Annotated in this window: 98 protein-coding genes and 5 pseudogenes (2 of these 103 running past the window's edge); 48 read left to right on the top strand and 55 right to left on the bottom strand. The window is 61.2% G+C overall.

Annotation, left to right across the window (positions count from 1 at the left end):
- A protein-coding gene (locus LB571_RS04025; RefSeq protein WP_140792150.1) for a class I SAM-dependent methyltransferase crosses the window boundary here: on the bottom strand, positions 1-151 show its start. The gene continues 389 nt to the left of window position 1, outside the view; 151 of the gene's 540 nt are visible here — the first part of the coding sequence; it begins with the start codon at positions 149-151; the stop codon falls past the left edge of the window.
- 969 nt (positions 152-1,120) lie between these two features.
- Here LB571_RS04025 and LB571_RS04020 point away from each other — a divergent pair.
- The 3 genes and pseudogenes from LB571_RS04020 (at position 1,121) to LB571_RS04015 (ending at position 2,336) form a co-directional block, all read left to right on the top strand.
- Positions 1,121-1,357 (top strand): FAD-dependent monooxygenase, encoded by a 237-nt coding sequence (locus LB571_RS04020; protein WP_224528343.1) that lies wholly within the window; start codon positions 1,121-1,123, stop codon positions 1,355-1,357.
- Between the two features lie 143 nt (positions 1,358-1,500).
- Positions 1,501-2,019 (top strand): annotated as a pseudogene (locus LB571_RS28925) (FAD-dependent monooxygenase); the annotation flags it as partial.
- Positions 2,020-2,069: 50 nt separating this feature from the next.
- Positions 2,070-2,336, top strand: a complete 267-nt coding sequence (locus LB571_RS04015) for a hypothetical protein (protein WP_224592427.1) — start codon at positions 2,070-2,072, stop codon at positions 2,334-2,336.
- Here the strand turns inward: LB571_RS04015 and LB571_RS04010 are convergent.
- Positions 2,325-2,693: a hypothetical protein gene (locus LB571_RS04010; RefSeq protein ID WP_224585485.1), complete on the bottom strand. Its 369-nt coding sequence runs from the start codon at positions 2,691-2,693 to the stop codon at positions 2,325-2,327. The two genes, LB571_RS04015 and LB571_RS04010, sit on opposite strands and share 12 nt — an antisense overlap.
- 308 nt (positions 2,694-3,001) lie before the next feature.
- Here LB571_RS04010 and LB571_RS04005 point away from each other — a divergent pair, with 308 nt between their 5' ends.
- Positions 3,002-3,577 (top strand): hypothetical protein, encoded by a 576-nt coding sequence (locus LB571_RS04005; protein ID WP_224593054.1) that lies wholly within the window; start codon positions 3,002-3,004, stop codon positions 3,575-3,577.
- Positions 3,578-3,637: 60 nt separating this feature from the next.
- Here LB571_RS04005 and LB571_RS04000 read toward each other — a convergent pair whose 3' ends face one another.
- Positions 3,638-3,775: a hypothetical protein gene (locus tag LB571_RS04000; RefSeq protein WP_181763202.1), complete on the bottom strand. Its 138-nt coding sequence runs from the start codon at positions 3,773-3,775 to the stop codon at positions 3,638-3,640.
- 500 nt (positions 3,776-4,275) lie between these two features.
- On the opposite strand from LB571_RS04000, the gene LB571_RS03995 reads away from it, so the two are divergent.
- On the top strand, positions 4,276-5,121 hold the full coding sequence (locus LB571_RS03995; RefSeq protein WP_141907413.1) for an SDR family NAD(P)-dependent oxidoreductase: 846 nt from the start codon (positions 4,276-4,278) through the stop codon (positions 5,119-5,121).
- A gap of 327 nt (positions 5,122-5,448) precedes the next feature.
- Here LB571_RS03995 and LB571_RS03990 read toward each other — a convergent pair whose 3' ends face one another.
- The 8 genes from LB571_RS03990 to LB571_RS03955 form a co-directional block, all read right to left on the bottom strand.
- Positions 5,449-5,748, bottom strand: a complete 300-nt coding sequence (locus LB571_RS03990; protein ID WP_140792156.1) for a hypothetical protein — start codon at positions 5,746-5,748, stop codon at positions 5,449-5,451.
- Positions 5,749-5,893: 145 nt separating this feature from the next.
- On the bottom strand, positions 5,894-8,008 hold the full coding sequence (locus tag LB571_RS03985; protein WP_224592425.1) for a sensor histidine kinase: 2,115 nt from the start codon (positions 8,006-8,008) through the stop codon (positions 5,894-5,896).
- Positions 8,009-8,185: 177 nt separating this feature from the next.
- A complete protein-coding gene (locus LB571_RS03980) occupies positions 8,186-9,082 on the bottom strand; it encodes a carbohydrate ABC transporter permease (RefSeq protein WP_224585489.1) in 897 nt (298 codons plus the stop codon).
- Position 9,083: 1 nt separating this feature from the next.
- On the bottom strand, positions 9,084-9,935 hold the full coding sequence (locus tag LB571_RS03975) for a carbohydrate ABC transporter permease (protein ID WP_411908769.1): 852 nt from the start codon (positions 9,933-9,935) through the stop codon (positions 9,084-9,086).
- A 275-nt stretch (positions 9,936-10,210) separates the two neighbouring features.
- Positions 10,211-11,539 (bottom strand): ABC transporter substrate-binding protein, encoded by a 1,329-nt coding sequence (locus LB571_RS03970; RefSeq protein ID WP_224592423.1) that lies wholly within the window; start codon positions 11,537-11,539, stop codon positions 10,211-10,213.
- 39 nt (positions 11,540-11,578) lie between these two features.
- Positions 11,579-12,634, bottom strand: coding sequence for an ABC transporter ATP-binding protein (locus LB571_RS03965; RefSeq protein WP_140792162.1), 1,056 nt, complete (start codon positions 12,632-12,634; stop codon positions 11,579-11,581).
- A gap of 676 nt (positions 12,635-13,310) precedes the next feature.
- On the bottom strand, positions 13,311-14,048 hold the full coding sequence (locus LB571_RS03960) for an SDR family NAD(P)-dependent oxidoreductase (protein ID WP_224585493.1): 738 nt from the start codon (positions 14,046-14,048) through the stop codon (positions 13,311-13,313).
- On the bottom strand, positions 14,035-15,381 hold the full coding sequence (locus LB571_RS03955) for a family 1 glycosylhydrolase (RefSeq protein ID WP_224592421.1): 1,347 nt from the start codon (positions 15,379-15,381) through the stop codon (positions 14,035-14,037). Before LB571_RS03955 ends, LB571_RS03960 begins: the two co-directional genes overlap by 14 nt.
- Positions 15,382-16,175: 794 nt before the next feature.
- On the opposite strand from LB571_RS03955, the gene LB571_RS03950 reads away from it, so the two are divergent.
- The 3 genes from LB571_RS03950 to LB571_RS03935 all read left to right on the top strand — a co-directional run bounded on the left by LB571_RS03950 (position 16,176) and on the right by LB571_RS03935 (position 19,558).
- Complete coding sequence (locus LB571_RS03950; RefSeq protein WP_224585497.1) at positions 16,176-17,027, top strand: hypothetical protein; 852 nt, start codon at positions 16,176-16,178, stop codon at positions 17,025-17,027.
- 900 nt (positions 17,028-17,927) lie between these two features.
- Positions 17,928-18,134, top strand: a complete 207-nt coding sequence (locus tag LB571_RS28920; RefSeq protein WP_015316648.1) for a DUF2188 domain-containing protein — start codon at positions 17,928-17,930, stop codon at positions 18,132-18,134.
- A 320-nt stretch (positions 18,135-18,454) separates the two neighbouring features.
- Positions 18,455-19,558 (top strand): PAS domain-containing protein, encoded by a 1,104-nt coding sequence (locus tag LB571_RS03935; RefSeq protein WP_015316649.1) that lies wholly within the window; start codon positions 18,455-18,457, stop codon positions 19,556-19,558.
- Positions 19,559-19,648: 90 nt separating this feature from the next.
- Here LB571_RS03935 and LB571_RS03930 read toward each other — a convergent pair whose 3' ends face one another.
- Together LB571_RS03930 and LB571_RS28915 are read right to left on the bottom strand one after the other, a co-directional pair.
- Complete coding sequence (locus LB571_RS03930; RefSeq protein WP_015316650.1) at positions 19,649-20,770, bottom strand: alpha/beta hydrolase family esterase; 1,122 nt, start codon at positions 20,768-20,770, stop codon at positions 19,649-19,651.
- 1,355 nt (positions 20,771-22,125) lie between these two features.
- Positions 22,126-22,446, bottom strand: a complete 321-nt coding sequence (locus LB571_RS28915) for a DUF6894 family protein (RefSeq protein WP_411908830.1) — start codon at positions 22,444-22,446, stop codon at positions 22,126-22,128.
- A gap of 2,384 nt (positions 22,447-24,830) precedes the next feature.
- On the opposite strand from LB571_RS28915, the gene LB571_RS03920 reads away from it, so the two are divergent.
- The 5 genes from LB571_RS03920 (at position 24,831) to LB571_RS03900 (ending at position 26,620) form a co-directional block, all read left to right on the top strand.
- Positions 24,831-25,184, top strand: coding sequence for a hypothetical protein (locus LB571_RS03920; RefSeq protein ID WP_224585503.1), 354 nt, complete (start codon positions 24,831-24,833; stop codon positions 25,182-25,184).
- On the top strand, positions 25,181-25,387 hold the full coding sequence (locus LB571_RS03915) for a hypothetical protein (RefSeq protein ID WP_015316653.1): 207 nt from the start codon (positions 25,181-25,183) through the stop codon (positions 25,385-25,387). Before LB571_RS03920 ends, LB571_RS03915 begins: the two co-directional genes overlap by 4 nt.
- 36 nt (positions 25,388-25,423) lie before the next feature.
- Positions 25,424-25,678, top strand: coding sequence for a hypothetical protein (locus LB571_RS03910; RefSeq protein WP_224592417.1), 255 nt, complete (start codon positions 25,424-25,426; stop codon positions 25,676-25,678).
- Between the two features lie 527 nt (positions 25,679-26,205).
- Positions 26,206-26,394 carry a DUF3606 domain-containing protein gene (locus tag LB571_RS03905; protein ID WP_015316656.1) on the top strand — a complete coding sequence of 63 codons (189 nt, stop codon included), beginning with the start codon at positions 26,206-26,208 and terminating at the stop codon, positions 26,392-26,394.
- Positions 26,395-26,416: 22 nt separating this feature from the next.
- Positions 26,417-26,620, top strand: a complete 204-nt coding sequence (locus LB571_RS03900; RefSeq protein ID WP_224585506.1) for a hypothetical protein — start codon at positions 26,417-26,419, stop codon at positions 26,618-26,620.
- A 633-nt stretch (positions 26,621-27,253) separates the two neighbouring features.
- On the opposite strand, the gene LB571_RS03895 is transcribed toward LB571_RS03900, so the two are convergent.
- Both LB571_RS03895 and LB571_RS03890 read right to left on the bottom strand, forming a co-directional pair.
- Positions 27,254-27,550 carry a hypothetical protein gene (locus LB571_RS03895; RefSeq protein ID WP_083882993.1) on the bottom strand — a complete coding sequence of 99 codons (297 nt, stop codon included), beginning with the start codon at positions 27,548-27,550 and terminating at the stop codon, positions 27,254-27,256.
- Positions 27,551-28,334: 784 nt separating this feature from the next.
- On the bottom strand, positions 28,335-29,432 hold the full coding sequence (locus LB571_RS03890; protein WP_015316661.1) for an ABC transporter substrate-binding protein: 1,098 nt from the start codon (positions 29,430-29,432) through the stop codon (positions 28,335-28,337).
- Between the two features lie 524 nt (positions 29,433-29,956).
- Between LB571_RS03890 and LB571_RS03885 the strand changes: the two genes are divergently transcribed.
- Positions 29,957-30,160, top strand: a complete 204-nt coding sequence (locus LB571_RS03885; RefSeq protein ID WP_015316662.1) for a CsbD family protein — start codon at positions 29,957-29,959, stop codon at positions 30,158-30,160.
- Between the two features lie 838 nt (positions 30,161-30,998).
- On the opposite strand, the gene LB571_RS03880 is transcribed toward LB571_RS03885, so the two are convergent.
- From LB571_RS03880 to LB571_RS03865, 4 genes are all read right to left on the bottom strand, one after another.
- The gene (locus LB571_RS03880; protein WP_224585510.1) at positions 30,999-31,358 is read right to left on the bottom strand and encodes a response regulator; all 360 of its coding nucleotides are present in this window, start codon (positions 31,356-31,358) and stop codon (positions 30,999-31,001) included.
- Positions 31,359-31,369: 11 nt separating this feature from the next.
- Positions 31,370-31,675: a hypothetical protein gene (locus LB571_RS03875; protein ID WP_015316664.1), complete on the bottom strand. Its 306-nt coding sequence runs from the start codon at positions 31,673-31,675 to the stop codon at positions 31,370-31,372.
- 470 nt (positions 31,676-32,145) lie between these two features.
- Entirely contained in the window at positions 32,146-32,724 is a 579-nt protein-coding gene (locus LB571_RS03870; RefSeq protein WP_224585513.1) for a DUF6101 family protein, read from the bottom strand.
- A 498-nt stretch (positions 32,725-33,222) separates the two neighbouring features.
- Positions 33,223-33,804: an amino acid synthesis family protein gene (locus tag LB571_RS03865; RefSeq protein WP_224592414.1), complete on the bottom strand. Its 582-nt coding sequence runs from the start codon at positions 33,802-33,804 to the stop codon at positions 33,223-33,225.
- Between the two features lie 162 nt (positions 33,805-33,966).
- Between LB571_RS03865 and LB571_RS03860 the strand changes: the two genes are divergently transcribed.
- The 8 genes from LB571_RS03860 (at position 33,967) to LB571_RS03825 (ending at position 43,229) form a co-directional block, all read left to right on the top strand.
- On the top strand, positions 33,967-35,760 hold the full coding sequence (locus LB571_RS03860) for a helix-turn-helix domain-containing protein (RefSeq protein WP_224585517.1): 1,794 nt from the start codon (positions 33,967-33,969) through the stop codon (positions 35,758-35,760).
- Positions 35,761-35,929: 169 nt separating this feature from the next.
- Positions 35,930-36,907, top strand: coding sequence for a flavin reductase family protein (locus LB571_RS03855; protein WP_224592995.1), 978 nt, complete (start codon positions 35,930-35,932; stop codon positions 36,905-36,907).
- Between the two features lie 19 nt (positions 36,908-36,926).
- Complete coding sequence (locus LB571_RS03850) at positions 36,927-38,438, top strand: aldehyde dehydrogenase (RefSeq protein ID WP_140792752.1); 1,512 nt, start codon at positions 36,927-36,929, stop codon at positions 38,436-38,438.
- A 33-nt stretch (positions 38,439-38,471) separates the two neighbouring features.
- Positions 38,472-39,548: an LLM class flavin-dependent oxidoreductase gene (locus tag LB571_RS03845; protein WP_015316670.1), complete on the top strand. Its 1,077-nt coding sequence runs from the start codon at positions 38,472-38,474 to the stop codon at positions 39,546-39,548.
- Between the two features lie 2 nt (positions 39,549-39,550).
- Positions 39,551-40,378, top strand: a complete 828-nt coding sequence (locus LB571_RS03840) for an alpha/beta fold hydrolase (protein ID WP_224585521.1) — start codon at positions 39,551-39,553, stop codon at positions 40,376-40,378.
- 249 nt (positions 40,379-40,627) lie between these two features.
- Complete coding sequence (locus LB571_RS03835) at positions 40,628-41,461, top strand: transporter substrate-binding domain-containing protein (RefSeq protein WP_224592413.1); 834 nt, start codon at positions 40,628-40,630, stop codon at positions 41,459-41,461.
- 53 nt (positions 41,462-41,514) lie between these two features.
- Positions 41,515-42,489 carry an amino acid ABC transporter permease gene (locus tag LB571_RS03830; protein WP_224592411.1) on the top strand — a complete coding sequence of 325 codons (975 nt, stop codon included), beginning with the start codon at positions 41,515-41,517 and terminating at the stop codon, positions 42,487-42,489.
- Positions 42,486-43,229 (top strand): amino acid ABC transporter ATP-binding protein, encoded by a 744-nt coding sequence (locus LB571_RS03825; protein WP_140792742.1) that lies wholly within the window; start codon positions 42,486-42,488, stop codon positions 43,227-43,229. Before LB571_RS03830 ends, LB571_RS03825 begins: the two co-directional genes overlap by 4 nt.
- Positions 43,230-43,468: 239 nt before the next feature.
- Here LB571_RS03825 and LB571_RS03820 read toward each other — a convergent pair whose 3' ends face one another.
- The 3 genes and pseudogenes from LB571_RS03820 to LB571_RS03810 form a co-directional block, all read right to left on the bottom strand.
- Positions 43,469-44,530: an aromatic ring-hydroxylating oxygenase subunit alpha gene (locus tag LB571_RS03820; RefSeq protein WP_015316675.1), complete on the bottom strand. Its 1,062-nt coding sequence runs from the start codon at positions 44,528-44,530 to the stop codon at positions 43,469-43,471.
- Between the two features lie 137 nt (positions 44,531-44,667).
- Positions 44,668-45,282 (bottom strand): class I SAM-dependent methyltransferase, encoded by a 615-nt coding sequence (locus tag LB571_RS03815; protein ID WP_015316676.1) that lies wholly within the window; start codon positions 45,280-45,282, stop codon positions 44,668-44,670.
- A 128-nt stretch (positions 45,283-45,410) separates the two neighbouring features.
- Positions 45,411-45,614 (bottom strand): annotated as a pseudogene (locus LB571_RS03810) (hypothetical protein); the annotation flags it as partial.
- A 497-nt stretch (positions 45,615-46,111) separates the two neighbouring features.
- On the opposite strand from LB571_RS03810, the gene LB571_RS03805 reads away from it, so the two are divergent.
- The 8 genes and pseudogenes from LB571_RS03805 to LB571_RS03770 all read left to right on the top strand — a co-directional run bounded on the left by LB571_RS03805 (position 46,112) and on the right by LB571_RS03770 (position 50,957).
- Positions 46,112-46,321, top strand: a complete 210-nt coding sequence (locus tag LB571_RS03805; protein ID WP_224592396.1) for a DUF3072 domain-containing protein — start codon at positions 46,112-46,114, stop codon at positions 46,319-46,321.
- Positions 46,322-46,496: 175 nt separating this feature from the next.
- Positions 46,497-46,964 carry a YidB family protein gene (locus LB571_RS03800; RefSeq protein ID WP_015316679.1) on the top strand — a complete coding sequence of 156 codons (468 nt, stop codon included), beginning with the start codon at positions 46,497-46,499 and terminating at the stop codon, positions 46,962-46,964.
- A 6-nt stretch (positions 46,965-46,970) separates the two neighbouring features.
- Positions 46,971-47,420: a DUF4112 domain-containing protein gene (locus LB571_RS03795; protein ID WP_224592394.1), complete on the top strand. Its 450-nt coding sequence runs from the start codon at positions 46,971-46,973 to the stop codon at positions 47,418-47,420.
- Between the two features lie 376 nt (positions 47,421-47,796).
- A complete protein-coding gene (locus tag LB571_RS03790) occupies positions 47,797-48,306 on the top strand; it encodes an EF-hand domain-containing protein (RefSeq protein ID WP_083882994.1) in 510 nt (169 codons plus the stop codon).
- A gap of 239 nt (positions 48,307-48,545) precedes the next feature.
- The gene (locus LB571_RS03785) at positions 48,546-48,839 is read left to right on the top strand and encodes a hypothetical protein (protein WP_015316681.1); all 294 of its coding nucleotides are present in this window, start codon (positions 48,546-48,548) and stop codon (positions 48,837-48,839) included.
- 195 nt (positions 48,840-49,034) lie between these two features.
- A pseudogene (folP, locus tag LB571_RS03780) lies at positions 49,035-49,558 on the top strand (dihydropteroate synthase); the annotation flags it as partial.
- A gap of 3 nt (positions 49,559-49,561) precedes the next feature.
- On the top strand, positions 49,562-49,921 hold the full coding sequence (folB, locus tag LB571_RS03775) for a dihydroneopterin aldolase (protein ID WP_015316682.1): 360 nt from the start codon (positions 49,562-49,564) through the stop codon (positions 49,919-49,921).
- Positions 49,922-50,630: 709 nt separating this feature from the next.
- Entirely contained in the window at positions 50,631-50,957 is a 327-nt protein-coding gene (locus LB571_RS03770; protein WP_015316683.1) for a SemiSWEET family sugar transporter, read from the top strand.
- A 78-nt stretch (positions 50,958-51,035) separates the two neighbouring features.
- On the opposite strand, the pseudogene LB571_RS03765 reads toward LB571_RS03770, so the two are convergent.
- A pseudogene (locus LB571_RS03765) lies at positions 51,036-52,543 on the bottom strand (protein adenylyltransferase SelO).
- 269 nt (positions 52,544-52,812) lie between these two features.
- Positions 52,813-53,109, bottom strand: a complete 297-nt coding sequence (locus tag LB571_RS03760; RefSeq protein ID WP_083882996.1) for a multiprotein-bridging factor 1 family protein — start codon at positions 53,107-53,109, stop codon at positions 52,813-52,815.
- 724 nt (positions 53,110-53,833) lie between these two features.
- On the opposite strand from LB571_RS03760, the gene LB571_RS03755 reads away from it, so the two are divergent.
- The 4 genes from LB571_RS03755 (at position 53,834) to LB571_RS03740 (ending at position 58,472) form a co-directional block, all read left to right on the top strand.
- Entirely contained in the window at positions 53,834-54,571 is a 738-nt protein-coding gene (locus tag LB571_RS03755) for a Crp/Fnr family transcriptional regulator (RefSeq protein WP_224585530.1), read from the top strand.
- A gap of 17 nt (positions 54,572-54,588) precedes the next feature.
- Entirely contained in the window at positions 54,589-54,852 is a 264-nt protein-coding gene (locus LB571_RS03750; protein ID WP_015316685.1) for a DUF6894 family protein, read from the top strand.
- A 360-nt stretch (positions 54,853-55,212) separates the two neighbouring features.
- Positions 55,213-55,551, top strand: coding sequence for a hypothetical protein (locus LB571_RS03745; protein WP_157163648.1), 339 nt, complete (start codon positions 55,213-55,215; stop codon positions 55,549-55,551).
- A 311-nt stretch (positions 55,552-55,862) separates the two neighbouring features.
- The gene (locus LB571_RS03740) at positions 55,863-58,472 is read left to right on the top strand and encodes an EAL domain-containing protein (protein WP_224622655.1); all 2,610 of its coding nucleotides are present in this window, start codon (positions 55,863-55,865) and stop codon (positions 58,470-58,472) included.
- Between the two features lie 81 nt (positions 58,473-58,553).
- Here the strand turns inward: LB571_RS03740 and LB571_RS03735 are convergent, their stop codons facing one another.
- Positions 58,554-58,841 carry a substrate-binding domain-containing protein gene (locus tag LB571_RS03735; RefSeq protein ID WP_224585533.1) on the bottom strand — a complete coding sequence of 96 codons (288 nt, stop codon included), beginning with the start codon at positions 58,839-58,841 and terminating at the stop codon, positions 58,554-58,556.
- Between the two features lie 622 nt (positions 58,842-59,463).
- A complete protein-coding gene (locus tag LB571_RS03730) occupies positions 59,464-59,691 on the bottom strand; it encodes a hypothetical protein (RefSeq protein WP_224585534.1) in 228 nt (75 codons plus the stop codon).
- A gap of 398 nt (positions 59,692-60,089) precedes the next feature.
- On the opposite strand from LB571_RS03730, the gene LB571_RS03725 reads away from it, so the two are divergent.
- The 3 genes and pseudogenes from LB571_RS03725 to glnQ all read left to right on the top strand — a co-directional run.
- A complete protein-coding gene (locus LB571_RS03725; RefSeq protein ID WP_224592989.1) occupies positions 60,090-60,986 on the top strand; it encodes an SIR2 family NAD-dependent protein deacylase in 897 nt (298 codons plus the stop codon).
- 26 nt (positions 60,987-61,012) lie between these two features.
- The gene (locus LB571_RS03720; RefSeq protein WP_224585536.1) at positions 61,013-62,200 is read left to right on the top strand and encodes an NADH-quinone oxidoreductase subunit D; all 1,188 of its coding nucleotides are present in this window, start codon (positions 61,013-61,015) and stop codon (positions 62,198-62,200) included.
- A 107-nt stretch (positions 62,201-62,307) separates the two neighbouring features.
- Positions 62,308-62,498 (top strand): annotated as a pseudogene (gene glnQ, locus LB571_RS03715) (glutamine ABC transporter ATP-binding protein GlnQ); the annotation flags it as partial.
- Positions 62,499-63,373: 875 nt separating this feature from the next.
- Here glnQ and LB571_RS03710 read toward each other — a convergent pair.
- From LB571_RS03710 to LB571_RS03695, 5 genes are all read right to left on the bottom strand, one after another.
- Positions 63,374-63,703: a hypothetical protein gene (locus tag LB571_RS03710; RefSeq protein WP_015316690.1), complete on the bottom strand. Its 330-nt coding sequence runs from the start codon at positions 63,701-63,703 to the stop codon at positions 63,374-63,376.
- 946 nt (positions 63,704-64,649) lie between these two features.
- Positions 64,650-65,114, bottom strand: a complete 465-nt coding sequence (locus LB571_RS03705) for a DUF6074 family protein (RefSeq protein WP_015316692.1) — start codon at positions 65,112-65,114, stop codon at positions 64,650-64,652.
- 1,372 nt (positions 65,115-66,486) lie between these two features.
- A complete protein-coding gene (locus LB571_RS28745) occupies positions 66,487-66,825 on the bottom strand; it encodes a YihY/virulence factor BrkB family protein (protein WP_263484825.1) in 339 nt (112 codons plus the stop codon).
- The gene (locus LB571_RS28740; RefSeq protein ID WP_263484823.1) at positions 66,822-67,349 is read right to left on the bottom strand and encodes a YihY/virulence factor BrkB family protein; all 528 of its coding nucleotides are present in this window, start codon (positions 67,347-67,349) and stop codon (positions 66,822-66,824) included. The genes LB571_RS28745 and LB571_RS28740 overlap by 4 nt, the downstream gene beginning before the upstream one ends.
- Before the next feature lie 1,072 nt (positions 67,350-68,421).
- On the bottom strand, positions 68,422-68,724 hold the full coding sequence (locus LB571_RS03695) for a hypothetical protein (protein ID WP_224585539.1): 303 nt from the start codon (positions 68,722-68,724) through the stop codon (positions 68,422-68,424).
- Positions 68,725-69,019: 295 nt separating this feature from the next.
- Here LB571_RS03695 and LB571_RS03690 point away from each other — a divergent pair, with 295 nt between their 5' ends.
- Complete coding sequence (locus LB571_RS03690) at positions 69,020-69,841, top strand: Ku protein (RefSeq protein ID WP_224527438.1); 822 nt, start codon at positions 69,020-69,022, stop codon at positions 69,839-69,841.
- A 153-nt stretch (positions 69,842-69,994) separates the two neighbouring features.
- On the opposite strand, the gene LB571_RS03685 is transcribed toward LB571_RS03690, so the two are convergent.
- Positions 69,995-70,204 carry a hypothetical protein gene (locus LB571_RS03685; protein WP_224527435.1) on the bottom strand — a complete coding sequence of 70 codons (210 nt, stop codon included), beginning with the start codon at positions 70,202-70,204 and terminating at the stop codon, positions 69,995-69,997.
- 416 nt (positions 70,205-70,620) lie between these two features.
- On the opposite strand from LB571_RS03685, the gene LB571_RS03680 reads away from it, so the two are divergent.
- Together LB571_RS03680 and LB571_RS03675 are read left to right on the top strand one after the other, a co-directional pair.
- A complete protein-coding gene (locus tag LB571_RS03680) occupies positions 70,621-70,962 on the top strand; it encodes a hypothetical protein (RefSeq protein WP_224527432.1) in 342 nt (113 codons plus the stop codon).
- A gap of 147 nt (positions 70,963-71,109) precedes the next feature.
- Positions 71,110-71,427, top strand: coding sequence for a YMGG-like glycine zipper-containing protein (locus LB571_RS03675; RefSeq protein ID WP_015316698.1), 318 nt, complete (start codon positions 71,110-71,112; stop codon positions 71,425-71,427).
- 360 nt (positions 71,428-71,787) lie between these two features.
- Here LB571_RS03675 and ligD read toward each other — a convergent pair whose 3' ends face one another.
- Entirely contained in the window at positions 71,788-73,560 is a 1,773-nt protein-coding gene (gene ligD / locus LB571_RS03670; RefSeq protein ID WP_224585541.1) for a DNA ligase D, read from the bottom strand.
- 273 nt (positions 73,561-73,833) lie between these two features.
- Here ligD and LB571_RS03665 point away from each other — a divergent pair, with 273 nt between their 5' ends.
- Positions 73,834-76,044, top strand: coding sequence for a putative bifunctional diguanylate cyclase/phosphodiesterase (locus LB571_RS03665; RefSeq protein WP_224592392.1), 2,211 nt, complete (start codon positions 73,834-73,836; stop codon positions 76,042-76,044).
- A 74-nt stretch (positions 76,045-76,118) separates the two neighbouring features.
- On the opposite strand, the gene LB571_RS03660 is transcribed toward LB571_RS03665, so the two are convergent.
- Positions 76,119-76,592 (bottom strand): hypothetical protein, encoded by a 474-nt coding sequence (locus tag LB571_RS03660; RefSeq protein ID WP_224592389.1) that lies wholly within the window; start codon positions 76,590-76,592, stop codon positions 76,119-76,121.
- A 1,131-nt stretch (positions 76,593-77,723) separates the two neighbouring features.
- On the opposite strand from LB571_RS03660, the gene LB571_RS03655 reads away from it, so the two are divergent.
- From LB571_RS03655 to LB571_RS03645, 3 genes are all read left to right on the top strand, one after another.
- Entirely contained in the window at positions 77,724-80,273 is a 2,550-nt protein-coding gene (locus LB571_RS03655; RefSeq protein WP_224585546.1) for a caspase family protein, read from the top strand.
- Positions 80,274-80,711: 438 nt separating this feature from the next.
- A complete protein-coding gene (locus LB571_RS03650; protein ID WP_224592387.1) occupies positions 80,712-81,809 on the top strand; it encodes an OmpA family protein in 1,098 nt (365 codons plus the stop codon).
- Positions 81,810-81,894: 85 nt separating this feature from the next.
- On the top strand, positions 81,895-83,055 hold the full coding sequence (locus tag LB571_RS03645; RefSeq protein ID WP_224592384.1) for a caspase domain-containing protein: 1,161 nt from the start codon (positions 81,895-81,897) through the stop codon (positions 83,053-83,055).
- 61 nt (positions 83,056-83,116) lie between these two features.
- Here the strand turns inward: LB571_RS03645 and LB571_RS03640 are convergent, their stop codons facing one another.
- Complete coding sequence (locus tag LB571_RS03640; RefSeq protein ID WP_224585550.1) at positions 83,117-83,653, bottom strand: DUF6931 family protein; 537 nt, start codon at positions 83,651-83,653, stop codon at positions 83,117-83,119.
- A gap of 212 nt (positions 83,654-83,865) precedes the next feature.
- On the opposite strand from LB571_RS03640, the gene LB571_RS03635 reads away from it, so the two are divergent.
- Positions 83,866-84,369 (top strand): OmpA family protein, encoded by a 504-nt coding sequence (locus tag LB571_RS03635; protein ID WP_224592986.1) that lies wholly within the window; start codon positions 83,866-83,868, stop codon positions 84,367-84,369.
- Between the two features lie 31 nt (positions 84,370-84,400).
- Here LB571_RS03635 and LB571_RS03630 read toward each other — a convergent pair whose 3' ends face one another.
- The 7 genes from LB571_RS03630 to tagH (LB571_RS03600) all read right to left on the bottom strand — a co-directional run bounded on the left by LB571_RS03630 (position 84,401) and on the right by tagH (LB571_RS03600) (position 97,335).
- Positions 84,401-86,842 carry a M23 family metallopeptidase gene (locus LB571_RS03630; protein WP_224585627.1) on the bottom strand — a complete coding sequence of 814 codons (2,442 nt, stop codon included), beginning with the start codon at positions 86,840-86,842 and terminating at the stop codon, positions 84,401-84,403.
- Positions 86,839-87,333: a DUF1036 domain-containing protein gene (locus LB571_RS03625; RefSeq protein ID WP_181171465.1), complete on the bottom strand. Its 495-nt coding sequence runs from the start codon at positions 87,331-87,333 to the stop codon at positions 86,839-86,841. Before LB571_RS03625 ends, LB571_RS03630 begins: the two co-directional genes overlap by 4 nt.
- A gap of 12 nt (positions 87,334-87,345) precedes the next feature.
- Positions 87,346-90,027 (bottom strand): serine/threonine-protein kinase, encoded by a 2,682-nt coding sequence (locus tag LB571_RS03620; protein ID WP_224592382.1) that lies wholly within the window; start codon positions 90,025-90,027, stop codon positions 87,346-87,348.
- Positions 90,024-90,803: a PP2C family protein-serine/threonine phosphatase gene (locus tag LB571_RS03615; RefSeq protein WP_224592379.1), complete on the bottom strand. Its 780-nt coding sequence runs from the start codon at positions 90,801-90,803 to the stop codon at positions 90,024-90,026. Before LB571_RS03615 ends, LB571_RS03620 begins: the two co-directional genes overlap by 4 nt.
- A 136-nt stretch (positions 90,804-90,939) precedes the next feature.
- Entirely contained in the window at positions 90,940-94,482 is a 3,543-nt protein-coding gene (gene tssM / locus LB571_RS03610) for a type VI secretion system membrane subunit TssM (protein WP_224585556.1), read from the bottom strand.
- The gene (tssL, locus tag LB571_RS03605) at positions 94,479-95,978 is read right to left on the bottom strand and encodes a type VI secretion system protein TssL, long form (RefSeq protein WP_224585629.1); all 1,500 of its coding nucleotides are present in this window, start codon (positions 95,976-95,978) and stop codon (positions 94,479-94,481) included. Before tssL (LB571_RS03605) ends, tssM (LB571_RS03610) begins: the two co-directional genes overlap by 4 nt.
- Before the next feature lie 280 nt (positions 95,979-96,258).
- On the bottom strand, positions 96,259-97,335 hold the full coding sequence (gene tagH, locus LB571_RS03600) for a type VI secretion system-associated FHA domain protein TagH (RefSeq protein ID WP_224585557.1): 1,077 nt from the start codon (positions 97,333-97,335) through the stop codon (positions 96,259-96,261).
- 227 nt (positions 97,336-97,562) lie between these two features.
- Here tagH (LB571_RS03600) and tssI point away from each other — a divergent pair, with 227 nt between their 5' ends.
- Genes tssI through LB571_RS03585 form a run of 3 tightly spaced genes read left to right on the top strand, consistent with a single transcriptional unit; the run spans position 97,563 to position 101,497 of the window.
- Positions 97,563-99,890: a type VI secretion system tip protein VgrG gene (gene tssI, locus LB571_RS03595; protein ID WP_224585560.1), complete on the top strand. Its 2,328-nt coding sequence runs from the start codon at positions 97,563-97,565 to the stop codon at positions 99,888-99,890.
- 10 nt (positions 99,891-99,900) lie between these two features.
- Entirely contained in the window at positions 99,901-100,323 is a 423-nt protein-coding gene (locus LB571_RS03590) for a DUF6484 domain-containing protein (RefSeq protein WP_141907350.1), read from the top strand.
- Between the two features lie 10 nt (positions 100,324-100,333).
- Positions 100,334-101,497: a hypothetical protein gene (locus LB571_RS03585; protein WP_224585562.1), complete on the top strand. Its 1,164-nt coding sequence runs from the start codon at positions 100,334-100,336 to the stop codon at positions 101,495-101,497.
- A gap of 38 nt (positions 101,498-101,535) precedes the next feature.
- Here the strand turns inward: LB571_RS03585 and LB571_RS03580 are convergent, their stop codons facing one another.
- The 13 genes from LB571_RS03580 to tssF form a co-directional block, all read right to left on the bottom strand.
- Positions 101,536-102,348 (bottom strand): beta-ketoacyl synthase N-terminal-like domain-containing protein, encoded by an 813-nt coding sequence (locus LB571_RS03580; RefSeq protein WP_224585564.1) that lies wholly within the window; start codon positions 102,346-102,348, stop codon positions 101,536-101,538.
- Positions 102,349-102,575: 227 nt separating this feature from the next.
- A complete protein-coding gene (locus LB571_RS03575; protein ID WP_141907353.1) occupies positions 102,576-103,664 on the bottom strand; it encodes a DUF2169 domain-containing protein in 1,089 nt (362 codons plus the stop codon).
- A gap of 3 nt (positions 103,665-103,667) precedes the next feature.
- Positions 103,668-104,159, bottom strand: a complete 492-nt coding sequence (locus tag LB571_RS03570) for a hypothetical protein (protein WP_224592376.1) — start codon at positions 104,157-104,159, stop codon at positions 103,668-103,670.
- Position 104,160: 1 nt separating this feature from the next.
- A complete protein-coding gene (locus tag LB571_RS03565; protein ID WP_141907355.1) occupies positions 104,161-104,595 on the bottom strand; it encodes a hypothetical protein in 435 nt (144 codons plus the stop codon).
- A 13-nt stretch (positions 104,596-104,608) separates the two neighbouring features.
- Positions 104,609-105,448, bottom strand: a complete 840-nt coding sequence (locus LB571_RS03560) for a DUF4150 domain-containing protein (protein WP_224592372.1) — start codon at positions 105,446-105,448, stop codon at positions 104,609-104,611.
- Between the two features lie 29 nt (positions 105,449-105,477).
- On the bottom strand, positions 105,478-106,017 hold the full coding sequence (tagF, locus tag LB571_RS03555; protein WP_141907357.1) for a type VI secretion system-associated protein TagF: 540 nt from the start codon (positions 106,015-106,017) through the stop codon (positions 105,478-105,480).
- Complete coding sequence (gene tssM, locus LB571_RS03550) at positions 105,999-109,541, bottom strand: type VI secretion system membrane subunit TssM (RefSeq protein WP_141907358.1); 3,543 nt, start codon at positions 109,539-109,541, stop codon at positions 105,999-106,001. Before tssM (LB571_RS03550) ends, tagF begins: the two co-directional genes overlap by 19 nt.
- A gap of 1 nt (position 109,542) precedes the next feature.
- Positions 109,543-110,871, bottom strand: a complete 1,329-nt coding sequence (gene tssL, locus LB571_RS03545) for a type VI secretion system protein TssL, long form (RefSeq protein ID WP_140789679.1) — start codon at positions 110,869-110,871, stop codon at positions 109,543-109,545.
- Positions 110,871-112,205: a type VI secretion system baseplate subunit TssK gene (gene tssK, locus LB571_RS03540; RefSeq protein WP_224585568.1), complete on the bottom strand. Its 1,335-nt coding sequence runs from the start codon at positions 112,203-112,205 to the stop codon at positions 110,871-110,873. The genes tssL (LB571_RS03545) and tssK overlap by 1 nt, the downstream gene beginning before the upstream one ends.
- 38 nt (positions 112,206-112,243) lie before the next feature.
- Entirely contained in the window at positions 112,244-112,696 is a 453-nt protein-coding gene (gene tssJ, locus LB571_RS03535; RefSeq protein WP_140620055.1) for a type VI secretion system lipoprotein TssJ, read from the bottom strand.
- A gap of 3 nt (positions 112,697-112,699) precedes the next feature.
- Positions 112,700-114,157: a type VI secretion system-associated FHA domain protein TagH gene (gene tagH, locus LB571_RS03530; protein WP_140789675.1), complete on the bottom strand. Its 1,458-nt coding sequence runs from the start codon at positions 114,155-114,157 to the stop codon at positions 112,700-112,702.
- Entirely contained in the window at positions 114,154-115,221 is a 1,068-nt protein-coding gene (gene tssG / locus LB571_RS03525) for a type VI secretion system baseplate subunit TssG (protein ID WP_224585571.1), read from the bottom strand. The genes tagH (LB571_RS03530) and tssG overlap by 4 nt, the downstream gene beginning before the upstream one ends.
- Positions 115,185-115,343 carry the 3' end of a type VI secretion system baseplate subunit TssF gene (gene tssF / locus LB571_RS03520; RefSeq protein WP_224592369.1) on the bottom strand. Its footprint extends 1,716 nt past the window's final position, so 159 of the gene's 1,875 nt are visible here — the last part of the coding sequence; its start codon lies beyond the right edge, outside the window; the stop codon is at positions 115,185-115,187. The genes tssG and tssF overlap by 37 nt, the downstream gene beginning before the upstream one ends.

The raw sequence follows: 115,343 nt of genomic DNA, 5'->3' as shown, positions 1-115,343 counted from the left end.
AGCGATCAACACCGCAGACCAATGTTGCGCCACGGAGAAGGCGAGGCAGTGCTGTGCCGCCCCCGAACCCGACCTCTAAAACTCGATCTTCTGGCACCAACTGAAGTTGATCGAGAGCGTAGCTGTTCAGCCTTGCGTTGCCGCGATTCATTCCTGCGCGGACAAGCCAGCCGCCGATCCCCGACGGCCAAGAGAGCTGCTTAGCGATGAACCTTGGCGCCAATAGAGTCTACCCCCCGGTGACGATCATAGAACGGTTCGCCGGGGACGAGCAACCGTCGACGAGCTTCGGCAGGGCTTCGGTGCCGTGCAACGAACTGATTTAGAGGGCGCAGCAATGGCAGCTTCGATGCAGAACATTGGAAACTTACCGCCAGCCTCCAGGCATTCTCGAAGGCTTGAGGAATTGCGAGATTCTGCCGCTGAAATCCGGAAGCGACATGTCGACGTTAAAATTTCGGGACTTGAGGCTGCGAAAGAGCTCGACAATCTGGTTAAACATACTCGAGCTTCCTAGAACGGTTGCTCGATATCTAGCAACCGACCCTGCCACCGCTCACACTCCAGAACCTGCCCGCTACCAAGACCTCTCCGGTGGCGGGCCCTTTTTTGAGCCCCACAGAATTAGAACCGGTGTTGCCGTTGGCTTCTTGTGGGCTGCGGAACATCTGGCTGCGACCATGGTTCGGGAGCTGGCCGCACCACTCCCGCGGCCTTCCCAAGTGGCTTGCCCGCTGGCTTCGGTCAGCGGGCTCTTTCATGCCCGGAACATTGTCCCGTAGGGGAGGTTAACCATACGGTGGTCGATTCCCTCTGGGATGTAGCCACTCCATAAGGAGGCCCGTCGTCGGAGCGCGCGCGGCGGGCTTTCCTCATGCTGTTTCACTACGGCACGGATCCACGGCACCGAATTTGCATCCTATGCTCCGCCAAGGCCACCAACGCCCGAGCAGTCGCTTTTACTCATCTCCAGGGACGCCCGCCGCTGCCGTGAATGAGGCGGCGGGCAAATGAGGGCGGTCCGTTAACAGAAACATTAGTCATCGCTGATATCCCAATCAGGCAGTTGAGGTGACGAGCGGTCGGAAAGATACCCGGGGACATCAGCCGACGAGGCACGATGAATAAGCAGAACTACTCTGAACCGTTTGCCGAACACGCCGGGGCGACATCAGTCGATGTGGCCATTGTCGGCGCCGGACTGGCCGGCACCACCCTGGCAACGGTGTTAGGCAAAGCCGGGCGCAAGGTCGCGCTCATTGATCCGCACCGCGTACACCACGACGAGTTCCGGGCAGAGAAGACCCGCTTGGAGCAGATGCAGTTGTCGACAAGCTGGGGCTCGGCCCTGTCATAAAAACCCTGGTCACCCCGACAAACGAAATCCAGGTCTTCCGCTTCGGACAGCTCTTTGAGCGTAAGGAGAACGCCGAGTTCGGATTCTCCTACGGTCCGCTGGTGAACGGCCTGCGCGAGGCCCTGCCGCCACAGGTGCTTCTGATGGTCGGGAAGGTTGCGGAGGTCTCTACCGCGCCGGACTGGCAGCGCCTTGTGCTCACGGACGGCACCACTATCGCTGCCCGGTTGTTGGTGGTCGCTACCGGTTATAGCGAGGCGATACGGCGCGCCATCGGTGTGGAGCGCGTTGAGCTATCGAAGGCGCATTCACTGGCGATCGGGTTCGACCTTGCGGTCTCGCCCCAGCAATTCGGCCCTCGCTCGCTGACCTTCTATCCTCGGAGAGTTAGAGACCGCATTCCCTTTTTGACCGTGTTCCGAATAGGCAACCGGATGCGGGCAAACATGTTTGTCTACAGAACTGTTGCTGATCCGTGGACCCAAGCATTCCGCGCGAGTCCGCAACAAATGCTTCTCCAGTTGATGCCCGTGATTGCTGCTCATTGCGGCAACTTCGCTATCGCTAGCCCGGTCGAGCTGAGGCAGGTCAGCCTGACGGCCACGAGCGGACACCGGCGCAATGGTGTCGTCTTCATCGGCGACGCGTTCTCCACGACATGCCCGGCGCAAGGAGACGGCATCCATCGGGCGCTTACTGACGTCGATCGCCTGTGTTCGACGTACATTCCGCGCCTTGGTTGGCCACACCGGGGATGGGATCAGAAAAGATTTCTGCTTTTTACGATGACCCGATCAAGATTGCGGCGGACGAAAAGGCGATGCGTTCAAGCCTCTATGCCAAGGCGATCGCCACCGAGACGGCATTGGAATGGCGCATCCGCCGGCTGCGCAACAACACCGCTCGCAAACTGATGATCATCGGGCGCAAACGCACCGTTTTGGACAGCGGCGGCCAGGGGCCGGTATTAGCGAGGTGACCTAAACCAGTCGGCAAGCCCCCTCGCGACCGCGCCGGCGGAGCGAGGCGTTCTGGCTTCTGGCTGGCGGCACTCGTGGTTAGCCGTTCTGCGCTTATCCTTTGCAGGCCGCTGCCACGACACATCAGCGGCATAGAATGGTTTCACCGGCTGATCCACGTCCGAGATTTTGCCGTTCGTGAGGTGCGTCTCGATCTTGCTGAGCGCCTTCCGAATGACATCGACCGCCTGCTGGTTGATGGCGAAATCGAAATTACCTTTCGCCGTCTCGAAAATCAGGACGCCGATCTTCGTTTCGTCGTCCCCCAGCATGCCCATGCCGATGCCTGTGGGCATATACGGTGGTCTATCTGCCATGGTTTCCTCTTTCAGAGATAGCGTTCGACGTCGCCTCGGTGCTCGAAACAGAACCAATGCGGCTGATGGCGATGCCGAGCAAAGCCGGACCCTCCGTGCTTCGCGCAACCCGTGTGCTCGCACAGGTGCCCTAGCACTCTGGCGCGCTCGCGCGGCACGGGCGTTATGCCGTCGGGAAGCCTGATTGGTTCGTCGCTCATCTGCGCAAAGATTCCATAAGGCCGCTGGACGGGCAAGGAATTTGTTCCTTTTCTGTTCTCATGGCGCACGACCCGATCGACACGCTGGGGAAGGCGACCCGGCACAACATGCTTGTGAACGGCGTTGACCCTCCGAAGCTGAAATTCGATTGCAACCGGTGCAAGCCCTCGGTCGAGATTACGCTCCTCGAGGTCCATCCCGACCACCTTCCCAAGAGGCTGATGATCTACAAGCCGATGAAGGTGGACGGCAAGATCACCCTGGTACACCGAAAGCTTTCGGGGATGAGCGAGCGCCTGAGGGTCCGTCTCGCGTATCATCGCGGCTGGCAGGTCGTCGACGGCAGCACCATCGTGGACACCTTTGCGACTAAGGAAGACGCGTTCTGCTGCCTGGTCGACCGCGGCGGTCGCGTACTTCTGGCGTGGCGGCGAACAATCCTAGGCGGTCAATCAAAGCCGTGTGATTTCTCAGCGGAATTCCAGACTGACAACGCCGGCCGTATTATGAAGGAATTCCAAGGGCCGTCGGCTGGCCGATGGTTCTGGTTTAGTGGCTCCTCGAGCGGGAGCGTTGAGACCAAGAATGAAGCCGTGTTCTGTGTTGAGCGCCTACACCCGCAAGGTCGCCGGGGCGGATTTGCCGCGCTAGATCCAGCCCATCGCCCAGGCACCCCACCATGACGGCGCCGGCGCGTTGGTCGACAACACGGCCGTCAAGGCCCTCGCCGCCGCGATCGAGGGCTACACCTTGGAAGCATCGCCCATCGTGTTGAAGCCGAGAAACAGCGACAGGTCGGCTACCGCATCATCGAGGTCGCCAACCGCGCAGCCGATGAGATTGCCGAGCTGCGCCGCGAGATCGGCGACTTGGCCAAGCAAGTGGCTCGGGGGAAGTGACGCCGCGCCCGTGTTCCGGTGAGACCTATCCCGACTGAGATGGTGCGGACGCGGCACCTCGCCTGAGCTTGACCCGACCGAGTAATGCCCCCATCACCCGCTCGAACCGCACCGCGCCCTCGTGGTGGCTACCATACTCTTGACGCTCGGAATATGTTCGCATGGTAAAATGCCGGTGAACGATGACCGCAACCGCCAGACGGCCGTCCGTTTATCTATGCTGGTTGATCCCAGCGCACTCCTGCACCTGCCCGCTACCAAGACCTCTCCGGTGGCGGGCCCTTTTTGGGCCCCCACCAGAACCATCAGAATATGAGCCGGTGTTCGCCGTAGGCTTATCGAGGATGCGTTGGGCCTCCTCACGGGTGAGGCCGCACTTCGATCTCGTCGCAATCGGTAGCTGTTAACAGGCTTTAGAACGTCTGTAATATTCTGCACTGCAAGACAGGGCAGAGCGATGATCCTATTTGGAGAACGGTGAGATGCGTTTTGAAGACAAGGTCGTAATCGTCACTGGGGGCAATTCCGGAATCGGACGTGGAATAGCGCGGTACTTCGCCAACGAAGGGGCCAGACTTGCTCTTGTCGGTCGTGACGGCACCAAGGGCTCGGAAGTGGAATCGGAGATCGCGTCTGCCGGGGGCAGAGCTAAGTTCTTTCAATGTGATCTGGCAAGCGAAGCGGCAGCGGCGGAAATGGTGGACAAGGTTGCTCAATGGGGCAGCCTGGACGTCGTCGTCAACAATGCCGGGGTCGGCTCCCGCAGGTCAGGCATCGAGGGTGATGAATCGCCGGGTCAGCGCTGGTCGAAGTTGCGCGGCCCCAATCTCGATTCGACCTACTTCGTCTCCTCCTACGCGCTTCCGGTGATGCGCGACTGCGGCGGTGGGTCGATCGTAAACATCTCGTCGACGGCCACACTGCACGGAAACTGGGGACTGTACGGTGTTGCGAAGGCGGGAGTGGAGGCGCTCACACGCTCGCTGGCGGTGGAAGGTGCGCTATTCGGAATTCGGGCAAATTGTGTCAGCCCCGGCTGGATAGCCACAGAGCTCGATGAAAAAGAACCTGCGTCGAGCACGAACTCCTCGGGCGAATGGGAAGTCCCGCCGGGTGTCTTCAACCGCATGGGAACCCCTAGCGAGATTGCTGCAGCGGTGGCCTTCCTCGCAAGTGATGAAGCATCCTTCATCACCGGCCAGACGCTTGTGGTCGATGGCGGATTGTCGATCCTCGATTACACGTCCTTGTCGCTGCTCAAGACGCGCGGTCCTGCGCTGTTTTCGGGAAAATTGGCAGACACGTCCAACCAGCAAGGACCAAACTAAGAAAGTTGAAACCGCCCATCACCCGTGCGGCGAAAGATGGATTGGTTTTGCCAGTCTCACGGTTGCGCTCTCCGCCACCACAGGCGCGTCGCCGCTGGCGTGACATGCGAGCCTAATGAGTTGATGGCGAGGACCCATGAACCCGGTGCTCCTGGCGCCGGCCGATTACATGCGCCGGCTTGGCCCAGACCCGCCTGCGTGAAGCCATTCAGCTCTGAACTGATGAAGATATCACCGATCGACAGCAAGGTCGGATCGCCGCGTCACAACACGCCCGACACCATCGACGAGATCGGCGTGGGGCCGAGCGATCTTTTCGATGTCTGATCAGTCGACCAATTCCAGTAAAAGATAGTTTCCTGGCACGGCATCGGCCGGCCAATCGGCGCAACACGCTTCAATCGCAGCCTTATTTGCCTGCATCCACAAGCTCGCCGCCTCATCCTCGTCTTCATCCGGCTCCATGTCATCGCGAAAACTGGCGTCGTCCCAGCCTTCCAGCGCGAACATTCCATCCGCTCCCTGTTCAGGCGATATCCCCGCCGCGGCAAAGACCGCGCTTGCTGCGTCGATGCCGCGCTGCTTCTCTTCCGGGGAAGCTCCTTTGATTTCCAGCCGAAGCCTCATGGCGCGCCTCCTGTGGCTATCTTGCCGACAGTGAACAAAATGGGAACGCTTGTGTCAAGAGACTCCTGATCAGAGAGGAATATGGTCCCTCTCCGAAAGCACTGTGCTCGGGCCTACCCCGCGGCGAGAGCTTCGCTGGAGATTTCTACGATTCCCCTCCAGGGGTGTCGTCACTGTCTACCGCGGGATCGACCTCAGACGCGGAATTCACGCGCATGGTGCAGACCAGTCCCGATTTCTGAAACTTCAGAGTGACGCGCCCTGACGTGCCGGACGCAAACACGCGCTCGAGGAGCTGCGTGCCGAAGCCCTTTCGCTCGACCGGTTCAACAGGCGGACCTCCCCGTTCGCGCCATTCCAGATTGAGCCAGCGATGCTGTTTTTGCCCGAGGAGCCTCCACTGAATCGACACCGTGCCGGTCTCGTTCGACAGTGCTCCATACTTGAGCGCATTCGTCGTAAGCTCATGAAAAGCCAGAGCGGCCGAAAGAGCGACGTTCGGCGGTAGCCAGACCGACTCGCCGCTAATCTTGAAGCGGTCGATCGGCGCGTGTGAGCTGACCGATGTGGCAACCAGATCCTTGACGTCGGCGCCACTCCAGTTCTGCTGGATAAGCAGGTCGTTGGCCCGGGCCAGCGAGACGAGACGGCTGGAGAGCGTGCGTCCTGCTTCAGGCAAACTTGTGGCGTTGCGCAGTGTCTGGGAGGCAATGGACTGAACCACGGCAAGGATATTCTTCACGCGATGGTTCAGCTCGTTGGTCAACAATTTGAGCTGCTCCTCGCCGCGTTTGCGTTCTGTGATGTCGAGACTGATTTGTACGGCCCCTATGATGCGGCCACCGGGGTTGCGAATTGGACGTGCGTTGGAAAGTAGAAAGCGCTCCACACCTGACGGCAGCGTGTAGGCGAACTCTTCATGATCCGTCAGCTGCCCGCGCATGGCGCGGCTAAGAGGGCGGTCTTCGCGGCTCACTATGTGCCCGTCCTTGACGGCCACGGTCTCGATGACGAGGTCGGGTCTGCCGAAGGATTTGTGCGCGTCGGTTGGCAAGCCCATGAGTTCGGCCGCGAAGCGGTTGCGGATAACCTGAAGAGCCTTCGGATCATAGGTAAACCAGACTGCCGCCGGCGCTGTCTCCAACACCGCCTCCAACTCGTAGCGCCGTTCGGCGATCGCCCGCTCTGCATCCACCATCGCCTGGGCGATGCCAGCGAACTCCGTAACCGAGGTCGACAGGGGTTCGACGCTGCGACCATGACCCAGCGCTTCGGCCCGTGTCGCCAGTTCAGCGGTGGCCTGGGTAAATCTCTTGCCGACGAAATACCCCAGAGCAACGGAAACAACAAGCGAAAGAAGACCTATCCCGGAGATCGCGGCAAGCGAGCGCCAGAGCGGCGCCTGCGCTGCTGAAAGCGGCACGTTTGCGGTGTAGAACCAATCAGAGTGCGGAGACCTGTAGTAGCCTGCCAGCAGCGTCGCCCCTTCGAAGTTGCGGGACGTGAATGAGCCCGAGCGCCCAACTATCTTTTCCACGTATTCGGGCAATCCGGGCTTTCCGGTCCATTCGTCGTGCAACTTGGAACGGGCAACGTAATTTCCGTCGCGATCTCCCACACCCACCGTCCATCCTTCCGGGACGGCCCGCATCAAAACATCGCGGATCCGGGCAGTCGGTACAGAAAGTGCAAGAAGCAGGTCCTCCCCCTTAGGAGCGGGCACCCGAATGGCAACAGCCACGCGGTATTCGCCTGAGCTTTTGTCGGTGAAGACATCGCTGACGAAAACTCCGGAATGGTTGAGTTTCTCGCGGTCGACAGCTCCTATCGGTGCGACCGACGGCAAGGCGGCACCGTATCCGATTTCAGTGTTCATCAGCTGATTGCGGCCAAGATCACGCAGGATGATGGTCCGGTCCGTCCCGTGGACAAGATCGAGCGCCTCGCGGTGGAAGCCTTGCAGATCGCCACTGGCGAGCGCGGGGGATTTGGAAAGGCCGTCGAGGATGGTTTGGAGATTTGCCAGCTCGCCCTCTACAACAAGCGACACCTGGCGAGCCGTTTGCACGGCGTCCTGCTCAAAACGATATCGTTCCTGCAGTGCATATTGGCCTAGCAAATAGCCGGCAAACAGCCACACCGGGACAACTGCGGCGGCGATCAATCCAAGCAGATGCGATCGAACTGATCGACGAGGCAAGTCCATATCCCGTGCCGGCTCAGGAACGCTCAACCATAATCGGCGGACCAGGAACAGCAAGCGTTAGTTCAAGCGAATATAATGCTTCCGCTCGTCGCGGGAACCACAAGGATGGAAGCATCACGTGGTGCGGCATAGCGCCAGCGCTCCCCGCTCCAGCCACAGCCGTCCCCTTCGCGACCGCTGTGCGCGGTGGCGCACGCCATAAGGAGCCACGCCGCCGGCTACTGCCGTGGGCTACTCTTTGATCGCGCCGGTCATTGACGACACGTAGTGCTCGACGAAGAAGGAATAAAGGATCACCACCGGCAGCGAGCCGATCAGGGCGCCGGCCATGAGCGAACCCCATTCGTAAACGTCGGAGCGGACGAGCTCGGTCAGCACGCCCACCGGCACGGTTTTGTTCTCGGACGACTGGATGAAGGTGAGGGCGTAGATGAACTCATTCCACGACAGCGTGAAGGCGAAGATACCCGCGCTGATCAGCCCTGGCACCGACAGCGGCAGCACGATCTTGGTCAGCACTTGCCAGCGGCTGGCGCCATCGATGAGGGCGCACTCCTCCAGTTCGAAGGGAATGGAACGGAAATAGCCCATCAGCAACCAGGTGCAGAAGGGCACCAGGAAAGTCGGATAGGTCAGGATCAGGGCAAAGGGCGTGTCATAAAGCCCGAGATTGAACACCATCACCGACAGCGGAATGAACAGGATGGATGGTGGGACGAGATAGGCGAGGAACACGGCCAGCCCGACCTGGCGCGAGCCGGAAAAGCGCAGACGCTCGATCGCGTACGCAGCCAAGACTGCAGCGATCAGCGACAGCACGGTAGCGGCGACCGAAATAATCGTGGTGTTGAGTAGCCAGCCGGGGTAGGAGGTCTCGAAAAGCAGGTAGCGGATGTTCTGCAAGGTCGGGTGGACTACCCAGAACGGGCTCGATGTGTCGTAACTGGTCATTTCCGCGTTGGGTTTGATCGCGGTGATCGTCATCCAGTAGAAGGGAAAGAGCAGCACGATGACGAAAATGGCCAACGGGACATAGATCGTCACTACGCGACGCGGCATGCTTTGCAGATAGGTCATGCCACCTTCGTCGTCGCCGGCTGCATTTGCCTTGGGATCGATCAGAGCCATCTCAATCTCCGCCGCCTTGCTGCCACCTGCGTCGCTGCAGGCCGAAATAGCTGAACAGGATCGCGCCCAGCAGGAACGGGATCATCGCAACGGCGATGGCTGCGCCTTCGCCGAGCTGCCCGCCCGAAATGCCACGTTGGAAAGAAAGCGTCGCCATGAGATGTGTGGCGTTCACCGGGCCGCCGCGCGTCAGCACATAGATGAGCTGGAAATCGGTGAAGGTGAACAGCACCGAAAAGGTCATGGTGATGGCGATGATCGGCGTCAGCAGCGGCAAGGTGACATAGCGAAACAGCTGCCATCGACCGGCGCCGTCCAGCGTGGCGGCTTCGTAGAGTGATTGCGGGATCGTCTGCAGGCCGGCAAGCAGCGTTATGGCGACGAAGGGAATGCCGCGCCAGACATTAGCGGCGATCACCGAAGCGCGCGCGTTTTGCGGATCGCCAAGAAAGTTGATGTTGTGGTCGATGAGGCCCATTTGTTTGAGAGCCCAGGAGATGATCGAGAATTGCGAATCGTAGATCCACCAGAAGGCGATCGCCGACAGCACCGTCGGCACCACCCAGGGAAGAAGCACCACGGCGCGGAAAAAGGATTTGAACGGCAGGTTCTCATTCAGCAGCAACGCCAGCCAAAGGCCGAGGGCGAACTTCAGGATAGACGCGCTCACTGTGTAGAGAAGCGTGTTGAACACGGACAGCCAGAACACGCTGTCGTCCCAGAGGTATTCATAATTCTCCAGGCCGATGAAGACGCCCGGCCTGCCGATGCGGGCGTCGGTAAAGCCGAGCCAGACGCCGAGCCCCAGCGGATAGGTGAGAAAGACCAGCAGCAGCACCACTGTCGGCAGCATAAAGCCAAAGCTGAGCAGCCCACGGCTTTCGGCAATGCGCGACAAGAAGGAGGGGCGGGGCGGGGCGGCGGTTGTCACGGCCATGAAAAGGCTCCTGTGGCGGTATCGAGTGGCAAGCAGTCCTCCGACTTTCGTGGACTGCTGGCGCGCGGGCCCATTGGTCCGCGCTCTCTCCTTGTGGGCGCGTGCCTTTTGGCGGCACGTCGCGACGCCTGCTGGGGCGACCGGAAAAACAACAGGCGTCTTCCCCCCTCGAATGGAAGAAGACGTCCAGACTACACCCGGTAATACCTGTTGGCGCGCTTTTCGGCCTCTTCCATTGCCTCCTGCGGTGTCGCCCGACCAGTCACCGCCTTGGCGAACATGTCGACCAGCACGTAGTCGGCCATGGTCGCTGCGGACGCGTAGCCGAGCGGCCCTGCATAGCCGTTGTTGCGCAGCGTCGCTGACGCCTTGGCATAGGGCGCATAGTTTGGATCGGCCTTCCAGATCGGATTGTCGTCGTAGGCCTTCAAAGTCTGGCAGCAATAGCCGGAAGAGCCCTTGATCCATTCCGACATCTGCGGTTCCTCGAACATGAACTGCAGATAGGCCTTGGCCGCGTTCGGATAGGGCGTGTAATTGAAGATCACCGCCGAGGTGACTTGGTAAAGCTCTACCGCCTTGCCGATCGGACCGATCGGCAAGCTGGCCGTGCGGATGTCCTTGGCCATTTCAGCCAGCTTGGGATCCTTGTCCTTGTTGATCCGGGCTGTTTCATAGGCCGAGATACCGTTGGCGATGACCGACAGCTCGCCGGCCAGGAAGGCACGATTGTTGTTCACGTCGAGCCAGCTTTCGGTGCCAGGGATGAAGGTCTTGTAGAGGGCCTGGGCATATTTGATCGCCTTCAGCGTCTCGGGACTGTTGATCACCACCTTGCTGTTCTCGTCGACCATCTGGCCGCCATGGCTCCATAAGAGCCAGTGGGCGTAGTTGTTGCCGTCGCCGACGCCGTGGCCATGGGTGAAGCCGGCGGGGTGGCCTTTGGCTTGCAGAGCCTTGCACAATTCGAGGAAGCTGTCGGTGTCCTTCGGGAACTCGGAAAAGCCGGCCTCCTTGACCCAGCTCTCGCGGTAGACGATCGCGTTTCCTATGGTCGCCAGCGGCAGCCCGATGAACTTGCCGTCCTTGGTGGCGTAGCTCTTTGGGCCCTCGTGCCAGCCGCCATATTTCTTGCCCAGATAATCTCCGAGATCGGTCACATCGAGGAGCTTGTCGGGATATTGGAACGGATCGTCGAACCAGACGAACATCAGGTCGGGACCCGAGCCGACATTGGCGGCGACCGCCGCCTTGGGACGAATGTCCTCCCAGCTCTCCTTGTCGACGCGCACCTCGACACCGGTGGCGTCGGTGAATTTCTTCGTCTGCGCCAGCCAGGCGTTCTCATCGCCCTGGACGAATGGTGACCAGCGAAGGAGCCTGAGCTTGGCGCCCTTTTCGGGCGTGAATTTCGGCCCATCCTGGGCAAGAGCTGGCGTGCCAAGCAGCCGGCTACCGATTGCCCCGGCCGCCGCAGCACCGGCACTGGTGCGGATCACGTCTCTTCTGGTGTATCTCATGGCCATTTCCTCCTGTTTGATTGGCTGACCTCGGCATGTTCAAAGCCGGCGACCCGTATCTGCGTCAAAGAGATGGACCAGGCCTGGCTCGGCGGCGAGCCTGACAGTTTGGCCCGGCTGGAACGGGTGGCGCTCCCGAAAATTCGCGACGATCTCTTCGCCACCGGGCGCGCGGCCGATGATCTGCAACTCCGACCCGGTCGGTTCGATGACGGAGATGGTGACGGGAAAGCCTTGGTCGCAGAGGCGCAGATGCTCTGGCCGGATGCCAAGCACTACTGGACCTCCACTCAGGCCTTTCGGCGTCCGCGGCAAGTGTACGGCGACGCCGCCGCTGCCTTCAAAGCCACTGGCACCAATGCGCCCTGTCAGCATGTTCATGGCTGGAGAGCCGATGAACATCGCGACGAAAAGATTGTCCGGGCGGTCATAAAGATCGAGCGGGCGCCCGATCTGCTCCACATTGCCGTCATGCATGACGACGATCTTGTCGGCCATCGTCATCGCCTCGATCTGGTCGTGAGTGACATAGACAGTCGTGGTCTTCAGGCGCTGGTGGAGTTCCTTGATCTCAGCGCGCATCTGTACGCGCAGCTTGGCATCGAGATTGGAGAGGGGCTCGTCAAACAAGAACACCTGCGGGTCGCGAACGATCGCCCGGCCCATCGCCACGCGCTGCCGCTGCCCGCCCGAAAGCTGCCGGGGATAGCGCGACAGAAGCGGCGTGAGGTTGAGAATTTCCGCGGCACGTGCAACCTTGGCATCGCTCTCCTGCTTCGAGGCACGCTTCAACATCAGGGAGAACGCCATATTCTCTCGCACCGTCATATGTGGATAGAGCGCGTAGTTCTGGAACACCATGGCAATGTCGCGCTCCTTGGGGGCGACCGCGTTGACAACGCGCCCACCAATGGCGATCTCGCCGCGCGTGATGCCCTCTAGCCCCGCGATCATGCGCAACAGCGTCGACTTCCCACAGCCCGACGGGCCGACGAGCGTGACGAACTCGCCATCTTCTATGTCGATGCCGACGCCATGGAGAATCTCGGCGGCGCCGAAGGACTTATAGACATCGCGGATCGCAACGGACGCCATCGATTACCTCCCGGCGATGAGACGCCTGCAGGAAGACGTCCACTTACATACGCAGCCTCTGGTCTTGCCGCGCCCCTCCATCTGAAGTGGTAGCGCTACCAGCAGTGCGTGTAAAGCACGGCCAGATCTCCCCCGGACTGAGTGATCTAGATCGGGTTTCCAATATTTCGAGAGGCACTCGGTCGGCCGCTCGGGACAGCGCAGGATTCCATCGGACATCGCGGTCTCACCTTGTGCACTCCGATTCTCCAAGTATCGCGGAACGAGGCGGCGGCTAGGGGCGGCACCCTCAAAGCAATCGAATGGCCGCTGATGGTCGGCGACAAGTTGGTTCGGCCGGCGAGACTCCTAACGAGGGCGCTCGCGGTCGACTGCAGAGCCCGGTCGTCCTCATCCATGCCGCCCGTCGCGCCTCTCGTGATCGCCTTCGCCGCATTGGTCCGCATCGCCGCCGCTGTCCGGAGATGCCCGCCGGAGCGCTCGCGCGGTGGAATCGGGGCCGTCCAGCCTGATGCAAATTCTCGAGCCTTTCTCCAGCCGAACCAGTGGCAATGTGATTGTTTTCCAGCCCCCGAGCGCGGGACCGTTCCCTGTCGACGCGCGCGCTGTCGACGCCGGTGCGGGTGATCCATGCGCGACTTGGCCTTCGCAGTGCCGCAGCAAACCGCTTGCACGTCTAGAGCCGTGCCAACCGGCCGCCATCCACGTTGAGCGCCGCGCCGTTGACAAAGGCGGCGTCGTCTGAAGCCAGGAAAGCGGCGGCCGCGGCAATCTGCTCCGGCTTGCCGACATCTTCCGGGCTGATAGATTCGACGCCTGACTTGATGTTCGGATTTTCCCAGAGCATCGGTGTGTCGATGGCCCCAGGCAGGATAGCATTGGCGCGTATGCCACGCGCCCGGCCTTCGATCGCAGTGGACCGGGTGAGCGACAGTAGCGCCGCTTTCGCCGCTGCGTAGGGGGCGACATGCGGCGTCGTTTCAAGCGCGTGCACGCTCGAGATGTTCACGATCGACCCGCCATGGGTCATGTGCGCGAATGCCTCACGCGTGAAATGGACTGCCCCCAGCAAGTCAACACTCAGCACCTTCAGCCAGTCGGCGCTGGTGAACGCCTCGATGGGCTTGAACATTATCAGGCCGGCGTTGTTGACGACGATGTCCAACCTGCCAAATCGCGCGAGGGCCAGTCCACAGCACTGCCCGACGGCAATCTCGTCTGAAACGTCGCAAACCGAGACGGCGGTGTCCGGCGCGCCGGCTTTTCGGACTGCCTGTGCGGCCGCCTGCGCACTGCCTCCATCCAGGTCGGCGATGATAACGCGGGCGCCTTCGGCGCCTAAGCGGGTCGCGATGGCCAGCCCAATGCCGCTTGCGGCGCCAGTCACAATCGCGCTCTTGTCAGCCAGGCGCATCGGGTTTCACCTTGTCCTTGGAGGGTTCCAGCGGTTCGGCCCCAGCTTCGGCGATCCGGTCCACATGCAAAAGGCCCCCCGCATAGTCCTGCTGCGCGCGAACACTTGGGTCGTCCTGCTCGGACGGCAAAAAGATGGGCAAAGCGAGGCAGACACTTTGGGTGGCGAGCAGCTTGTTCCAGTTGGCGATGAGCGCCTTGTATGCGGTTCCCACCGCCCTGGGGTTGCGGTCCAGATCATAGAGGCCGACCGCATTGACCCTTCCGTTGTTCTCGCGCAGGGCGCTATCCCAGTCCACCTGATCGGTCAGCGAGTACCAAGTGAAGCCCACGATAGGTATACCATCGTTGCGGATCCTAAGCACGTTGGCCCACTCCTTCCACAACCAGTAAACGGCTTCGTCCCCGTTCGGCCCTTCGCGGATGTTTGTCTCTGTATGCATCACAGGCAGGCGGTAACGGTTGAAATACTGGCGCGTAATTTCGTCATAGCCGAACACCTCGCCGGAAGCCGACGTGGTTCCGTCCGCCCAAACCCGGTGCTCGTTGGTCTGGTAATAGTCAGTGCCCATCACGCAATGCCTGCGCAAATGGTTTTCCAGGAAAAAGCTGTACTCCTGCGCGGTCATCCCGTTTTCGAGCAGGTAGCGATAAGTGCGCGCGTCGACGTCATGCCCGTAATTGAGGTCGAGCGATAGGAAACGCTGGCTATTGAAGCGCTCCGCCTTGCCGATGGCCTCGGGGGAGTCGGCGTGGAAGTATTCCGAGGATTCACTTTGAATGAAGATAGCGTCGGGCCTCACTTGCAGGATTGCCCGCATCGCCACCACGTTGCCCTTCACGATATGCTTGAGGGCGGTGACGAAGGCCGTATCGGTGCTCAGTTGCTCGTTCCACCAACCCCAGCGCGCTGAAAAGGTGGCGCAGATGAACATCTCATTGACCGGCGTGTAGAGCTGGATCCAAGGAAAGCGGGTTGCGAAGTCGTGCGCGTAACGTTCAAACAGCCGCGGAAAATCCGGGTTCTGGAAATTGCCCACCCAGTCTGGAACGCCGAAATGGCAGAGGTCGACGATCGGAAGAACATCCCTGGCCTTCAGGTCAGCGAAGGTCTCATCGGCGAAGGTCCAGTCATAGTGTCCGTCGCCCAACCAGGTCTTGTGAATTGGAGGCCCGTAGCGGAGAAAGCGAAGACCCAGTTCCTGGAGCAGCTCGAAGTCGGTGCGCCATTGCTGGTAGAAGCGACATTTCTCCATTTCGTCGACCCGCTCCCGTCCTCCATTGATCGTGGGAGCGCTGTTTTCAATGCCGGTGGCAAAGACGAAATTGAACATCAAAGGTCCTGAGCAGCCAAGCTGCAGCAATTTCGTAACGTCCAGCTTGCAACGCAGTTCCGGGCCGGCAGGTCAGCACGACTTTCGGCGATACGCGACTACGGTACCGGACGGACGGCGGGTCTCGCCAGCTATATGCGACCTGCGTGTTCAGTTCCTGCCGTTCGAGCCCGGGTGAAGCGGATTGCCGCCGAAGGTGATTGCGTCACATATCCACGCGACGAGATCGCCAGGCGATGTGGGATTGCGATCGTTGATTTTTCCGCCTGGATGGACGGGCGCCAAGGGGAATGCCAAGCGAGGCAGGCATTTATAGGACCAATCTCCCGTTCGATCGAATGATGGCAACTGAGGAACCACCAGTTAGGTTCCAACTGATGCTTTGGCGCGCGCGGTGGTGTTTCGCTCGCTTCGCGCTTTTGCTCGGCACCGGAAATTTCGACAGGTGGAGATGCAATGCGGTGAGGCCGCAGTCTCGAGGTTCAGCGATGGGTCATGTGCAGAGCACGAGGGCGAATTGTCTCCTCGATGCGTTCAGCTCGATTGGACGATGGACTTCTTTTTTGCCGCACGAGACGCGCGGAAGGCGGGCCGAGGCCATCGTCACCCTCTTTCCGTTATGCCTTGTTTTGCTGTTCGCATCTCCCGCACACAGTCAGCGGGCGCCTGACGCCTCAGCGCCTCTCCCAGCCAGCGACAGTTCGTCCGATGCATTTACGGAACACGTCGATGTCGGCAAAGAGCCGGGCAAGGCACCGGCAAGGGCATTCGGATCCCACGCAGTTGGAGAGCTGGTGCCCAGCGAAGCACAGGCACCCGACGCAGAGGCACAAACGCCGCCAGGCGAAAATCAGGAGATGTTACGACGCGAATTGGCTGCCGCGCGAGCGGAGCTAGCCAAGCAAGCACAAGCTCTAAAAGAGCAGCAGCGAAAGGACGAAGCCCTTTCGCTCGATCTGCAGACGGCGCAACGGGCCATCGAAAGCTTCAGGGCCGAAGCCACTCTCTGGGGCGGTGACAAGCCCGCCGCCGGTGCAGCCCAGCCCTCCAAGGACGTCCCCGAGACTGCGGTGACGCAAGCTCTTGACGACGAACGGCACAAGGTTGAGCTCTTGGGACAAGAGCTCACAACGGCTCACCGAACCATCGAGGCCCTCAAGACAGCCGCAAATGCGGCCGCGGTCGAGCTGGCCAACGCCAATAACAACCGTGAGGCGGCCGAAGCAGGTCTACGGCAAACTGGAGAAGCGCTCGAGCTGGAACGCAACCGAGCCGATTCAGCTGCCCGTGACCTCGACGTCGTTCGCAAGGAGCGCGACGCTGCAAACCGGACCTCGGTAGGGTTAAGCGCGGCGCTGGAAGAAGAACGTGAACGGGCGACCGGTCTGGCTCTGAGCCTGAGTGCCGCGCGCGAGGCAATCGACGACCTCGCGACCAGGAACCGGCCTGCGGCTGCAGCGCACTCGCGAATGATCCATAAGCCGGCAGGTGTGGTTGCACGTGCACCACCCAGATCAGGTGTTGAACCGAGGCGCAAACCGGGCTCGCGAGAAAAACAGAAACAGGCTGCTGTCTTGGCCCCGCTCTCTCTTCCCCTCGCATTGCTGCCGACCCGACCACCGAAAGGGCTCGACCCGCGCCAGTGAACAGACCGTGGAGCCGAATATATGCCGAGGTCAACATAGCAATGAAACAGTACGTCGCCGCCGCCCTGATGATCGGGATTGAAATCGGACCTGCCTGCGCTCTCGACAAAGGGGTAGGCGCCAGCGTCGGCGGAATCGGAGTCGGCGCCGGAGTAAACGCCGGTTCGCAAGGCGCTTCGGTCGGGGTGGGAGCGAGGGTCGGCGATGCAGGGGGATCACATGTCGGAGCTTCGGTTGGCGCGGGCAAGGGAGCAGTCGGCGTTGGCGTTGGTGCCAGCGGCAATGTCGGCGACGCAGGCGCAAGCGTTTCGACCAGTATTGGTACGGGCGATGATCCGGCGGCCGACGACGGGTCGCCTACCGGCAGCGGCAGTCCAGCCACCACACCCGAAGGAACGGCTGGGCCCACCGCCGCTGCGGCCGCCAGGAGTGGTAAGCAATCGATTGTCTTGCCACCGATTCTTAAGCCATCCATATCTGCTGAAGGCCGCTTCACCGACGGCTATCCTGTCAAGCCTCAGAGACCCCTGAGATCGAAGCCCGGTATACCAGCTGCTGTTGTGCAAGCCTGCCGCTCCGCGATCACATCCGCCGCCACACCGCTTGGCGCCGTCCGCGTCAGGGCCTTAAGCGCAGGGTTGTTGCATCGACGTGGGGGTACACTCACGGCACCAATCAAGGTGCAAATAGATTATGCAGGGCAAGGGGGCGTCGAGGTTCGGCAGGCCGAGGTCGATTGTCGACTGGACATGGCGGGCAGGGTCACGGCGATAAAATGAGAACTGGTTGGCCACGTTCGAACGCCGCGCCGTTCGGCTGAATGGGAACTACCGCATTTTGCGATGCTTGTTGCAAAGCCAGTGAACATCGTGATTTCTAAGTGACCACCGGGGGCGGGCCATGGGGCATGTCAGGTACTTCATTTCAAAGACCGGTGACCAATGGCTGGTCCGGTTTGACGGCAAGGACTATCCCTATTCAGCGTATACGGAGGCCGTGCGTGCGGCTGTCAAGGCAGCCAGCAGTGTCTCGGCCACTGGCTACGGTGCCGAGGTATTGGTTCAAGGCGTCGACGGGAAGTGGCGAACGGAATGGCCCATTGATTGAGTCGGAGCGTCCTGCGCTGACGGCTGTGCTGCGCGTTGGCGCTCATCTGTTCGTGTTTGCGGCCGCGCCTTTGTGGCGACCTTTTGATCGGCTCACCTTCGATGGGAAGCTATAGGTCAAGCTGTCGACCAACATAGCTATCCTCCTGACACACGCCGGCGATGCTTGGTCTGCCCGGTAGGCTGCACAATTCAGCTGCGGCACAAGCGCCGTGTGCCTCGTCTCAACCAATATTTCGAAGAACCGATGCGCGGCTTTACTGCGGTAACCAGCCCGGTTCGAAAACATCACATTGGAAACCTTGTAGGAAGTCGGGCGTTATGGCTGACCTCTATCAAGTGAGCCCTCTATCAAGTGAGCAAAGAGTGCCTGACCACGCCAAATCATCGTCAGCCCTCCATGGCGATCCCCCGGCGGCGGCAGCCACCACCGCATGGGCGGATCGCAAGGAGTTGGCGTCGGCGGCGTTCGAGCGCACGCGCATGCCCATCGTCATCACCGATGCTCGGCAGGCTGACAATCCCATCGTGCTGGCCAACAGGGCCTTCCTGGATCTGACCGGCTTTACATCCGATGAAGTCCTGGGTCGAAATTGCCGCTTCCTACAAGGGGAGGGAACATCGCCTACGGCCGTTGCGGAAATTCGAGCGGCGATAGAGCGTCAACGCGAGGCGAATGTAGAGATACTGAACTTCCGCAAGGACGGTTCGCCGTTCTGGAACCAGCTTCATCTGAGCCCCATCAAGGACGATGAAGGCGGCCTCCTCTACTACTTCGCCTCGCAGATCGACGTAACCAAACATCGTATGATCCAGAGCCTGGAGGCGTCGGAGCACCGCCTCCTCATGGAGGTCGATCATCGCGCAAAGAACGTTCTAGCGGTTGTCGATGGTATCGTTCGGCTGAGCAAGGCAGACAGTGCACCGCTCTATGCAGCGGCCGTTCAACGCCGGGTCCAGGCTTTGGCGGTCGCGCACGCCCTATTGGCCGAGCGCGGCTGGCGCGATGTGCCGCTGGACGAAATCGTCTCCAGGCAGGTCGCCCATTTCGCGTCTGGCAGGACAGCAATGACTGGTCCTGAAGTTCTGATCCCAGCGGTGGTCGTTCAACCACTGGCTCTCGTCGCCCATGAATTGATCGTCAACGCCGCCACCCATGGAGCTCTCGCCCAGGATACGGGGCGGCTGCAGGTCAGCTGGCAGGCGGCCGGCCATCATGGCGGCTTTTACCTGCGGTGGGAAGAAAGCGGCAGACGTAAAGCTGGATCTCCGCCAGGGGAGCCCGGCTTCGGAACGACCATGGTCAATGCAATTGTCCAGAAGCAGCTTCAGGGTGAGATCCTGCGGGATTGGACATCGGACGGTTTGAAAATCAACATAAGCATCCCGGGCACGGCTGCCCTTTCGACAGCCAAGGGTGCCTGAGACGCTCGTTGATCTCAGCCCATTTTCCCATAGCGACATGGCAGGCCGGGCCCCGCTAGACGAACGTTTATCAACAAGTCTGGCCGTGAACTATTTCATCAAGCCGGCAGCGCGAAGGGCGCTTTCGATATGCTGACCAGGCAAAGCCGTTGGACCGCTGCGTGGTTCGAAGGGCGCGTGCGCGACCACCAAAGGGGAGTGTCCAACCGACGTTGCCGGTAAACGCGCATCTGGGGAGGGGCCCGCAGAGCCCGCATCTTCAAGTCCCCAGAATCGGGAGATGAGCGAGGTGGACGATATGCCAGTGTCGATCATAAAGGATCCAGCCTGACTCAATCCGTCCGCGGAGTCCACGGGTGTCCCGTGCGCCATGCCCGAGATCAGGTACGACTCGATGACTTCCTCATTTGCGGCGTTCTTCCAGACATCGCGGCGGTAGCCCTGATGCACCTGTGTCTCGCATTGCCCTCTACTTTGCCCGAACAATGTGAGCCACTGCCCGACGAGCTGATCGGAGTTGATCGGACTGACTGTTGTGTCGGCGCTTCCATGCCACACGGAGAGTTTCGGCCATGGTCCGCAGTGACCGGAAGCTTGCTGGACGGTCGTCGCCAATCGCCTTGCGGTGGGGGCGCCTTGACCTCGCATGCGGTCGAAAGCCTCCGCCAGGTTGTTGGCGCTGCCATAGGGTAGACCGGCTACGATGGCCCCGGCCGCAAAGACTTCAGGGTAAGTCGCCAGCATAGCGGCGGCCATTGCCCCGCCGGCGGAGAGTCCGGTGATAAAAATCCTGGTGCGGTCGATGTCGTGAGCGGTGACCACGGCCTCTATCATTTGGCGGATCGAAAGCGCCTCACCGGAGCCCCGTCGGGTGTCGGCCGGGACAAACCAGTTGAAACAAAGATTGGCATTGTTGCTGCGCTGCTGTTCTGGAAAGAGGACGGCAAAGCCCATGCGATCTGCCGTCCTCGACCAGCCGGCGCCGCGGTCATAGGATGCAGCCGACTGTGTACAGCCATGCAGGACAATCACCAGAGGGGCCTTCGCCGCAAGGTCCTTGGGGCGGTATGTCCAGGCCCGCAACTTTCCGGGGTTTGACCCGAACACCTGGAGTTCGGAAATGCGCTCGTTTTCGTCAGGACCATTCAAGACGCCATCCATCTGTTTTCGCCGAGCTGCCAAGCGTGCAATGGTATCGGCGAGACTTCTCATGTCGGTATCCTTTGGCGGGCGGGTCCAACAAGCGGAACGCCGTGTTTCCAGGTTGGTAGCTGCAGTGCAGCATAATTGCTTGCAACCACGATCCGCATGGGGTGGTGGGGGGCCTCTGCCTCCGCGAGATAAAAGCCCCGCGCCTTTCTCAAACCGTGCTGCGTCAGGCCTTCCACAAGTCCGGACAACTTTGCCTCAACGGGCCATCATCCGGGCTAGACATTGCGCCGAGGCCGCCGTCCGACGATCGCCAAAACGGCTTTGCCGCGCCGGCAATGATTCCGGCTTCGGTCGAAGCAAGTCGAAACGGGTTGACACGGGGCATGCCGTCTCGCCGTGGACGACGGCCAGAAGTGCCACGCGGGAGCGGAACATCAGAGCTTGCTAACGGTTCTACTTGGTGGATTTCCAATTGAGAGGACGATCGTGTCAGCCTTTGAATTCGTCTATTTTTCTGGTCTCACGGGGAATGATCTCCTGGGCGGTGTCGTCTCGTTGTTGGCGTGCTGTGTTCTCTACAACGTTATCGCGGAGGATCGCCCGCACCGGTGAGCCCGGACCGCAACAGGTGGATCCTAGATCGGCCGCTCTCCACATTCGAGGTCGCATGCGGATGATTTCTATTTCCCATCGTGGGACCCACTCCGTCAGCTCTCGTCGGCCGATGCCAGCACTTGCGGACTACCGCAGCCACCCGCCCGCAGTTTCTCTCCGCATTGAGGACCCCCCCGCTGCAGCCCGTGAGGAAGACTTACGAGGGACGCGTTCTGAGCAAACCTGCACGCCTGTCTGCCTTGTGAGCACGACATCTCCGGCCATGATCGTGACCAACCGGCTGACACAAACAAGACCGTGGCATTCCGCCAATCAAGCCCGCTGGCGGCCTGCGGAACTTTCCTGCGCGGAGCGAATTGAGCCACGGCGGCCGATTCCCTATCAGAATCCGCCGCTGACCAAAGACCCAATCTTGGTCGGCCCGCGACTCCTCAGGAAGGCGCGGGCCAATACTTTGGCACTTTGGCAGGATTCGGGTGCGCGGCCTCGGGGTGATTTGAGTACCATGTGAGACAGCGGCTCGCGGAAATCAAAGCTGGTCTTGCCCTTCGCAGAGACCCGCGAGCGAAGGGTAGGACTTCGCCAGGGCAGGGCAGTTGGCGCGTTGCCTCAGGGCTGCCGAGCAGGCGCGGAGCCCGGAGATCTGCCGTGCTCTCGCGAAAACAGAACCGTCATGAGATCAAGATTGTGTAGGACGAGGTGCGCTTGCAGGAACTTTTCGCACCCATTTCTGAACTACAAGACCGATATGCTCATTCTGGATGATGAACTAGCCGGCGGCGGCCGCAGGGCCGTCGGCGTCACAGGACAGGATGACGGTCACACGACCGAGCGCAGGCGCATGGATTAGGCGTGGCTGTCCGGGGAGGATCGCGACGATGATGAGTCCCGCTCCTCCTCGACGTTGAAAACGATGCTTGCTCGAAGGCAAGATCGCCGCCCTCGTCTCGTACAACGATCGCCAATTTGTGGTGATCACCGTCTGGAAGGGCGTCTTTGGTCATCTCCGCCAAAGCTTTGATCGCCTCATATTTGACCGCGGCAAGGTCTTGGCATTCCGTTCCCTCATCGTCAGGGAATATCGTTCCGTTGTCGTCGAAGTCGAAATAGTAGAGCGCCATCGCCGACCGAACTGGAGGGCTCGGCGTTTGTTCCTCGCTCTGGCCCTGATGATCCATTACAGGAGACAGCGTCAACCACTCTCGCACGCGTGAAAAGCGCAACACCAGCCCTCGGCGAGGCTCCGCGCCCATTACGCTCCAGTGCCTTCATTTGTGCGACTATGAGAAGCGGGTGCGCGGCCAAGTTCAGCCCAGTGCAATGCCTGTGCGGACAATCCCGAGCTTCAGTGTCGCGAAAGATGGTATCGTGCCAAATTGCCCGTAGCGGCGTCGAACTTCTCCGGCCAATCAGCTGGACCCCGTGTCTGGTTCGGTTTGGCCGACCGTGCGGATGCTCCGACTAACCGATCGAACATTCGACGTCCGCTGAAATATCCCCGAGATGAGGGCGATCGATGGCCGATTGACTGCGGGGCTGGCAAGCAGAGTTTCGTCGGCTCGGCGCCCAGAAGGAGAGTTGCCTGAAGACGCCGAGCCTAGCCAGCGAGATTAGCGGGGGGCCGCGTCCTCTCGCCGGCTAAGAGGTTATGCGCTCTCTTAGGCACTCGTGAAGCATTCGAATGCACTAAGAGGCCGGGACATTTCTGCCTGAAATCCGACTTGCTTAGCCATTTCATCTCGGGAGGAATAAACTGGGCTGTTCAATCGTCTGCTCGAGAAGGACCTGACCCTATAGTCTCGGCACTGCATAGCCCAGCTGGCCCGGACGGGCTTGGATTAAGGCCGTTACGACGTTCACCTGCAGTCGCTTTACCAAAGGGTAGGCTTCTCTCACCAGCGAGAAGCCTGCGATGTTGCCAGGGGGGCAGCGATTTCTGATCTCTCCTGGAACATTGTGGGGGTCGAAGCACTTCGGCAGTTGCACTGTTCTCCATTCTCAGTGCGTATTCCCATGGTGTTTGTCTCGCCCGCTGCTGAAAGGTGGCGGGCCTTTTTTATTTTCGGCCGAGAAATGCTTGAGCGTCTTTCTGAGGACTCCTGGTCAACCCTCTGGCCACACCAGACCGTCATAGTAATGTTGCAGGGCGGATGATGCCGCCCGTCGCGCGACATGAGTTTCCATCCTGATCGCGTTGCGCTCGATGTCGATAACATCCCGCAGCCTGAGTGCGGCCGCTGGACCCGAGCTTCGACACGTGCGTAACTGCCAACCCTGCGGTGCATGAGATTGGTGCCGCAGGCGACCTCCTGAACATGCGCAGCCGCGGCCCAGTTCACGGCAATGCGGCCACCGAGCTCGTTTCTGGAACATGTGTCGGGACATCCCGGAGCCTGACGCTTATCCTGCTGCGGCGCCTTCCCCATCTGCCGCGGGCCAAGCCGCTGCCTTTTATGCAACATGTGGGAACCTGATATTCGTCGGCTGGTTCGAGAGGCGGCAGCTCCCGTGCTGCTGGTCAGGTCCCCAATACTTGGCCGGGCCCGCTTCCCTCGCCAGTGAGGCGGGCCCACTGCATCGGCAAAGGCGTCCGGCGCCATCGTTTGGAACCTAGATGACCATAACTGGTTGGGCGCCCGTGGGCGCGGGTGACGATTTTTAAGGGACCGATATGCGTCGCAAGATCGACAAGCTAAAGCACGAACGGACTGACCGGGAATCTCGCGTCGTCATCGATGCGGAGCATAAAGCTAGCGAAGCGAAGACGACAAACGGGTCGGTTCTGACGTTGAAGAGGAGCCAATGGTACTGCTCGATCTAGAAGAAGGTCTCGAAGAAGCTGGCTTCCCGTCTGCTGGTATGAGTAGCGCCACGTAAGATCTGTCTTCGATTCCGACCCGGACTTGATCAGCGCTCTTATCTCGGACATCCGGCTGGGTGATGGACAATCCGGTTGGGAAGTTGCCCGGCATGTGCAGCAATCCAATGCGATGATCCCGGTTGTCTATATAAGCGGGGACAGTGTTCCTGGCATTGGGGCGCCGAGGGTGTCCTAGAAAGTATCATCACGAAGCCGTTTTGCTTTGCCTCAGGCCATCACCGCCCTTTCCATGCTGCTCAACCAGCAACATCCGCACCAAACGAGCCAGGCGCGTAGGCGCTCTCGATTGCCTCACGCGCGTACGCGCCAAAAGGTCGAGGCGGTGCCTTCTGCTAATCTGGCAATGCCTTACCAGTTGTTTGGTGAGTAGCCCGGGGTCTCACCGCGCAATACGGCCCACAGCCCACCCGAGCGAGATAGCCACGACGAACCCCAGAAGTACGGCCGTAAAGAACCACATGAGGCGTTCCTTCGCTCGTTGTACGAGCATCAACGCGGCAAGCGATTTATAGTTGCAGGTCCGCGGGGCAGCGGTCCGCTCGGGCGCCCGCCGACGCCGTGGAGCCGCATATCTGGTGGTCGGTCTCTCAGTGGGTCCTTGTTGGACGTAGTTGCCACCCCTCGATGGACCGTTCCAGGTCGGTGGATCTCGATTGCGTGGTGGTAGGCGTCGCCCAGGAAAGCAGGGCAAGGCTGACCGAGAAGGAGATCAGCAAGGCGAAGGCGGTCGCGAGCAAGACATGGTCCCTGTTGAAAGCGGGTACAACCACCGCCAATCCGGTTCGTTCATTCGCAGTCTGCTTGCTCGTGAGTCATGGTTACCGCGCCGTTAAGAACGGCCGCGCGCCTTTGCAACTTGGAGGCAGCCTAGGGCTGGGCGGCGAGCCCCTTCAGCAGCTTTCTAAACGCCGCCGGATTGCCAATAACCGCTCTGCCTCACTTGGAACCTTTTTTCGCCGCGCGGATTGCTGTGCATGACAAAAACCCCAGAAGTTGCTCCGCCCATCCTAGCCGAGACCAGCCCGGACCGTCCTGTCAATTGCGAGGTCGCTCTGGAATCCGCCTTCGCGGCCCTTGTCGCCACCTCCATCGGCCAGGGATGGACCCCGGAAGAGACGGCCGAAACGCTGCACAAGCTGGCCATGGAGCATCTCGAACAGCTCAAGGCCATAACGGCCTAATCGCTCCGGCGTGGCTCCGGAATTTTGACACGCCACATGTCGAATTATTTGCATTCAAATGAATTTCACGACGCTATAGATGCTGCCTCAACGTTCTGGGAGGAGAGCATGGCTCCGCATGAGCAGCATGCCGTTGAAATTATCCGCGAGAAGAAATGGACCGTGCGTGTAACCGCCTATGGCAGCGCCATCACGTTCACTTTCGAATCTGAAGAGTACGCTCGCTCATACGCGGACGGGCAGGCGTTCCGCCTCGGAGTCGACGTTGTCGAATTCAAGAAATGCGCCTAGCTGCAGATCAGCGAACTTTTTCCCGCAGTTCCTGTTGGCCCTGAGGGGGAACTTCGGACGCAACGGCTTCAGATCGCCACCCTGCTCAGGCCCAGCCTGCGCAGGCAGTCGGCCGGCGCCAGGATGCGGGCAGGCGGTCGTAACGGTCGCCATCTGTCGTTGGGCTCACAGCTCGCGATCGCCAGCGCGCGCACGAGTTCGCCGTTTGCGTTATCGGAATACTTCCTCTCAAACTAGACTTCGGGAAACTGTCATGGACTTCATGGCCCTGGGAGGGTGTTTCCTTTTATACCGGCTCCAAAATTCTGCCGTTTGAAGTCGCCGTCGACGGTACCAGAGAACCCGGGCTTTATCGCGGGGAAGTATGCCATTGCTGCCGATGGGCTCACGGCGAGCATTGACGGCTAGTTGGCCAGCCCCTTCCCGAGTTCAGCCCCGCGCCGGACTCAGCCCGCCGAGGCGAAGCGGCATGCTGTGCAACAAAGCGAAGCGAACCACGTTGCCCCCTCAGGAGTGGAGGAACGAAGATGGCAGACGACAAGAGCAAGAGAGACTCTCGGGATCGGAACCGCGTCTCGGTCGAAGAAGACTACGAGGTGCGATATCTCGCTGAGAAAGCCGCGATTACAGCCCAGCAGGTCCGCGACCTCATTAAGCAAAACGGTAATAACCGCGGCACGCTGGAACGCGGAGCGAAGAACTCAAAGGCTCGCTGAGGCCAAGATGGCAAGGTACCAGGTGGAAGAGATCTACGGTGACACCGTCGTGTCGTCTGGCGTCGTCGTGGAGGACGATCCGATGAAAGCAGCCGAACAGGCTGCCGGGCAAAGAGTGTCCCTAAGGGCACTGCAGGAACATTGGTTCCGTGTGGTTGATGAAGAGCAAGCCGCCGTCTACGAGTACAGTCTGGCCGCACATGACGAGCAAGATGCCCAAGTCTGAACTCGCGGACGAGCACAACCATTTCCACAATTGTCCAGTATGCGGTCGGCAAGTCGATCAGCGGGACTTGCGTCAACCCTTATGGCATGAGGTGCCTGAGCATGACCCCCTGGAGAAGGAGCCCGCTCCGATCCTCGACTTGCCACCCCGAAACTGGCAAGCCCGCCGACCGGGGGCGTCGATGAGTTTCTTCGCGGCTTGGACGAGCCGGACGCAATAAGTTTGTACGGCAGAAAACCAGACCTTCACACAGGCGCTCAACGACGCACCGCGCGACGTTCTACACCGACTTTGCCCAAGATTGACCAGCGGCGACGGGCTGCGCTTGAAAGTTGTTCAAACAACTCTCCAGCGCCTCGATCCGGTAACGCATCAAAAGGGCGCAAGACTTGGGCCGGCGGCACAAAAAGCTTGACGCACCTTCGATGCGGGCGAGGTCTGCCGGCGCGCTCGACCTAGCCACCAGCGGGGCAGGATGCCGCCGCCGAGTTCCTGCTTGGTCGTGTACCCGGACTTAACTATGCGGGCCTCTTCCCAGATGCTCTTCGACAACTGCATGACACGCCTGCTGAATGGGTAAGCGCAGTCAATCCGGCTCCCGCGTTAGACGCATGGAGCCGGACCAAAGAGCGATCAGTCCTCCTGCTGGATAACGACGGGCCGATTGTGGTGGTGACGGTGCATCGAGCGAGTGATGACGACGGTATCACGGCGGTGATGCCGATGGCGCCACGAGCGATGGCCGTTGTCATAGAATGCTTCCTGGCCGTGATGTCGGTGGTGAAGACGGCCACCTTCGTCATTGTATATGACGGTGGCACCATGGTGATGTCGGTGATGTGTTGAAACCACCACGTCAGCCTCGGCAGCAGAAGCGACCACCGGAGCCGCAAGCGAAAGAGCCAAAGCGCTCAGAATCAAGACCTTCATTTTGCTATTCCTGTATGCCTGAAACACGTCCCTTCACGAAGCCAACGAGGCAGGGGTGTCTTTGTTCCGGTCTGTCCCCCGGGTTCGTAGGGGCCATCCCTCCAAAGCTGACTCGCGTCGATGCGCACCGTTTGATCGGTTAGGCCACGTGTGGACGAAGCCGATGCGGGGGACTGGAACAGGTGTGAAGGTGATCCCGGTTTGCGGCTTGGGTTCACCGGTCTGGCGATGCGGCGGGCGTTTCTTGTCAGCCCGCGGCAGGCGAAGCGGGCCCGGGTGCGTTGCCGCCTTGGTTCTGCTCGGGGGCAACCTGCGGTGTCGGTTGCCGCGAAGCGTTTGACAAGGGTGCGAATATAAAGAAGGCGAGAAGGCCTAGAAAAACCAGGGCGATCACGACCACGGCCCAGCTCGCGATCCGAGCTGTACCTCGCCGTTCCTGATTGCGTGAGAGATCGTTGGTCATTGAGTGTCCTTTCGGGATCGAATGGTCGGATCCCATCGGCGCCCGAACTTCAATTGAGCGCTGATGTTCCTTTCATTCGGAAAGACCAATGCTAATGTCAGGCTGATCCCGAAGGATCACTTGCCAAGGGAGAGAGCAGCGCGCCGCGCCGAGCAAGAGGTCGACGTGAAGGCTTCCCGCGGAAGCGGCTGCATGGAACAATCCATCATGCCCAGATTTCTCGGAGCCGCCGGCCACAGCGTGGAGAATGCTCCAAGCCATTGGATGGCCCCAAAAGTGACGGCGCTGCTGCGCCGCGAACTCCCGCCAGCCACATCCGCCTCACCTGGCATCGTCAACACCCCTGATTTGCGCCGGGTTGCCCGGTGTTCTTTCGGCGATTTGAATCGGCACACCAGTCCACTGCCAAACGGTCGTAGCTGGTGTGCGAAAGAACTGGATGTGGCCACGGGTGCCGGCAACCTCTATCCGCGGCCATGACTCTGCGATGCTGTTCCGGTCAGTGCCGTAGGACCGTATTGCCTGAGCAAGGACGACGATCGTGTCGTATCCTTCCAGAGCAACGAAGGAGGGCGCCTCGCCCAACTTCTCCCGCAGGGCCCTTTCGACGCGTGAGCCTAGCGGGTCGAGGTGTCCGGGTCGATAGCGCAGGAAGGGGATCGCAGCGCTATCTTCGCCTAGCAATGTGGCCCATTCAGCGAATTCTGGTTGCCCAGCTGGAGCGCCGATCTTGATCGTGGACAGGCGACCGTCATTGCGAACTGACTTGACGATTGAGATTGCTGGCTCTGGCTGGCCTACAAGAAGAAGAAGCACTGTCGCGCGATGGTGGATGAGTTGGTCGCACAACATTGACGGGTCCAGCGAGCTCATGCTGATGTCCGATAACGTCGCGCCGTTGGCTTCAAGGTGATCACGCAGAATGTGAACGCCAGATGCCCAGTAGACGCTCTGCTGCGATGCAACGGCGATCCGATCGTGACCAGCGCGCGACAGGAAGTCGGCATATGTTTGCCAGCCGCGAGACTGCGGCGGGGCAAGACGTGCGACCCACTTGGTTGCTTGATCCGTTAGCCTGTCGAGTACCGCCGACGAACAGAGAAAAGGGAGTCCGAGCTCGTCGGCCCTGACAGCCGCCGCGCGAGCAACGACACTGTGATACTCTCCCGCTATCGCTACCACGCCCAAACGGGCCAGTTCATCCACTGCCGCGACGGCCTTCTGTGGATCGGCTGCAGTGTCTCGCACGAGCAGCTCAAGCGCCTTGCCGCCGACGCCACCAGCGCTATTGATTTCGCTGACAGCTAGCTGAAGGCCCGCAAGCAAATGTCTGCCTGCCTCAACCCAGCCGGGGCGAGTCAAAGGGACGAGTGCTCCGATTGTGGTCGTTTCTTCGGAGCCCGGATCAGTCGATGCCATTCAGTATCTCCTGGTTACGCAATCCTCACCGCGTGCCCAGCTACAGCGCACATGCCTCGACCGATAGAGACAGTCGGACCTAACTCCAACGATCTGTACCATCGCCACTACCGACACAGTTCCGATGCGGCAGGTCTTAGTGGACTGGCTACCGGCGTCGACAATCCCGCCGCCACCGACACGAGGCAAAGTTCGATGGCCACTGCTCGCAGATCCTAAACGCTTGTACTGAGTGACGCTTAGCGGGTTGTGAGGCAGAGGGTGTGCCAAATTCACCGTCTGAGCAGTAAATGCCCGAAAAACACTTGGTCGTTGACGCCTGTTTGGGCATCTGGTCCGGGCTGATTTGCGGCCAATTCCAGGCAGCTAGTGGAGACTAGGTGTTGAGACCCCCGGAACGGTGAGTGTGTTGTGTTTGCTTGGGGCGCGGCGGTCGATTGGCCTTCATCCTGCCAAAGGAGACGGTCCGGAACCTTGCTACCCCGATTACGTTTTGACTTCATATCAGACGAAGGAGGCCACACATGGACTGGAACCGCGTCGAAGGGAACTGGAAGCAGGTCAAAGGCAAGGTCAAGGAACAGTGGGGCAAACTCACCGACGACGATCTCGACCGCATCGCCGGCAAGCGCGATCAGCTCGAAGGCAAGATTCAGGAACGTTACGGCCTGGAGAAGGATCGCGTCCGCCGTGACGTAGACGATTGGTACGGCATGCAGGGCTGGTAACCATTCGCCAAAGAAGCCCCACAGCCCGCGGCTCTGGCGGACGATCTGCGCCGATGGGATAGCGCGGGCTCTTCGCCTTTAGCATTTTTTACTCGTCCACGAGGCCGGGCTTCAGCCATTCGGCCTTGTCACTCACCGGGTCACCAGCCTTGCCTTGCACGCAATTGTGGAAGCGATTGCGCTTGTCTGACGAACGCACCGCAGGCTGAGCGGCTGCTCAAGAGCTTATGCGAAATTCCGCGCAGGCCGCTTTCAGCGGCTCGATGACCATCAGTCATACTGCCGCTCGGCAGCGCCCCCTGTGTCCTTCCAGCACACGCACTCTGGCATTCGTCTTGCAAAGCCGCTTCATCTTGGGAGAAGATGAAATGGCTCTATCCAATCAGCTGCTTGAGGAAGACCTGACCTTTCAGTGTCCGAGCTGCAAAACCCCACTGGTCAGGAAAGGCTCCTGGGTCAAGTCCGTAACGACGTTCACCTGCAAGCGATGCGGCGAAAGGGTACGGCTCTCGTACAGCGAGAAGCTTGAAATTTTTCGGTTGGGTGCCGCTGCGCGCGACACTGGAAGCTAACGTCGCGTTGTCTTCGTTGCGCATGTGTTTAAACGACGCCGGCCGATGGCCACGATGCTAATTTCAATAAGCTGGCAAAGGTCAGTTAGCTCGGCGGTTTGCCCCTGCGAGAGAAGCCACCGAGCTGCCTGTCAGACAGGCCTCCCACGCGGGCTGCAACATCCGGCCCTGCGGAAGTTCCGGAAACGGCGGACCGGTTGTGTGCTCGCAGGTGCTCATCGCCCAGGTGCCGGGTGCGGTGGAATGAGCCGTTCAACGGGAGTTAATCAGCGTCGATAATGCCGTGACAATCTGTGCCATGAAAAACGGTTTCCAGATGATGATGCTATTCGACGCCCCTTCCGCGCCCCAGTGTGAGGCAGTGTCGCCGGTCGCGTAAACGACTGGCAAGTTTGGATTTGCCTGCCGAATATGTCGAGCGACGTCCCAACCTCGCTTTCCCGGCCCAGACGGATGTCCGCGACGAGAACCCGGATTCTTGAGGGGTCGACATCAAACGCCTCAATCGCGCTCGCGGCGTTGCAGGCAGCAACGACGTTGAAGCCGGCCTTGGTCAGCGCGACATCGAGGCCAAGCAATATGACAGGCTCGTCTTCAACCACCAGGACTTTGCCGTCATGCATCATGGGCCATCCCTTCATGTCGGCTTGTCCGCCAGCGGCGCCTTTCTGATCGGCGCCTTGTACGCGCTCACCAGCCTGACGACGGCGGCATCGATTGTGACTGGTACGCCCAGATTCACCGTCACGCGGTTTTCGTCGATGTGGGTGACGTTGCCAATCAACTCGATATGCTGCCCCTTCTGTACCTTCGTTGTATGGTCGATCACCGAGTGGGGTTGCCCATAGGAAGGGATGGAAACGCTCACCCGGTCCTCAGTGACCCGCTTGCGCACGGTTGCCGTGATCACGACCTCGTCGCCGATATTGATGCCCTTTGCCATAGCCGTGAGTCTGGGGCGAATAACGGCTTCGTCAAGCAGATGCTAATATGAATTGTCTGGCGAGGCCGAACCGCCCGCTTGCCGGCCGTCCAGTATGTCGCTCCAGCACACGCGCTCTGGCATCGTCTTGCACGGACGCATTCGCCGGCTGCGCAACAACACCGCTCGCCAAACTGATGATCATCGGGCGCAAAACGCACCATTTGGGAGGCGGCGGCCGACGACTGGCATGAGTCAGGCTACCTAGCCAGCCAGAGGAACAACTGTGTCCAGCCCGCGAACGACCCGCGCGAGGCGCGCGTCTCTCAAGTCCTTCTCCAAGCAACAACAAGGCGGCTACCCTAGCTTGGAGGGCCGAGGGATTCGTAATGAAGCCGACGCTACCTGGCCGCGCCTGGAGGGGGGCTCAGCAACCGACCCAGTGGAGAAGGATCGACCCTGCCGACCAAGTGCACGAGACATTTGTCACATCACTTCCTATCCAACAATCGACCGATATGCTCTAGCGACGTCAGTTTGTTCATCAGGCCAGCCTTTGAAAGCCTAGGTGCATGGTCGAGACGCGGTCCGTGTTGGGGTCGCCTCGATGAGAGCGAGTTGATCTTGGCACCGAGCGTTTCCTCAAGCGTGCGGGCAACGCCGTCGGCCCCCAGCAGAAGCATAGGCAGACGGTAGGCCACGGCCCAGGCACGCCAGTCGGTGGCAACAAGCTCGAGCTCGTCGGACACCAGTAGCGGCACCGTCAGCATCGGATCATTGTGCAGAAGCTTGAGCTCCGCTGTGAATCTTCCATTTGGATCCTCCATTGCGCAGGCGGCCACTCCGCGGAAAACCTTGGCGGGGAGGGCAATGATTGCCGGCACGCTGCTCACATTTTGCGTGCGGCGGACCACCACACCACGCTGGTTGAGCGTAAAGGTCACGTCGCCATAGTTGTCACTTGTGGTGTAGCTCACCTGCTCCGGCAGGCGCGACGGGTCGAGACGCCTGTTGCGGCCGGTCCAAGAACTCTTCTCCGGTTCAGTATGAGTCCGCTCACCGTCGTCCATCATTTTCACCTGGAGAGAGAAGGCGCCGGAAGCACAGCAGCCAACCAATGCCCAGAGTGAGCCCCCCTGCGGCGCCGCCGTCTTCGGCTTGCATCCAGCAACGGCAGCGTGCCTTGGCCATCTGTGCCTCCTATTGAGGCGGAACCGGACGTACCCGGCTCGAACGCTCAGCACATGTCCTAGTGCCAGATAAATAGGAGCGGATTCTGTATTAGCCACTACTAATTCATGTCAATTTTTTGGTAACTCTCGGCGTCGGCCCGGTGACGGCGCTCTCCTTCCAGACGCGATCGACCATCGGTCGCGCTTCCGCCTTCGCGTGATATCGCGGCCTCACGTTGAAGGTCAGCTGTCGTGCTTCCCTGGTCACAAGCGAACCGACCGCTTCGGCCCCCAAGCTGTCGGTCGGCAACGCGGCGATGTCGGCCGTTGAGGCCCGCTGCGCCGATTCTCAAAAGCGGACATCATCAACGACAGCGCAAGGATGCAGCGCAAGGATCACATCGCTGCTTCCTGCTCCATTTCTTTCACGTCCTGAAAGCGGTCTGCAATCCGTGGGTGAACCCGTCCGCCGTCCGCCGCGCCGATGGCCACGACGATCTCGTCGGCTGCCGGGCCGTCGGCGATCTGGAAGTTGGCGGTGATGAAATGCGAGCGGCGGCCGTTCTCGCTCTTGTGCATCATCGGCAAGGACAGCAGCGCGCCTGGCGCGTTGCGCGTGTTGCAGAATTCGAGATAGGTCGTGCCGCCGACCGCGTCGCGAAACACATTGCCGAACCGCAGCGTATGGATCATGGCGGAGGCGTGTTCGATCTCGCCTGCGACGCCCACGGCGGCGGCCTTGCCGTAGCTCTCGATGCGCTCGGCACGCATGAGCTCGAGCAGGCGCCGCGTGAGCTCATGCCCCAGGCGCGGTGCGATGGCGACAATCTCCGGCCGCAGGTTCTCGACGAAGCCGCGCCCCGCCCATGGATTGCGTAGCACGGCCGCGACGACGATCGACTTTACAGGCTTAGCGCCCGCCTTGCCGCCTTCAATGTGCACTTCCTCGATGAAGGTGCAGACTTTTCGCAATTCCATGATCTCAGGCCCTGTTGGTGGAAGCCCAGCCTAATCAGGCCCGGTGAGCTGGTATTCCTCCGGTTCGTAGGAAGAATCGGCGTGCACCCCGCTTGGAAGCGGTGTAGCATTCGTATATCCGCGACGGCTTAAATGGCCCCTTCGCGAGGCGGAAGACCGGGCGTGGACCACGAGTCGCAAATTCTCTCTTTGCGGGACGCCGCCAGCCTCATCAATTCGGGTGGCGATCTCCAGTCCGTGCTGCGCGACCTCGTGCTGGCAGCCTGCCGCCATGCCAAATGGACGCTGGGCTCGATCATGAGCATCGATGCGCCGCATGGCCACGCCTATGTCATCGTGCGCCATGATCCGACGCTCATCCAACGCGCGCTGCCGGACCGCTGGGAACTGGCGACCAGTCCTTCGATCGTCGCGCTCAACCGCAATGAGCCGGTCTATATCAGGGATGCGCGGGTGTCGGAGGAGTTTCCGGGTTATCGCCGCGAGGCGTTCGAACGCGACTATCGCAGCGTGCTCGTCATGCCGATGAGCTGTGTCGATGAAGACGGCCGGCCGATGGTGCTGACCGTGGTCTCGCGCGAGATCACCGAAGTGAGTGCCGAGGATATCGCCTTCATCGGCATGATCGTGCATTTGGGCGAGATCGCGGTGGAGAAACAGCATCGGCTGCGCCAGGAAAAACAGGCGGGCGAGCGTCTGCAGCGCGCCTTGCAGGCGCATACCTCGCTTCTGCAGCAGGCGCTGTCGGAAGGATCGGTGGTCTCGCTCGCCGACAAGGTCGGCGAGCTGTTGCCCAACCCCGTGGTGGTCATCGATTTCCACGCCAATCTGGTCGTGGCCGGTCGCTCGCCGAGCCAAGCGCATTTCGATGCCGCGACCTGGCGCCAGGCAGTTGGCGGAGTGCTCAACCGGCAGATCGTCAAGGTCGCGCGCGGCGCGTCGGAAGCGCGCCAGGACGAGACTTTGTTCGTCGACGACGGCAAGCATCGCCTCAAGCTTTCGGTGCGCGTAGAGCCGTTGACAATCGACGACGAAGTGGTTGGCGCGCTGATGATTTTTCCGACGCCGCAGCAATCCGGACAGCTCGACCAGATGCTGATCGACAGCGCCAAATTTGCGCTCAGCGTGCAAATGATGCGCAGCTTCGTCCGCTTCCGTTTCGAGACCAGATCGCTGACCGAGCTTTTCCTGGAAGTCGTGGAACGCCGCTGGCGCGATGAGGCCGACATAGTCAACCGGGCACGGCGGCTGGGGCTCGACCTGACCGTGCCGCAAAGACTTATTGTCGTCGACTACGCCGATACGGCAAAGGACGGCGGCGGGCTTGCCGATCCCCATCATGCCCTTGTCCGCCTTCTGGAACAGGCAGGCGTGGCGGGCACGGTTGTCGCCGTGGAGGGCGGTCTTGTCTGTCTCGTCGCGGGCGATGCCAGGGAGAGCATGCGCCTGGCGAAATTGCCGAACACAATCGCCACGGAGTTTGGTCGCCATCTCGGCCGTGAGCCGGCGGTGCTGGTTTCCGAGGTCTGTGCCTTGCTGGCCGATTATCCCACCGCCTGGGAGCGTTCCCGACGCATGATCCGCATCGGCCGGTCTTTTGGGCGCACCGGCGTTTTCGCCGGCCAGGATTTCGGTCCGCTGCCGATGCTGGTCGCGGCCGCCGATGTGCCCGATGTGCGCAACTTCGTCGACAAGAGCGTCGGCGCCTTGATCGCGCATGATCGCGAGCACGGCACGCCTTATCTGGACACGTTGTTTGCCTTTCTGCGTGAAGGTTGCCGCAGCCAGGCTTGCGCCGACGTGATGGGGCTGCATGTCACCACCTTGCGCTATCGCCTGTCGCGCATGGAAGAGCTGTTCGGGATCAAGCTCGACACGCCAGAACAACGTTTCGCGGCCGAGCTGGCGATCCGCCTCAGCGGCATCATCGACAGCCGCGTGCCTGAAACCCGCTAGTACCACTCCATCCCGACATTGCCGTCGCTATCCGCCGCCAGGCGCGGGCTTATCGCGCTCCTGCTTGCTCGGGATGGCAGCAGCCAGTCGCGAACTCTTTCCTACAGATCCGAGGAAGAACCGGTGCCGCCTCCTGCCTAGCCTTCGTCCGACGATGTGGAGGAAGATAATGGCGGACGCGGTGGCACAAAGGATGATCGACCCGATCGCTTTGCGTCGCGCCTTCGGCACCTTCGTGACCGGGGTTACGGTGATCACCACGCGTGACAGCGACGGCAATCCACGCGGCATGACGGCCAATTCCTTCACCTCCGTCTCGCTCGATCCGCCGCTACTACTGGTCTGTGTTGGCAAATCGGCGGCGAGCTTTGCGGCCTTCAGTGAAAGCCGGTCCTTTGCTGTCAATTTCCTACATGAGGGGCAGGCCGATGTCTCATCGGTGTTCGCATCGAAGGCTGCGGACAAGTTCCAGTCAGTGAACCATGATCGCGCCCACACCGGCGCGCCGATCCTCACCGACAGCCTGACTTGGTTCGATTGCACCGTTCACAATCGCGTCGAGGCCGGCGACCACGTCATCCTGATCGGTCAGGTGCAGGCGTTCGGAACCAGCCCGTCAGCGCCGCTCGGGTTTTGCCGCGGCCGCTACGCCAGCGTGAAGGATCCCCTGCCGGCCGGTTGGCTGGCCTCGCAAGACATGATCATCGGCTATCTGGTTGAGGCTGGCGATCGCATCCTCTTGCGCAACGACGGTAGAGGCGGCTGGATGTTGCCGACGGCATGGCGCCGCAAAGCGGATAGCAACCTGATCCTAGATGGCGGCGAGGCGCTGAGCCTCGTTCCCGAAAACACCTTCCTCTATTCGGTTTTCGACGTCGCCGACAGCGATCCCGGCTATCTGATCTACCGTGCCGAGCTGAGCCCCGAGAGTGCTGAAGCCGCCCTGCCGGATGGTCACGCCTTCTTTCCAGTCGACATGCTGCCGTACGAGCAGATCGCTACGCATGAAGTGCGCGTTATGCTGCGCCGCTATGCGCGCGAGCGGCAGGACAAGCGCTTCGGCATCTACATGGATACCGGCGACGGCGGCCGTGTCGCAATGATCGACGGAAAGTCGCAATTGTGGACGCAGGCCGCGTCCAAATGACGAGACACGCGGGACAGACATGAAAACGACGGTCGCATCGCTCGAAGGCTCGCGCCAGAACCTGTTCATCAACGGCGCGTTCACGGCGCCGAGGAGCGGACAGTATATCGACAGTTTCGACCCGACCACCGGCAGGCCCTGGTACCAGTTTGCCGAGGCTGGGGCCGAGGATGTCGGCGCGGCTGTGGACGCGGCGCGCTCTGCTTTCGCAAATCCGGCCTGGCGGCGCATGACCCAGACTGATCGCGGCAGGCTGGTGCGCCGCCTGGCGGAACTGGTCCTCGACAACGCCGACGCGCTGGCGCTGATCGAGACGCGCGACAATGGCAAGCTGCTCAAGGAGATGAGGGCGCAGATGCGCGCCATGCCCGACAGCTACACCTACTTCGCCGGCATGGCCGACAAGCTGCTCGGTGACACGATTCCCGTTAACAAGCTCGACATGCTCAACTTCAATGTGCGCGAGCCGATCGGTGTCGTAGGCATGATCACGCCGTGGAACTCGCCGCTGATGCTGCTCACCGGCACGCTGGCGCCGTGCCTGGCGCTCGGCAATACAGTGGTCGTCAAGCCATCGGAGCATGCCACGGCCTCGACGCTGGCGCTGGCTGAACTGATCATGGAGGCCGGCTTCCCCGCCGGGGTCGTCAACGTGGTAACCGGCACCGGCGCTGTCGCCGGCGACGCGCTGACCAGGCATCCAGGCATCGCCAAATTTGTCTTTACCGGCTCGACCGGAACCGGGCGGCGCATTGCAGCCAATGCGGCGCAGAACCTCATCCCCTGCTCGATGGAGCTTGGCGGCAAGTCCCCTCACGTCGTCTTCGGCGACGTAGACATCGAGCATGCCGTGAACGGCGTTGTGTCCGGTGTCTTCGCGGCCGCGGGCCAGACCTGCGTCGCGGGCTCGCGCTGTTTCGTTGAGGCGAGCGTCTATGAGCTTTTCATCGAGGCTCTGGTCGAACGCACAAGGCGGGTGCGGGTCGGGCTGCCGATGCTGGAGGACACCGACATCGGCCCCCTCGCGCTCTCGGCACAGCTCACCAAAGTGGAAGGCTATGTCGCTTCCGGTGTGCGCCAAGGCGCGCGGATCGCGGCCGGCGGCAAGCGTCCGCAGGCGGACGAGCTTGCCGGCGGCTGGTATTTCGAGCCGACGGTGATGACCCGCGCTGAGAATGGCATGGAGTTCATGCAGGAGGAATTGTTCGGTCCCATCGTCGGCGTCATCCCGTTCTCGTCGGAAGACGAGATGATCCGGCTCGCCAACGACACGCGCTACGGGCTCGCCTCCGGCATCTGGACACGCGACATCAACCGCGCACTGCGCTTCGCCCGCGATGTCGAGGCGGGCACCGTCTGGATCAACACCTATCGCGCCTCCTCCTTCATGTCCGCCAACGGCGGCTTCAAGGAGAGCGGCTATGGGCGGCGCGGCGGCTTCGACGCCATGGAGGAGTTCTCGCGCCTGAAGAACGTCGTCATCGACTATTCGGGTGCCATGCAGGACCCGTTCGTCATCCGCCTTCGCTGACCAAGACCCCGACCCAACGACCGGGAGACCGACATGAAATTCGCCGTATCGCTCACCATGGAGCGCTTCTCGCCCGATATCCCGATGGAGCGGGTGAAGACCAATCTCCTGGACCTCGCGCGGATGGCTGACGAGGGCGGTTTCGAAACGCTATGGACTGCGGAGCATCACACGATCGAATGCACGATCTCGCCCAACCCGCTGATGACGCTGACCTGGCTTGCCCAGCACACCGAACGGATCCGGCTCGGCACCTCGACGCTGGTCGCGCCCTACTGGAGCCCGATCCGGCTGGCCGGCGAGGCCGCGCTTTGCGACCACCTGACCGGCGGACGGCTGGAATTCGGCATCGCGCGCGGCTCCTATCAGTACGAATTCGACCGCATGGCCGGCGGCATGCCGCAGCAGGAAGGGGTCGCTTATCTCAAAGAGCTGGTGCCGGCGGTGACGAGGCTGTGGGCCGATGACTATGCCCATGACGGTCACTACTGGAAGTTCCCTGCGGCCGCCGGCGTACCGAAGCCGCTGCAGAAGCCGCACCCGCCGATCTGGGTGGCCGCTCGAGACCCGGGCACATTCGACTGGGCGGTCGGCATCGGCGCCTCGATCCTGTCGACGCCGCTCTCGGCACCGGCGGCGGAGATCGCCGTGCTGGGCGAGAAGTTCCGCAAGGCCGTCGCCGATCATCCGGAGGTGCCGCGGCCGCGCCTGATGATGCAGCGTCGCACCTGCGTCTACGAACGGGCGCAGGACTGGGAGGTCGCGGTCGGGCATGCCATCGACTATGGCCGCGCCTTCGAGAACCTGTTCCAGAACATCGGCACGGTGCGCAGCGGCTTTCCCGAAGCCGTGCCCTACGACAGCGTCAAGGGCAAGGACAACTACAATCCCGAAAACATCCGCCGCAACCTCATGTTCGGCACGCCGGACGAGGTGATCGAGAAGCTGCTCGACTATGAGGCGGCGGGCGTCGACCAATATTGCCTCGGCCTGACGTTCAACCTGCCGTTCGAGCTGCAGAAGAAGACGATCAAGCTTTGGGTGGACGAGGTGATGCCGGTCTTTGCCGCGCGCGAGCGCGACAAAAAGCGCCATATGGCGAGGGCGTGAGGATGGCACGTTCCGGCCAGCTCGATGTCGAAGGCGTGCTGCTCAACTGGCGCCTCGAGGGCGAGGGCGGCGCGCCGTTGGTCTGCATCCATGGCGTCGGCTCGTATCTCGAAGCTTGGAATGGCGTGGCCGAGCGGCTGAGAGACCGTTTCGCGGTTCTTACCTTCGATTTGCGCGGCCACGGCCGCTCAAGCCGGGTCAAGGGCCGCTACGAGATCGATGCTTTCGTCGCCGAGACGCTCGCGCTGGCCGATCATGTCGGGTTTGCCACTTTCAATCTGGCTGGGTTTTCCTTGGGCGGTTTGATCGCGCAGCGCCTCGCGTTGACGCATGCCGAACGCCTGCAAAAACTGGTGCTGCTGTCGACGGTCGCAGGCCGGACGCCAGAGGAGCGACACGCCGTGCGCGGCCGGCTGGCGGAGCTGATGGCGAGCGATGCCTCGGCGCATCACGCCGCCTCGCTGTCGCGTTGGCTGACGGAAGATTTTCAGAACAGGAACCCTGAGATCATCGCAGAACTGCGCCGGCGCGACGCCGAAAACGACCGTGACTGCTATGTCGCTGCGTATCGCGTTCTCGCCGAAACCGATTTCGGCGGCATCCTCGACCGCATTACCTGCCAAACCCTGATCGTGACGGGCGCGGACGACCAAGGGGCCAGTCCGCGCATGGCGCGGCTGATGCACGAACAGGTGCAAGGTTCACAAATCGCCATCCTGCCCAGGCTTCGCCACTCGATCCTGATCGAGGCGCCGGCTCTCGTCGCCGACACGATGGCCGATTTCCTGCTGGGCGTCGATCGCGCGAGAGCGGCCGTCGCCTATGCGTAGCGATCTTCGCGGGGCAGGAGAGGGCGTTTTGGCCAAGGCGCCGGGCGACACGCGTCGGCAACAGGCCAAGGCTTTCCCCGTGAGCGAGGGAATGACGGCCGCAGACATCCTCCGCGGCAGCGGAAGACCGGCTAGGCCCGGGCGTCGCTAAATCCGCGAGCCAATCTCGTCGGCGAGGGATTGGGAAGTCATGACCGCCTGAACGGCCATGAGCGCATGGGACTGAACAAACAACAGGGGAATACGCACATGACATTCTGGAACAGACGACAAGTGGCGATGGCCGCGCTGGCGCTTGCGCTTGGCGCATATCCTGCCCACGCCGGCGCGGTGCTCGACCGCGTGACCGCGGCCGGCACGCTCAAGGTGGCGACCGATGCCAACTGGGCCCCGCAGTCCTTCGTGAACGCCAACAATGAACTCGACGGTTTCGACGTCGATGTGGCCAAGGCGATAGGCAAGCATCTCGGCGTCAAGGTCGACTTCGTAACGCCTGGCTGGGACATCATCACCGCCGGCAACTGGGCGGGCCGCTGGGACATGCATGTCGGCTCGATGACGCCGACCAAGAAGCGCGCCGAGATCTTCGATTTTCCGGCTGTGTACTACTACACGCCCGCGGCGGTCGCCGTGCACAAGGACAGCAAGGCCAAGACCCTGGCCGATCTCAATGGCAAGGTGGTTGGCGCCACCAGCACCTCCACCTTCGAAGCCTATGCCAAGAAAGATCTGGCGCTCGACGCCGCCGGCGCACCGGCCTTCGAGTACAAGCTCAACCCGAAGGAGGTCCACGCCTACGAGAATTCGACGACCGCCTTCGACGACCTTCGCCTCGGTGACGGCGTGCGCCTGGACGCCGTGGTGTCGTCGCTGCCGTCGATCCTCGATGCCGTGAAGGCCGGCTATCCGATCAAGCAGGTCGGCGATCCGGTGTTCTACGAGCCCCTGGCGATCGCCATCGAGCACGGCGATCCGGAATTGTCGGCCAAGATCGCCGACGCCGTCAAATCGATGAAGGCGGACGGCACTCTGAGCAAGCTCTCGGAAAAATGGTACGGCCAGGATTATTCGAAGACGAACTAATCTCTCAAAAGGCGGCCTGCCACTGCAGGCCGCCGAACCGCCGGTGCTCAAATATGCTCTACCCGGATACCGTCGAGGCCGAACGCCTCGTTCACAAGCCCTGGTTCGTGGCGACGATGTTCGGCATCGTCCTGCTGGTCTTCATGGCGTTCAACATGTCTGGCACCGGCTTTGCCGAACTCATGCGTCCGGTAATCGGTGAGCCGTCGATCAGCGGCCTCTACGGCCGCTTCGCCATCGGCTTCGCCATAGCGGTGATCTTCACGCTGAACGTCGTCCTGATCGGCTTCGCACCGCTCAAGCTGCAGATCGGCATCGTCTGGCTGGAACTGCTGCTCCTGTTCATCGCGTTCTTCGAAACGTTCCACCTAAGCCTGCCATTCATCCGCGAGAAGCTGCCGTTCCTGATCAGCCAGGGCGTCGTCACGACGCTCTACGTCTCGGCGATCTCCATCGTCATCGCTTCGCTCATCGCGGTGGCGGGCGCTGTCGCCAAGCTCTCCAACAATGGCTTAGCCTACGCGATCGCCAGCTTCTACACGTCCTTCTTCCGTGGCCTGCCGCTGCTGATGCAGGTCTACCTGATCTATCTAGGGCTGCCGCAGCTCGGCTTCGTGATCAATGCCGTTCCCGCCGGCATCCTTGCGCTGTCGCTGTGCTACGGCGCCTACATGACCGAGATCTTCCGCTCCGGAATCCAGAGCATCGATCGCGGTCAATGGGAAGCATCGCGCTCCATGGGTTTCGGCTTCGCGCTGACCATGCGCCGCATCATCCTGCCGCAGGCGTTGCCGGTCATCATTCCGCCGACGGGCAACCAGTTCATCTCGATGCTGAAGGATTCCTCGCTGGTCTCCGTCATCGGCGTCTGGGAATTGATGTTCCTGGCCCGCACGCTCGGCCAGAAGACCTTCCAGCACATGGAGACACTGATTTCGGCCGCCATGATCTACTGGGTGCTGTCGATCTGCCTTGAGCTGATCCAGTCGCGCATCGAGCACCACTTCCGCAGGAGCAAGGTGCGATGAGCGCTCAGGCCATAATCGAAGCCAGGACCGTATCCAAATGGTACGGCCAGTTCCAAGCGCTGAAGGACATCAACCTGACGGTCCACAAGGGCGAACGCATCGTCATCTGCGGGCCGTCCGGCTCGGGCAAATCGACATTGATCCGTTGCTTCAACCGCCTTGAGGCGCATCAAGCCGGCGACATCGTCGTCAACGGCGTTGCCCTGCATGGCAGGATGAGCAACGTCGCGGCCGTCCGCTCCAACGTCGGCATGGTCTTCCAGCACTTCAACCTGTTTCCGCATATGACGGTGCTGATGAACTGCATGGCCGGGCCGATGTGGGTCAAGGGCGTTTCGGTGGCCGAGGCGCGCAAGACCGCTCTCCAGTTCCTCGAACGGGTCCGCATTCCCGAGCAGGCGAACAAGTTCCCGGTCCAGCTTTCCGGCGGCCAGCAGCAGCGCGTGGCGATCGCCCGCAGCCTGTGCATGAAGCCCGATGTCATGCTGTTCGACGAGCCCACATCCGCGCTCGATCCTGAAATGGTCTCCGAGGTGCTGGAGACGATGACCGGACTGGCGCGCGACGGGATGACCATGGTGTGCGTGACGCATGAGATGGGCTTTGCGCGGGCAGTCGCCGACCGCGTCATCTTCATGGACGCCGGACAGATCGTCGAGGAGGGCACGCCCGACGCGTTCTTCGGCAACCCGCGCCACGACCGAACCAAGCTGTTCCTTAGCCAGATTTTGAAGCATTAGCCATCTTGGAACTGGCTGCGTTTCGATTTGAAATGCGGGAGACGGAAAGTCCACTGCCGGCCCCGGAGCGGAATGTCAACTTTCTGGCCCATTCATCAGACAATCGGACAGTCCGCTATCGACCCCGTTCCAGCCGTCAAGGGTTCGTCTTATCTTGCCCGCCCTATACCCTCGACTGGCCGGGGGCTCTCGTGCGCCGAGCCGGAGCACTATCCGGCGGACAAGGACGCCAGGGGCGGTCACAGCCCCAGTGCCGCAGCGACCCGTTCCTGGAAATACTGCACTCCCCGCTCATGCCGCCCCGAGAGTGGGCCGGAGCTATAGGCCCCTGCGGCATAGTTGCGATGCGTATCGGCGCAGATGGAGTAGTCCTCGCGTACCACGGCCAGGGTGCCTTGCACGGATTTCGCCCTGCTCTCGGTTGCTTCTGCAGAGGTGTCGGCAAAGAAGAAATGGTAGTGCTGGTCTGTGTGATGCGGTGAGGTCGGGTTGATCCGGCTAACGTTCATGCCGCCATCGAAAAGCGACAGCGTCCAGTTCGGCCACATCCAAAGCCATTTACCGCGATAGAATAGACCGTCTTTCGGCGGTGCGGTCATCCGGACATAACCGGGATGGGCAGTGGTCTGGAAAGCTTCGAAGTCGATGGCAGCGTAGAACGAGGGATGCGTGCCAGGGATGTGGTAGCCTTCGACGAAATTGTCGGTGTAGATCTTCCAGTTCGCCGCAAAGCTGACGGTGGCCTGATCGGTGGCGGCATAGGTCTCCAACGGCTCGTCCGCCAGTTCGGCGGGCAGAGAGCCAAGTTGCTCCAGAAGACTTTCCTTCGGGTCGAGTGCCGCGAAGAGCAGCCCGCGCCACTCGGACAATTGCACCGTCTCCAGCGGCCAGTCCTCGGCGATGATCGCGGGATCCTTGCCATACCATGGGGCCTGCACCAGCCGTCCGGTGTCGGCAAAGGACCATTTGTGATAGGGACAAACGATCAGCCCACATTTGCCCTCGCCATCGGCCAGAAGTTTCGCCCCCCGGTGGCGGCAGACGTTCTTAAATCCGCGCAAGGTCCCGTCCCGGCCCCGGATGGCGAAGATCGGCGTACCGGCGATGTCGATGGCAAGGTATTGACCGGACGTCGCGACCGAGGCGACTGGCCCCATGAACTGCCAGGTGTGCGCGAAAATGTTGCCCCGTTCCTGCTGCCAGATATCATCCCGGACATAAAGCGAAGGGTCCAGATTAAGGTATTGCACGGGCGGAGTGTCGAGTGGCAGGTGGTTGGGCCGCAAGGTGTCTGGCGTCATAGGCTAACCCTCGAATTGCTGCAATCCTGTCGTAAGTGGGGCGACATCGCAAGGGAATTGGCTCTGCTGCGCACAGCCTGCGCGGTCCCAACTCGGCTGCTCTAAAATCATGCTGATATCTGCCCCTAAAGCGGGCTTCAAACCCGCTTTTTGGAGAAGGTCCACACCATCAGCGGATATTCGTCGTCGTTGGTTAAGTCTCGCCATAGCCCATACGCCCTAACAGGACCGCCAATATGGGCTCTGGCGCAGGCTTTGTTGCCCCAACCAAAGGCCTGCACGTCGTCCGGGGCGAAGCCGCCTTCGACCATTAGCTGCTTAAGCCCCGCTGGCGTCCAACGGTTGTAGTCATGCGGGCGCGCATGCACGCGGAACAGGAAGGGTGTGGCCACCATCGCCCAGCCGCCGGGCTTGGTCATGGCGTGGATGTTGGCTGCGGCCGCTTGCGGGCGCTGCACATGTTCCAACACCTGGTCAGCGATGACGATCGAATATTGCTCCTCGGTCCGATCCCGGCAGATGTCGAAGTCTGGAAAGTCCACCGCGCGATAGTCCGGGCACAGCGCCCGCCAATAGCGGTTCCAGCCTGGCGAGATCTCGATCACATCTCGCGACTTGCGGTTGGCCGCTTCGATGAACGCGGTAAAGGCCTCGATCTGGCGTATGCGCAGCCAGTTGCGGCTGTCGTAGCGAAGCAACCGCTTGGCAACGTGTTTGCCGCGATTCCTCAGGGCGCCAGCAAAGCTAGTCATTATCGACCTCCTCCTGTCCGCCTAAGCAAAATATAGCAGCACGAAGTGCGGAAAAGATGACGTCCTCAATCTTTCACGGTCGCGGAGCTGAAGGAGATGCTGCCCCCTCCAGCCAAGCAATCTCGTAATCAGTAATTGCGGTTGTAATGGCGCGGTCGTCACAGGGTGCGGTGCCGATGCGCCCGTAGCACTCCTGGTGGCGGCAGAGCTGGTCTTCGCGCCGCTGCGGCGTTGCGGCGGAGCCGACCACCGCACTGATCAGGGCGCCGCCAGCGGCACCGATCACCGTGCTCTGTGTCGCCGCCGATCGCCTGTCCGAGCAGCGCGCCTCCCCGGGACCAACACGGGGGAGAACGAAGCCGAGTGCGGTTGCATAGCGCTGAACGGCCGCGCGCCGGCTCACGAGGTGAGACAGGTTTTCCGATGGTTGAAGGCAATGGCTTCCAAAGCGGAAAGCGTCGCCCGGATATTATCGGCTGGTCTTCAAGGCCTACGATGGTGGCAAGCGCGCCATGAGCACCGGTGGTGGCGCATGATCCAGCGACGACGGCGCGGAATAGCCTCGTCATCCCAACCAGGCCGGTTGCGTGCAGCGCAAGTACCCGCACAGCGAGCCTGCGTGCTCCTGCGATGTCGGAGTCGGCGGTGACCACCCGGAAGTCGCGAAAGGACACGAGTAGTGGATGGCTTGTGCCCTCGTTGTGAATCCATTCGAAAGTGGGGAAACGATGCGGCTGCATGCTCGGGCTCTGCGCTCATGACGGCCGCAACAAGCAGGTGGAACAAAACAAGATCAAATGCATTCCCCATGCCAAGACAGGAGATCGCAATGGAAGACTCGCGCGCAAAACCCGATGCAAACGTCGAGAAAGAACCCGACGAATGGGTGAGTGGTGACGACCCGATGACCCCATCCCAAGCGTCTTATCTGAAAACCCTGTGTGAGCAGGCTGAGGATCAGGAAAGCTTTGCAGACAACCTCAGCAAGGCAGAGGCCTCCAAGCGCATAGATGCACTAAGGGCAAAGCTGAAACTTTAAGCACCAGCTCGGGCGCTCTGTCTTTACCGCCTCGACCTTCCATCTCGCGCGGGCAGGCCTCATAGTCGGCTGGGGAGCGGGTCGGGATTGCCAAGCCCTTCCTGATATTGCTGGCAATCGCGGAACTTTTGGCAAGGCGAGACCTTCTCCATATTCGAAACCACAGGAGGAACGAGTGGCCAATCTAGGAAGACTTGCGATCGCTATGCTGGGGGTTCTGGCTTATCAAAACCGCGACAAGATTGCCGAGGCGATCCGCGGAGCGGGCGATCCCAATAATCCCCAGGGCGGGATACTGGACCAGGTGTCCAAGGGCGTATCCGGCACGGCGCTCGGCGATATTCTCGACCGCTTTAGAAACGCAGGTGCCGGGTCGAAGGTAGACTCCTGGGTCGGCACCGGGCCGAACCAGCCGATCGAGCCGCACGAGGTGGTAACGGCGATCGATGCGCCGACGCTGGAAGCACTCTCCCACCAGACCGGCCTCTCGCGCGAGGAGCTGATTGCAAGGATCACCAGGGATTTGCCCGACGCGGTTAACCAGATGACCCCAGACGGCACCCTCCCAGCAGACGACCGAACAAATGCTCCAGACCAGCCCAACCTGCTCGACGACGTGCCTTCCCGGCCGATACAAAGCTAATTCCACATGACGGAAGCGGACTGGAGAGGTGCGAAACCGAGGAGATTGGATCGAGCGAGCAATGGCAGCCGGAAAGTAGGGACAAGCGAAACGCCTATTGTGGATCGCCAGACTGCGAGGGCAATCGCCGAGCTCGACCTCTTGGCAGTGCTGCTTGATTCGCGCTGGCGAATCCCGAGTACGCCAATTCGGTTCGGACTGGATGCTCTGGTAGGCCTGGTGCCTGTGCTGGGAGATACAGCAACCGGGTTGATCTCGGCTTACATTGTGCTGCGAGCCCGCAAATGCGGCGCTGGGAAGCTGTTGGTTGCTCGGATGTTGGCCAATGTGCTGTTTGATACCGTCTTGGGAAGCGTGCCCGTCCTCGGATCGATCTTCGATGTTTACTACAAGTCGAACAACCGCAACATCCGCCTGCTTCGTGGCCATCTAAGCCGTCAGGTTGCTGAACGGTAGTTCGCAGGGCATCACCCATGCGGCGTTCGCGACCGGGGAGCGGCCGGTGTTGGCCGGAGACGATGCCGTTGCCGCCAACTTGGAATGTTTCATCCAGCCGCACTCTCGGAACTGGCTGCGGAATCTGCGCCACCTTTGTCGATGTGGGTTCAATGAGTTCGGCAAAATCGGTGAAGACCGATCTTTGTTGCGCCGCTGGCAAATCTGCGCAGCGATCAGGTGATCGGTAAGGTCGATTCCGACAAAGACAGCCAGCGCTTTGCTGAGGTGATCGGAGCTATACCGCTTTTGCGCCCGATGCCTAGGAACCATGAACCGAGCTGCTGGTTTGGACAGCACGCCGGGTGGTCGGCGTGGCAGTTAATGGAGAAACCCAATGACACGAGCATTCACGACTACAGTATTGGCGGCCGCGTTCGCTATGCTCGCCCCGTCCGCCTTTGCGCAATCGGCGGATGTTCCCAAGCCCGCATCACCAGCCCAGGATCGGACGGCGGACGAAGCCGGACAGAACCAGCAAGCAATGCGTCAAATGATGCGCGAGATGATGGATGAGATGCTGCAGGAAAAAACAGCAAAGGATCGAGACCCCGAGGCAGATTGGCGACACAGGGGCCCAAGGCTTCAGGACGACGAGATGAGCGATCGTGATACGGGACGTATGAAGCACGGCCGCAGGGCGGGAGCCGATATGATGCAGGGTGCCAAAATGAGGATCATGTTCGCCATCATGGACACCGACGGTGATGGTACACTGTCGCGGACGGAGGTTCAGGATTTCATCGGGCGAATTTTCAACGCTGTCGACGAGGACGGCGATGAAAGCGTCGACATGCAGGAACTCCAATCCTTTTTCCGTCCCGGAGGAGACCAGGACCGACGTTAGCACCGACAGGTTGTACCTCGGCCTGCTCGACGTCTGAAGCTAGGGCCCACAGGAGATGGCTCGGAGCACGGTATTTGGCTCCCCACCGTCTCATGCTCCGCCGATACTCGGTAGGATCAACGGGGTAAAGACCTGCGCAGAGCTCGCACGAGGCTGGACGGCTGTGCCCGTCGACGACCATAGGCCAAGCGTTCCAAAGAAGTGGCTCTAGGCAAGCATTGCGAGGTTTAGGGGCAAACATGCATCTGGTCCAGATTCTGCTACCTCGCGCCGACAACGCAGGAAAGCCCTTCGCCAAGCAAGAGTTTGACCGTGTGAAGGAGGAGCTCGCGCTCCGCTTCGACGGTGTCACCGCGTATTTGCGCGCGCCTGCGGAAGGTGTGTGGAGGCAGGGAGCAGACGAGATCGTCATCTTCGAGGTTATGACTCACGAAGTCGATCTGCCCGATTGGCAAAGGCGGCGTTCGGAATTGGAGCGGCGGTTCCGCCAGGAGCAGGTTGTGATTCGATATCTGCCGATGGCTTTGGTCTAGCGCCTGCGGCAATGGTGTGGCCCAGACGATGACCGAGTGCATGCCGCTTCACGTCTGAGGTATACTGCAGGGCAGCTTCGGACTCAGTGCGCCAAACCGCTGATTCAAACTCAGTCAACGGTGGCTCGGCTGTCCTCAAAGGACGATGGCTAGCTGACGGTCTGCACTTCCTGACGGCCACTTTGACAAGATAAACGCCTAGCTCATGCGAGCGGTGCGCATATCGTCAACGACGTCTGGGGTCTGCAGCGCGAGCCCGACATTGCGCGGGTGGCGGCCGATACCGGCGCCGGGCTCGTCATCATGCATACCGGACGGGATCGCGACAAGCTGCCCGATGTGATCGCCGACCAGCTGGCGTTCTTGGGAAAATCGCTTGAGATCGGGCGCGGGCAAGGTGTTGCCGACGGCATATCGTGCTCGACCCCGGCTTCGGCTTCGCCAAGGAGACGGCGGAGGAAAACCTCGATCTGATGGCACGGTTTGCCGAGCTTGGCGCGCTCGGCTTCCCGCTGATGGCCGGTACGTCGCGAAAGCGTTTCATCGGCACCGTCACCGGCCGCGACGCCGCTGATCGGGCGGCCGGCACGGCGGCGACCAGCGTCATTCTCCGGCTCAAGGGCGCGCATCTGTTTCGCGTCCATGATGTCGCAATCAACGTGGACGCGCTGGCGGTGGCGGATGCTATGCTGGCGCGGGAAACCGGATCGGAACGCTGAGCCATGTATGTCATCCGCATGAAGAATTGCGCCTTCTTTGCCCGGCACGGCGTGCTGGACGAGGAAGAAGCGCTGGGGCAGCGCTTTTATGTCGATGCCTCGCTCACCGTCGAGCCGGGACGCGCGCTCGTCGATGACGCCATCGGGGAAACGGTGAATTACGGCGTCGCCTTCACCGTCATCGAGGAGATCATCACCGGACACCGGCGCTTCCTGATCGAGGCGCTGGCCCTGGAAGTCGCGAAGGCTCTCAGCGGGCGCTTTCCCCAGATCCGGAAAGCCGAGGTCACCGTTCGCAAGCCCAATGCGCCGGTGCCTGGCGTGCTCGATTACGTCGAGGTGACCGTTGTCTGGCCCGAATAACACCGTCTATCTGAGCCTCGGCGGCAATCTGGGCGATCCGGCGGCGTCGCCCTCAAGCTCATTTCCTGTAAATTTGCATGTTGGAAGATCCCTCTGGACAGGGTTCGAACTGCCTCAACCCTGGCTTCGTCACCGCACCGCACCTTCTGCCGCCCAGCGTCACCGGTCAGCCGCCGGCGAGACGGACGACGTGTCAGGGCTCGTTGTTGCCCAGACGCACTGCTACTTGGTGGGGTATCACAAAGATCCGCTTGCCTTAACACACGTTAGTTTCTTCCGCTTGCTTCCAACTTATAAAGTCGAGCGATGAGTGATCCCCGTCAAGCACGCAAGGTCTATTTGGAAGCAGCTCACTTCGCTAGCCGTCGGGCCCGGGCGAGCGCTGAAGACTTGCTTCGTACGATTGAGGAGACAAGGCGCCTTATCCAAGCGTCCCGCGACTTGCTGTCGCGGCTCAAAGCGGCTGAGCTTCGAACCTGATCACCACCTCCAGAACCGCTCTGATCTGCTGGCCGACTATGTGGAAAAATTCGCGTGCGGCAGGGCGTCCCTGCCCATCTCAGGCCAGTGCTGTGATTGGCTTTCGCTGGGCGGCTTCCAACCGGGGAAGCACTGTGCCCTCGGTACCAAAGACTTTGCCAGTGTCTCCGAGGTCGAAGAAGCGGGCCTTTCGGGCGTGCGAATGAGCCGATAGTTGGAGGTTGGTTGCGTGGAAAAGGTCACGCTCATCGGTTCGCTGGCAGCACTGTGCTCAATGACCAGTTTTGCCCCGCAAGCCTGGAAGATCATCAAGACCCGGGACACGGCTGGCATATCGGCGTGGATGTATGCCATCACTGCGCTGGGCTTCGCGCTGTGGCTGACTTTCGGCATCATCAAAGGCGAATGGCCCATCATAGTCACCAACGCTGTCTGCCTCGTGCTCGCCACTTTTATCCTGCTGATGAGGGTCCTTCCCAGTTCCAAGAGGGACATGGTGGCGGACGCAATCGATCCTTCGCCTGGCTCCGAGAGGCCTCGCCCGCCCGCGTCCTGAGGCCTGTCTCGTTAGCTTGACCCCCGGCCCTACAGAGTTCGCCCGCGTTGGTGGCGTCTCGCCGGTATGGCGGGGATGTCACGTGCCACAGAAGGTCTGCAGAACGCGCTCGTGCGGCTTGGGTGGTTCCGCGTAATAGGACAGTGTGGGCTGTTCCTCGAACGGCCGTGACACGACTTCCACCAATTGCTCGAAGATTCGGAAGTCATCGTCCTCCACCGCAGCCTTGATCATTGCCTCGACGCGATGGTTGCGAGGAATGAACTTGGGATTGCTGCCGTGCATCGCGGCTTTGCGCGTCGAGGTGGCGCTGCCGTCCCGCGCCAAGCGATTTCGCCAGCGCATCGACCAGGCATCGAAGGGGCCGGGATCCTCAAACAGCCGCCTCGCGGTAGCTTGGGCGCCAGGGATGTCGAGGTCATCTCCTAGCAAGCGGAAGGTGAGCGTGAAATCCGCTCGCCCACGCGCCATCACATCCAACAGATCGTTGGCAAGGTCCAAGTCACCGTCAGCTTCATTCAGCAGCCCAAGCTTTGCCCTGAACCCGCGATGTAAAATAGCTTCGTAGCGAGCGTGAAATTCCCCTAGTGCCTGCTCGGCCTGCGAGATTGACTCACCCTCGCGCTCGCTCAGGAGCGGCAGCAGAGTCTCGGCGAAGCGTGCCAGATTCCAGACTGCCACCCGAGGTTGGTTGCCGTAGGCGTGCGGCCATGTTGATCGATGGAGCTGAACACCGCTTGCGGATCATATGAATCCATGAACGCGCACGGTCCATAGTCAATCGTCTCTCCGGATATCGGCATGTTGTCGGTGTTCATGACGCCGTGGATGAAGCCGAGCAACATCCACCGCGCCACCAGTTCCGCTTGCGCCGCGATCACAGCCTCGAGCAGAGCCAGGTAAGGTCTCGGTTTCCTGGCCGCCTCAGGAAAATGACGCTGGATGGCATAATCGGCAAGGAGCTTCAGCGCTTCTATGTCGTTGCGGGCGGCAAAGTATTGGAAGTGCCGATACGGATATGACTCGCTGCCACCCTGGTCAGCACGGCCCCTGGCAGCCGGCGCTCCCGGTAGACTGGGTCCCCGGTAAGCACCGCCGCAGGGCCTCGAGTGGTCGGTCTGCCGAGCGCAGCCATTGCTTCGCTGACCACGTATTCACGAAGCACCGGACCAAGCGCAGCACGGCCATCGCCGTTGCGCGAAAATCGGGTCGGTCCTGAACCCTTCAGCTGGACATCCCGACGCACTCCGTGCACATCGACGACCTCGCCCAGCAGTGCTGCGCGTCCGTCGCCCAGTTTGGGGACGAAGTTGCCGAATTGGTGGCCAGCGTAGGCTAAGGCTATAGGGTGCAGTCCATCTGGAAAATTCTTCCCGGCAAGCACGGCGATCCCAGCAGGGCTCCCGAGCTGATCGGGATCAAGCCTTAACCCCAGAGCTAAGGGGCTCGTTCAGCCGGATTAGCCTGGGGTTTGAAACCGGGTGGAGAGGGGCACGCGCGAAGAAATGATCCGGTGACTGGGCATAGCTCTGCTGAAAGGGCCAGATCGGGCTCCGCACGGCTGATCCGGCTGTGGATGAAGGCATGAGGTTCTCCTTTGCTGTGGCAGAGGTCGTAACCATGTCGATCACTGCGTCGATGCCGATGTCAACCCGCGGCCGCCGGCTCGCTCCCGGTTCATCCCGCGGCTTTGTTGGCTTTCCCGAACTTCTGCTCCGGTGCTGCCGCCGCACCCGCGCTCCAAACGCCCGCAGCGCGCCCGGCTCGCTAAGGCGTCGTTCCCTGCCCTGTGCTACCGCACGCGCGGCTACAGCATTTGGTCTGCTTGGGTTTCAAAGGGGCGGCCTGCATTTCCCTAACCGCCTTCTCGGGTCGCAGGGCACTGCTCCAGTGCTCCTGCTTCACCTTGTGCTTTGATCGGGCCATCTGTGGAGAACCGAATGCCGCCCGCTTCAAATGCATTTCGAATCGCTGAAAGTTTACGAGGGCCAGGCACTCGCCGACCGCTTTCGAAATCTCGTATCGCACCTTCGCTGAGGCCTGACTTCACGGCGAGCCGCACCTGCGGCCAATTCAGCAGACCTCGCGCTATCCGCGATTGCTCCGGCGTCAGATCAGTCACTGAACTCTCGCCATCGAGCCCGACATGCATCGAACGGCCCCAGGCTGCTCCCCAGGATGCGTCTCAGCGCGGCCAACCGCGACGACGGCGACATCACGGCCGCCCATATCTGCGCGAGCCAGGTCTGCCGGTTCCTAAACAGTTCTGAGCCTCTCCGAGGAGGAGGTGTCTGCCGCTGCGAGACGTCGAGCGAGAGGGCTGGGGTTCTACGTCTCGTGCGCATCGGGGGCCCGGAGATGAAAATTGGACGCATTGGCGAATTGGAGGTGGTGGTCATGAGGTCCTCGATCAGGTTCTCCGAACCGAAATCAACCCGATTTGTTCCGGCTCGATGCCCATGACGGCCGCAGCATAAAGAAAAGCCCGAGCGGAAACTGCTTAGCATTCCTCGCTACGCACTTCGACGCCCTCGGCTTCGCCGCGGGGAGAGAAATGAGCCTGGAATATACGTCAAATGTCTATAGTCAGGATCCCGTCCTATGACGCTTGAACCTGATCGCGGCATTGTTCAAAAGCTCGTGAAAGGGACTGGAATCACAGCGCCACAGCGCGGGAGTTCATATCGCTGCTCGGGACGAATTGCGCATCCTCGTCCGAGAGGCAAAAGCTCTGGCGAAGGGTCCAGGCGCCCCGGAACTGCAGCCGGTGAGTTGGCAAACGCCTCGGGCCCTTTAACAGGTCCTTCCCAGACCGGGTGCAAGGAACATTAGCGCCCGGCCCAAGTTCGGCACGTAACGCAATCCGGTCACAAAAATTGACACAGGCCACTTCCCCGAGCATTTTGACCCGTAAGCTTCAAATAATCTGTGATCTGACGGACTCAGATATCGGTGTATTGGAGGGAATTCAATTCCAGAAGCGGGACTTTCAGGCCAATCAGGACATTGTGCGCGAAGGAGATCGTCCCACCCATTCATTTGTCATCCTGGAGGGTCTGGTCGGGTCCACAAAATTGACTGGGGAGGGTAAACGGCAGATCACGTCGTTCTTTGTTCCGGGCGACATTCCTGATCTCCACGGAATGCACCTGTCTGTTTTGGATTGCACCTTCACACCACTCACGCGCGTCAGGGTTGGCTTCATGCGGCATGATGCGCTGCGGGCCATTTGCGACCAACATCCTTCGATAGCGACGGTGTTTTGGCGCTCGACGCTGATCGACGCGGCTATATATCGAGAGTGGGTCACCAACGTTGGAAGGCGCGACGCGTATGCCCGTATGGCGCATATTCTGTGCGAACTCATCGTCCGCCTTCGCTCTATGGGGCTTATCAAGGACCATGTGGCGGAGCTTCCGATTAGGCAGGCGGAACTTGCCGACGCCTTGGGCTTGTCGGCCGTGCACGTGAACCGAACGCTGCAGGATCTTCGAGGCGACGGACTGGTTGTTACCGAGGGCTCCCGATTTCACGCTGTTGACTGGCCTGGCCTCGTTCGAGCCGGAGACTTTGAAACCGGCTACCTTCACCAAAGGAACGCGACGAGCTTGTGAGGGTGGAGGTGGGTTCGATGGCGAGATATTTCTTTGACACCTATGAAAGCGATGCGCTCATCAAAGATGAGACTGGCATCGAATGTGGGGGGATCGAAGCCGCACGAAACGAGGCGCTAGCAGGTCTAATCGACTTGGCTAGAGACTCGCTGAAGGGCGTCGACGGACATCAATTGGCGATTGAAATTCGGGACGAGAATGACAAGAAGCTGGTCAGGCTGAGCCTCTCTCTTCAAATGCTGCTAACGCGCCGTCCTACTGCTCCGACTGCCGAGCGGTGATACGCGACACAGCGGGGGGTCGAGACGTCATTACAGCGAGCAGGTTTTGCGTAAGCCGACCGGTGCTGGCGGCAGTCGCAGCCCAAATCAAAAGATGTCAAAACATCTGCTGCAAGCGCACAAGGCTCAAAAGCAGCGAGAAAATCCAAGTGAAGACGCTTCAAAGCAAGCCGGCAGCATGTTGGTAGATGGCACGCCCTATTGCGGTAATCCAGAGCACCAGCTGGGGCGCGTGGCAGAGGCAATTCGATTGTCGGATTGATACCAACTACCCTTCACTTATCATTTGAGCTTGCTCGGTCCGATGCCCGGCTTAGTCTGTAAACGGCTCTATCAGTCCGGCCTGCGGACGCTTCAAAATTGACTCTGGTGCTTTATGCGTTCGCGCCTCCGTCGATGGTCAGCGCGGCTCCGGTGACGAACCGCCCCAGAACAGGCATGGAAGTCATGCTTCAAGACCAAACCGATAGCCGAAAAATTCTCCAGTTTGCGGCAGATGAACTTTCCGACGCAACAGATCCACGCCTGATTGCCGCGCTCAGATTGGTCGCCCGCTCCTATCGAGCGCAATCCGTCGAGGCTGCAGATGATCTGGTGGAGCTCACGCTGCGCACCGCCATTCAGGAGGTGGAGGGGCGACCCGAGGAAATCAGTCTGTTCAACTGGCTCAGCGCTATTATGGCGCGATATCGAAAGTGAGAGTGACGGGGGCCGCCGGCCCGCTCCCAACCTGCAGGCACGTCAAATTGCCTTTCCGATGCACCCAGAAGGCGCCGCGTCTTGCTCGTCCAGGCAGGTGGGGCATGCTCGTCGGGAGCGGTGGTTGCAAGAGTGCGGCTGTTTGAGATCCCACTGCCGGATCGTGACCCTTTGCGAGCGCCACCCAATGCTGAAATTGCCCGGCATGATGGAAAACCAAATTTAAGTACTTTCTACTAGGATCGGCCGAGGGTTAGTCCCGGGAAAGGTATTTGGGTCACTTGGCCAGCACTGCATCCAGTCTCAGCCGGTTGAGACACTCGGTATTTTCTTTCGCGAACCTGCCGGCGGCGATCGCTTTTGTGGTGCTTGTGATCTGCGCCATTCTCGCCGACCGCGAAAACAGGATCGTTTCAGACCAATTGGCGCGCGCCGACGTCTTGGCCAAGGTGAACATCATAAGGGCCAAGCTGGAAGGCAACATCAACGGTAACCTCCAGCTTACGCGCGGCCTCGTTTCGGCGATCGTGAGCGAGCCCTATATGGGGCAACAGAGGTTTGCGGCACTGGCAAGCAACCTGTTAGAGCAGGAATCTCAGCTGCGCAACGTCGCCGGCGCGCCTGACCTCGTTATCTCGCTCATGTATCCAATGGCTGGCAACGAAAAGGCCATCGGCCTCGATTACCGCAAGAGCGATGCCCAACGCACCGCCGCCCTCAGGGCGCGCGACCTGCGGGTGCCCGTGCTGGCCGGTCCAGTCGACCTGGCGCAAGGAGGGCAGGGCTTCATCGGCCGCTTTCCGGTGTTCGTGAAGACGGCGGGGGGCGGCGATCGCTTCTGGGGCATCGTCTCGGTCGTCGTTGACGTCGAGCGCCTCTACAAGGCAAGCGGGCTTACCGACGGTGATCTCGACATCGAGATCGCCCTGACCGGCAAGGACGGCCTTGGCGGGACGGGTGATCGCTTCTTCGGTGGCGAGAGTATAACGCGCGCCAACCCAGTGACCGAGACAGTGCATCTGCCGTCCGGTTCCTGGCAGATCGCGGCGATCCCAAAAGGTGGCTGGGCCGCATCGGCGAAGAATCCCTGGACCTTGCGGGCCATCATGGCATTGGCGGGGGCGCTTGTCGTGCTACCCATTCTCGTTGCGGGGCGGCTGTTCGGCGAAAGGCAGAAAAACTTCGCCGAGCTCAGGCGATTGTCCGGTCGCCTTGAACTCGCGCTGGATGCGTCGGGGATCGGTGTCTGGGAGCACAACATCGCTACCAACGAGCTGGTGTGGGACGACCGTGTCAACGAAATATACGGTAAGCCGGCTGACCGGAAGCCGCGCGGCTATGATGACTGGGCGTCAGTGATTCATCCGCACGACATCGAACGGGCGCAGCAGGATTTCGATGCCGCGGCGGCGGTGAAGGGACCCTATTCCTCGCAATACCGGATTGTCCATCCGAATGGCGAGATCCGGCATGTGCGCACGCGCGCGACCTATTTCCAGGAGCGCAACGACACGCCCAGGATGATCGGCGCCGAATGGGACGTGACAAGCGACGTCGTGCTCAACGAAAACCTTGTGCGAGAAAGGCAGTTGTCGGAGCTCAGGAACGCCGAGCTTGAAGTGGCCAAGGCGCGCATCGAACATGTGGCGCTCCACGATTCGCTTACCGGTCTGCCGAACCGCCGCTATCTCGACGACATGCTGGCGACGAGCATGCGTCCGGGAGAACGAACCGCGCTCCTGCATTTGGATCTCGACCGCTTCAAGCAGATCAACGACACGCTCGGGCACGCCGCCGGTGACGCCATGTTGATGCATGCCTCGAAGGTCATCACGGCTAATGCGGGACGAGCTGACTTCGTCGCGCGCATTGGCGGCGACGAGTTCGTGGTCATCTGTGCCAGGCGCGACGACGCCGAGCTCGCCGCACTGGCCGACCGCATCATCGAGGAGATGCGGCAACCCGTCGATTTTCGTGGCCACCAGTGCCGGTTCGGCGTTAGCATCGGCATTGCGACGAATACGGGCGAGGGGCTCGACGCACGGCAGCTCCTGGTCAACGCCGATCTTGCCCTTTACCGGGCGAAGAGCCGGGGCCGAAACCGCTACGAGTTCTTCAATGATGAGCTGCAAAGTGAAATCGTGGAGACCAAGCGGACCGCGGACGAGATCCTGGGTGGCCTCGAGCGCAACGAATTCATCGTTTTCTACCAGCCGCAGTTTGACGCCGGCACGTTGGAAATTGTCGGCGTGGAGGCCCTGGCACGCTGGCAGCACCCGACGCGCGGGATCCTGGGCCCTGACGTCTTTTTGAGGGTAGCGGAGGAGCTGAACGTCGTCGCGCTGATCGACCGAACGGTCCTCAAAAGGGCGTTGGCCGATTTTGAGCGCTGGCAGCTTCAGCACCTCGACATTCCACACGTTTCGGTCAACGTCTCGGCACGCCGGCTTGAGGACAAGGACCTGATCGATGGCCTTCGCAAGCTCAACATCGGCGAAGGCACGGTCTCGTTCGAACTTGTCGAGTCCATCTTCCTCGATGAGAATGACGACCTCGTCGCCTGGAACATCGAGCACATCAAGGACCTCGGTATCGACATTGAGATTGACGACTTTGGCACCGGCTACGCCTCGATCGTCAGTCTGCTCAAGCTTCAGCCGCGCCGACTGAAGATCGACCGCCAGCTGATCACACCCATCACCAGCTCGCTGCCGCAACGGCGTTTGGTGTCATCCATCATCGAAATCGGGAAATCGCTCGGAATCGACGTGGTGGCCGAAGGCGTCGAGACGATGGAGCATGCGCGCATCTTGAAAGATCTCGGCTGCGACCTGCTGCAGGGCTACGCGCTCGGCCGCCCGATGGACGCCAAGGCTCTAGAACGCTTTGCGCAATCTCGCAAATGGCCGGCCACGGGATAGGTGCTTCTAACGACCTCCGGGCGTCGTCGCTCCGCTGGACGGCAAGTGAGCGTACGGTCAGGGCCTATAGCTGTGGTGGACTCACGGATGTGGTGGACCCACCGAGCCTCGCGTGATGATTGCGGTCCGCAGGACCAGCCTTTCCGGCGGTTGGATATCGCCTTCCAGGCGAGGAATGAGCAGTTCCGCGACGCTATGGCCAAGTGCATAGACCGGCTGGTCGACGACGGTGATCGGCGGAGTTGTGACCCCGGTCCAATCCGCATCGTGAAAGGTGATCAGCGAAACGTCGTCGGGAATCTTCATGCCGCGTCGGCGAATAGTCCGCAGGGTTTCCAGTGCAATGACACTGTCAGGCGAGTTTGCCACGGGAAACGAACATCCCTTGTTGGCCAGATTCCGCCCAGCCCGGTTCGGTTGAGGAACCGTCGAATATGCTATCGACTCTCAATTCTTGAGGGACGGCAACGATCTTGTCTATCCATCCTGCGTGAAAACTCGCTGGGCCGAAGCCGCCCGAGGGTGACCTCGCAACGACCTGCGAAAACATAGTCAGACCGGACTAATGTCCGAGGCTGCAGCTCAATCACGGGTAAGGCCTGGATGCTCGCCGGGGGCTCTGAGGTCCCCCAACCCGGGAACAAACTGGACCGTCCTGCGTTGGGCAGCAAATGGAACAGCTTGGATCAGATTTGGCGGCGATGGCGCAACCTGGCTACTGGTTGGCTATGGTGTTTTTGTTCGCCCCTTACGCAATCGGCGTTTTGTTGCTGATCAGGTCGTGCCACTGCCTTTGACTTATCCGCCGGCGTTGATCTGCAGAGCGCCACGGTGATAGTGCAATGCACGACTGACCGAGTTCGCGCGATTAGTCACGTGTGACGAGCAGTCCGAGGTCTTCTTGCAGAGCTATCCGCACCCGCGCCCCAATTCCAGCCGGCTGGCGACTCCCTGCCGTGAGGATTGGTCGAGCTACCTGTGTCGATCGGCCCTATGCCGTCTGCGCAGGCTCATTGAGGTCGAACTCGATAACCAGTCCTCGATCGATCGCAGCTCTGGCAATAAGCGTTGCCAATTCACGATCAGTAGCGAGGCTTTCGCGGAAAACTGTTCGTATCGCCACCACGGCCGCCGATACTGACAGCGGCCAAGGTTTGCCTCGCCTGCAGTCAATATAGTGCTGAATAAGGTAGTCCAGATCACGGCGCTTTTGGCTCATCGCAGCCTCCATTCCTCGTGAACGTACAAGAACGAGCCCCGGCCGCACTTAGATTTGTTAAGGGCCCCGATTTGTTTTGCTCGAGAACAATTCAGCACAAGGGTGCTTGGCTAAGGAGAAGGTCCATCGTCTGATCGGAACCTCTCGCCTTGGCTGCTTCTGGTTGTCGCCTTCCTAGGTGGTTGTCGCCCCTACCATTGGGAGCCGCTGCCCTGCTCGTCTCAACTCGTCACCAAACGCGACGGCGCTGACGGCAAGTTTCGGACCGCGTCCTGGAACACAGCGTGGCTCTCTTGGTTTGGTCGCCAACGAATGCCAGTGACGCGAAAGAGAACCTCGATGCCCTCTGCGACGGCCGCAACTGTTTGGAGCGCCTCAGCCAGCACCGGCACCTGTTCATGAACGATGGTCTCGAATCACTGGCAAAAGCTATCGGCCGCGGTAGTGCAATCCTCTTCGTCGGGGCGGGTGTCTCGATCAGCGTTGGGCTTCCGACTTGGGAAAAACTGATCGAGCAGATGGCAAAAGAACTTGGGATCGATGACGAGTTTTCGATGCGCCGCGACCGATTTCAAACTCTGGCCGAGTACTATCGGATACGGCATGGCAGCATCGGACCACTGCGCAGTTGGATGGACAGAAACTGGTCGGTCGCCAAGGATCGGATAGAAAAATCGGAGTTGCATCGCCTGATCGTGATGCTCAATTTCCCCATCATCTATACCACGAATTACGACCGCAACTTGGAACTGGCGTTCGAAATATACGGTCGACGATACGTCAAGGTGGCCAATGCACGGGATGTAGCTCAAGCCCGCCAGGGGGTTACCCACATCGTCAAGTTCCATGGCGACTTCGACGAGGATTCTTCTCTTGTCCTGACCGAAACGGATTATCTTGACCGGCTTTCCTTTAATTCCCCACTCGATGTGCGGTTTCGTTCCGATGCACTTGGTAGCACGATCCTGTTCATAGGCTATAGCCTCTCCGACCCGAACATCCGGTTGCTGTTGCATCGCCTGTGGCAAACCTGGCATCGATCTGGGTATGAAAAAGATCGCCCTCCTTCTTTCATTTTCATGACCAGCCGAAATCCTGTGGAGGAGGCGGTGCTTGGGCGTTGGGGTATTTCAGTGGTCGTCGGCGAACTCGATGATCCGCAAGCTGCTCTGGTGAATTTCCTCAGTCAATTGGCGGAAGCGGTTGTGCATGAGCCGAAGTTTCACCTGGCGGAGCCTGGTGGAACAATGCCGGCCGGGCGCACAAATGGAACGTCCGGCTCGGAGGGAGGTTAGGCGGGCCTCTCGAAGGAGCCCGCTAGATGGCAGAGAATTCCGTCCGAAATTTCAACATCAATTTCGGTCCCCAGCATCCTGCGGCGCACGGCGTGCTACGCTTGGTTCTCGAGCTCGACGGCGAGGTCGTCGATCGTGTCGACCCTCATATCGGCCTGCTTCATCGCGGCACCGAGAAACTGATCGAAACCAAGACTTATCTCCAGGCGCTGCCATATTTCGATCGTCTCGATTACGTGGCACCGATGAGCCAGGAACATGCCTGGTGCCTTGCAATCGAGAAACTGATGGGCCTAGCCGTGCCGCGGCGTGGCCAGCTGATCAGGGTCCTGTTCAGCGAGATTTCGCGGATACTTTCTCATCTGCTCAATGTCACCACCCAAGCCATGGACGTGGGAGCACTGACCCCGCCCTTGTGGGGGTTTGTCGAACGCGAGAAACTGATGGTCTTCTACGAGCGGGCCAGCGGCTCTCGGATGCATGCCGCTTATTTTCGTCCAGGCGGCGTGCATCAGGATCTGCCGCCAGACTTGATAACAGACATCGGCAATTGGATCGACCCGTTCCGCAAAACCGTGGATGACCTGGACAGGCTGCTGACGGACAACCGCATCTTCAAACTTCGCAACGTTGACATCGGTCAGATCTCGCAAAGTGACGCCTGGGCGTGGGGTTTTTCAGGCGTGATGGTGCGGGGATCAGGTGCCGCCTGGGACTTGCGGAAGTCCCAGCCATACGAGTGCTATGCCGAGATGGACTTCGATATACCCGTCGGCAGGAACGGCGATTGTTTCGACCGCTACCTGGTGCGCATGGAGGAGATGCGCCAGTCGGCCAAGATCATGCGGCAATGTATAGACCTGCTCGCAAGCGAAGGACCTGGGCCGGTTTCCAATAACGACGGCAAGGTCGTCCCGCCCAGACGTGCGGCCATGAAGCGTTCGATGGAGGCTTTGATCCATCATTTCAAGCTCTATACGGAGGGCTTTCGTGTGCCGGCCGGCGAGGTTTACGCGGCGGTGGAAGCGCCGAAGGGGGAGTTTGGCGTCTACCTCGTGGCCGACGGCACGAACAAGCCTTACCGATGCAAGCTGCGTCCTCCGAGCTTCGCTCATCTGCAGGCAATGGACCTGCTCTGCCGTGGCCATATGTTGGCCGATGTCACGGCCATTCTAGGTTCACTGGACATTGTCTTGGGCGACGTGGATCGATAGCCCTGCGGATCCGCCAGCCCAGCCGATGGCGATAGGTTTTCAGCAATGATGCCGGCGGTATCCTCAAGCTGGCCGCCGGATGTCTTTATTGCTCTTGAATTGCGCCGACCATGGCGGGCTTAGCCCGCGACGGCATGATGATGGTGTGCGTCACGCATGAAATGGGATTTGCTCGCGCGGTGGCCGACCGCATGACCTTCATGGATGCCGGCCAGATCGTCGAGGAAGGCAAGCCCGACAGCTTCTTCGGGAGCCCGAGCATGCCCGGACCAAGCCGTTTCTCAGCCAGATTTTGAAGCAACTGACGCGAATTTTGCTAAGCCGCAGCCGGCGAGTTAGTGTGTCCGAGACACACTCTCATTTTTATGCTTTCCCTGGACATTCGCAGGGCGGCACAGCATTCATTGCTGTCGCATGTGAGGGTGAATTGGAAATCGATGGCCTCGAGGCTCTGATAGACGTGCCCAACGCGGCAGCGGTGGAGCACGCGCGAGAGCTGTTAACACGGCTAAGGAGAGGTCAGACGCTGCAACCGACACGATCGATCAGTTTCTGCTCGATCTGATGACGTTGAACTTTGTCGTCGAGTCCTGCCACCCGCAATTCCATGCGCCGGTCCGGAAAATGGCGCGAATTTGAGTGACAATGCTCAAGTTACTATGCGGAGCTCCCGCCTGAGAGCGCCCGCTGCGCCCGGCAACAGTTTCGACTTGCCGCTATCCAGCAGGAACTTGCCGACACGATGGGGATGTCGCTCGTCCACATGACCCGGACGCTTGACCCATTAATACGGGGATGTCACCCTCGGCGATTGAACTGCCCGAAGAGCGGGCGACCGATGCCGGGCTGGGGAGCGGGGCAACGTCGGTCGCCGTCAAGGACAGAGACCATTGATTCAGCAAACTGCGTTGCGATTGGTCCTTGGAGAAAAAGAGGCGATTCGCACAGGAATAGCAACTGGACCCAAGTGCACGTTTGAACGGAGCGAGCTCGTCTCGTCTGTTACCTGCGTGGGTTGTTTCAGGGCCGCGCGTCGGACACTGTTTAACCGAATTGCCGCCTGTCGACGGACTTCTGCACGTCGAAAGATATGAGCTTGCGCGGTGATTGGCGCGGCCTAAGAAACGAGGGCCATGCTGACCGAGCATGAAATCAGTGAACCAAGGCGGGTCGTCAGTAAGGGCAGATCCGCACGCGTTCCAACACCCGGTGGTGATGGTGCCAGTGCCTCAACAGCTTGACCCGGCAACGGCGGTAGTGATGCCTGGAGTAGCGGTGCGGATACCGTACCATATAACCAGGATAGTCACTGTAGTACCGCGGGCCGTAATAACGGCCGCCATAGTCGTAGAACGGAGCCCCGTAGAACGCGCCGCCCGAAAATGGGCCGAAGCCACCGAACGGGCCAACGCCGAGGCCAGGCAATCCCCATGCATCCGCCGGGGCGACCGTGGCGGCCGCGGAGGCAACAGCGATCAATGAGGCAAGTAGCAGCTTTTTCATGGCAACCTCCTAAAGGCTGATTAACTGCTAAACGACCGCAGGAGGCCTGAGTTCCCGATCGCTAATGTTCGCTGGGTTCGCTCGAGCCCATCGGCTGGCTTGCCGCACCGAGGACGCAAATAGTTCCCCAGGCGGCGTTTGTCGGACGGTGGGCGACCGGGCGCGCAGCCTGTCGGTCGATCATCACCATCGGCGTGCGTCCATCCGTTGCCGGAGGCTGAGCGCCTGCAGGTGAAGGCTGAACCAGACATGCCGAGTCGTGAGTGGATCGGTTCCGATACGTTCGGAGCGCTGTCTTTCGCCGCGCCGAGGTGGACTTGAGCTTTCACCACGTCGACCAGACAGGCTCGAAGGCATGGTCGCCAGGCGTCCCACCAGCGCGTATCGCAGTGGGCCAACGATGAACCGCCGGATGATCAAGATGGACATCATCCGCGTGCAGGGCGAGTCCGGCAAGCGTGCCATGGTGCTCGTGGCCATGGACTGCTGCGCCGGTGGCGTCTTCGTCGCTTTTCCAGGCTGACAAACAAAGCGCTTGCAGGAGCCTTGCATGGAAAGCTCGGCAGTGCAGCCCTTGTCGGTCCTGTGAAGGTCCTGAACCGCGAAGAAATGCTGCTCGATGCAAGGCTTGGACGACCAGTAGAGACACTGCGGTTCGGCCAACGGCCTACGCCGGCGCAAGCAGCGACCTTGTGATGAGCGTTAAGCTCGCCTCATAGACGCAGCCCCCGGTGTTGTCGCGGACCATACCGCAAAATCGTTGAGGTCTGCCGGTAGCGGATGGTCTGCCACTATTGCAGGCAGAAGCCGCTATCGCTTCCTCGCGCATGTCGCACGGGCTCATGTCGACGCCCAGATCGTCGCGGGTGATCTGTCCATTCTCAATCGTGTCGAAGAAGTACAGCGTCATAGCGTTGGTGAACCCGCCGGATTGGGCTTGGTTCCATCATGGTTTTGTCCGGCACTTACCGCTCGTATCGCCGTCTGCTAAGATTGTCGCGTTTCTGGCGGCCCGGTATTCCGATTCCCAAGGCAGCACCTCGAAGTCGGGCTGGTATCTAGACGCTCTGTAAACGTCCTGCGATAGGTAACTGCACCCGGTTCCCTCTCTCACGCAGACAAATGCTGGGACGCCTGGGCACCGGTAAAGGCCAATCGTGTGCGAAACGAAACTCTTCATAGTTGTAGGCTTTTCATAGCATGCGATGCGTTGAACGGCATCAAAGAACCGAACGACCTCGGTGCGCGCCTGGTCTGTGTCATGGCCGCGTTCAATAGCGACTGACAACAGATGCTTAGCCGTTTCGTCCCAAAGAAGGGCCGCTTCATCGTTCGGAAGCCGAGCTATTGCGTCCGCGACGACTTTCACGGAGGAAAGCTCTCGGCTGACGGGAAAGGCTGACACTGACATGGGCTGAACCCTTCGAGTCTGTTACACCCGCGGGGCGTATTTCAGGTGGCGGGAACAGGCTAAAACAACAGCCTCTGCCAGAATACTTCAGCTCGACAACTATCCACCGCTTTCATCAGCCCCATGCCAATTCGACGCCTCCTCGTGCTCAAGGAACCCGCCGGGCTGGCACCGGATGCATGCAGCGGCCGCTGACCCAATCGGTCCAGCCGTCGGTAGGCGAGCCCGTGCGCGGCGAAGGCTTCGCACACGTCCACGGGCCCCTGGGCGACTACGGCGCGCGTTTGTGAGTCCTGGATCGGGGCGGTCGATCTCTTGTTTAGCGGGTTGAAGGTCCTACCCGCGCGGTTTGTAGCGCTATGGGAGCGGGTGCTTGGCCTTACCGAGGCGAGGAGGGAGAGACTTACGATTTCACGCAACCAAGTCAGTTTGCCAGCATTGATATCTGGAAACGCCGGAGGAGGCTTGTGCTACATCATAGCGTGCCCCGGGAATTTGAGATCGGTGACGAGGTCGCGTTGACAGGCACCGTCACCTCGATACTGCCTAGCGGACGCGCCCAAGTAAGCATTCCGTCCTATGAGCAACCCTATTCGGTTGACCCGCCACCCAAAACCCGCGCTGGAGATGAGGTCATTCTCGTCGGCGACATCATCCGCGTCGATCACAAAGCCGACAAGTTGACAGTGCGGATTGATTGCGGGGGTATAATCACTGTCGGACACTCTGCGATCATCAGGTTGAGAAGGCACCGTCGGCCCTTGTCACGCTGACGCCCACAAGCTGCAAAGTGCAGCACGATGAGGTGGATTTGCTCGAGCGCCATGCCGCGGTAAGGTATCGCCCAGCTTGAGGCCGACTTTCCATGGCCGGCAGTGGCCTGTGGCGGGTTCGCAGGTGGCCGCAGTCTGCAAGCGCTAACTTTGTTCGTTGGGCTCACTAGCTTGTGCGGTACCCGCGTCCGAAACGGAGCCTCGCCGCGGTTCGCCTGTTGGTGAAAGACGGCCCTGCTCACGGCCTATTTGTTTGCCGAATTTATACGCCAGACAGAGGGCACCGAATTGAACGAGTAAGCGTATCATGGAGGTCTCCTTTCTGGCCATCAAACCAACCCTGTGCGTTTAGGTTCCAGTTCTTTGCTGGAGGCTGAGTGCTGAGGCGCAGGGCAACGAGTTCGGTGGGTTGTGCGAGAGGAAGTCGACGACGGCCCGGCGCTCGCGGGGGGGTCGAAACGACGGGTGAAGTTCCAGGTCGCGCGTGGTCACGTCAATGTTCATAGCCCTGGGCTCCGTGCTCGCTCCAGGAGCGACAATCCCGCACTTTTGCCAATCGCGTTCTTGGCCACGTATCGGGCGCGCTTTGCGGCCGTCGCTCAACCCGGTGAAGCCTCACCCAAGGATCGCTGGCTTCCGTGTTCAAAAGAGTAGGCGTGAGTGAATTCGGCACCCAGAAGAAAAATCAGCGACGAGTAGTAGATCCAGAGCAGCACAATGATTAACGCGCTGGCGGCTCCGAATGAAGATCCTATGGCGCTGCTACCCAGGTACAAGCCGATCAGGCTCTTGCCGACCGTGAACAGCGCGGCTGTCACAAACGCTCCGAACCACACGTCGCGCCATTCCAGATGGCGGTCCGGAAGAACCTTGTAGATGGTGGCGAAGAGCACTGCTATCAGCAGGTAGGAAATCAAGACATTCAGCCCTTCGATCAAGATGGATCCGAACGGCAAAGCCGGTTGATCGTGCCCCCTAGCGCGGTAATGGCGGCGCTCACAGCAAGCGAAACGATCAGCAGGAAACCGAGGGCGATCACCAGTCCCAAGCTTGCCGTCCGGGCACGAATCAAGCGAGAGACAGAGCCTCCCTGGGGTTTTGCTTTCCAGATCTCATTCAAGGCCGTCTGCATCTCACCGAACACGCCCGATGCTGTCAGCAACAGCGTCACCAGGCCCACAATGGTAGCGATGGCACCAGACGATGGGTTGGATGCACTTTGCAGTGCGCTTTGTATGACGTTCGCGCTTTGACTGCCCATCAGCCCTGTCAGTTGTCCCGCGACGGCATTGCGCGCTGCGTCCTGTCCAAATACCAGGCCTGCTACGGCCACCACCAACAACAGAATGGGTCCCAGAGAGGTCACCGCGAAGAACGCCATTGCGGCGCCATGACTGAAAGCGCTGTCGCCGATGAAGCCGGCCACGCTCGATTTCGTAATTCGCCAAGCCTTGTCCAGCATCTCTTTTTCCCGCTACCGATTACGAAACCTAAGTGGTCAGAAGTTTCGCCCCGCGCGGTGACCCTCTCAGGCCCGATCACCTATGTATTTTGTTCCGCGGCAGCGCAAAGGCCTGATGGTCAACCGCCATCGCCGTCCAACAAGAAGATCGGTTGATTGTTCCTGTCGAGTTAGCGTCAGTGCGGGTTCAATGGCGCTGGAGAACCACATGCAGGGCGTCACGTCGGCGCGTCCGCCAGAGTTACACGGCGAGGCGTAGCTGCCGGGCTCCGACATTTTGCCGGTTTGGGCTCCGACAAGATCAGGATGCGAGCCACCGGTTTGGAACGCAACTCCCCGAGCGGGTTATCAGCCAACACTCCCCGGAGCCGTGAGATCTGAGAATTCACAGAATTTCGGTGGTGACCACCAAGACGATTCCGACCGCTGCTACGGCCCTGATCAAGATCATTGCGGCCTCGAAACTTCCTCCGACCCGGCGTATGCGGTCCATCATTTTGAGGCTCCGCTACCGCGGCCTATTTTTCAGTTTGCGAACAAGCACGGAAAGCTGCTCCAGCGGAATCACCAATGTTAGCGCCTCCGAAAAATCAGGCCGCACACGACTTGGCGCTCGCCCACCGCGATTCTGCCGGACCCTTAGCATAGGGGTCGCGCCGCGCCCTGAAGGCCGCTTCCGCGACACACTGGGCATGCCATCGTAGAGCCGTTGCACTGGCCCTGGTGGACGCCGTGAGGGCAGCAAGTCCCTCTGGAGGCCGGCCATTTGATGCAATCAAACACCTTGCCGGCCAAGACATTGCCGGCATCGAAACTTTCTGAACCCTGCCATTTGCAACCTGCCCGCCGATCGGAGGAGCAAGAATGCAGCAGGAGGAATTCGTTTCGGCTAATTCACGTCTCCGCCACCGGCCGTTGAGAGAGTTGGAAGCGGATCTGTGTAGGCGCTTGCCCTCCTTCGCATGCTGCAAGAGAAACACGACTGGGACAAAGCGGGTCGGTGTCACAGCCAACGAGCCGCACGCCCTGGGCTTGCCGCACCTCAAGCGCCCGGGTTCGTCGGTGTCGGTGCCTATGTCAGTTCATAGTAGAAATCGCAGATCAGGTCCGCCACCTTGACGGTTTCAAAGTCCGTCATATGGGCGGTCGTCTCGATGGCGACCGTTTCAATGTTGTCTTGGTCGGCGGCAAGAAGGTCCAAAATCCTGGCGAACTTGAACTTGAGCTCGCGGTCGCCCTCGAATTCATCGAGCGTGACATGCAAAACGTTCAGGTTTGCATCGATGAATCGTGTTTGGATGGGATCGGAAGAGGCGGCTAGCGTGCGAACTGCCGCGAAAAAATGCTCGCGCGCATTGGCGTATTTGTCGTCCATTTTGTCAAACCTTATGATCAGTCGATGCGCCCTGGACGTGGGCGGGAAGGTCGGCTTAAGCCTTGGCTCAAACTGAGTCAAATGTGGCGCACGGTGGGCACGTGACCGGCAAACGCCGGTGCCGGCCGCGCATGCTCGAACGAGGCCGGCTACTGGTCCACAGCATTTCCCGATGATGTCCCGCTGTCGCCCAACCATTCCGGATGGCGGCGACCGAGTAGTGGAGCCCTGGTGTGCCGACGGAACGGGTGGCGGCTTCGTGTGTTCTTACTGACGGCTGACAAGGAGCAATGTCATGGCGGCACCCCGCGCGGTTTGGAATGGTTTCCTGAAGATCGGGTCGGTTTCGTGCGGCGTAAAGATTGTCGGTGCAACCAGCGAGGCCTCCAAGATCCATTTCAAGATTTTGAACCGCCAAGATGGGCTGCCCGTCAAAAGCGCGTATGTCGACGAAGAGACTGGCGATATCGTGGAGGGCGAGGACCAGGTCAAGGGTTACGAGGTGGACAAGGACCATTTCATCAAGGTCGAGCCGGATGAGATCAAGAAGCTTAAGCTGACATCGAACCACACGCTTGAGGTGGATTCATTTGTCGCAATTGAGGACGTCGACACCCGATATCTGGAAAAGCCCTATTATCTGATCCCGGCGGACGGCGCTTCGCTCGAAGCCTTTTCGGTTCTTCGTGATGCGATGGCGAACAAGCGCGTGGCCGCGCGCTCTTGCGTGGTGCTCTATCAGCGCGGGCGCGAGGTGCTGATCCAGCCCTTCCAGAAGGGGATGCTGCTGACCGAGCTGCGCACTCACAACGAGATGACGTCGGAAAAGACCGTGTTCAATGGCTTGGAAAACCCCAAATACGATGAAGACCTTCTTGAGATAGCCGGGCTGTTGATCGACAAGAAAGTCACCAAGTTCGATCCGTCGAAGTTCGAAGACACATACGAGGACGCGTTGATCGCCATGATCGACGCCAAGCGCAAGGGCAAAGCGCCGCCCAAGCCCGCCCCCGCGCCAAAAGAGAACGTCATCGACCTGGCCTCGGTGCTTCGCAAGAGCCTTGCCAAGGAAGGCATCAAGGGCGGCACCAAATCAAAGGGCAGAAAGTCGGCATAGCGATGATGCGTAGTCGGGCGTACCCGGTATCTGCTCTGTTTCCGTACGAAACCCGCAGGCGACAGACGGATCCGGGTTTGCCGCCGGCGCTGTCTTGTTCGGCCACTCTCTTGGTGGAGACTGTGCGACTCAAAGCTCGTGTCAGGGCGGCGCCTATTCCATGTCTGGAACATCGCCGATGACGAAATGGTTGTGGCGACCGTCGTCGCCCAATGCACGGTCCGCGTCTCGGCTCCACGCAATCACGCCGACATGCTTCGAGGCGAGCGTTTTGGCGGTCCTGATCGCCCGCTTCTCGCTTTGCTGATCAGTCTGGCCATCACCGGTGAACAGTTCGCCATCTTGGCCGCGGTCGAATGCCACGACAATGATGAGTTTCGGCCTATTCTGACAACGCGGATCACAGTGGGACACCCGGCATAGTCCCAGCTTTCGAGCGCGAATATCTCAGCTGCTGCCGCTGCGGAGATGCGCGCTGCCGCAAACTCATTGGCGGCTTCGATGGCGCGCTGCTCCTCTTTTGAGAAAGCTCCTTCGATCTCCAGCTGAACCTCATTGTTCGGCGCCTATCGCCAGTGGACGAGTGTGAACAAAATGAGAACAAAGAGTCGGGCACGGCCTTGACGGGGAAGGAATATGTTCCTTATTCCTGGAACAGATGAGAAGCAGAGGCTTATGCCAAGACGCCAAACGCGCTCGGGCGACGGCCAGGTTATGCCCCAAAGAGGTGGCCTCCGACCGGAAAGATCCACCCGCCACGAACCAAGAGGATGTACAAAATGCACGACCTGATCGCCTTCTTCCAAACGAATGCAGCATTGGTCATCGGCAACCCGATAACGTTTGCCACTTTCTCAGTGCTGTTCGGGAGCGGAGGATTCGTCGCAGGGCGCTACTTTCTGACCGAGCGCATCGCGAACTTGGAAAGCCGGATCATAAGGCGCGATGAAGAAATCGCAGCGCTGAAAACTGGAGGTAGGAAAAAGGCTGAAGAGCCGTCGCTCATCCCAATAATCGGCACGTCGGTGATTGAGAGCGATACAACGCCGCTGCTGGGAAAATGGCCGGACCGGCGCCAATCAGGGAAACTGTCAGCACCGCCACGGGAACGTCGTGCCTAACAATCTGGCTGATTAGGGCCCGTTTTAGATCAACGTTCAACCAGCGAGAAACCATGTCTCACTTCGTGAGACAGCCCGCCGCCGTTCCGCCGCAATGCCGCAGCACTTGGCGCGGTCGGCCCTCGCGGCCTCAAGGAGGTTCCTCAGATGAGACTCAACAAAGCGGTTTTGGCTGTCCTGATGACGGCAGCTCTGGCAGGCTGCGAAACGCAGACGGAAGGCCAGCAGCGGGCAACTACGGGCGCTCTGCTCGGCGGCGCCGGCGGCGCTCTGGTCGGCCAGGCTATTGGCGGCAACACGAAGAGCACCGTGATCGGCGCGGCCGGCGGCGCGTTGCTAGGAGCAGTGGTCGGCTCCGCCACCACCCCGCAGCGTCGTGAGGATCAGCTCTGCCGGTACCAGGACCGCTACGGCCGAATTTACACCGCGCCGTGCGATGACCGGTACTACAACGGCAATTATTGAGAAGGCGCGGTAGGCTGGCTCGATGGTATGTTAATGCGCCACGCATCTGTGGCGGATGAACAGGGACACCGCTATGCCTGTACAGGAGGGGCATATGCGAGGCGGTTGACTGGGTATCTGGCGGGATTTGCTTGGCATTGTGAGCCAATCAGGTCCTGGGCCAATGCGATGTTACGATTTGCGCAAGGAGCCAGATCGAACTGAATTGAGACAACTTCCGACGTCGAACGCCGGCCCGAGACCGTTCAGCGCCCGTCCCCGCCAGGTGAGGTCCGCAGCCAGGTGTTCGGCAAGGCGGCAGCGGCGGCAAAATTGGACAGCACTGACACAGCACAGCGGCACTGGCTTCATCTCGTTCAATCAGGCTGCTTTCCTGATGGCTGCCTTGAACGGGTGATCCATGGTAAAGGCGTCTGGACGCACCCCCCGCTCAACCTGGCGCCATGTCACAGGGTGGGCGATCGGAAATGCGGGGCGTGCGCGTGGAGAGAACGCGCCCACGGCCGTGTTGCCTCTCCCGTTGCGAAGATAATCAATGAAAATACGTCCCGTTCTTGCCGCCGGCGCAGCAGACAAGAGGTAGCGCTCAGGATGTGCGTCAGCGAGGCACCGGGCAAGCGATTTGGCGAGTTGCCGCGCGTTGTCGTGGGTCATCTTGGTCTCAAGAGGGGCCATCAAATGGATGCCCTTACCGCCGGTGACCTTGGCCCAACTCTTCAGACCTGAAGCCTCCAGGATGTCGCGAAGCGCCAGCGCCGCTTCGATCACCTGCTCCCACTCGACGCCCTCGCCGGGGTCGAGGTCCAGCACGACGCGGTCCGTCTGCTCGATGTCATCAACGGTGGCGTTCCAGGGATGAAGTTCGATCGCATCCATTTCGACCAGCCCGAGCAAACCGGCGAGAGCGTCCACCCACACGCGCACACCCTCTCCACCCTCGCGCTTTCGGATGCGCAGCTGGTGCACGGCGCTTGGGATATCCGGCAAGGGACCCTTGTGATAGAAAGTGGTCCCGCTCGCGTGGCGCACCAGCTTCAGTGGTCGGTGGCCGAGATGGACCAGCGCTTGCTCGGCAACCTGTTCCCAGTAGCGCATAAGGGCTTCCTTGGACGGCGAGACCGCGTCCGGCAGGAGCTGAAGAACGTTCTCACGGGGCACTGCGTGTCCCTCGGCCCTGTTCCGCCGCTTCGATGCGGCGGGCGGCTTTGCGGGGATCGTGACGAGATCTTCACGAAGGCCCTTGAATACCGCTTCGCGCAAGATGCCGCGGTCGGTGACGCTGCTGAACTGCACCTCGGCCAGAACGTCCGGCCTGACCCATGTGGCCTTGGGCTTGTCGATCGGGTGCGACAATGGCGAGTTGTCGACAATCAGCGGGTCCAGTCGCTCCCGGACCTGTCGCGCGATGCTCAAGCTGAAGCCACTCTGGGCTTTGCCGGCATAAAGCAGCCGGTCGCCTTCGCGCCTGCCGATGTAGAGCGAGGCGATCCGGCGCGGCCGAGCGCCAAGCTTCTCGACGAAAGCCACGACAGGAAAGGTGTCGCTCTTGATGCATTTGACCTTGACCCAGCTTGTCTGGACGCCGGAGCGATAGGGTGAATCGGCGCGCTTTGACACTATGCCTTCCAAGCCCATGCGGCAGGCATGCGCGAACATGTCCTTGCCGCTCACCTCGAGATGTTCTGCATAGGTCAGCGTCGGCGCTGAATCTTTGAGCAGCTTCTCCAAGGCGGCCTTGCGTTCCAAAAGCGGTTGCTGCCGAAGATCGCTGCCGTTGAGGTGAAGCAGGTCGAACGCGTAGAAGATGAGCCTCGGCGAACCCGGATTGCCCAGCTCCCGTTCCAACGCTTGGTAGTCCGGAAGGCCGGTCTCGCCCAGAACAACAGCCTCGCCATCGATGATCGCGGACTTTGCCCGCAGGCTCGCCGCCGTCTGAACGATTCTCTTGTACCGCCGGGACCAATCGTAACCACGGCGCGTGAAGGCTCGCGCTGTTCCGCCTTCCACAATGAGTTGGGTCCGGTATCCGTCATACTTGATCTCGTGAAGCCAGTTGCCGCCGTCAGGAGCTTTCTCGACCAACGTTGGCGATTGGAACTCGATAAATGACAGCCGGTCTTCGGTCTTACCCATGCGCACGCGAACTCCTGGAATGGGGAGTCAAAACGTGAGACGGCAATGAGTTCCGATAATTTTAGCGAAATTGCATATACCCGCGATGGTAGGTTTGCGGTCCCAGATGCCCACGCAGTTCGCTGCCCTCTCGCCGGTTTTTCATACTTTCGTCGCCGCTGCTCCGCGCGATGCGGCGACCCCGAATGCCAGGCTGCCGGAGAAGGGCAGGCACCCGGCTTCTCGCGCAGGCCTTTTAACGGTCCAGAAGTCTTCATCGCCTATAGCGATCTCATGAAACTGCTGCGACATTTTGCCGAACCGACTCGTCGTCTCTTCCTGGTGAGAACGGCTTTGCCCGTCATCGCGCTGACACTGCTCATTGCTGCGATCACCACCGGGTTATTGCTTTGGTCCACGATCCAGACCGACCGCGTCGCCGCGGCGCGGCAGAAAAGCCTCGTTGCACTGATTATCTCCAAGCTGGAGAGCGCAGTGGCACATGATCAGGAGAGCGTAACGGTTTGGGACGACGCCGTTAAAGCTCTTCGCAGCGGCGATGCGAAATGGCTTGATACCAATCTCGGCAGCTGGATGCATACCTATTTCGGTCATGACCAGGTTTATATTCTCGATGCCAATGATGTCCCCATCTATGCGTTCACCGACGGGTCGACCGCTGACCCTGGCAGCTACCGCGCCATACACGCGACCACCGAGCCTCTCGTCCAGACGTTGAGAGCGAGACTGACACGAGGGAACACCCAAGGTGTTACCGAACAGGTGCTCACCATAGGTGCGTCCGACATGGCCGTTATCGCCGGCCATCCCGCAGTCGTCAGTATCAAGCCTGTGGTTTCCGACAGTGGCCACATCGCGCAGGTGCCAGGCAAGGAATTCCTGCATGTGGCCGTCCGCTATCTCGACGGCAGTTTTCTTACCTCCTTGCGGCAGGACTATCTGCTCGATGGCGCCCGATTCTCCTGGGACAGTAACCTTGCTTCCGGCGAGGCTTCGTATCCCGTTGTCGACCGATCTGGACCTATCGGCTTCTTCGTTTGGCGGCCATATCGCCCGGGAGCCTTTGTCCTCTTGCAACTCGTGCCCGTTCTCGTCGCCTTGTTTGGTCTGGTGCTGGCGGGTGTCATCATGGCCCTGATAGGCTTTCGCAAGCGGACGTTGAAGCTGATCGAGACGGAGGGCCGGATCTACCACCTCGCTCACAACGATCTCCTTACGGCGCTGCCCAATCGCGGTCAGTTCAACGAGCGTTTGGCAGATGCGCTGGCGCGCCTGCCGTCGACGGACGAGCAGCTCGCGGTTCTTTACCTCGACCTCGACCGCTTCAAGCAGGTTAATGACAGCTTTGGCCATCCGGCGGGTGACGAGCTGCTCAGGGAGTTCGCGGACCGGCTAAGACGGCTGACGACTGAAGCCGACACCGTGGCGCGTCTTGGTGGCGATGAATTCATCATCATCCGACGCTCGGTTGGCGGCGAGAATGACGTTAAGGCGCTATGCGAGCATTTGATCGAGTCTGCTCGTCGGCCGTTCGAGGTCGCCGGGGTGCAAGTCTTTGTCGGCGTAAGTGTCGGGGTAGCGGTTGCACCCAAGGACGGGATGGACACGGTCGAGGTGGTGCGGAAAGCCGACGTGGCGCTCTATCATGCCAAAGCCGGGGGCCGCAGCAGCTACGCCTTCTTTGGACACGAGATGGATCTGACGCTGGCCATGCGCAAGGGCATGGAACAGGACCTGCGCAACGCGCTGGATGCGACCGGCCAGATCCAGGTCCATTATCAGCCGCTATACGCCGCCGACACAAACAGGATGACCGGTGTCGAAGCGCTGGCCCGCTGGTCTGATCCGGAGCGGGGCTGGGTTGCACCGGACTTGTTCATACCGCTGTCCGAGGAAGCAGGGCTGATTGAAAAGCTTGGCGAACTGGTTCTCAGACAGGCGTGCCTTGACGCGGTGGATTGGCCCATCGAGACCTTGGCTGTGAATGTGTCGGCCTTGCAGCTGAACAATCCCAGTTTCGCCATGCGAGTGACCAGTATCTTGTTGGAGACGCACATGGATCCGCGGCGGCTCGAAATCGAAGTTACCGAAAGTGCTCTGTCGGAGCGCCGGAGCGAATGCCGAAACAACATCGAGGCTCTGCGCAGCATCGGGGTGCGCTTTGCACTCGACGATTTCGGCACCGGCTTCTCCTCCTTGGGAAGACTGCAGACGCTGGAAGTCGACAGGATCAAGATCGACCGAAGCTTCGTGCAGGGCTTTGGTCACTCCAACGGTGACGAGGCCATCGTTCAGGCGATTATCAACCTGGCCCGCGCGACCGGACTTAGCACCACTGCCGAAGGGGTGGAGACCGAAAGCCAATGCGATTACTTGCGCAAGCTCGGCTGTGACCAGCTCCAAGGCTTTCTGCTGTCCAGGCCACTGCCCAAGGGGGATCTTCAAGAGCTTTTCGGGGGCGTATCAGCGCGCGCCTCCGCTTAGGAAGCCCAGCGGTGGCGAGCCACAGAAGCTGCCATCCGCAGCGGCTGGATGACGGGGCCATCGACCGGGCCGGCTTAGCAGCCCTGGACCTTCAGTGATTTGACCATGCGAACGATAAGCGGATCATAGGGGACCTTCTCGTTGCGAGCATAGTTGACCGTAAACAATGCCGCTCTGTCCCCGCAGATCTCAATAGCCCGGACATACAGGATTTGACCGTCCTTCAGTCCCGAATAGCTCGCCCATTGCGGGGTCACTCGCTTGTAGGTCACCTTCCAGCCGTTGTTCTCGTTCACGGCGATGCGATGCTCGATCTCGGTGCGAAAGCTTGCCTTGCCGAGTTGCGCCCCCCAGACCGCAAGAAATGCTTTGTTTTTGCCCTCAAAGGCTGCTCCTTGATCGGAGCGCTGAGCAAGCACAAACCCCGGGGGAATGTCGAATACGAATCCGAGATGCTTGATCCCAAACCCCTCCCATTGTTCAGCGCCCAGCAGGGAAGTGGGGATCATCATGGCCAAGCTGAGCAGAATATGGGGCAGACGTTTCATGGGTGTAATCCTGTCGTGCTTGTCGCGTGCGCCCTGCGGGCGCAGACCCGCCGGCCGTGGCGGAGGGCCAGCCATCCGCGCTCTAAAGCCAGCGGACCTTTTCAAATCTGAGGTGGCGCTGTTTGTTCCATTAGGAACTGGGAATATCCCGGTACGCGCGTCCTAGTCGTTTCGATAGGGTGAGGTTTGCTGTTGCCCCGCAGCACCCGCCACGGCAGGAGGCGATCGCCGTCACATTGCCGGACGCGGCAACGGGTTCCGCGGTGATGGCAGAATAGTAGCCGACACCAGCGAGAACATAACGATACGCTCGCCTGCTCGCGGCGCGGCTTGCGAAAGTAGGAAGGCGTGAAGTGACGGTTGTCCGCTGTTGATGTGGCGGTTGGGAACGATGCCAGCCTTTTTTAGCAGGGTCGAGACACGCCTTGCATTGAAGATTAGCCCTTCTCCTAGGACTAGCAGAGGCTCCATTTTTTCAACAGCTTAAAGGGAGTTCCGACAAAGTCGACTCAATCAATCCCAGGGGCGTGGGGTTGCCGCGGCAGGCTTCCCGTTCCGGCGTCGCCCTCAGCATCTTCGCCGTACCTTCCGCTCCATGTCTACTTCTTGTCGCGCGAAATACCACGTAGGCGCCTGCCGCCTTCGGGATGTCCGCTTCACCCTAAATGATTTCGACGGCAGACAGCTTTCGCCCCCGAAGCGGTCGATAGGGGTTCTACAATTGGCCACTGCCTGGGGTTCCTGGAAGCTTGTCGAACTTTTTGGGTCGCGCCAAAGCCCGCATTGCGTGTTCTGGTAGCACAGACTGGGACATTAGACTCGGCTCTAGATTCAGCTCTGTGAAGAATTTGAGGAGACTTCGCCTTTTTGGCGCGCTCGCTCACCCGCTCCAACCAGGCGACAGCAAGCAGCCCTGCACAGTCCGATCACGCCCGCAGGCTCGGTCGCATTCGCCCCGCTTGTTGCGGTACCCACGCCACTGGGTTATTTTAGGAGTGTGGGAACAGCACCTGCCATCCATCGGTGGTGCGACCTTGCCGTTTTGGGCAGATTGTGAAGTCTTTGACAGACCAGGTTGTTGCAAGCTGTGTGTCTTGTGCCCTCCAGGCCATGAGCAGTTAAGGATGCGCCATGCTGCGATGTTTTGCGTTCATTGCGGCCCTGATGCTCGCGAGCTTCACGGCATTCCAAGCTTGTGCCGATCGTAGGGTCGCCCTTGTCATCGGCAATTCCGAATACCGCGAGATTCCGGCCCTCAAGAATCCGGACAAGGACGCCGAGGACGTGTCGAACACCTTTCGGCTGGCCGGATTCGATGTGTTCGTCGCCAAGGATCTCACCAAGATCGAATTCGAAAAGCAGTTCCGCAACTACCTCGCGGCAGCTGACGGTGCCGATCTGGCGATCGTGTATTATTCCGGCCACGGCTTTCAGATCGGCGGAGAAAATTTCCTAATCCCGGTCGATGCATCGCTCAAGAACGCGGCCGACATTGAGGTGCAGGCCGTCAAGCTCGATGATGTGCTGCAGCAGTTGCGGACGAAATCGAAGATCCAGGTGATCATCCTCGACGCTTGCCGCAACAATCCGTTTCCGCGCAAGGACTATTGGTTGCGAGACCAGCTGATCGTTGCTGGCAACACCGGCCTTGCGCAGGTGAAAAGCTCGCTGAACACGCTTATAGCCTTCGCCACCGAGCCCGGAGCCGTCGCTTATGACGGAAATGGCGACCTCAGCCCCTTCTCCTCCGCCTTCTCCCGTCGCGCGCTGGCGCCGAACCAGGAGATACGCTCGGTCATGGCGGCCGTTCGCAGGGATGTGGTCCAGGCTACGGCCGGTAAGCAGGTGCCTTGGGAAAACTCATCGCTGATCGACGAAGTCGTCCTCATGCGTCGCGTCAACCGGCCTGCACTGCCGCCGGTCTTGGAAAAGGTCGTGCCGTCCGGCGTCGGGCCTGTCGCGCTCGACTTGCCGGAGCCGGTCGATGTCGATGGCGGTGCGGTCACCGTCAGCATTGACAGGCAGCCGGCGCTAGGGCGTCTGATTTTGGACGGCAAGCCGGTTGCGGCGGGGGAGCCGATTGCCGGCAAGGATCTCCCGCGATTGCGAATGGACGTGCCCAAAGGTGTGGGTGCCCAGGAAGAAGTCGACATGCTGGCCTATTCAACGCGCGACAATTGGGGTGGCGAATCCCAGGGCATCCTGGTGTTCCGGGTCAAGAATGGTGAGGGTGCCGAGGGCAAGCAACTTATAGCCTCGCTGGAGTCCGAGCAGAAGCAGCAAGCGGTGGAACGCGGCATTCACATTGCTGGCGCCGCCGAAGCGATCGAGAATCGTGAAGTCCATGTTCCAGTTGGCGTCGGCCCGGTTCCGTTGCAACTGGATTTCCCAACCGCGGATCCGGCGGTCAGCCTAAAACTTGCGGGCTATCCGGCAACGGGAACGCTGTCGCTGCCGGATCGGACCTTGTCGCCAGATTCGAGCCTGATGGCCGATGAAGTCGACCACTTGCGCTATGAACCCCAGATTGGCGCCGTCCAGCCACTGATCGTCGGCTTTGAAATCAGGGCCGACAACATGTCCTCGAAGCCGGCGACGATGAAGCTCTCGCCAAGCGTCGACCCATGCGACAGGGAGGCCGGTGAGCCACTTGACCTGCAGGGCGTCGTCCCCGGTTTGTTGCCGAATGAGATCAGCAGCAACGCCGTTGACGTCTGCCGGGCGGCGGTGAAAGCCTATCCCGATGTGGCTCGCTTCCACTACCAGCTCGGCCGGGCGTTGCTTGCGGTTGGTAAGGCCGATGAGGCCAAGAAGGCGATCCAGGAGGCTGCCGACAAGGGGCATGTGCGCGCAGTGTTCGAGCTGGGCTACCTCAACGCGACGGGAACGGGAATGCCCGTCAATCGCAAGCAGGCCAATACCTTCTATGCTGCAGCGTCCGACAAGGGCGATCCCTATGGGATGACCTCGTGGGGTCGCGCCTTGTTCAACGGATATGGCATCGAACGTGACACCGGCAAAGGGCTGGATCTGCTGCTCAAGGCGGCGGCGATGGGGCACACTTATGCCATGAACGACCTCGCCGCCATCTTCACCGAAGGCCGTAATGGTGTGCCTGCCGATGCAGCTCGCGCCGTGGCTTTCCTCAAGGCTGGCGTCGAGCGGCAGGACATGTACTCGATGAACCTGCTCGGCCGCAATTATCTCGCTGGCACGGGGGTCGAGAAAGACCCCAAGACAGCGCTCTCGCTTTTTCAGAAATCGATGGATCTCGGCCAGCCCTACGCTCCCGGCAGCCTTGCGCGCATGTACAGGGACGGTGTCGGCGTGCAGCAGGATCTTGAAGAAGCGCAAAGATTGTTCGAGCTGGCGACGGCGCGCGGCGATCAGTCGGCTGCGTATGATCGCGCAGCTCTGGAGATGCAAAGGGGCGAAAAAGCGGACCAGGCCGTGGCGGTGCGCTATCTTGCCTTCGCGGCCGCGCTCGATCTTCGCAACGAGACTCCCGATGCCAGGAATACCCTGGCGAAGTTTGGCGCCAAGGCGAAGTCGGCGGCCTTGAAGCAGATGCGTGGGGACCTGAAGGCGAAGATTTCGGCCAACGGTTCGTTGGACGATCAACTGATCAAGACCGCCAGGGCGGTCTGGGAGCAAGCCAACCCGCGCCGGGACTTGTTCTGACAACATGGAGGCAACAGGTGGGCTGGTCACTAAAACAGGTAATCGTCGCAATCGTCCTATTCCTTACGGTGGCAGGGTGCACAACCATCGCGCCTCCCGTTGAGCCTACGACGACGACACATCGTACGAAGTCGGTCGGTACGACGACCGCGCCAAAGGTGGTGAAGCACAAAAATGTGAGCGCCAAGAAACTGCTCACACCGGTCAAGAAGGAAACCGCGCCCGTCATTGCGCCCTTGGGCGGCGGTGGCGCCGGCGGTAGCGGCGGTGGCAGTAGTGGCGGTGGCGGCTGGGGGGGATAGCGCCACCACAGCGCACCACAAGTGCAGGGCAATCGTAGGTTTCGCAAGCGCTGGAACTGCTCGCCAAGCAGGGACAAGTGCTCTATGATTGCGCCGATGCCGTTAGTTGGATCGGGTTGCCTGGCGGGGGCGTTCCATGTTCGAAGTCGTTGCATTCTGGCGAGCGCGAGCAAAAGCGCAGCGTCCTGGCTTTGTCGTCATAGCGATATTGGGACTGCTATTCCTCGGACCGCAATCGGCGAGTGCCGCGCCGAACTGGACGCTCGATCCGGACGCTTCGGTGCTTACCTATCAGTCGGTCAAGAAGAACACGATCGTCGAAACCAACAAGATCAGGAATATTACCGGCACGCTGACTTCCGCCGGTGATGCCAAGGTCAGCTTCGATCTCAATTCCGTCGACACCGGCGTCGACCTCCGCAATGTGCGCATGCGCTTCCTGTTCTTCGAAACGTTCAAGTACCCAACGGCCGAGCTGACGGCAAAGGTGGACCCGGCGGCCTTTGCCGACTTGCCAGCCAAGCGCCGCATCAAGGCAAGCTTGCCCTTCCGGCTCAGCCTGCATGGCGTCGACAAGGATCTGGAGGCGAGCGTCGTCGTCACCATGATCAGTGATACTCAGGTCTCGGTTGCTTCCGAGGCTCCCGTTGCGGTGCACGTGGAGGACTTCGGCCTGCTGCCGAACGTCGACAAGCTGCAGCAGGCCGCCAATGTGACGAACATAGTGCCCACTGCGTCGGTGTCCTTCGACTTCGTCTTTGTTGCCGAGGGCAGCAAGCCGGGTGCTGTGCAGACAGTCGCAGCCAACGCCGCCGAAGTCGGCCCCGTGGCCACCGACGCTGCGAAAGCCAATTTCAGCGACGAGGAGTGCCTCAACCGGTTTGCTGTTTTGTCGCGCACCGGAGCCATCTACTTCCGTGCAGCCAGCGCCCGACTTGATGCCAAGAGCCGTCCGTTGCTCGCCGAGGTCGAGGGGGTGGTCGGCAAATGCCCGACCCTGAATGTTGAGGTCACCGGCTACACGGACTCGGACGGTTCGCCAGAGGCGAACAAGACGCTATCGGAACAGCGCGCCAGGGCGGTTGCCGATGCGCTGGTCGCCGATGGCCTGCAGCGCCGCCAGATCAGTGCCACCGGCTATGGCGAGGAGCGGCCGGTTGCCGCCAACGATACGGCAAAGAACAAGGCGCTCAATCGGCGCATCGAATTCTCCGCCACGAAGCTCGCGAACTGAGGTCAGGGTGGGCTCCCGTCCATTGGCGTTTTGCGCAGGCTTGTTTCGCGGCACTGGCCTTGTCACGATGGTCTTGCTTTTCACCTTGACCGCCGCCACTGCCGAGCGTCGTGTCGCGCTGGTGCTGGGCAACTCGCAATATCAGCACGCCGCGCCGCTCGCCAATCCCGCGCGCGACGCGCAGGCCATGGTCGAGCGCCTGCAGAACCTTGGTTTCGAGGTCGTCTCCGGTTTCGACCTTACCAAGCAGCAGACGCAAGCGACCGTCGCCCAGTTCGCCAAGCAGGTGCGCGGCGCCGATATCGCGCTTTTCTTCTATGCCGGACATGGCTTGCAGGTCTCGGGCAAGAACTACCTGCTTCCGGTGGATGCCGCACTCGAGGACGAAACCTCGCTCGACTTTGAGGCCGTGTCGGTCGATTTCATTTTGCGGCAGATGTCTCGCGAGACCAGCATCGGGCTGGTATTTCTGGACGCTTGCCGGGACAATCCTTTGGTCGATGTGCTGGCCAAGACCGCGGGCATCAAAGGTGCAAGCAGCGGGCTTGCGGAAATTGGGATTGAGAACGGCGGTGCGGGAACGCTCATTGCGTTCGCTGCCAGTCCCAACCAGCTCGCCTATGATGGGTCCGGCGACCACTCGTCCTTCACGACGGCGTTGCTTCAGCACATTGGCGAATCCAATGTCTCCATTACCGAAGCGATGAACAGGGTAACCAGGGACGTCTTCAGGGCGACAGGCGGTAAGCAGCGCCCCTGGACCAATGTCTCCCTGACCACCGAGGTTGTCCTGCACAAGGTCGATCTCAACGCGCCGCTGATCGTGGGTGAAGCGAGCACCCCGCCTGATGAAGCCAGCTCCGGGACGCGCAACACCGGCGGCTCGTCAGCCCAGACTGACGACCAGCTTGCGCTCGATGTTCTTCGAGCGAAGATCCCGAAGCTTGCCACTGACGGGCCAATCTTTTTCGATCGCCCGGTCACGTTCGGGGATCCGGTGATCGACGGCAAGAGCATCGCCCAATTGATCAAGGGCGAACCGCTTTTCAGTCCGGTAGAAGGTCTCGACAAGTCGGTGTGGGAAGGCAAGCACTGCGACAGCTGCCATGAGTGGAACGAGGCCCGGCTTTGCGAGCAGGCGAAGAATTTCGCTGCCAACGACGTCTCGGTCCTTCGCCTTCAGCATCCGATGGGTACCCGATTCAAGGTCGCGCTGGCCAGATGGGCGCAAGGCGGCTGCCAGTAGTAGTGCTGGGCTGGTGCCAGCGACGAGGGAGGGCAAGCAGGGGAGGCGAACGGCGAACCCGTTACGCCTCAAGCTGAGCCATCTCGATGCCCATTTCGACAAAGGCGGAAAGCAAGGTAAATCGGTCCGCCAGCGCCACGCGGGCCAGTCCCGCCAGGATTGCGGCATTGACGGCATGGGCGGCGGGGAATCCGCTGGACTCCATTTTGAGGGTCGGGTGACGCCATACCGCTGCCAGTGCGATCCAGGCGGCCGGCGTTGCCGGCGGCAGCTGCAAGGAATTGCTCAAGGCTGCTTGATGTTGAAGATTGTCAGGCTCGCCGACGCGGGCATGGACAAGCGCCAGCAATTCGAGGTCCTGGCCAGCGAGCAGCTCGGCGACATTGCTCAAGCATTCATGTCCCCACCAGACGGCGGCTCGCTCGGGTAGCAGGTAGGCACAGAACGTGACTGCTTCTTCCGGCACGCGCCCGGCAAGCAGGCTACGGCAAAAATCTAGGGGCGGCTGACCCGTGGCCCGCGATTTCATGTCCCTGGCGATGGCGGGACAAGCAATGAACAGATCCCGTGCCGTTCTGTACCCGAGTTCATTAGCCATGGCTGCCACATCCCCACGAGCCAGCAGACAAGCACTCAAGCCTGTGAGCGAGCGCCGGTCAAGCGTCAGACCTCAACAGGTGGTCGCCACGAGCAGCATGCGTTTGGTCACAGACAATCGCTTCCTGATTTGCTATGGTAGGCGCCAGCAAATCCACTCACACTGGAGTGACGGTCATGCGATGGGTCAGTTCAACCTTGGCATTGGCGGCCATGCTTCTTGCAACGCACGTCTGTGCCGATCCGCTTCAAAAGTCGGAAGACATCGTGAAGTTCTTCGCCAATCAGCCCGGCAATCTCGGTGCCTCGCGCGGCATCTGCGTCGGTACGGAGGAAGAGTGCAAGAGCAAGGCGGAGAAGACCGGCTCAGCCCCACAAAAAGCTGGTCTCGACATGATGATCAATTTCGCCCTTGATTCGGCTCAACTCGACCAGATCGCGCGCACCGAACTCGATGAGTTCGCAAAGGCCCTCAAGGACAATCGGCTGAGCACCTTTAGCTTTGTCGTCGAGGGGCATACCGATGCGACCGGCTCGGATCGGTACAACCAGGACCTTTCGCAGAGAAGGGCGCAATCGGTGGCGGCATTCTTGACAACCAACGGGGTAGAACCGGCCAGACTGGAAGCAATCGGCGTTGGCAAATCGCATCCGCGGGTCGCCAACCCTTACGATCCGGTCAACCGCCGGGTGGAGATGCGTGTCAGGACCGAGTAGGCTCGCCGACCATCCTTGACAAAGATATGCATTAGCCTGGCTCAAGCACACCTTGGACAGAATTGAGCAGCGCTGTTATTGCCTGCTTGTATTTTTCGAACTCCGGTGACGTCTGCCGAACTTCGGTGGTCGTCGCCGGCTGGCCAGCATCCGTCACCACGCGCGGCACTTTTTGACCCATCTTCCGCTCGGCCCAGTCGATGACATAGCCAGCGGTCTTGCCGATGAGGAAGGGATTGGCCTCGATCACCGCTGAACCCAAAACGGCGCTCAATTGCGACGTGCCGGACGCGGCCAGCACCTGGTGCGCTCCTTCCATGCCAAGGAAGTGGCACAGGTAAAGGCGACCCGCGGTTATCTGGTGGCCGCGGGCACGCAGATAGGCTTCGCCTTCGCGCGCCAGATTGCGCACCATTTCACGCGACAACGTCACGTCATAGCGAAGCGCGAGCAGGTCGGCGGTCGAGAGCGAACGGGCTAGATCGGGACGATAGGTGTTCATCATCCGGATCCAGGTCTTGGTGATGAACTGGCCAGCCCCGGTTGCCGACGAGTTGGGATTCTTGGCGCGGGCGCTGCCGCCGCTTTCAACATGTACGATCCGGTCGGCTAGCGTTTCGACCGCGGCATCGCCAGAGCCTGCGGATCGGCCAGAGCTGGGGGATTCAGCGCTGGCAACCGTGGTGACCGTCCCGAGCGGATCGATCGCCTCGCCGTTTTGATAAAGTTCGAAATGCAGATGCGGTCCGGTCGAGAGCCCGGTCGTGCCAATATAGCCGATGACGTCGCCTGCCTTCACTTTGGTGCCGACGCCGCTGGCAATGGCGAATTTCTGCATATGGGCGTAGCGCGTCTCGCGCCCGTTTGAATGGGTGATCTTGACCAGATTGCCATAGCTGCCGCCGTCGCCTTGGAAGCTGATCTCGCCGTCGTAGGCGGCCATGATGGGCGTGCCCACGGGGGCTGCCCAGTCGACGCCTTTGTGGATTCGAACCGTTCCGAGGATTGGATGCCTACGCGGGCCGAAGGTCGACGTCATCACCCCGCTCACTGGCGTGATCATGCCGTTGGTGACCGTCTGCGAACGAACCTGATCATCGCCGGTGACGCAGGCATACTGCCCGTCGGCTTGCTGGTACACGAAGCAGTCGAGGTTTTTGTCCTTACCGAGGACGCCGACGTAAAGCACCCGCCCGGAAATCTCGCCTTGGCCGCGCGGGGTCTGCGAGTAGATCAGCACCAGGCGTTGGTCCTCGCCGGCGAAGTCGTCCAGATCCTGCCCTCTCGACAGATACATGATCGCTTCGCCGATCACGCTGGTCGGCACCTTGTTGCGCGCCGCCGTCGAGTAGATTGCGTCGAGCAGACGGTACTGCCGCTTCGGCCCACCCTGATCCGAGCCACCGGAATAGTTGAAGAGGTCCTCGCGCACCCAGGGATCGACGCCTGCAACAAAGGCGCCCCCGGCGTTGCGGGTCAGTGTGCCGACGTAAAGGTTCCTTGCGTAGACAGAGATCTGCATCAGCGACATGGTCGTCGTCTCACGGTTCGGCCGGAGACCGCGCAGGGCGACCACAAAACCAGGCTCCAGCCGATCGCGGTTGAACACCGCTTTCAGCGCTTCGCCCGCAAGCCTGGCATCGTCCGCGGAGAAATGCGCGTCGAGCGCGACGCTGTCCAGACTGCGCTCGTTGAGGACTTTCACGAAAGTGTCCTCTGTTGCCTCGTAGCGCTGATAATCGCTGATGACGGTTGCGACCGTGGTGTTGTTCTCAATGGCGGTCTTCTCAAAGGCGGGCAGCGCTTTCTCGCCCTGGTCAATGGTCTCGCCCCAGCCGGCCTCGGGGTCGTCCGCGTCAGCTTTGAGCGCCGAACCCGGGGACATCTCCCCCCCTTCAGGCGCCGCCTGCAGGTCGTTCGCCAGATCATCGCGTTGATCCTCGGGCGCGACGGCAGGTTCGGGCGGGGTCGGCTCGTGGCCCTCGGGTGCCGCGGCGGAGGGCTTCGGAGCAGCCTGCCGCTGCGCCTGGAAGAAGGCAAAATCCTCCTGCGTGGAGGGGATCGTCGTCATGAACTTCTCGCTGGCGCTCAACATCACGTCGGACAGGATCTCGATCTGCGGCGAAGCCCCGGAACCGTCGAGTTCGGCCGGGCGCGCAATCGTGCGGCCCTTCGTGGCGGTCTCGTCATCGGGTGCCAGCGTGATCCACATCGGGTCACCGGCAAGATCGATGATGGCCGGCACATAGACCGAGGCGTCGGGGGGTATGTCATCCAAACCTTCGACGGGATGCAGCTCTTCATTCTCGTCGCCGAACGACCAGTCATCCCGGGTGAGATAAAACCCGGTGGCAATCGCAATGACGGTGAGCGCGGCAAGGCCAGCAAGAAAGCGGTGCCAAAGTTTGCGTCTGCGCTCGCTCTGGCGCGCCAACTTCTTTTGTTTGAAGCTCGTGTCGATACCGTGCGTCACGGGCCGTTTCCGGTCAAGAAATAGGTCCAGCGCACCTGCTCGAGCGTATCGACTTCGACGAAACGGGCCGCGATGTGACCGCGCTGCCAGCACTCGTCGATGCCACGGATAGAGAAGCGGTGGCGATCAACACACATTTCGGTCGATCCGCTGAGAATCGCATGGCCGAACACGTCGGTCGCGTAGAGGTATACGTACCGGTTGGTCAGTTCCTCGCGGATGACGTTCACGCATTGGTTGGCGCCAATGGTCCACCAGCCGTCGGTCTGGTCGGCATCGTCGATCTTTTGTCCGACGGCGAGATTGACGACGTCGAGGGTCTGGTTGCAGACGGTGAATTCCGCATGCGCGCTGTCGGTCGAGACGGCAAGGAGCAGTGCTGCGCCCAACAGCGCGGAAAACGCGACGCGGTTGGCCAGCAAGCGTCCAGACCAGCTACGCTTTATGCGTGCGGAAGGCGGGCAAAATAAATGCAGGGCGCGAAGGTCCATCGGCGTTCATATCTATCCGCCGAGCCTGAAATACTTCGCGGCGGCGGAGAATTGCGAGCCGTCGGACTCGATCTCCTCGAGGATCTTTGGCAAAAGGTCGGAGGCTGGTGTCGGCCTGGAGAAGCTCGCGGCCCGAATGTCGTGCGGTCCGGTGATCACCAGCATGATCTGCGGCAGGGCTTTGCCGGCCGCCTTGTCGGCGGCGCCCAAACCAATCGGTATGCTGAAAGTCGCCTTGTCGGCTTGCGCCACCATGCGGTCATCAAGGTTGAAGGCGATGCCTCTGTGGTCGATCAGCATGACGTTGGAAACGAGCCCGCCATGCGTTGCCAGCGTGCCCCTGATCGGCGAGCCGTCCGGCACCGCCGTCCGGTCGAGAACCAGTTGCGGCCTTTCCACATGGTTGCGGTCGAGCAAGCGCAGGAACCTGGTCACTTCACACTGGGGCTGGTCGATGACACGGACGCTGATATCGGGCTCGAGATGGAACCTCGACTGAAAGTCATTGAGCATCTGCTCGAAGGGCTGCACGGCGGTTGCGAAGCCTTCGATTGCGGCGGCGCTGGCGCTTTGGGATGTCAGCGACGCGTAGAAACAGTCGCCGCCACTGAAGTCGCGCACCCATGACGCACGTTGCGCCGTCTCGTCGACTGCCGCCGCTAGCGGCACCGCCGGCTTGGGCATGTTGATGGCGACGTCGGTGTTTTCGGGCCGCGTGGTCAACGGCGGCCGCGGTTGCTGGGACGGTTGCGGCGTGTTCGCCGCTTCGGACGGCGCGGCTGGCAGCGGCTTGCTGGCGATCGCAGTCGGCGGCATCGGCTGAGCCGGCGGGCTGACCGGCAGCGCCGGCACTGGGCTTTGCGCAATCGTCGGCGAGGAAGCCTCCGGCTTGGCCATTTTGGAAAGCTTATCGACCAGCTCGGTTGCGCTTGGTTTCGTCGCCGGCGGGTTTGCTTCCCGCGCCGGCTTGCCCTCTGCCTGCGTCTGGCTTGGCGCCGACGTCCCCGGCGGCTCGCCGACTGGCTGCGGCGGGTTCGCCTTCGCCTCGGGCTTTGCCACCGACACCGCGTTTGACCGGGTCACGGTCGGCGTCTCGGCAGGCTTGATCTCGACCGGCGGAGTAGCCGTTGCTTCGGGTTGAGCCATGGATGGTGCGGTCTCGCCGATGGGCGGCACCATAGGCGCCTGCCTGTCGGCGGTCACCGGCTGGCCCGTCGGCTCCTGGCGGGCGACCTGCTGTGATTTTGTTGCCGATGGCAGCTCGGGGCGCGGGGTCGGCACCGGCATTTCGGGGGGCTTGGCCTGCTGCGGTTTCTGCTCGCCTGCTGCGTCCGCCTGGTCCGCGGCCGGTATTGTGGTCTTCACCTGAGCATCCGGCAGCGCAGGTGGCATTGCCGTTTGTTCGGTGGCAGCGTTGTCTTGTTTTGACGGCTCCGGCTGTAGCGGTGATGATGGCGGCGGTTGCGATGCTTCCGGTTGCGGCTTCTGCACCACCGGTTTTGATGTCAGAGGCTTGGGGGTCTCTTCGGCCGGCGGCCGCGCCAGGATGCCACTGACATAAAGGCCGCCCCCCAACAGGACCGCCAGCGTCACCAGGGCGCCAGCGATGGCCGGCATCCGCCCCGGATTTCGCGGCTTAGCCGGAACGGTCGGGCCGGGCGTCGGCGCCGACTCTGGTTGCGACAGATGCGCCGGCCGGACATGCTCGACAAAGCGTTGTTCGCCCGGAGATGCCGAAGGCTCGAGCCTGGAGGTGGGCAGTGCCGTCCAGCCGGCGCGCGGCAAGCCGGAGCGTTCCCGCGAACCATACGATACGGGCGGCAATGTGAGCTCGACATCCTCGCCACGCGTCGCCCTGGCGATCTCGGCCATGCTGGCGGGCCGATCGCGCGGGTCGGGCTGCAGCATGGCGCCGAGGAGATCGTGGAACTCGGGATCGATGTCAGACAGGTCTGGGACGGTCCGGCGTTTTTCGATGACCTCGAACTGCGAGCCGCTCATGTCGAGTGGCTTTCCGCGCAGTGCGGCGGCGAGTACCAAGCCGAGGCTATAGATATCGGACTGCTCACTGACCTCGCCGCCATAGAGGCCGAGCTGTTCGGGCGATACGTAATTGTATTTGCCGGCGAACTTCCCACCGATCAGCGTTTCACCGCCTGCGGTCGCGGAGCGAGCGATACCGAAATCAATGATTTTGGCGTGCTCCACCCGCCCGCCAGGCAGGATGATGTTGTCCGGCGAAAGGTCGCGGTGAATCGCGCCCGCCTGATGCACAGCCGCCAGCCCCGAGGTCAAGCGATGGCAAAGGCGCCGCACGTCTTCTCCCTGCATCGCTCCGTGACGCATCACATCAAACAGTGATTGGCCGTCCACAAACTCCATTGCCAGGTAGGGGCGGCCGATCTTCGGATCAATGGTGAAGACGTGATAGCGAACCACCGCATCATGCGACAGATGGTTGAGGATCGATGCTTCCTTGCGAAACAGCGACAGGATCGTCTGGTCACGGGCGAATTCGGGCAGGACGATCTTAATCGCCACGTGATCGCCGGTTTGGATGTTGTGGCCGCGATAGACTTCTCCCATGCCGCCGGACGCGATCCTCTCGTCGAGTTCGTAGATGCCGCTGAGCTGCGTGCCGGCGCCGGCATAGGTAACGTTGGTCGATATCCGCGTCTTATCGTCGTCGCTCATCTCGCCAGGCTCTCCGGTCCGGACCGATCCGTATGGGGCGCACCGTTGCGCCCGCCGCCGATCTTCACGAGTACGATGGTCACATTGTCGGTCCCGCCGCGCGCCAGCACCGTCTCCAGCAGGCTCCGGCACGCCGCCTGCGGCGTTGCCGATCTGACTGCGGCTTCGATCTCGGCGTCGCTGACATGAGCCGTCAGTCCGTCGGTGCTCAGGACGAAAACATCCCCCGCCATCAACTCGCCCTGCTGGAAATCGATCTCCAGCTCGTCGCTCACCCCGACTGCATGGGTGATGACGTGGCGGCGCGGCCAGGTAAGCGCCTCTTGCGCGCTGATCATGCCGCGATCCACCAGTTCCTGGACCTCGGTGTGATCCTTCGAGACCTGACAGATTGTCCCGTCACGGATCAGATAGATGCGGCTGTCGCCGGCCCACAGCCCGGCGAACCGTCCATCCATGGCAAGCAAGGCGGCGAAGGTCGAGCCGATGGTGATGCCGCGGGATCGCGAGATCTCGCGGATCTCGGAATTGGCGCGGCTCAGACGGTCTTCGAAGCGCGCACGAAGGTCGGGTGCCGAGCTCGCTATGCCGATCGTTGCCAGATGGTCAACGATGCTGGCGGACGCGACCTCGCCGGCTTCGTGCCCGCCCATGCCATCCGCCACCACCCAGAGACCGGTCTGCGGCTCTATCAGATAGTTGTCCTCGTTGTGGTCGCGCACGCAGCCTCTATGGGTCACGCCGAAGCTTTCGATGGAAACGGCGACAGTGCTCAATTTGCCACCTAGCGCTTCGCGAGCGTCCCCTGTGACCAACCCCGGGCAGCGTGCCCAGGCCACTTTGCCATAAGCGGATCCATTAGAGTACCAAAATGAGTGCCCGCAGCCGGCGCTGCGCTTGAACAGGGCCGTGTCAGAACGCCTTCGGACAGCTGAAGTCGGCCAGGGCTGGCAACAGGAAGGGATTTGCCGCCGGTCCGGTCTGGATCATGTAAGCGACGTCGCGTCCGCCGATCACGAAGCGGGCTTCGCCGCTGGCGGTAATGGTCGCCTTGTCCAGCAGACGCTTGAACGCCCACGATCCCTCGAATTTGATAGCCGAGTCGCGGCCGGGCATTTGCGGCATCAAGGTGAGGCTGGCGGAAGCCGAGGCTGTGCTGTTTGGCCACGTCACCGTGCTCGGCGCGTTGCCCGTCTGGCTGCTCTGGATGGTCTGGCCGTCAATGTTGAGAACGGCGTTGTCTGCGTCTCCATTGAGCGTAGACGGCGTGATGGTCATCGAAACCGAGGGCACAGAGCCGCCGGACGGAAAGAAGGCGCTGCGGATCTCTGCGGCCGACTGAAAGGATTTCAAGGTCGACTTCGCCAAGTCGTGGCCGGCGCGGGCATCCTGTCTCCAGGTCCATTCCTGGCCGCTCATGTCGATCAGCGACGCAAGGTTCTGCGCAAAGAAACGGTCGATCAGCCCGCCCGGCGCGAAGAGCCTGGCGAAATCCGCTATCGAGATCTCTTGCGTGGCGTCCCTTGCGAAGGGATAGCGCCCGCCGACCGCCTCCTCGCAGGCTCGTGTGACCGTCTGGTCGAGGTTCTGGTTGAGGTTGGCCAGCGAGGCTTCGGCGACACTGCCAGCAAACTCGTCCGCTGCCGCGTTGACCATGCGCGCAAGCGGCTTCGGAAGACGCGAGACATTGGCGCGCAGCGTGGAGATCTGCAGCTGCAGGTTGGCGTTGACGCGTTCGGTCTGTGAGGGGTCATCGGCCGAAAGCCTCAGGCTTTGAAAGATATCGCGGAAATTCCGCGTTAACGCATCGATCGGCCGCCCTCCGTTTGCGCCGCTAACCAGGGACTGGAACGATCGAAACTGCGCCTCGACGCTCGCACCGGCAGTGTGTGCGACAGCCGAGCCAGAGCCGGCACGGCTCTGCGACTTGCCGCCGGCGATCTGCAGGCCGATGCGAGCCAGGCCTTTGGCCATGCTGGCGAGATTCTCTTGCGCCGCGCCGCCTTGGCCCTCGACCATCTCATCCTTTGTCAACGCGGTCTCGTCGGCGATCGCCGTGGAGAGCTGAGCAAGAGGCGAGTCCGGCGCGGCGAGAGCAGAAAGAGCCAGATATCGCGGCTTGTCTTCGAGCAATGCCTTGAACATCAGCTGGTCAAGGACGCCGTTCCACGCGGCGGAGAATTCCTTGCCGTAGCGGTCGATCAGTTCTAGACCGAGCTTGGGCAGGTCCTGGTCGATGCCGCCCTGTTCCCCGCCGCCGCCAAGCACCCATTGGTCGTTGACGAGGATCTGCGCGATGCGCGAGAGCTGCGGCAGGAAGAAACGGTTGAAGCCGTCGCGCGTGTAAAGCCCGGGAATGTCGAGATCGGCGAGATCGCCGCCATCCGCGCGTTCGAACACGAGCTGTGCCTCAGGTCCGGCTTTTGCTGCGACTGGGAAGCTCTCCAGCCTCGCCGCGTAGACCGCCGACTTGATCAGCGCCGAAGCGCGGTCGGCAAGGCTCATGCGGCCAAGCGAGCGCTGCGCGGCTTCGATCAATGGCTGGTTGAGTTCGAAGACGGGATCGTAGGCGTCGTCCAGGGCAAGCATCGCGCGCAGATGCTTTTCGAGCTGCGCGCGGCCCTCGCGGTTGTTCTCGCCCGGATAGCGGTTCACTTCCCAATCCTGCTTCATCCAGGAAACAATCAACTCGTTATCGACCTTCGGAGCCTTTCCGCCGAGCATCAGGTAGATCTTCAGCGGCTCGTAGAGTGCGATTGGATCGGCAATCTTGGCCTGGATGGTCCGCTCCGCCTGCACCAGGAGCCGCGAGCGGAATGTCCGCTCGAGCGCTTGCCGATAGGCATCCTTCGCGGCCGACAGCAGCCTGTCGCGCTGCCCAAGCCCGAACGTCTCCTCGATCGGCTTTCCCTGGTCGCCGGTCTCGAATCCCGCTGGCAGGTTGCGCAACTGGTCGAGCGGGCCGATCACATTTTCGAGGTCGACGTCGCTCACCATAGGGCTCTTGAGCAGCGCATCGGCGCTGTCGCGATAATGGGCCATGGACTGCCTGGTGGACGTGATCAGGGACTCGTTGGCGAAGAAGCTCAGCCCAAGCACGCCGAGCGCCGTCGACGTCGCCAGCGCAATCGCGGCGAGGCCACCAAATCTCGCAAGTCTGGCGCGCCGTTCGGCCGCCCGGTCGAAAGATACCCAACCTGACTCCGGGAAGATCACCTTGGTCAGGAGATCGTGCAGGAAGAAGCTCTTGCCGGTGCCCGAAAGATGCGCCTGCGAGGCGGTGCCGAAGCTGCGCCCGATTGTGCCCAGTACCTGGTCGAACGGTGTTCCTTCCTGAGTACCCGAGGAGAAATAGAGGCCCCGCAAGCTGACATTCACCCGCGATCGGGAGGCATCGAACAAACTGCCGATGAAATGCGCGGTCCGGTTCCTGAGGGCGCCGAACTGCGCCGGGAAGTCGAAGATGGCGATGCGCGCCACCGGGTCGGCCTCTTCCTGCAAGCGTTCGACGAGTTCATCTGCCAAGCGCTGCGCCAGAGCGTCGAATTCGGCCACTGCCTCGCCGGCCATGTTCCTTGTGCGATCGGCGGTCTGGAACGTCGCGCCCCATACCTGACGCCTGCGCGCGTCATCAAAGCCACCGAAATAATCCATGAAGCCCGACAAGAGGTCGGCCTTGGTGAAAAGGAGATAGGCGGGGAACTGGATCTTGAGCGTCTCGTGCAATTCGCGCAGACGGCTCCTTATCTCGGTGACATGCGCATCGATATGCTGGTCGTCGAGGCTGATGAGATCGGCGAGGCTGATGGCGAGGATCACCCCGTTGATTGGTTGTCTGGGGCGGGTTTTCTTGAGCAATCCCAGGAATGCAAGCCAGCTCGCCTGGTCGCGTTCGCGGTCCGATTCGTGCGTCGTGTAGCGGCCGGCCGTATCGATCAGCACGGCTTCATCGGTAAACCACCAGTCGCATGACCGCGTGCCGCCGATGCCAGTCACCGGCTGGGCGTTGCCGGAGCCCGCAAGCGGAAAGTTGAGGCCGGAGTTGACCAGCGCCGTCGTCTTGCCGGCGCCTGGCGGACCGATGACGATGTACCAGGGGACATCATAAAGGAAGTTGCGCTTGCGGCTCGTCCGCCTGAGCGTCGCGATGGCTTCGCTCATGCGCGCTTCGAGCACCGGTGAATCGTCGTTGCGCTCGTCGCCGCGCACAATGGCCGTTTCGAGCGCCTGTTGCGCCTTGCGTCTTTGCCAGAAGCGAATGCCGTAGAAAGACGCGAGCACGATGGCGGTCGTGCCGATGATGAGTGCCCTGAGCCACACCGACCCAAGCGGGCGGGTGTCGGCGAAGCGGATCAGGGGTCCTGCATACCAGACGGCGGCCGAGAAGCCGACGAGGGCAAGCGCGCTGAAGATCCGCAGCACCCAGCCGATCAGCTCCTCGCCGCGCCCGCTCATAACGCGTCCTGCTTTGGGAGTATCACGTCGACGCGGCGGTTCTTGGCGCGGCCGTCGGCGGTCGCATTGTCGGCAATGGGTTCGTCTTCGCCCTTGCCCTCGACGCTCAGGCGCGACGGGTCCTTCAATTGCTTGGCCATCATCGCCTGCACCGCTTTTGCACGTGCCACAGAAAGATCGAAATTCGACTTGAATGTGCTCGACTTCTTCGGCTTCACGTTGTCGGTATGGCCGACGATCTTGATCGGTCCGGGTTCGGCATCGAGCGCCGAGGCGATGTCTGTCGCGATCGGCTGGAACTGTGCCGTTATTCCGGCCTGGCCGGACACGAACAACAGCTGGTTGCTGATCTCGACGACGATGAAGTCGCCCTTGGTGCCGACGCTCACTCCTCCGCTCGCGACCTCCCTGGCGAGTGCAGTGCGGATGCGGTCGATCTGCGTGGTGTTTGCAGGCATAGGTGGTGGCGGGTCGGCTCGCGCCGGTTCGGCGGGTGCCTCCACGCTGGCCCGTTCAATCATAACCGGGCTGGATGGATTGAGCGCCAGCAACTCGCTGGCAGTGACATCGCCTTCGTCGGTGATCAATATCCTAAGCAAGAAAAAGGCTACCGTCACCAGGGTCGCGGCGGCGGCTGCGATCGCCCACAGCGGCAGCCGCCCTGCTGGCCTGGGCATCGCCGCCGCCATGCCTTGCCACTTGGGGGAAATCTCGTCTGCGGCTCGCGGCCTGAAATAGCGCAGTGTGTCGTAGACGTCGCGCCGGACGCGCTCGAGCGTGTTGCGCTCACCGGACAATGTTCGATACTGGCCTTGAAAGCCCAGCGAAAGGCAGGCATGCATCAATTCGAGCAGGTCGCAATGCCCTTCAGGCTTGGCGAGGATATTGTTCAGCGCCTCGTAAAAGCCCGTCCCTGTCGGCTGCGTGTGGAAGAACTTTATCACCATACTGTGCCGCAGCCAGGTATGCTTGTCCGGCCAGGGCAGATTGCCGATGAGGTCGTCGGCTGTTTCGCAAAGCGCAAACTTGGCGATCCGCGCGTCTTGTTCGGCAATTCCGGCTTTGGCCGTGGCACGGTCGAAGCTATCGACAGTGTCCGCGATATGCTCGGCCAAAGCGGCCGCTTGGCATTCGACCGGCGTCAGCCGCAACTGGCCGCACAGCATGAGCAAGGGGGCTGCGGCGGCGAGGATGGGATTGGCCGCGGCATACTTCACGCCAGCGGTGGCGTGGAGCAAGGCATCCTGCTGCAACACCGGTCTTTTTGCAGCAACCGCTTCGTTGTCCTGAACAACCACGGTTCCCGATGACCAGCCGGGGGGCAACTGCCGGCCGGCGCCGGGGTCGAACACGGTCGATTCCCTGGCGGGTGAGGGGAGAGGGGGCACGCTTTGCAGACCGGAACCAGCGGGAGCCACGAGCGGCCTTTGCCTTGGCCGTTGCACGCGGATGACGGTTTTATCCGGAGGCTCGGAGGAATCGTCCTTCGAGCTCATCGATGCACCACCGACGAAGTCCAATGGGCGTCTTTCAGACAGAAGGAATGCCGCATACGAGGCTCAGTATCAGCAGCGAGCCGGATGCAAACTCTGATCTTGCCGAAACAGGACATTCCTGCACACACCCAAGCCGCGCCGCTCTGCCAGCCTGGCAAGCGCTCCTATGCCATTCTAGTCGCACAGGAAGCCGATTGAAATCGGAAAGCAGGGTGTAGAGGAAGCGGCTTTCCTTTCCTTGAGGTTAATTGGCGAGCTGGCAACGCCATCTGGCGCCCGGTTATTTCTGCTTGCCAGCCTTGGCGTACGCTTCGGCGAAATAGACAAGAAAGACATCCAGCATGCCGTTTTCGTGCTTGTCTTCCATCGTCCGCCACGTCGCGACGAGCGCATCCCAGGCTTGGCTCTTCCTCGATGAAAAGGAGGCGGGCGGGATTCTTCTGGCGATTGCCTCCGGCGACAGGTCGTCGAGCAGCCTCGAGAGCGCGGCCTGCATGGCTGCGTAGGTTGCGATTTCGTGGGTCTTCAGATCGTCGAACGCATCCTCGATGCTCCGCTTGGCATCCAGATAACCCGCCCGCCGCTTGGCAAACATGATCTCCAGCATGTCGTCAGTGCCCGGCACGAATTTCAGCGGGTTGTTGTCCGCGGCGCCGATCATCGTGCGATGCGCGCTCTTAGCGAGCACCTTGGCCGCCGCGCGCGCCTTGAGCAGCAAGGACAATTGCTCGACTGTGGTTCGCAAGACCGCGCCGATCTCGGCAGCGACGTCATGCGGGTCGCGCGACGCCAACAGCTCCGGCGACAAGCCGGCCGCCCTGGCGATATCGCCAAGTGTCCGGTCGGCTTCCGCCGGCTGCTTGACTGGGACATCAGGGCCGGGCGTCGGCGCCGACGACGTTGACATTTTCGCTGCCTGGCCTGGGCCATCTGGCGGAGTGAGCAATGGTGCGCTGCCGGGTTCAAGCGACCCTCCCGTCGAGGCCGGCAACTCGCGTTGCGTCGAACCGGTCCTGGCCTGCGGATTACCGGCGGCAACGCGCTCTTCGTCGATCGAAACGGTGATGATATAGTGGCCGATGAGCAGCCGGTCGCCTCGGGTTAATCGATGCGGCGCATTCAGGCGCTGGCTGGAGCCGTTGACGAAAGTGCCGTTGCGCGAGAGGTCGTATAGCCAGAACGAGCCCGTCTGATAGCGGATTTCGCAATGTCGCCCCGAGATAAGTTTGGCAGGGTCGGACAGCGTCCAGTCGCAGTTCTCGCGCCCGATTTCGAAGCCCCGGTCGCGGGCGGCATAGCTCGTGGCGACCCCTGGCGGCAGCCGGTCGACATTGCTGATCTGAAGCGAGATGAACATTGAAACCCACTGTCCGCTGAAATGCCAAGGCATTCTAGCAGCTTGCCGGCGCAGTGGGAGAGGCGCCTTCCACGAACAATGCTCGCCAGGTTCATGCGTTGCTTTTATTTGGCCGCCGTCGAAGATATGCTAGCTTGCGGCGGTCAGATGCTGTGAACGTGATGCCGTTCACGGAGCGGGGCTTCAATCCATCATCCCGGCGGCCGCGTTGAGGAGGGGCACGACCCATGCCGAATGAACGTGCCACGGTTCTACAGACGCCGGTTGGGGCCGATGTGCTGACCTTTACCCATCTCGTCGGCCGTGATGAGATCAGCCGATGTTTCGCGTATACCGTGGGGTTCGTCAGCAAGAGCCGTGAGATCGATCCGCTGAAGATGCTAGGCGGCGTCGTTTCCGTCGAAGGCGAATCCGATCCAAAGCGCTGGTTCAGCGGTCTGGTGTCGGATTTCACACTTACCCGCATAGAGGATCGGTTGACCTATTACGAGGCCAGCGTCAGGCCATGGCTCTGGTTCCTCGGCAACACCACCGACTGCCGCATTTTCCAGAACATGACCGCTGTCGAGATCGTTGAAAAGATCTTCTCGAAATACGGCATGGCCAAGTTCGAGAAGCGGCTGCAGGGGTCTTATCCCTCGCGCGAATATTGCGTGCAGTACGATGAGAGCGATCTCGATTTTGTGCAGCGGCTGCTCGAGCACGAAGGGATCTTCTATTTCTTCGAGCACGATGAGGGCAAGCACACGCTGGTGCTGTGCGATGCCATGAGTAAGCTGAAGCCGGCGCCAGGCTACGAGAAGGTGCTTTACAATTTCGAAGGCCATGGCTCGCGCCGTGATGTTGAATACATTACCGAATGGATTCCGGGCAGCGCCGTGCGTCCAGGCGCCTACGTTCATACAGACTATGATTTCGAGAAGCCCGGCGCTGACCTGATGGCGAAGTCCGCTCAGCCCTTCGCCCATCGGGAGGCTTCGGGTGAAAACTACCGTCAGCCCGGCGCGCATCTCGATGTCGGGCGTGGCGATAAGATTGCGGGTATCCGCCGCGAGGAACTCCAGGCTCTGCACCAGCACAGCACGGCGGTGGGAACCGTACGGGGGCTTTTTTCAGGCTGCAAGTTCACGCTGGAAAGTTTTCCGCGCGACGACCAGAACCAGGACTATCTGGTGATCAGCGCCGTATATCGGCTGTTCGATCCAGGCTACCGGACCCAGAACGAAGCCCATAGCGAGAATTTCAAGGTCGTGCTTGGCATCGCGCCCACCAAACTGCCCTACCGGCCTCCGCGCATCACGGCGCGACCGATCATGCGCGGACCGCAGACCGCGACCGTGGTCGGCCCGTCGGGCGAGGAGATCTTCACCGACAAATATGCTCGGGTGAAGGTGCAATTTCATTGGGACCGCCTCGGCAAGAAGGACCAGAACTCATCTTGCTTCGTGCGCGTGTCGCAGACCTGGGCCGGGAGCGGATGGGGCTTCATCCAGATCCCTCGCATCGGCCAGGAAGTTATAGTCGATTTCATCGAGGGCGATCCCGACCTGCCGATCATCACGGGTCGGGTCTACAACGCCGCTGAGATGCCGCCCTACGGACTGCCGGCCAATGCGACGCAATCGGGCTGGAAGTCCAACTCGTCAAAGGGCGGCGGCGGCTATAACGAACTAATGTTCGAGGACAAGGCCGGCTCAGAGCTGGTCAATTTCCAGGCGCAGAAGGACCACCATCTGCTGATCAAACACGATCGCAACAAGACCGTTCAGCACGACCAGTCCGACCGCATCGACCACGACGCCAAGCACTCGGTCGGCCATAACCTTGACGAAGACGTCGGCAACAACAAGACGGTCAAGGTCGGCGTCGACCAGACCACCAACGTCGGCAGCAACGATACCGAGACCGTGGGCGCGAACCGTTCGTTGACGGTCATGGCGAATGAGACCATCCATGTCGTCGCCAACTCGACGGAGAACATCGACGCCAACCATTCGCAGACGGTGGGTCTCAACCAGACGGTCACGGTGGGTGTCGCCCGCGTAGACACGGTGGGAGCCGCTGAAGCCCGAACAGTCGGCGCTTCGCAGACGAACGCGATCGGGGCGTCGCGATCGGTAAGCGTCGGGATAGACCAAAGCCATAGCATAGGCGCTGCCGATAACTGGTCGGTGGGTGCAACTCAGAGCATCCAGATCGGAGCGGACCAGAGCTTCGCTGTGGGTGGAGCGCAATCGTCCGAAATAGCCAAGGCAAGAAGCGCCAAGATTGGCGCGGATGACGGCACCGACGTCGGTGGCGCGCATGCGCTCAAGGTCGGGAAAGGCAGCGCCATCCAGATAGCCGAGGACAGTTCGATCAATGTTGGCAAGAATCTGGTGATCGAGGCGGGTGACTCGATCACGCTAAAATGCGGCGACGCAACGATCACCATGAAAAAAGATGGGACCATCGTCGCCGACGGTAAAGACATCATGCTGAAGGGCAGCGGCAAGATAAATGTCAAGGCTGACGGCGACGTGATTATCAAGGGAAGCTCCATCAACAATAACTGAGGGCGTCACGATGAAAGTTCTGGATCGCATTGACGGGGTTGTAATCGGCCTGCTTATCGGGTTCGATGCCGGAGTACCGCTTGTTGTATTCGCGGGCAATCAGCGCGAAACGGCGGTTGCGGCTCGTAGCCTGACGGAATTGGGGCCCTCAGCGGTGGGTTCGGAACTGGCTCTGATGTTTGAGGGGGGCGACCCTGCGCGGCCGCTCGTCGTTGGACGCATCGTCGATCCGGCTCATAAGGACAAGAAACTGCCGGTCGTTCGTGATGGGGATCGTCTCGTCATCACCGCGGATGAGCGCATTGAGCTGCGTTGCGGGGTGGCTTCGATCATTCTGGAGAAGAATGGCCGCGTGACCATTCGAGGCACCCAGTTGACCAGCCAGGCCAGTGGAACTAACCGTATTCGCGGTGGGGCCGTACATCTCAACTGAGGCGCTGCCGATGCATCGGGTCGCGACCATCGCTGCAATCGTGGACCAGCATGCCGAAGATGCGGCCTTCCTCTGGCAACGCCGTCGCAGAGAGATCGATGCTCCCATACTGGATGCTGCCGACATAGGTCGCTTAGATCAGCGGCTGGAGGCCAATCTCGAAGGACTTTTGGCCGCCGGCACGGCGGGCTGGGAAGCAGCTCTAGCACGCTTCACGGACTATCCTGAACCAAGCGAACTGTTCGTGCTGGGCACATTAGCTCTGCGCTGGGGAGACGCCGATCTGGTGACCGTCGCGATCGATGCTGCGGGGCCGCTCGGTGATGTCGGCACGTCGAGCCTCTCCGCGGCCATCGCCCGTACGCCGCGTGAGAGCCTGCGACCATTCGTGGCGGATTGGCTTCATACGAGGGACGCGTTGCGTCGCAGCCTCGGCCTCTCTTCGCTGTGGCATCATCGGGTGGATGCGGGGCCGTGGCTTCGCAATTTGACAAAAGATTCGGACCTGAGGGTGCGCAGACGCGCAGTCAAGCTTGCCGGAGCGGTCAAACGACGCGATCTCCTTGCAGAGGTGTTGACTGGACTTGACGGCGAGACGCCCGCCGAGCGCTTCACGGCTGCCGTAGCCGCTTGCCTGCTGGGCGAAATTCGAACCGCCCAACCCGTGATTGACAAGATCGTGACGGCGGACTCGGGATTGTCGGGACCGGCGATCGAGATAGGCCTGTTGACGAGGACGACGGCGGCCGGGAAGGCCTGGCTCCAGACGCATCTGGACCAGCCCGCGCTTCGTGGCGTTGCCACGGCCTCCATTGGTCTGCTCGGCAATCGCATGGTGATGCCGTGGCTAATAGAGAAAATGCGCGAACCAGACCTTGTCGTTGCTTCCGGGGCAGCGCTTCGCGACCTCTTCGAAGTTGATTTTGGCGATACCGACCTCTTTGCGGTCGATCCGGCTGCGCTCGGCAAGGATTTCGTCCATCTTGACGAGACCTCGCTGCCGGTGGCCGACAAGGTCGAGGAATGGTGGGACGAGGGCCGGGGCGGGCACTCTCACCGCCCTTTCAAATCGATGCGCCGGTTGCGGATCGGAGCGTTACGAGCCGCACTTGCTACGTCCGATGCGCCGCTTGCCGACTGGCGTGCCACGCGCCGGTACCCAGCCTGGACATGACATTATCCATAAGGGTCTTTTTTGAATGAACTGGTTACTTACCGCCCCCTGACGTGGGTCAACACCGCTGCGGCGCGCAGGCCATTCTCCGAGGCGAGCTCGCAGGCGGCGGTCGCACCGGGCGCATACTCCTTCAGGAAACTGTCGGCTGCCAACATCAGCACAAGAGCCCCGCTGGCAGCCCCTATGTCGCCGACTGTCATCGCCGGGAGGGCGGTCGGCAGGATTTCCCGTCGCGTCCGGTAGAAGCGCGGTCGTGTGAGCATCTGCTCCCATCCGCTGTAGCGCTCGCCATTGCCGTTGCTGACGACGAAATCAATGTCGGGCTCAGAGGGACCTGATCCCTTTACCGCGTCGCGTAACGCCTCTAGCAGAGCGTGCCCTTGGCTGTAACGCTCGGAAAGAACACTGTCCGTCTCGTGGGCTAGGCCCACGCCATGGATAGCAACTTGGATCTGCGCTTTTCCGTCGGGAGCGCGGGTCAACCGGATGAAGGCTGCGCCTTCGCCGGGAATCAGGCCTTGCGCGTTCTCTTCACTCTTGAGGCGACGAGCCTGCCCAAGACGAGCCAAATCCACGGCGTTGATGAGGCTGTCGACGCCGCCGAGCAGGACCTGTTCGACGTCCTGCAGTTCCATCAACTCCGCCGCGCGCTCCAGCAACCCGATACTTGCGGCAGCGCCGCCGTCTGCTGCGCGCGAGGAAGCATGGAACTTCTGACCGGTCGTCGCAATTATCGCGGCCAGAAAATCCGCCGGTGCGATGTCGGCGTAGGCCGGATGATTGCGAAAGCTCTCCGGCGGAGTAAGCAGAATGGCGGTCGCTTCGGAATTGATTTTGCCGGTCAGCAATGTCTCGCGGACTGCCCGCGCCGCAATGTTGACAAGCCACTGCCCCTCCGTCCTTCGCAGTCGGGAGCGAGCCGGGATTCGCGCCACGACCTGGGTAGCGCCAAATGGCGTAGCAAGCACGGCGTCTTCGAAAGCAGACAGACTTGCCCGAATCGCTGCGAGGGTTTGCCGAGCGTTCAATCCCGCTGCGGTAACCGCCCCAGCCCCCGAGACATAAAGCGGTCGCTTCATAGTCGCCACACCGGTCGATCCGGTATCGTTCCATCGCCGCCAAGGGCGGAGCGATACTCCTTTCCCCTGCGTCGAGCCAAAAGAAGAGCTGGCGTAACGTGGCCAAAGACGATCTCGCGTATGTTCGGGGCATTCCTGCGCGTTGTGGTTGAATGCCTTGCTTTCAGGGTAACGCGCGAAATTTCGGGCTCGATGATGATCGTGTCTGGTACAAAAGACTGCTCTTGCACCTTGTCATCATAGATCAATCTCAAGGGCGCGGTGACCCTTGGCAGGCGAAAGCTCCAGCGCCCATCCGGCGTTAGGCCAATGAGTGTTACCTCCTCGCCGCCGGCAAGCCGCGGCAATTGTTGATCGGTCGGTGCGCACAGATAGTGTCGAGGGTCGAGATCCTTCGGGGGCAGAGGCCATTGTGTGTCGATCCAGCTTTGATCATAAGTACCTGCTAAGCCGAGGCGCGGCTGCCATCCGCGCGCGAGCACGCCGAAGCCAGCCGGCTGCGGGCGGTCAGATGCGCTTAGAAACGGCTCACCCGGATACGTTATATTTGGGGCCTGCGTCCTGACGGTCGGATCGGCGGAAGCCGCATGGCGAAAACCGACTCCCACTGGGTTGCGAGATTCGACAGTCCCATCGGGCGTAGTGCCGCCGTATGCCCGCTCATATACGATTGGCATTGTCCTGAAAGGGTGCGGCGCGCTGTAGCTGCCGGAATCGAAAATGCGGTCACCGACGACGTTGAGGACCTTGCGAATGCCGGCGACGCTGAGGCCTACTTGCATCTCGCGCACCGGTTTTCCGTTCGGAGCGTGGGCCGTGCCATTGACGATTACCTCCGCCTTCGGCTTGATGGGGGCAATGTCGGCCTCGTACCGGCTCGACGAGCGGGCTGGGTCACCGAAGGGCACGTCACCGAATGCCACTGGCAGCTGTTCGTCCGCGGGACGCAGCGAACCATTCGGTTGCGGCACATCGAAACTGGCCGACAACATCGTTACAAGCACTTCCTGTCCATCAGCATCCATTTGGAGGTGAGTCGCGGCAGCGAAGGGCGTGCGATTTTCGAGCCAAACATCAAAGGCCACGGCTCAGCTCCAGTTACCATTCTCGTCAAGCCCGATCGGCCAGTAGGGCATGCAGGTGAGCAGTCGCACGTAGTCCTTTCGCCCGTCTTCGACCAACCAGGCGAGCATTGCCGTCTGGGGAGGCACGCGATCGGCCGGAGGAAGATCACCGTTCAGCTCGTCAAAGGACAGCCAATATGTGCGAAAAAACCAGACAACCTCCGGGGCGGATGCGGGCCCAGCTAGCCGTTTGTCGTAGGCGAGGTCAACAGCCTCGGCCTTCTTGTAGCCATCGAGCACGAAGGCTTCGACACAATCCTGCCACCACGCATCGCCGACCTCATATGCCGTTGCGAAGTCGGCAACATATTGGGCATATAGTCTCCGATGGGCTTCGGTTGCATCGGCAAGGGGTTTTTCTTGCCCCTGGTCACGAATTTCTCCATAGAGATCCTTCGGTGCCCCAAGCAATTGGCGCACAGCTTTGTCGACGTTGTGGACGATCTTGAACGCCATCTCAGCAGGTCTCCTCGTCCGGAGATTGACCGATAGGCACGAAAACAAGGCCTTTCACGAGTTCATAGACATCCGGTGCGACGCTAGGTAGGTCGTCGACCAGCAGATCGATCGCGAGTTGGAAGTCTACCTCGGGCTCGTCATCTGCTCCCCAGTCGGTTTCCTCGATGTCATCGCTACCGGGAGCCTCGCGACTTTCATTGTGCAGGTTAAGATTGTCTATTTCTAGGAAGTATTTTCGGAAGACATGGAGAACGCGCGGGTGTGCGGTTGGTCCCGCCGGCCAGCGGGATTCGAACTCATTTTGGGGGGCCGAGCCGACGAGTTTTGATGCATCGCGAACAGCTTGAGCCTTCCACCAGGTCATCACCCCCGGCAGGATTGTGCGCATTTCGGCAAGATAGTGAGCCTGAATATCTTTGTAGCGTTTGTCCATCGCATTACCTCCTCTAGGACCGGCCCGCTCTAATGCTGGCGCCAATCTTGGACACCTTGGTCCCCTGAGTATTCGAGTGCGCACGGCAATGCGGCCGCACCATCTCCGGCTTGCTCATGAGTTTCTTGAATGCCTCGGGCGATGGTTTCAGATGACAGCCGCCAAGTTCCCATGCGCGATTCAAAGGTGGCTGATGATCGGGCGTCATCTTCTTTCGGTCGCGGTTCTTGTAGCGCCTCTTTCCGCCCGAGTCCTTCTTGCCGTAATCTTCCTCCCTCAGCCATTTGCCGCCTAGCGTCTTGGCCCGCTTGCTTGCCCTGATCTGCTTCGCGCATTCCCAGCACCGCTTTCCGTAGACTTCATCTTTCTGCGGTTGCTTAATGCTTGGGCGGTGTTTGTCGCTATTGTAGGGTGTTTTGCATTTGCTTTTTCGATAATTGCTACCGAGCGCCGCCTTCAGAATCACCAGCGCGCCGGGGGCAGTGCAATTCGGTGGTTTGCTGGCTTCGTTCTGCAGCAATGGGTCGCCATGACGGCAGACCCCCTTGCCCTCGACCTTTACTGTAAAGGACCAAAGCGTGAAGTTCCCCTTGCCTTTGGTCTTATGCGTTATGACGCCGCCGCCCTGCGTGCCGGGCTCGTTTCCGGTACTTGTCGAGATCTCAGAAACATCCTCAAGTGCGGTTGGATTGCCGTCGGCCTTGACGCTCTTGCTACCTTTCGTCAGGTCGCTGGCGAACAGCATATTGACATAGGGTACGGGGATCGGACCGGCTGGCGGTGGCGGCGGTGTCAGACAAACATCTCCGGGCGCAATACCTTTTCCGTCACTGCCTTTGTGAAACCACCCCATTTTCTCCGCGAATACGGTGCATCCCATGTCTAGAATTCCACCGTTTGAGCCGGTGCCGCACGCATGCCGGGTAAAGCGTTTGCGGCCAGGTCGTGAATGTCGGAGAAGCTGAACTCCTTCACTTCCCAGTCGTCACTCCAGAAGACAATTCGCGACGACCCTGCGCCGGGGCTTGGTGCGGGCAATTCCTCCAGATGCTCCGTCAACCTTCCCTGGGACCAATGGTCGGCCACGCATCCCTGAAGTGATGCAACCACCGCATCGAACCAGGGGTCGCCTGGATCAGGGGGGGGACCCAGCCTAATGACCGCGAAAGGATAGCGCCGGCCGACGCGGTCCTCGCTCATTCGCCAGGCGCCGGCACAGGGTTGGTCACTGAAAATTCCTTCCTGAATGACAAAACGCCATGCGCGCGAGTCTAACTCGCCCTCATCGGGTCGCGCGCGCAGTTCCATTGACATCCACCGGTCCCATCGGTCGATGAAAGTCCGCGGCAAGTTCCAGGCGACGAAATCGCCGGTCGCCGGTATCTTGCCGAAAAAGCCAATGATCAGATCTGCGGCGGACATGTGAACTTCTTGAACATTTCGAGTGTGTATGGATTCTCGACACTGGCCGCCTTGAGCTCGAAGTCGGCCCACATCCCCTTCGTACCGAGCCGCAGGCTATAGACGTCGGTGAGCTTGGTCGCCGCGAAGCGGCCGCCGCGCAGCATTCTGAGCCAGGCCCAGCTGCCGGTTTCGTTGAGCATCACTTCGGGCGAGCCGTCGACCGGCTGGAAGGCAAGCGAGATCACCCCGGTCCCGTCCTTGCCGGGCCACGTCATCGGCTGCGGCCTGGTTGCATTGTTGTAGTAGACGAGGTTCTGGCCATCGAGGTTGAGCGTCACCCGCGCCGCGCCGGGTGCGAGGTCCTTGGGTTCCAGGGTGAAATTCATCACCGGGCCGGTGCCGCCTGGAAACAGGTCGTCGCGGATATGCCTGGCCTGCTCGAACGCTGCGAGCGCCGCCGGGTCGAGGCCGAAATCGGCCCGCCATTTCCACGGCTCGCTGGCGGTGTCGACATAGTTGATCAGATGGTCGTTGATGAAAGCATCGATCAGGCCGGTCGGCCCGAACAGCCGCTGGAAGTCGCGCACGTTGACGTCGACCGCGCTGTCGGCGCTGAATGGATAGCGGTTGTTGAGTGCCGCCTGGCAGAAGGGGAGTATGTCGGCCCGCCAGATGGCATTGAGCTCGTTGGTTACAGCCTTTTGCGACAAGCCACTGGTGTCGCCGGCAATACCGCCCAGCCAGTCGTTGACCGGCGAGGGCAGGATCTGTGCTTGTCTCGCAACCGCGCCTGTCAGTTCGGCAAGGCCGCCCTGCTTCTTGATCGCGTCCTGCGGGTTGGGATTGGCGGTGACCGTCTGCAGAACGTTCGACAGAGCCGTCAGCGCCACGATCGCCGCGTCGAGCGCCGGCGGCTGGCCGTCGACCTGTGCGATGGTGCCCTTGAGCGGCTTGAAATGGTCGGCCACCAGGCTGCCGGTCATGTCCACCTGGTTGGCGGAGCCGGCGCGAGGCAGGAGCTTGGCGCCTGAGGTCACCACCTTGCCGAGCTTGCCAAGCTTGCTCAGCAGCTTCGAACCGGTCTTGGCGGCAGCGCCGCTTTGGCCATCGGCCGGCGCCTCGTCGGAACGGGTGAGGTCGGTCTCCTGCACCACTGCCGTCAACAGGCGCTTCAGCGCGGAGTCGGCGCTTGACAGATCCTTGAGGTTCTCACTGGCTATGTTGAGATCGGTCAGCGGTGAAAGCCGCATGTCGCGCAGGAAAGAGTCCCACTGCGCGATATAGTCGTCGTAATAGAGCTTCAGGATGTCCTGGGAGAGCGCCGAGACCGACGTCTCCGAATTCTCCTCGCAGCCGCCGGCAAACACCGCCCGGTCCAACGCGGCCTGGCCGGCGACATCCTCGACTCGGTCGAGGACCGCGTCATGGAAGCCGGCATAGGTATAGGGGCCTGGAACGCCGACACGCAGTGTTTTGTCGGAACGGCGCGCGAACACCTTGGCGCCATTCGGCCCGGCGAAATTGGCCGGCGCCCATTCCTTGATGGCTGCTACTTCCGGGTCGGCCAGGAGTTGCCTGTAGGCGCGCTCGGGCAGTGAGATCGTGCACACGGTCTTCAGCGCCTCCGCGACCAGTGCCTTGTCCGGGGCGATGTAGCTGTCATCGACTGCCATGCGGCGGATGGCGGCGATTTGGTGCTCTTCGGCGTCGGCCGTGGGGAAAGGCGGAGCCGGCGCGAATTGCGGCAGACTGTTCACCCACCAGTTCTGGACGAAATCGGTGTCCATTTGCGACAGGCCGGTCATCATCCGGTAGGTCTTCAGCGCGCCGAGCATGAAGTCCGGATCGCGGATTTGCCGCCACATCGTGGCCTCGAGCAGGGCGACCATATGCGGCTCGAGCACGTTGCGCAGCGCATGGTCGTAGGTATCCGTCTGTGCGCGCATCAACTCCGCCGAAGCGGTCGGCCCGAGCAGGTTATGGACGGCGTCTGGCGGCGGCGTTCGAGCCGTCGCGACTGCGCCCATCGCCGACAGCGCGCCATCCAAGGTCGGCTGCTCGACCGCAGCCGGCATGGCGGCCACCTCGGTGAGCGGCCCCTGCAGGGCTTCGAACTGGCCGGCCTGTTCGGCAATCGCGTTGCGGTTGTCGAGGTAGGACCAGGTGAACAGGCCGCCAGCCAGCAGAGCCGCGAGCCCACAGGCGGCGGCAGCCCCGCGCCACATCCAGGCGCGGCGACGCTGCGCTAGCGGATCGAACGTACCAAGGCCGGCCTCCTTGAAGATAACCTCGGTCAGAAGGTTCTTGAGGAAGAAGCTGCGCCTCTCAACGCGCGCCGCCGCTATGGCGCGGCGCGGCGGCAGGCCGAAGGAGGAGGACAACGCCGCGGTCAGCCGGTCGATGGGAGCGCCTTCCTGGGTCGCCGATGTTAGATAGAGCCCGCGCAACCAGCCGGCTTCCTCATAGCGGCTTTCGCCGAATATTGCCTCGATCAATGTCTTGATCGGCTCGCCGAGGCTCGCCAGCTGGGCTGGAAAGCGGAAGATCTCGGCGCGCGAGGCGAGCTTGTCTTCGTCTTCCAGGCGTGGCACCAACCTCCGCTCCAGCTCGGTGGCGAGCCTGGAGAGCTCCGCCAGGATCGTGCCGGCGTTGACTTGGGCCTCGAGCGGAAAGGTTGTTCCCCATACCTGCTCGCGCGCGCTTGTCGACAAGCCACCGAAGAAGGCTTCGAAGCCTTTGATCAGGTCTGCCTTGGTCAGCATCAGGTAGACGGGCAGGCGGATCTCTAGCCGATCATTCAGCTCGGCCAGTCGGCGGCGGATCTTGCGGCCGTGCGCCTTGATCGCTTCCTCGCCCTCCGAGAGCGCGTCGATCGACAGCGCGACAATGACGCCGTTGAGTGCTCGGCGGCCGCGGTGCTTTTTCAAAAGGTCAAGGAAGCCCAGCCATTCCGCAGCATCGACGTCCGGCTGGCTCTCCTGCTGGACGTAGCGCCCCGCGGTGTCGATCAGCACCGCGTTTTCGGAGAAGAACCAGTCACAATTGCGCGTGCCGCCAACGCCTTGCAAATCGTCGGTAAGGTCGATTGGAAAATTGAGACCCGATTGGCGCAACGCGGTGGTCTTGCCGGTGGCCGGAGGTCCGACGATCACATACCATGGCATTTCGCGCAGGAACTTGCGTCCGCCGAGCTTGCGCCGCTTGAGCTCGGCCATCACCTCGCCGAACTTGGCGCCGACGGCTGCAACGCTCTCCTCGCCAGGGGTGAGCTGTTTTTCGGCTACGGGAGCTGCGATCTCGGCGACGAACATGCGATTGGCGCGAATGGCGCGCCGTTGCGCGATGATCAGCCAGATCAGCCATAAGAAGATCAGTCCGACGACGATGGCGATGCGCACATTGTCGGATTCGAATGGCGCGTAGGGACCGACCCTTACGATCGGGCCGAACACCCAGATCAACAGCGAAAGCAGTGCAATGCCGATCAGGGTCCACAGAAATCGCGAGGTGATGACCGCCCACAGGAAGCGCAGGATGAACATCTCAGAGCCTCTTCTCGACCAGGACCTCGACGCGCCGGTTAAGCGCGCGGCCCTCGCGCGTCGAGTTGTCGGCCACCGGATCGGTGTCGGCGCGGCCCTCGGAATGGATGCGCGCCTGTGGCACGCCAGCCTGTACCAGGAGGTCCCCTATGGTCTGCGCGCGTGCCTCCGAGAGCCGCTGGTTGCTCGCCAGGGGGTTGGACCGCTGCAGGCGCACATTGTCGGTATGGCCGATGATGGTGATGTTTCCAGTCAGCTCCTGATTGGCGAGGATCACCTTGGCGATCGAGGCGATCAGCGGCTCATAGCCTTGGGACAGTGTCGGCCGCGAGGACTGGAAGAGCTCTGGGTTGGAGGACTGGATGATCAGCTTGGCCAGCGAGACGCTCTCGGTGCCGCTGAGCGCGCCCTTGAGGCTTGCCGGCGCTTCGGCCTTGAATGCGGGCAAAAGCGCGAAATCGACCGCCTGTGGCGGTTCAGGTTCGGGCGCATCCTGCTTTGGTGCGGCGCGGGTAACGTCCGCCCGAGAGGCCGGCGGCAGGGTGCGGACCAGTGCGGACAGTTCAACCGCCTGGCTGCTCAAGCTCATCGACAGGCCGATATAAGCGGCGGCGACGATGGCAATTGCAGCAAGGGCCATCACCCATATCGGGACGATGAAGCGCTGCGGCTCGTCGGAAGCGATTACGCCTTTCCAGTTCGGCGACAGTGGCGCGCTGTCGGCGTCGGCATTGCGAAGGACGCGCGCGGCTGCCACACGCACACCAGTGAGCGAGCGGTCGCCGGCTCGGCCGGGCACCCGATACTTGCCACGAAAGCCGAGCGCCAGGCAGTAATACTGAAGCTCCAGCATCTCGCGGTCACGGTTGGGATGGCGCTCGAGCTCGTCAAGGCGGGTGAAAAACTGGGTGCCGGCATCGACGTCGCCACGCAGCATGACCACGAGCGGCTGTCGCGGCCAGGCGCTGGCGCCGCCCCATGGCGTGTTGAGCGCGAGGTCGTCGAGCAATGCCGCCACGGCCCATGCCGCCTGATCGGCGCGCTCCAGCGAGGAGCCCGCTGCCATAACGGCGTCGCGCGCCTGAACCAACTCGTCGAGCAGGCGTGTGCGCATTGCTTCGGGGTTTTCCGGCGCCAGAGCGCTTTCGAGCTCGGGGGCGAATTCGAGCAGTGGCGCGAAGATGTTGATGAGCGGGTTGGGATGAACACGCGCCCTCTTGACCGGTGCGCCTGGCGTCAGCGGCGCCAGCGGCCGCGGCGCAACGCCCGCCAGCCTGATGCGCGTGCGCTCGCGATCCTCCGACAGGCCGAAAGGATCATCCCGGCTCATCACCTGTTCACCGAATAGCAGTCGACCTGCGGCTCGCTGTCCAGGACTCCGGAAACGCCAATGACGAAGCCGGGCGCGTCGAGCAAGGAGGCCCAATGCTCGCTCTTCTGATCGAGCTCCAGGCACAGCCGGTCGCCATCATAGGGAATCTCGCGTGGCTGCGAATGGAGCGGTTTGAGCGGAATGCCCGGCAGGCGCGACTTCCAAAGCCCTTCGAACTGGTCCGCGGCGCCGACTGTCGCCTGGTTGACGAAGATCTTGCGCAGCGCGTCTTCCGAAAGCTCCGATCCCACGCGGATGACGATCCGGCTGGCGAGCAAAAGCTTTGGGTTGTCGATGCGTACTTTCCAGACATTGGTGGCGTGCCGCATGACCGGCAGCGCGCGCGATTTCGGTTCGATGTAGCGCAGGCTGAGGATGAGCGAACGCAGGGCGTCGGCCAGTGCCATATAGGCGGGGCCGGGGGCCATGTGGTCGTAGGGCGGCAGATCGCCGAGCCGGCGCGAGCTCGAGCCGTAGGTTGCCATCTCGCCGGCGAGTCCGGCAAGTTCGAGATAGAGTTCGGCTGGATGAAAGACATCCTGCGCCAGCATATGGGCAAGGCGCGGGCGAGCGGCATTGGCCAGGTGCAGCATCAAGAGGTCTTCTACGCTGCGGCCGGCGCCGCCCATCACCATCTTGCCATGCGCTTCGCCGATTTGCTCGAGGCCGGTGACGACCTCCTGCAGCAATTGCCTATACCAGTGGACCGCGCCGGTGATCAGCGTCGGCGGCAGGAACGTCTCGTCGAGCGAGATGCCGCCGTCGGCGCGTACACCTTTGATGTCGGCGATCGGCAAGGCGGTATAGCCGCCGACCGATTTGCCGGGCGCAAGCAGCGCCGCTTGCGGCCTTGCGATCTCGATCTCCTCGGGATCGCCGGCACTTTGGACGGCATCGCGCACCGATACGATCCTGCCGTGGTAACGCGCGCCCGTCGACGCCGCATGCGCCGGGTCGAATCCCACGCCTCCGGGGGGCTCGAGCGGCAGTGCGACCAGCACCGGCCCGCCGCCCGTGTCGGGTGTGACCGGCAGCGGCTTCGGCGCATCCATCAGGTCGGGAATGGAAAAAGGCGTGCCGTCCGGGAAAATGCCCCGGGCGGACACGATCGAAACCTGACCGGCGTCAAGCAGCGACTGGTCGAGGGTCAGTTGCTGGAAGCCGAAAGTATGGAGCTGGCCGGCCCGCAATGCGCCGCGCACCATGCCTTCGAAGAACCGATCCTGCTGCTGGAAGTGCTGGGTCCTGAGAAACAGGCCCTCCGACCACAGCACCCTGTTTGCATCGCTCATGCCGCTACTTTCTGCACGCAACTATATGCTGCTTGCCGCTAGGCGGAAATGCCGCCCTTGCCCAGGCTGACGTTGACGGTGAATTTCGACCCTGGCGACACTGACTTGGTGGTGCGCCAGTTGCGTCCGCCTGGCTCGCGGATCAGCGCCACGAAGCCGAGCGCCGTCGCGTTCGGCTCGACCGTGATGGTCTTGGCCACCGTTTTGCCAGGCGCAACCGAGATGGCGTCGGAGCCGATGAGGTCGGCACCGAGGGCCGAGCCCGCGTCGCCCTGCAGCGCGAAATAGTCGGCCGAGTTGAACTTGCCGGTGCTGGCAAGCCGCATCACCAGCACCGTTACCGGCCGGTCGCCGCCGCCCGGCCCTGGATTCATCCCCGCACCGCCGGTCACATTGACGGAGATAACCGATGGTTTCGGCGGGCCGCTCTGGCAAGCCGCAAGCAGCCCCGTAGCGCCGAGGGCAACGACGAATTCGCGTCTGTCGATCATATCCTACTCCTCCTCATATGCGTCCCTGAAGTCTGTGCCGATCTCGCCCAGGAAACTCGATTCCGCACTCTGGGCGATGTCGCGATGGCGTCTCTGATAGAGCTCCCACAGCTTGGCGTTGCGCCCGCCCGAGAGCAGATTGCCGATGGCGGAATTGGATTTGAGCTCTTCTTCGATGGCGGCTGGATCAAAACGGTCGATCATGCGCCGAAGTGCCGCCTGAACGCCCCGCCAGGCGCGTACGTGATGCTGTGCAAGGTCCTTCACCGCGTCGCTGATCGCCGCCTCGCCTGAGAGAAAGCCCGGGCTGCGTTCGGAGATGATGGTGACGACGACATCCTCGACCGTCGGCAGGAATTTAAGCGGATTGACCTCGGAGGCGCCGACCACAGTCTGGGCGACGCGCGCGCTTCCCTTCTCCTCGGCGCGTTTGCGCAGCAACTGCATCAAGCCATCCAGCATCAGCCGGTATTCACGGCCGAATTTTTCCATTTCGGCGATCGCATCGCGCGCGGGAAAATCAGCCTCCTCGACGCCTATACCGCGCAAGAACGCGGCACGAAGCGCCATATCGCTTGGCACTGGCTGCGCAGCGCGCGCCGGCTTCGACGCTGGCGCGGCGCGGCGCGGCGCCGGCGATGCGGCTGCCTGCACCGGCATGTCCCAAGGATTGTCGGCGCGCGGCTTTTCAACGTGGTGCCGGGCACGTCCTGCCGGATCGGCACCGTTGGTGACAGGCGGCGCAGCGGGGGGGCCGAAACTGAAATCGTCATCGAAGCTGGCCGGCTTCGCCGGCTGCCAGGACGCATCATTGCGCGAAGACATGTCACCCAGCCCAAACGGATCCGGCTGACCCGCAGCAGGGCCGTCACCGGCCTGCGGCGTCGCCACCGGATCGAGGCTGAAGGGGTCATCGAAGGCAGGCGAACTGCGCTGGTTCGATGCGCGATCGTAAGCCCCAGGGACAGGCTGCTCGAACGGGTTCGGCAGATCCGCCGGGCGGGGTTTGCGCGGCTCTTCCTCGATCTTGACCGAGAAGAAGTCGTCGCCGCCGATGCTGGCTGGCGTTCGTGCTCCCGGAGGCGACCACGCCGGCGTGGGATGGTTGGCGGCCGGGGCCTGGCCGACCGCGGTCTGGCTCATTTTGGACTGAACCTCGACATGAAACACATAGTCGCCCATGCGCAGCCGCATGCCGTTCTGCAGCCGCATCGACCTGCCAGGTCCAAGAGGGCTGTCGGCTTCGTCGACAAACAATCCGCTGCTCGACGTGTCGGTCACGAAATAGCCGTCCCGGTCGCCCTTGATCGTGCAGTGCGCGCGCGAGACGAACATATCCGGGTCGTCGATCTGCCAGCCCGCATCTGCGCTGCGCCCGATCACCAACTCGCCCTCGTCGAGCCGGCTCTGCCGGACCACTTGCGAGCGGGGGCCCTGTTCCAGGGTCAGCAGCAGGCTCATGCGGCCGCCTCCGGCATTTGCGGCCGCCAGCCGACGATAGTGTGCAATCTCAGATCGTCGGCGTCGCCCGTACTCGCGGGCCGTTCCAGCCAGGCCGTGCGGCCAAGCTGGACGGTCCCGACCCGGGGCGGCGGTACGGCATCGCGCGCCAGCACGATGCGCAAATCGACATCGAGCGCCTCGCCGATCATATCGCGCACCGCCTTCTTGAACAGGCCGAGACGCCGCTCGCCAGGCAAGAACGACTTGAACTCGTCGAGGCTCAACGGACCGACGCGCAATTCGATCCTGCTCTGGCGGCTGAACACCCGCGGCCCGATCGTCGCGCCGCGTCCAAGTCCGGCATAGGCCCTGCCGAGACGCGTCTGCAATGGGGTCGGTACGGGGATCCAGGCGGCAACGAACTCCTTGATCCGCACCGGAACCTTGAAGGCGGTGGTAAGGAACAAAGTAAGCCGCTCCACGCCGTCGACCTGACTGGCCAGCGACCCAGCCTGTCGCAGTCGCACAGCGTCGAGTTCGGGATCCTGCGTGCCGGGCAGGCCGATGCCGGACATTGCCTCCAGCATGGCGCGAACGCGCCCGCCGACGGAACGCTCGACCTGCACCGCTGGATGCGCGTCGGCCCAGGCGCGGTAGTAGAGCGCCATCATGCGGTGCTGCAGGATGTTGACGAAATCGACGAAGGTCGTGTCGCTGGTCTGCTCGGCGTCGGCTCCGGTGAACCAGCGCTGCGAAAGCCGATCGAGCACCCAGCGCGTCAGATGCAGCGGCATCGGTCCTTCCGGTCCAAGCAGCCCCAGATTGGCGACGGTCACCCTTGCCAGGGCCTTGTCCCCGCCCTCCTGGAACTTGACGACGTCGCGCGCCGAGAAGCTCAGCCGCACATGCTGGCCCAGCCTCGCCGGCTCGCGCTCGGCCGTTCCGGAATGGCCGAACAACCCGCGGCGCTGCTCCAGCCGTCGCAGCAACTCGAAAAAATCGAAGTCCTCCGACAACATTTCGGCCGCGACCGTTGCGGGCTGCGCTAGATCAGGTAGCGATTGCCGGGCGTCATCGGCCATGGCACATCCTCCTGCTTCTGCAGCAACCGCGTACGGGTCCGCACAAAACCATTTATCCCCGCATGGCGGGCGAACAGCCGCGAAAGCAGGGCCGAAAGCAGCAGTGAGCTTTGCCCCGCCAG

Source organism: Mesorhizobium sp. BR1-1-4 (genome assembly GCF_020165375.1).
Taxonomy (GTDB): Bacteria; Pseudomonadota; Alphaproteobacteria; order Rhizobiales; family Rhizobiaceae; genus Mesorhizobium; species Mesorhizobium australicum.
This window is presented reverse-complemented; position numbering and strand designations above follow the sequence as displayed.

Coding starts and splice junctions, on each gene's coding strand:
- LB571_RS03960 (WP_224585493.1), bottom strand. CDS start 14,048: ATGCGCCTGGCTGACAAGAGCGCGATTGTGACTGGCGCCGCAAGCGGC.
- tssI (WP_224585560.1), top strand. CDS start 97,563: ATGCCGAATGAACGTGCCACGGTTCTACAGACGCCGGTTGGGGCCGAT.
- LB571_RS03705 (WP_015316692.1), bottom strand. CDS start 65,114: ATGTCAGTGTCAGCCTTTCCCGTCAGCCGAGAGCTTTCCTCCGTGAAA.
- LB571_RS03725 (WP_224592989.1), top strand. CDS start 60,090: ATGAACGATGGTCTCGAATCACTGGCAAAAGCTATCGGCCGCGGTAGT.
- LB571_RS03690 (WP_224527438.1), top strand. CDS start 69,020: ATGGCGGCACCCCGCGCGGTTTGGAATGGTTTCCTGAAGATCGGGTCG.
- LB571_RS03895 (WP_083882993.1), bottom strand. CDS start 27,550: ATGAAGGTCTTGATTCTGAGCGCTTTGGCTCTTTCGCTTGCGGCTCCG.
- tssL (WP_224585629.1), bottom strand. CDS start 95,978: ATGAGCTCGAAGGACGATTCCTCCGAGCCTCCGGATAAAACCGTCATC.
- LB571_RS03835 (WP_224592413.1), top strand. CDS start 40,628: ATGACATTCTGGAACAGACGACAAGTGGCGATGGCCGCGCTGGCGCTT.
- LB571_RS03880 (WP_224585510.1), bottom strand. CDS start 31,358: ATGATGCATGACGGCAAAGTCCTGGTGGTTGAAGACGAGCCTGTCATA.
- tssM (WP_141907358.1), bottom strand. CDS start 109,541: ATGTTCATCCTGCGCTTCCTGTGGGCGGTCATCACCTCGCGATTTCTG.
- LB571_RS03790 (WP_083882994.1), top strand. CDS start 47,797: ATGACACGAGCATTCACGACTACAGTATTGGCGGCCGCGTTCGCTATG.
- LB571_RS03815 (WP_015316676.1), bottom strand. CDS start 45,282: ATGACTAGCTTTGCTGGCGCCCTGAGGAATCGCGGCAAACACGTTGCC.
- LB571_RS03890 (WP_015316661.1), bottom strand. CDS start 29,432: ATGGCATCGACTGATCCGGGCTCCGAAGAAACGACCACAATCGGAGCA.
- LB571_RS03990 (WP_140792156.1), bottom strand. CDS start 5,748: ATGAGGCTTCGGCTGGAAATCAAAGGAGCTTCCCCGGAAGAGAAGCAG.
- LB571_RS03675 (WP_015316698.1), top strand. CDS start 71,110: ATGAGACTCAACAAAGCGGTTTTGGCTGTCCTGATGACGGCAGCTCTG.
- tssL (WP_140789679.1), bottom strand. CDS start 110,871: ATGAGCCGGGATGATCCTTTCGGCCTGTCGGAGGATCGCGAGCGCACG.
- LB571_RS03570 (WP_224592376.1), bottom strand. CDS start 104,159: ATGGCGTTCAAGATCGTCCACAACGTCGACAAAGCTGTGCGCCAATTG.
- LB571_RS04020 (WP_224528343.1), top strand. CDS start 1,121: ATGAATAAGCAGAACTACTCTGAACCGTTTGCCGAACACGCCGGGGCG.
- LB571_RS03565 (WP_141907355.1), bottom strand. CDS start 104,595: ATGGACAAACGCTACAAAGATATTCAGGCTCACTATCTTGCCGAAATG.
- LB571_RS03820 (WP_015316675.1), bottom strand. CDS start 44,530: ATGACGCCAGACACCTTGCGGCCCAACCACCTGCCACTCGACACTCCG.
- LB571_RS03585 (WP_224585562.1), top strand. CDS start 100,334: ATGCATCGGGTCGCGACCATCGCTGCAATCGTGGACCAGCATGCCGAA.
- ligD (WP_224585541.1), bottom strand. CDS start 73,560: ATGGGTAAGACCGAAGACCGGCTGTCATTTATCGAGTTCCAATCGCCA.
- LB571_RS03785 (WP_015316681.1), top strand. CDS start 48,546: ATGCATCTGGTCCAGATTCTGCTACCTCGCGCCGACAACGCAGGAAAG.
- LB571_RS03905 (WP_015316656.1), top strand. CDS start 26,206: ATGGCAGACGACAAGAGCAAGAGAGACTCTCGGGATCGGAACCGCGTC.
- LB571_RS03885 (WP_015316662.1), top strand. CDS start 29,957: ATGGACTGGAACCGCGTCGAAGGGAACTGGAAGCAGGTCAAAGGCAAG.
- LB571_RS03695 (WP_224585539.1), bottom strand. CDS start 68,724: ATGGACGACAAATACGCCAATGCGCGCGAGCATTTTTTCGCGGCAGTT.
- LB571_RS03995 (WP_141907413.1), top strand. CDS start 4,276: ATGCGTTTTGAAGACAAGGTCGTAATCGTCACTGGGGGCAATTCCGGA.
- LB571_RS28915 (WP_411908830.1), bottom strand. CDS start 22,446: ATGGCGCTCTACTATTTCGACTTCGACGACAACGGAACGATATTCCCT.
- LB571_RS03650 (WP_224592387.1), top strand. CDS start 80,712: ATGTTCGAAGTCGTTGCATTCTGGCGAGCGCGAGCAAAAGCGCAGCGT.
- LB571_RS03980 (WP_224585489.1), bottom strand. CDS start 9,082: ATGGCTCTGATCGATCCCAAGGCAAATGCAGCCGGCGACGACGAAGGT.
- LB571_RS03930 (WP_015316650.1), bottom strand. CDS start 20,770: ATGAGAAGTCTCGCCGATACCATTGCACGCTTGGCAGCTCGGCGAAAA.
- LB571_RS03680 (WP_224527432.1), top strand. CDS start 70,621: ATGCACGACCTGATCGCCTTCTTCCAAACGAATGCAGCATTGGTCATC.
- LB571_RS03850 (WP_140792752.1), top strand. CDS start 36,927: ATGAAAACGACGGTCGCATCGCTCGAAGGCTCGCGCCAGAACCTGTTC.
- LB571_RS03855 (WP_224592995.1), top strand. CDS start 35,930: ATGGCGGACGCGGTGGCACAAAGGATGATCGACCCGATCGCTTTGCGT.
- LB571_RS03805 (WP_224592396.1), top strand. CDS start 46,112: ATGGAAGACTCGCGCGCAAAACCCGATGCAAACGTCGAGAAAGAACCC.
- LB571_RS03920 (WP_224585503.1), top strand. CDS start 24,831: ATGGACCGTTCCAGGTCGGTGGATCTCGATTGCGTGGTGGTAGGCGTC.
- LB571_RS03875 (WP_015316664.1), bottom strand. CDS start 31,675: ATGGCAAAGGGCATCAATATCGGCGACGAGGTCGTGATCACGGCAACC.
- tagH (WP_224585557.1), bottom strand. CDS start 97,335: ATGTTCATCTCGCTTCAGATCAGCAATGTCGACCGGCTGCCGCCAGGG.
- LB571_RS03635 (WP_224592986.1), top strand. CDS start 83,866: ATGCTTCTTGCAACGCACGTCTGTGCCGATCCGCTTCAAAAGTCGGAA.
- tagF (WP_141907357.1), bottom strand. CDS start 106,017: ATGTCCGCCGCAGATCTGATCATTGGCTTTTTCGGCAAGATACCGGCG.
- LB571_RS03845 (WP_015316670.1), top strand. CDS start 38,472: ATGAAATTCGCCGTATCGCTCACCATGGAGCGCTTCTCGCCCGATATC.
- LB571_RS03970 (WP_224592423.1), bottom strand. CDS start 11,539: ATGAGATACACCAGAAGAGACGTGATCCGCACCAGTGCCGGTGCTGCG.
- LB571_RS28920 (WP_015316648.1), top strand. CDS start 17,928: ATGGGGCATGTCAGGTACTTCATTTCAAAGACCGGTGACCAATGGCTG.
- LB571_RS03910 (WP_224592417.1), top strand. CDS start 25,424: ATGTCGAATTATTTGCATTCAAATGAATTTCACGACGCTATAGATGCT.
- LB571_RS03730 (WP_224585534.1), bottom strand. CDS start 59,691: ATGAGCCAAAAGCGCCGTGATCTGGACTACCTTATTCAGCACTATATT.
- LB571_RS03710 (WP_015316690.1), bottom strand. CDS start 63,703: ATGAAAAAGCTGCTACTTGCCTCATTGATCGCTGTTGCCTCCGCGGCC.
- LB571_RS03660 (WP_224592389.1), bottom strand. CDS start 76,592: ATGAAACGTCTGCCCCATATTCTGCTCAGCTTGGCCATGATGATCCCC.
- LB571_RS03935 (WP_015316649.1), top strand. CDS start 18,455: ATGGCTGACCTCTATCAAGTGAGCCCTCTATCAAGTGAGCAAAGAGTG.
- tssJ (WP_140620055.1), bottom strand. CDS start 112,696: ATGATCGACAGACGCGAATTCGTCGTTGCCCTCGGCGCTACGGGGCTG.
- LB571_RS03655 (WP_224585546.1), top strand. CDS start 77,724: ATGCTGCGATGTTTTGCGTTCATTGCGGCCCTGATGCTCGCGAGCTTC.
- LB571_RS03590 (WP_141907350.1), top strand. CDS start 99,901: ATGAAAGTTCTGGATCGCATTGACGGGGTTGTAATCGGCCTGCTTATC.
- LB571_RS03955 (WP_224592421.1), bottom strand. CDS start 15,381: ATGTTCAATTTCGTCTTTGCCACCGGCATTGAAAACAGCGCTCCCACG.
- tssM (WP_224585556.1), bottom strand. CDS start 94,482: ATGAGCGGGCGCGGCGAGGAGCTGATCGGCTGGGTGCTGCGGATCTTC.
- LB571_RS03625 (WP_181171465.1), bottom strand. CDS start 87,333: ATGGACCTTCGCGCCCTGCATTTATTTTGCCCGCCTTCCGCACGCATA.
- LB571_RS03915 (WP_015316653.1), top strand. CDS start 25,181: ATGACAAAAACCCCAGAAGTTGCTCCGCCCATCCTAGCCGAGACCAGC.
- LB571_RS03965 (WP_140792162.1), bottom strand. CDS start 12,634: ATGGCGTCCGTTGCGATCCGCGATGTCTATAAGTCCTTCGGCGCCGCC.
- LB571_RS28740 (WP_263484823.1), bottom strand. CDS start 67,349: ATGCTGGACAAGGCTTGGCGAATTACGAAATCGAGCGTGGCCGGCTTC.
- LB571_RS03720 (WP_224585536.1), top strand. CDS start 61,013: ATGGCAGAGAATTCCGTCCGAAATTTCAACATCAATTTCGGTCCCCAG.
- LB571_RS03640 (WP_224585550.1), bottom strand. CDS start 83,653: ATGGCTAATGAACTCGGGTACAGAACGGCACGGGATCTGTTCATTGCT.
- LB571_RS04005 (WP_224593054.1), top strand. CDS start 3,002: ATGCTTGTGAACGGCGTTGACCCTCCGAAGCTGAAATTCGATTGCAAC.
- LB571_RS03830 (WP_224592411.1), top strand. CDS start 41,515: ATGCTCTACCCGGATACCGTCGAGGCCGAACGCCTCGTTCACAAGCCC.
- LB571_RS03760 (WP_083882996.1), bottom strand. CDS start 53,109: ATGCATGTCGGGCTCGATGGCGAGAGTTCAGTGACTGATCTGACGCCG.
- LB571_RS04010 (WP_224585485.1), bottom strand. CDS start 2,693: ATGGCAGATAGACCACCGTATATGCCCACAGGCATCGGCATGGGCATG.
- LB571_RS03620 (WP_224592382.1), bottom strand. CDS start 90,027: ATGAGCGACGACGATAAGACGCGGATATCGACCAACGTTACCTATGCC.
- LB571_RS03560 (WP_224592372.1), bottom strand. CDS start 105,448: ATGGGGTGGTTTCACAAAGGCAGTGACGGAAAAGGTATTGCGCCCGGA.
- LB571_RS03865 (WP_224592414.1), bottom strand. CDS start 33,804: ATGGAATTGCGAAAAGTCTGCACCTTCATCGAGGAAGTGCACATTGAA.
- LB571_RS03795 (WP_224592394.1), top strand. CDS start 46,971: ATGACGGAAGCGGACTGGAGAGGTGCGAAACCGAGGAGATTGGATCGA.
- LB571_RS03975 (WP_411908769.1), bottom strand. CDS start 9,935: ATGCTGCCGACAGTGGTGCTGCTGCTGGTCTTTCTCACCTATCCGCTG.
- LB571_RS03750 (WP_015316685.1), top strand. CDS start 54,589: ATGGCGAGATATTTCTTTGACACCTATGAAAGCGATGCGCTCATCAAA.
- tssK (WP_224585568.1), bottom strand. CDS start 112,205: ATGAGCGATGCAAACAGGGTGCTGTGGTCGGAGGGCCTGTTTCTCAGG.
- tssG (WP_224585571.1), bottom strand. CDS start 115,221: ATGGCCGATGACGCCCGGCAATCGCTACCTGATCTAGCGCAGCCCGCA.
- LB571_RS03870 (WP_224585513.1), bottom strand. CDS start 32,724: ATGGACGACGGTGAGCGGACTCATACTGAACCGGAGAAGAGTTCTTGG.
- LB571_RS03665 (WP_224592392.1), top strand. CDS start 73,834: ATGAAACTGCTGCGACATTTTGCCGAACCGACTCGTCGTCTCTTCCTG.
- LB571_RS03840 (WP_224585521.1), top strand. CDS start 39,551: ATGGCACGTTCCGGCCAGCTCGATGTCGAAGGCGTGCTGCTCAACTGG.
- LB571_RS03825 (WP_140792742.1), top strand. CDS start 42,486: ATGAGCGCTCAGGCCATAATCGAAGCCAGGACCGTATCCAAATGGTAC.
- folB (WP_015316682.1), top strand. CDS start 49,562: ATGTATGTCATCCGCATGAAGAATTGCGCCTTCTTTGCCCGGCACGGC.
- tagH (WP_140789675.1), bottom strand. CDS start 114,157: ATGAGCCTGCTGCTGACCCTGGAACAGGGCCCCCGCTCGCAAGTGGTC.